The following is a 115,343-nucleotide window of genomic DNA, read 5'->3' as shown; positions in this document are numbered from 1 at the left end:
TCGAGGTCCTGACGGAATGTCCGTAAAGCCCAAACCGCCTCCATCGCGGCCAAGGGTGTCTAAGGAATCAGACCTCAGTACAAAGGCGATACCGTCTGCACCGTTGTTGTCTTTGCTGCCGAAGTTGGCGTCGAAGCAGATATTAAACGGCTTAGTGAGGTCTATTTTTTGCTTGGACCAAATGGCTCCTTCCTTGTTGGAGGCATTCGGAGTTATTTGGTATTTGTTGTTGCCGAGGCTCGAAGCATCTTTGATTAAATCAAACTGATAGGATTGCCCAAATAGGGCGGTAGGTAGGAAAACTATACTCGAAAGTAAAGAACATAGGAGTGCGGTTCTGGCATAATTCTGCCAGGCAATTTTTAGTTTCATAAGTAAGGTTTTGTTAAGAGCTACTATTTAGTTTTAGGCCTATACAGAATTAAAATTACCCCTTTTATGTGATCTTTTGTTTGAGTGTAAGATGTTGGTATTCAGTTTTGTAATATCCTGTTTGTAAGCTGTGCTGCCTATTTTGTGACCTGTAGGATTTTATTTGCAGAATCCAGTTTATAAAATAAACTTGTTTATATTTGAAGCGTCAAACTAAATTTCCAGAAATGAAAACCCAAGAATTAACAGAGCAGGAAAGCCTGCAAATCATAACCACCATGATTGATAAAGCCAAGGGAAAGGTTGGCGAAGACAGCATCTTCTATTTACTATGGGGATGGTCGGTACTTATCGGTAGTGTACTTCACTTTCTATTAATGAATATTCAGTACGACAAGCCCTGGATCCCTTGGGCCATTTTGATGCCCGCTACGAGCATTGCTGCGGGAATTATTGGAAGCCGAAGAGCCAAGAAAAAATCGACTCGCGGATACATCGATCGCCTGATGGGCTATTTGTGGGGTGCTTTTGTGGTCACCCTTCTTATTGTTTTGGCGAGCAGTCCATTTATTGGTTGGATGAAAGCCTATTCCTTGATGATCAGTTTGTATGGATTGGCCACTTTTGTAAGTGGGGGAGTACTGCAGTTTCGTCCTTTGATCATAGGTGGAATTTCTGCCTGGGTGATTTCGGTAGTGTCCTTCTTTCTTCCGGAACAATGGGTAGTTCTTGCCGTCGGTCTGTCTATGATTACCTCCTACCTTATTCCAGGATACTTACTCAAAAAGGCGCACCGTGAAAAAAAGGCTTGATCCCTTACTCCATAACGAACTTAGGTTGGCAGTAATGTCGCTTCTGATCAGTTTGGAAAAAGCCGATTTTAATTTTCTGCTAAAGGAAACAGGAGCAACCCGCGGAAATCTAAGTGTTCAATTAACCAAGCTCAAAGAGGCGGGCTATCTCTCCATCGAAAAATCCTTTAAGGACAATTATCCCTTAACCACCTGTCAGATCGAAAGCCAGGGAGTGGAGGCGTTTGAAGCTTACGTGGAGGCACTTCAGTCCTTCTTAAAGCCAGGTGGCAAAAAGTCATAAAAAAAGGGCTTAATAGCCCTTCTTTTCCAATTCTTTGATCACCTTTTCAGCAATCTGTAGTCCCCATTGTTGGCCTATCGCCATGGACTCTTGGGTGATAATCGGAGTTTTCTCCGCCAGTTTCTTACCCACATCGCTTTGGTAAAATGCGTTCAATTTGTCCAGGTCAGCTTCTGTCAAGTGCTTGTAGTACACAGGAGCGAGCATTTTGGTCAAATCTTTTAGGGAAGTCTTCTGCATTTCCTGACTGAATTCATCCCAAATCTCAGCAGGAACATCCGTACGGGTAGATTTCATTTGCTCCATCATCTGCTCCACTACGGTTTCAAAGGTTTCTTCCGTTCCATTAAGTTCGAAGTACTTGTTCAATTTTTTCACGTAGCTGTCCGATTGGCCAAAAGAAGCCAGAGAAACAAACAGACAAAAGGCAAGAGTAATTGTGGTTTTCATAGTGTGTTGTTTAGAGTGGACAAGATAAAACGATTTGAAAAGCCCATCGCTATTGGCCGGATCAAAAAAAAGCGCCCCTCAAAAATTGAAGGGCGCTTTCCAATATACCTTATTAACTTCTACAGAAGCCTTATTACTCTTTGATGAAGGATCTTACGTGCTCGCTTCCATCTTCGCGAACGGCTTTCAGGTAGTAAGTTCCTTCAGACAATTCTGAAGTAGACAGTTGAATTTCTTCACCCTGATTAATTACTTCCTGATTCATAAGAACCTTGCCTTCTACTGAAACCACTTGCAAGCGCAAACGCTCAGCATTTTCAGTAGGAAGGAATACGAAGATATCTCCGTTTGTAGGATTCGGATAAACCGAGAAATCACCTTGACCTGGAGTTCCTGATCCACTTCCGTTGGAATGAGGTGGAGCAATGCTACCGGAACTTCTGCGGCAATTGGTAATGTTTACCGTAATGCACTTCTTCAACTGATCGGTACACTTAGGATCAATGGAAGATTCTACAATAACGGTGGCACAAACGGTATAGGTACCATTACTGCTGTAGGTGTGGGCAGCGCTTACATTTGGAGCCAAAGAAACGGTAGTACCATCACCAAAGTCCCAAAGGATTTTAACGGCTTTACACTCTTCTGGAGTAATGCTGAAGTTGTACGCTGAGAAACCAGCCTGACATCCGTTCAACATGGTGTTTTTCAAAGTAAAGTCGCGGATGTCGCACTTACAATCGTCACACTTCTCGATACGTACTACAACACACTTAGTCAAGGTATCGGTACATTTAGGGTCAGAACCAGACTGTACAACTACGGATGCACAAACGGTATAGGTACCATTGCTGCTGTAGGTGTGCAGTGGGCTAACCAATGGAGACATTTCTGATGTAGTTCCATCTCCCCAGTTCCAGATTACCTTAATCGGTTCACAGTCTTTGCTGGTAGTGGAATAGTTCCAGGCAGAGAATCCAACCTGACACTTATTCGGCGTTCCGGCAAATAGCGTGAAGTCTTTGATCTTACAGTCACAAGAATCACAAGGGATGTAAGTAGAATCTGTTTCTGTACACTTCTTATCATCTGTTACGGTAACAGTTAAAGGAGTATTTACAAAAGCAGTAGTGTAAGTAGTAGTAGCTCCGGTGCTCCAGGAAATAGTGTTCGGTGGAGAAGTCATTGGCAATCCGGTGTTCGCATCAATTACGTATGCAATAACTGGAATTTCAGGATTCTCACAAGGATCGATACAAGTGTCTCCTTGAATAACAATTTGTGGAACAAAGTCACAGCAATCGAAGCTCACATCGTTGTCCTGTCCTGGTACGGTATGAACATCTGTTTCGGTGTGTGTACCACCGTTGATAGCGAATTCGATGGTTACTTCAAAGTCATAAGACCCAGAAGCTGATGGGAAGTCTCCAGGGCTTAGTGAAAAACAAAAGGTTTTGTTCACCAAGTCAATGGTAGGTGTAACGGTAACCGGGGTAGAAACTCCACCTTGAATTACGTTCAAAGTGATGCTGTTTACAGTAGCAGTAGTACAGTTGATAGCAGCCATATCGAAGGTTCCGCATACGTCGTACTTCTGTCCAGTGAAGCAAGTATCCTTTGCAGGATCCAAATCGATACTTCCCTGGAAGTTACAGGAATCAGCTACACAGTCTTCACAGATATCATCTACGTAAGCATAACCAAAGTGCGCACCAGCACCACAGTCAACAGCGTAGAATTCCAAGGTAATTACATCACCTACGTTTCCACTTACTTCAAGCTCGCCACAAGTCCAGTCGGAGTATACGGTTTGAGAAATACCACAACCGCCATAAGACTGAGAAGGAACGGAGTTGAAGAAAGGATCACCAGGGTTAGAAATACGGCATACACGGTCCAATTCATTTCCGGAAGCATCCATAGCACGAGCTACGAAAAATGGATTTGCATTGGTGTGATTTGGGTATTCCATAACCAAGGCGTAGTAGAAACCTACTTCAGAAATACCTGCTGAAGAAAGGGTAACTGTTCTCGAAAGACGGTTGATACCGCGATCAGGCCAGCATTGGCTAGAAGTAATCGGGTTGGCCAAAGGCTTACCACCATTAATTCTAACCGCCCAGTTATCTCCCAATCCAGCAGCTGTGTTTACGCGCTGAATAGGTACGTATGGGTCAGAACCAGGTCCTACCAACTGGAAGTTATCCGTGTTGGAGAAAGGAGCTTCTGGAGTCAACGTGGTTACAGCGGTAAGTGGAATAAAAGAACACTCACCTGAAGTGTAACCATTACCACTGGTCGTGTTACCAGAGGCCAGGGTGTAGCCGGTAAAATTACCGAGTTCGAAGTCACCGTTGTTACAGTTACTTACAGGAGAAGCAGCATATACAGCTACCTCATCCGGAAAATCGATGAAGTATTGAGTTCTCCAATAACCGTACTTCAATCTTTCGACGTTTCCTTCTTTTTCAGCATCGGTCATCAAAGGGTGTCCGTGGGCATCCTTTTCTTCGTCCATACTGTGCAAGTAATCGTCAATGACGTCTTGGGGAATAGGGGCATCTAAGTGCTCCTGAATGTATTTATTGATGCGAGCTTCAGCTTCATGCATGCGTTCAATTCGCTCTTGATAGGCCGATTGAGCGAACAAACTACCCGTGAAAAATAGGGCAATAAATAGTAAGGTGAACCTATTGAATAGTTTCATTATAGTTTATTTTTAATAAGTAAAGGTGTTCGACGCAACGTGGTTTACTTGATAACCATCGCGTTGCTAGACCTAAAGATTCTTCCTCCGGCGGTCTTACCGGTCTTCATGAAAATCATTATTTCATTCGAATCAAAGAAGTTTAAGGCAGATCAGAATAGCCATTCTGAATAGAACTGCGTTTAGTTAATAAGGTAATTTAGTCTCCGGACGATCTGAGGTAAAATCAAGTATAAACTCCCTTCAACCCCTATCGAACATTAACGAATGTAACCAAAAAACCTTCGAATTCCTTCAAAAATCAGAATTAACTTCCCCAGTGTTTATAAGGCTTTCCGAACGTTTTTTATTCCCTGCGGTATTGTCGCACTGAGGCCTTTCTAATCTTGAAAAGTAGGCTTTCTTTCCAGCTCTTTTTTCAGGTATTTTCCGGTATGTGATTCGGGATGATTGAGCAGTTTTTTAAGGGTTCCGGAGAACAGAATCTTACCGCCTTTTTCGCCTCCTTCAGGCCCCAAATCAATGACATGATCGGCCACCTTGATGATGTCCAAATTGTGCTCAATGACCAATACGGTATTCCCATGATCGGCTAAGCGGTTCAATACATCCAATAGAATGCTGATGTCCTCGAAATGCAATCCGGTAGAAGGTTCATCAAGTATGTAGAAGGTATTGCCGGTATCCTTTTTAGAAAGCTCAGTTGCCAACTTAACCCGTTGAGCCTCACCTCCTGAAAGGGTAGTGCTGCTTTGACCTAAAGTGATATAACCTAACCCTACCTCCTCAAGTGTTCTAAGTTTTTGAGCGATGGAAGGGATGTTTTCAAAGAAGGGAACGGCATCCTCGATGGTCATATTCAACACATCGGAAATGGATTTTCCCTTGTACCTCACTTCAAGCGTTTCGCGGTTGTAGCGTTTTCCATTGCAGTCTTCGCAATGCACATACACATCGGGAAGGAAATTCATTTCAATGGTTTTTACCCCTGCACCCTTACAGGTTTCGCAGCGACCGCCTTTTACGTTGAAAGAAAAACGTCCAGGTTTGTATCCGCGAATCTTAGCTTCAGGCAGCTGAGCAAACAAATTTCTAATGTCGCTAAATACTCCGGTATAGGTTGCCGGATTGGAACGCGGGGTGCGTCCAATCGGACTTTGATCAATTTCAATGACTTTGTCCAAATGCTCCAGTCCCTTCACTTGTTTGAAAGGAAGTGGTTTTTTGGGAGATCGGTAAAAGTGCTGGTTCAAAATCGGGTATAGGGTCTGATTAATCAAGGTAGATTTACCAGATCCTGAAACACCCGTAACTACGATGAATTTTCCCAAAGGAAAATCCACCTTTACATTTTTCAGGTTGTTGCCTGAAGCACCGGTAAGAGAAAGCTTTTTGCCGCTGCCTTTCCGAGGTTTAGCCGGAATTGGAATTTCTTTGGCTCCGCTCAAATACTTCGCCGTTTCTGTGGGCAGCTGCATGATTTCTTCTGGCGAACCGGCAGCTACAATCTCTCCACCGTGAACCCCAGCTCCAGGACCGATATCCAATACGTAGTCCGCATTGAGAATCATGTCTTTGTCGTGCTCAACGACCATCACGGAATTACCAATTTCGCGCAAGTCTTTAAGGGCCGTGATCAAGCGATCGTTGTCTCGTTGGTGAAGACCAATACTGGGCTCATCGAGGATATAGAGCACGCCAACGAGTTGCGTACCAATTTGGGTAGCCAATCGAATGCGCTGGGCTTCTCCTCCCGACAGGGATTTGGCCGAACGATTCAGGGTCAGGTAGTCCAAACCAACATTGGTTAAAAAGCCTATGCGACTTCGGATTTCCTTTAGAATATCCTCTGCAATTTTCTTTTGTTTATCGCTGAGTTTTTCCTCAATGTTTTGAAACCACTCTTCCAACCAGGTGATGTCGGAGTTGGCCAAATCGGCGATGTTTTTGTCCCCAATTTTGAAATACAGGGCCTCCTTTTTCAAACGACTTCCATGGCATTCAGGACAGGGAACTTTATTCATAAAGCTTTGAGCCCAGCGGTGGTATGCCGTGCCGTAGTCGTCTTTTACGTGGTTGGTGAGAATGTTTACGATTCCCTCAAACCGGATGGTGTAGGAGTTGGATACTCCAGCCACTTCATTTTTCACCACGATGTCTTCGGTAGACCCAAAGAGCATTTCGTGGATGGCCTTTTCTTCGATCTCTTTGACCGGAGTGGTCAATTTAAATCCGTACTTCTGGCCAATGGCTTCGATCTGTTTAAAGATCCAATTGCTTTTGTAAGCCCCTAATGGAGCTAAAGCGCCTTGTTTAATGCTTTTCTTATTGTCGGGTATGATTTTGTTGATGTCTACTTCAGACACCTCTCCCAAACCGTTACAATGGGGGCATGCTCCTTTGGGGGAGTTGAAGGAAAACAAATTCGGAGCTGGAAGATCGTAGGCAATTCCGGTGGTAGGACACATCAGGTTGCGGGAGAAGTAGCGCACTTCATCCGAATCCACGTCCATCACCATCATTACATTTTTACCCATTTTCAGGGCCAGTTTCAGAGATTCAAGAATGCGGCCTTCGCTTTTCTCATCCACCTTTATCCGGTCGATTACCACTTCAATGTCGTGGTTTTTATAGCGGTCTACCTGCATACGAGGTAGGATCTCTTGCACTTCGCCATCCACACGAACCCTAAGAAAGCCTTTTTTGCTAATGCTTTGAAACAACTCACGGTAGTGTCCCTTTCTGGATCGGACCAAGGGAGCCAGTAGTTGAATGCGTTTGCCTTTGTAGTGCTTCTGAATTAATTCGCGAATTTCCTGATCCGAGTATTGCACCATTTTTTCACCCGTGTTGTAGGAATAGGCGTCAGAAGCCCGGGCATAGAGCAAACGCAGGAAATCGTAGATCTCGGTAATCGTTCCCACGGTGGATCGGGGGCTTTTGTTCACCGTTTTCTGCTCAATGGAAATCACCGGACTCAATCCGTTGATCTTGTCTACATCGGGGCGTTCCAGGTTGCCAATGAATTGGCGTGCATAGCTGGCGAAGCTTTCAATATAGCGACGCTGTCCTTCCGCGTGAATAGTATCGAAGGCCAAAGAGGATTTTCCACTTCCACTCAATCCGGTGATCACCACCAATTGGTTTCGCGGAATTTTGACCGTAAGGTTTTTTAGATTGTGCTCACGGGCACCGTATACTTCCAAAAATTCTTCCAAGCTGACTCTTGCTTACTCTGCTGTAATGGTGTCTTCCTCCATTTCGGGAAGTTGCAGGTCCAGCATAATTTGCCTGCGGTATTTTTCGGTTGGAATCTTCACCCAATAGGTATCGCCTTTGGTGTTGTGAAGGTAGCTCTGTCTCAACCAGGGGTTGAAATACTTCAAGACTTTGTAGTTGATTTGATGTTCAAAAGCATAGTCCGCAAAATTGGCCACCGAGGAATCCAGAAGAACTTCTTCGGTCTCAATAGTGGGATACAGGTGCTTGCTTCTAAACGTAAATCCATACTCTGGGGCATGGGTAATGATATGCTTTACAGCCAAAATGCGAAACAGGTAACGCGAAGTTTCCTCGTTGAGCAATAGGTCGTAGTAGTTATCCACCTTTTGACGCTCCAGCTGTTTTCTCATTCCATTCATTCCCATGTTGTAGGAACCGGCGGCTAAGGTCCAGCTGCCAAATTTCTCTTTGGCTTCCTTAAGGTAGTCACAGGCAAATTGAGTGGACTTTTCTACGTGGTATCTTTCATCCACCTCTTTGTTGATGCGAAGACCATGCTCCTGACCGGTAGCTCTCATAATCTGCCAAAAGCCAGTTGCACCAGCAGGAGAAACGATAGGAGTGAGCCCGCTTTCAATCAAGGCGAGGTACTTAAAATCGTCAGGAACACCGTTTTCTGCCAAGATGGGTTCAATCACTGGAAACCACCTGTGAGATCGTTTTAGAAAAAGCAACATGTTGGATTGCCAGTAGGTGTTTACCAGTAATTCCCGATCCAGTTTTTCCCGAACATCAATCAACTGAAGGGGGACTTCCTCATCGCAAAATTCCAATTCGTTTGGAATGTTGAGCGCAAATACATGGTAGTTTTCCTGAAACACCTTTTCGTATCCGGCATCTTCTTTTTCTTCGTACGTAGATTGAATAAATAGGAAACTGACCAGGATTGCGAAACCGAAGCCGCTTAGGAAAATTCGGCTATTTCTTCGCCATCTCTTTTTGTCATTGACCATTTTGTTCCTTGAATTTCTTTCTTGTTTTCGGCAGTTGAGTTATCGTATACAAAGTTCCGAAAACTATTAGAAAATACGAAAGAAACAGGATCGCTTTTAGGTAGGTCCACTCCTGAAAGTTATTAACAATCAGGTAAACAAGGATGTAAGAGACAAAACTGATAAGGGCAAAAACCCGAGCTACATTCCGGTCGTTTAAGCCCAAATAGGAGAGGTGGTGTGTGGTATGGTCCTTTCCACCTACAAAAGGAGATTGCTTACGTCTAAGTCGATTGATGATTACGGTTAGGGTATCGGTAATAGGCACAATAAAGGCAATCATGGTAATGGTTACCTGACGGGTAACGGCTTCTTCACCACCACCAGCTTTGTTGTTCCAGAAGTAAATGATGCCAAAGGCGGCCAGAAAGATGCCCAGAAACTGGCTCCCTGTATCGCCCATAAACATTTTTGAAGGGTTCCAATTGTAGAACAAAAAGCCGATCAATGCTCCCGATAAGCCCACCATTGAGGTCATGCAGAAGTGATTAAAATCCGGACTGATCCAGGCGGAAGACATGGCTGAAAAAATGATAAAGATGGAAACCATAGTGGTAATGGCATCCATGTTATCCAGCATGTTAATGGAGTTCATAACGGCTACTACCCAAAAGATGGTGAGCAGGTAATTGAACAGTTCCAATTCAAACAGAGATATGTAGGTTCCGGTGAGAATAAGCACACCACCACAGGCTACCTGAACCAAAAATTTAAGCAGGGGATTGGTGTTGTAAGCATCGTCGCTCAAACCCATCAAAAAAGCCATCCCAGTGGCCAGCAATATCCCTATGTGCTGGGGATTCAACAGGTGAGTGCCCGGATTGAAAAAGATGGTGTAAATGGAATAGGTGACGAGAAAAATGATGTAAAACGAAATGCCTCCTAAAGAGGGTTTCGAGACTGAGGACCAACGGATCAATCCTTCATCAATATTGCGGTTTCCGAGATTACGGGAGAATCGAAGAAATATGGTGTTTAGGATCAAAGCCAACACCAGAGAAAAGACAAAAAGTCCAACGTATTTGTAAACCAGTAATCTATCCAAAGCTTAAACGAATGACTGAAGCATCAGCTTCAAAACTATAAAACGAGGGATTAAAACAAACTATTAAAATCCTTGAAGGCCTGATTTTGCGTGTCTTTTGCAGATAAAATCGGTGAATCAATTCCCCAATCAATCCCCAAATCAGGATCATCCCATGCAATACCGTCTTCTGACTCTGGGTGGTAATAGTTGGTACACTTGTAGTTAAAGAGCGTGGTTTCGGCAAGCGTTACAAAGCCATGGGCATAGCCTGGCGGAACGTACATCAGAAGCTTATTCTCTTCATTCAACTCGGCCGCAAAGTGTTGGCCATAGGTAGCTGAACCTTTCCGAATATCTACGGCCACGTCAATCACAGCACCTTGTAGAACCCGTACCAGTTTTCCTTGAGCATAAGGTGGATTCTGAAAATGAAGTCCACGCAATACTCCTTTCTGGGTAGACAAGGATTGATTGTCCTGAACAAATTCAGCAGTAATGCCAAGCTTATGGAAAGTGTCTTTGTTGTAAGGTTCGTAAAAATGGCCGCGATGGTCGCCAAATACGCGGGGCTTCAAGAGGAATACCCCGGGTAGGGGTTCTTCAAGTATCTCCATCTAATTCTTATTTTTTTTGAAGCGTTTTAAAAAGGCTTTGCTTTCAGCTTCTTTGTCTTCGTTTTCTTCGTAATAGCCGCCGTAGCCATAGCCATAACCGTACCCATATCCGTAGCCGTATCCGTAACCATAACCGTAGCTATAATTGTAGTTATACCTACCCCGGTTTACGTTTACACCATTAAGGATTACGGAAAGGTGCTGAACTTTGTTCTCGTTCACGATCCGGTCAACCATTTGTACGAAGTTTCTCTTCGAATACTCAGCCCGGAAAATGTAGAGTGGGTAATCGGCAATTTTCAAACATTCAATACCATCGGTAACCAATCCAACAGGAGGGTTGTCAATAATGATAATGTCATACTGTTTTTTCAACTCATCCAGCACGTCGTAAAGCTTGCCGTTGATGATAAGCTCTGAAGGGTTTGGTGGAACAGGTCCAGCGGTGATAAAGTCCAGATTACCCAATTGACTTTTTTGAATGGTATCTTCAATCTTGTCCTTTCCAATCAGCAAAGTGGACATTCCATTTTTGTTCTCGGTGTTAAAACCCTTGTGGATTTTAGGCTTCCGCATATCCAGATCCAGAATGATTACCTTTTTTCCAGAGAAGGCGATAATTCCTCCCAGGTTAATAGCAACAAAGGTTTTTCCTTCCCCAGAAATGGTTGAGGTAATCGCGATAATCTTTGAACTATCGTCTTCACGGCTAATAAACTGCAAATTGGTTCGAATGGAGCGGAAGGATTCGGCCAAAACTGACTTAGGCTTTTTGTCGACTACGAGCTGCGATACCGGAATCTTTTCTTTTACATCGGGAATAATTCCCAAGGTACCGATCGAGGCTTGAGTAAGCTTTACGATTTCATTTAGCGATCCCACTTCGTTGTACAACAAGTAGCGGATCACAACCATGGATACCCCGGCGATAATAGCCACGAGGATAAACACAGTGTAAATCATTCGTTTATCTGGAGAAATAGGCTTCTCAGCTGGAACGGCCAATTCCAAAATCACACTTTCAGGAACGATACCGGCTTTAGAGATGGCGTACTCGGCCTTCTTCTCCAAAAGCAGGGTATAGAATTTCTCGTTAATGGCAAATACGCGCTTCAATCGAGAGTAACGCAGCTCCTTAACGGGTAGTCCACTAAAGGTGCTTTCGATATCCGTGATTTTGCTTTTGATATTCTCTTTGCGCGATTCAATTTTTTGTTTGAAGGAGTAAATACTCTCCATCAACAGCTTTTTCTGGATACCTACCTGAAAGTCCAGATTTTTTACCCGACCACTGGAAGAAGTTACTTCATACAAAGCCTGCTCTTTTTCCAAAAGAAGCTTGTGCAGGTATTTAACCTGGGCCTTAATGTTTTCTTCAAACTGGGTTCCAGCCAATAGTGGAAGTAGATCGTAAACATCCACCGAATCAGAATTAGACTCTGTAGCTGAGGCGATTTCGTCCAGAATGTCTTTCTCCAATTCCAGTTTTAGGTATTCTTCTTCAAGCAACCCCAGGCGTTCCATGTAGCTACCCGCAAAATCTTCGGTACTTCCGGTAACCTTGTTGTTGATCTTAAATTCTTGGATCGACATTTCCGATTCCTTCAAGCGCTGATACACTTCATCGCGCTGCGAATCAATAAACTCCAAAATCTGATTCGAACTGGTAATCTTACGTTCGAGATCATACTCAATAAACCCGGAAGCAATGGTGTTAGATAAGTCAGCCGCTTTCAGGGAGTTGTTGTCCTGAAAGGAAACTTTCACCGTATTGGCCGACATATTCATAACCTTAATCTCAATATTCTTCAAGTAGCGCTTTAGAATATTTCGCTTGGAATTCAGTGTGAAGTAAAGGTCATTTCCGGTGATTTCACCATTGCCCTTTTCTACCTGATCAAAGTCAATCAAACGGATTTTTAGCGTAGCAAATCCCAGATCAATCCAGTTGTTAAGGCTATAGGTTTTCTCGGTGATTTCTCCATCTGGATTTTCCACGCCCAACACTACTTCATAGGCAGTAGGGAAGGATACGTAGTATTTGTTTTTATAGGCATCGGGAGAATGAATTTCATAATCCACGATGTAGGGAGATGACTTGTATTGCTCATAGGTCAAGATCTCACCTTCGGCAAAATAACTTATGTCCAGAGGTAGTTTCTCAAACATAATCTTGAGAAATTCCTTCGAACGAATCAACTCTACATCGGCTGAAATATCATCCTTTTCTCCCATGTCCTCAATGTTGAGAACCTCTTTGGCTTTGTTGGATTCTTTGAGCTGAAGAATACTACTCGACTCATAAATCGGCTGCGTGTAGTGCAGGTAAATGTAAGCCAGAGATAGGGCTAATACCAGAAAAGATATTATCCAAATTATGCTTTTGCGGGCGAGAAATATAAAGAGACCAAGCTCAAACTCCTGGCTGAAGTTGGTTAACCGTTCCCGGTACCTTTCGTAGTTCTCGTCCTGAATGGATCTGTTGTCGTTATACATACCTTAGTTCAGTGACCGTAGTGCTTGAATAGTAGTAAGGGTCAGCAGAAAAGTCGTAAGAAGGGTGATGTAAGGAGTAATTTCTCGCATCACATTCAAAGCGACACGGCGGCGAGGTTCTACGTAGATAATATCTTCCGTTTGAACAATCATATTCGCATACCGCAATCCCTCAATGGTACTTAGGTCGAACTGATAAACCAGAGGGTTGTTGGGATCGTCTGTTTTTCGAATGAGTTTCACTTTTTGAGCCTTACCATTCTCCGATAGACCGCCTGCCAATGCCAGGGCTTCCATGAGTGTGGTGTTGTTGTTCTGTAAGCCAATTACCGCGGCTTGTCCAGACTCTCCAGGAAACACGATAACTCGCCTATTTAAGACCGTAATTTGAACGAAGGGATCGTTGAACGAGAGGGAATACTTCTCTTGAAGCATCAATTCCATTTCCCGTAGGGTTAATCCCTCCACATGGATTCGACCAAGTATAGGTAGTTTGACCGTACCGTCGTATTCCACCAAATACTGAAACAAGGAATTATCACTGTTAAACAGGTTGAAGTTCTGATTACCACCATTAGAAGACCCGGATGAGGTCAGGTCGATCAATTTAAATCCGTCGTTTGCAAATAGCCTGAAGTAAAACAGGTCATTGGCTTGAATAACGTATTGATCTATAATGGTATCTGGGGGAGTGTCAAACGTATAATCTTTTGGGGTTTTGAACATGATGCTTTGGTTAAGCCAGTTACACCCCGAAAATCCGATGGCAAATGCGACCAGGAGAAAAATCCCAGCACTAATTCTTACACCTCTATTCATAATCGCGAGCAAAAATATCAAATTAGTTCCAGTCCCCTGAAACCAAATTCCTGCGAAGATTAATTACTTTTTTGATTCAGCAGGTAATTATAGAGTTTTTTTACGTCCGCAGCCAGTCGCCTGTAGTGGAAATGCTCGAACACAAAGGCTTCACCTGCCGTTGACATGGCGGTAAGTTTTTCTGAATCATCGACCAGACCTACCAGATTTTCGATGAATTTGGTGTCTTCACCAAGAGGGCTAAGTAGCGCTGATTTATTAGGAAGTACAACGTTCTCAATACCCCCGACGTTGGTAGAAACGATGGGTTTGCCCGCAGCCTGGGCTTCAATGAGGCTCACAGGAGTTCCTTCATTGAGTGAGGTTAAACACACCAAATCCAGTCCGGCTAAAGCTTGATCCACTTCTTTGATCCAGGAAGTGAAAATTACATCCGCGCTGGCATCAGCTCCTTCCGAAAAGCTCAATTGGGTATTTTCCTGAATGAAAGTCTGAAGGGCCAATTTGGTTTCGCCATCCCCAATGACATAGGCCTGAATCTTTTGTTTAGCCTGACTTTTGCAGGCATCGATAGCCTTGAGAAACAACTCGTGGTTTTTGATGGGTACCAGCCGCCCGATAATTCCAATGGCCAGAGTATCGGTTGATAGAGTGTATTTCTCTCTGAACTGCATGCGTTTTTCAGCCTTGTCTTCACGAAACCGATCGAGATCAAATCCCAAAGGAATAACCGAGGTTTTGCTTTCAGCAGCAATGCGGTGAATGTTGCAGAGTTCGTTTTTCTGGATGTCGCTAATGGCTATAATTTGGTCGGATTTACGGGCCAGGTAGCGCTCAATGTATTTGTAAGCATGGGTTTTCAGCGGATTAAAATAGCCGTGAAAAACATGTCCGTGAAAGGTATGTACGATAACCGGTACATTTTCATGAAGTGCCGCCAACCGCCCCAAGGCACCCGCTTTGGAGGCATGGGTATGTACAATTTGAGGTTTAAACTCCTGTATGTGCTTCCTGATCTCTCGGTAGGCTTCCCGGTCCATTCCCAAGTTCACCTCTCTTTTCATAGAAGAGATGACGTGGGGCTTTATACCTAAGCCATCGGTAATGTGAAGGGAGCTGCCTTCGCTTTCGTCTTTTTCGCCGCCAATAAGCCGGGTTTCAAAGTCAGGTTCAAGGTAGCGGGTAAGGTACGCTGCGTTGTAGGTAGGGCCACCTAAATTGAAGCGATTGAGGATCCGTAATACTCGGGGTTTACTCATATTAGTGCATCATGTATTTCTTGTACCACGATTGAAAAACAATCAAGGCCCATACGGTATACGGAGCTCCGTCAGGACTGTTTGAATGTAATTTTTGAAGCAGAGATTGGATGGCGGCTGGATTGAATATTTGTTGTTCTTCCAGAAAGTCCGGGTGAAACCATTCTTGTCGAATTCGCTCGTCCAACTCGTTGCGTAACCAGCCCAGTAGAGGAACCTCAAATCCTTTTTTGGGTCGATTAAACAACTCTTCAGGAAGGATTTTCCGGAAGGTGTCTTGAACGATTTTTTTGCGCATCCGTTCGTTTATTTTGAATTGAACGGGAATTTCAAAGGCGAAGTCAACTACATTTTTATCCAGAAATGGGGTACGAACTTCCAGGCTATTCGCCATCGACATGAGATCCACCTTGTAGAGCATATCATTGGGTAAAACCAATTGCATGTCGGTATAGAGTACTTCGTTTAGGTTTCCTTTTTTGGAAATGTTCCGAAGCAAGAAGTCTTTTCTCTTTTTGTAGTCGTAGGCCAGGTCAGATAGGCGCTGCTCTTGCTCGATTAAAGGTTCGCGAAGCAAGTAATTGGACTTTTCCTCATTGCTAAAGGTGGCCCATTTCCAATAACGATCCCGGTTACTTAGCTTCATGCCCTCGGCAAAACGCTGCAGCTGTCTATTTAGGTTCGTGATTTTGGAGTGGCGTCCTTTGGGCAATTGCCGTAGCAGTGGGTAAAGGGAACGGACCATTTCGCCTTTAATTCCTGGATTACGTGCTCTAAACTCCGCATAGTGTTTGTTGTAGCCCGAAAACATCTCATCGGCTCCATCTCCAGAGAGTGCCACGGTTACTTTCTCCCGGGTATATTGACTCAGTAGAAAAACATTAATAGCACTCGAATCAGCAAAGGGTTCGTCAATGTAATCCAGGATGCTTTGTAATCCTCCATAGAGGTCATCGTTGCCCAAAGAGAATACCGTATGTTCCGTATTAAACTTCTTGGCTACCAACTGGGCGTAGTGGGTCTCGTCGAAAAACGGTTCATCCTTAAAACCAATAGAAAAGGTATGCAGTTTGTCTACATGTCGGGAGGCGAGGGCACAAATAGTTGAGCTATCAATTCCTCCGGAAAGAAAGGCTCCTAAGGGAACATCAGAAACCATTCTGCGCTGAACGGATTCATCCAATAGTTCATAGAGAGTTTGCTGTGCCGTAACGTAATTTCTTGGCGTAAGGTCGTTGTAAGTAAAGGAGGTTTTTGGAATCTCGTAGTAGGCCTTCGGTTCGTCATAAAACACCGGCCATTGATTCACCTTTTCAATCTTCAGGTAATGCCCTGGTGGTAGTTTATGCGCATCCTTGAGAATGGTATTCGGTGCTGGAATATAGTTGAGTTGTAAATAGGTGAACAGGGAAGCTCGATCCAACATACGAGGAATGCCAAGGGCCATCAAGGCTTTCATTTCTGAAGCAAAGCAAAATCGTTCCTGATCAGCGTACCAGTAAAGAGGCTTAATGCCCATTCGATCTCGAGCAAGGAGCAAGCTTTGTTCTTCCTTATCGTAAATGGCAATGGCGAAAAAACCGTCCAGCTTTTGAAGGAAATCAATTCCATCGCGCAAGTAGAGCTGAAGCAGCACTTCCGTATCAGACTGGGTACGAAATTTTACCCCTTCGTTTTCTAACAGATTTCGGTAGGTTTTAAACTGGTAAAACTCACCATTGAAAACCAGGGTATAGCGACCGCTTTCATCCTGCATAGGCTGGTTGGCTCCTTCAGAAGTGTCTATAATAGAAAGCCTTCTGTGGCCCAAAGCCAGGTGCTGATCTCGGAATACACCACGAGCATCAGGCCCTCTCGAAGCCAGTTGATCCGTCGCTTTTTCGATCAGATCAGAATGGTGCTCACTTATGATTCCAACGATACCGCACATGGGGTCAATTTGGGGTGAAATTTAGATAAACTTGGCAGGCCGAATTCTATTAATCGATGAATTTTATCAAAAATTCAATACCACTCATCCGGATTCCCGATAGCTATCCGGAACGGATGAGTAGTCAATGGTTTTAAAATAAAAACCCCTTGCTCATCAGTACTCCAACGGAGTCCATTCTGAACAAGGGGAAAAAAATAAGTTTATCCTATTCTTAGATGTGGATGCACTCGTCGTAGGCGTCAGCCGCAGCTTCCATAATCGCCTCACTCATGGTAGGGTGAGGGTGTACGGTGCTGATCAACTCATGGCCTGTAGTTTCCAACTTACGTACAGCTACCAACTCGGCAACCATTTCAGTAACGTTGTATCCAATCATGTGGCCACCCAACAATTCGCCGTACTTAGCGTCGAATACGAGTTTAACAAAACCTTCATTGTGTCCGGCAGCGCTTGCTTTACCAGAAGCAGAGAATGGGAATTTACCCACTTTGATGTCGTATCCAGCTTCCTTAGCCGCTTTTTCAGTCATTCCAACTGAAGCTACTTCAGGAGAACAGTACGTACACCCAGGGATGTTACCGTAGTCAATTGGCTGAGGATCCATTCCGGCCATTTTTTCTACAGCTACAATACCTTCAGCAGAAGCAACGTGTGCCAAAGCTGGACCAGCAACTACATCACCAATGGCGCAAACACCTGGGATGTTAGTCTGGTAATAATCGTTTACAAGGATCTTACCCTTGTCTGTTGCGATTCCAACGTCTTCCAAACCGATGTTTTCGATGTTGGTAGAGATACCTACCGCAGAAAGAACGATATCACAATCAATAACTTCTTCGCCTTTTTTGGTCTTTACAGAAACCTTGCAGCCCGTTCCTTTGGTGTCTACATTGGTTACCTCTGAAGAAACCATCACCTTCATTCCCATTTTCTTGAAGGAGCGACCCAATTGCTTGCTCACGTCTTCGTCTTCTACAGGAACGATGTTTGGCATGTATTCGATAAGTGTTACTTCAGTGCCCATAGCCTGGTAGAAGTAAGCAAACTCAGAACCGATAGCTCCTGAACCTACCACAACCATTTTCTTAGGTTGCTTAGGCAAGTTCATCGCCTGGCGGTAGCCGATAATTTTCTTGCCATCCTGAGGAAGGTTTGGCAATTCTCTGGAGCGGGCTCCAGTGGCTACGATAATATTTTTTGCAGTATAGTTTGTGGCAGCACCTTTCTCATCGGTTACTTCCAATTCCGTAGCCGACTTCAGTTTACCTGTACCCATGATCACATCGATCTTGTTTTTCTTCATCAAAAACTGGATACCGTTGCTCATTTTCTCAGCTACACCACGACTTCTCTTGATAATAGCTGGGAAATCGGCCGAATGATCCTTTACGGAAATACCGAAATCAGAAGCGTGATTCAGGTATTCAAACACTTGTGCACTTTTCAAAAGAGCTTTGGTAGGAATACAGCCCCAGTTCAGGCAAATACCTCCAAGGGATTCTCTTTCAACAATGGCAGTTTTCAGCCCAAGCTGAGAGGCACGAATGGCGGCTACATATCCACCAGGTCCACTTCCTAAAACGATCAGATCGTAACTCATAATATGTAAGAATTTCTATTCAATCAAATGGATGAAGCCGCGAAGTTAAACCATATTTTGGGTTCTGGAAATGGTATTCACTGTTTTCCATATCCGTTCAGGTGCCAGCGCGGTGATTCTTAGGTTGGTTTAAGGAAAGTTAACGGTTGGAAGACAAAATTCAAGAAATAATAGTCGGACTTTTTGGCTCTCGATGCGAATCAAAAAATGGCAACTTATTCTAATCCTTATTGGATTCTTTGTTGGAGTGATCTTTAGTCCGACGGTTCCCGATGATGAACTTCTGGATCGAATAGATGTGGAGCTCAAAAAGTATCCGGCACATTTTAGAAAGGCTCAGTTCGCCATACTTATCGATTATGATAGCCCCGTGTTTAGGAAACGGCTTTGGGTGGTGGACTTAAAAAGTCGCAGAACGCTCTTGAATGCGCATGTAAGTCATGCCTATAAATCAGGGTTACTGTGGGCTACTGAATTTTCCAACGAGCCTGAATCCAAGATTTCTTCAAAGGGAGTTTTTAAAACCCTCAACGCCTACAAAAGCCAATTTGGAGAAGGTGAATATCAAATTGGAATGCGTATCCAGGGTTTAGAACCTGGGATAAATGATAATGTCTTTCAGCGAAACATTGTGTTTCACAGTCACCACTCACCGTGGAGTGAGGGCTGTTTTATGACATTACCCTCGATCAATAAGGAAATAATAGATTTGACGAGGGACGGGAATCTCCTCATTGTTCGTTAGCCTACCAATGCCATGCAGGAAATCTCCACATTTACATTCTTGGGCAAACAACTTACTTCTACCGTTTCGCGAGCCGGAAAATCACCGGTAAAGTAGCTTCCGTAAACCTCATTAATTCGGCTAAAGTTGCCCATGTCGCTGATGAAAATTGAGCACTTTATCACCTGATCCAAAGAAGATCCGGAAGCGGCTAAAACGGCCTTTAAGTTTTTCATCACCAAATGCGTTTCCTCCTCCAGATCATCTGTTTTCACTTCACCTGTCGCAGGGTCGATGGCTACTTGACCACTTACATAAACCATCCCATTGGCTACTACTGCCTGACTGTAGGGTCCAATTGGAGCGGGTGCATTTTCGGTTAAAACTGTCTTCTTCATGGTGATTAATTAAAGTCGTAGAAATTTCGTTTCCGTTCAATTTTCAAATCCTTGAACATGGAGGGCTTCAGATTGATTCCAAAGTTGTACTGCTGCTGACCACCTGCAGGTACCACCATAATTCGGGCTTCCCAGCAGTTCATATCCCGGTAAATAGAGAATGTGGTATACCCAAATTCCCGAGCTTCCAGGTCAAAATTCAAGGAAGCGTCAAACTTCCAGTTTTCGGTGATCTGCATTCTGGAGTTTAAAACCAGGGCTTGAGTCTGCCGTTTGGAATCGTCGTCGTAAGGTTTTTGGTAGTTAAAGGTATATCCTACAGAAACCGACCAAGGAATATTTTGGAATACAAAGGCACTCTTGTTCATGGCCTCCAGCTTCTTTTTCTTTCGTTGCTGCTGCTTTTTGTTAGAGAGGGTAAAGTTGATACCAATGGCGTGACGAACAAATCGTCCCAATCTACCATTTTCTCCTAATTCAAAGTTGCTGGTTCGGAAGTTATTGCCCAGAGTATCTGTGCCGTAGGCATAAAAGTCCATCGAGGAGTTGTAGTTGATTTTGAAAAAGTTGAACAGATTCGTGGATGCTACAATGCTCATGTTGCTCCAGTTGAGCGAGTCGGCAAACAAGTCGTAGTCGGTCGAAAAACGCAACTGATCAAGCAGTTTCACCTTCTTGTAGCCGGTTAAGGTGTCCTTTCGGTCACGCACCTTCATTTCGAAGTTGTTTTGCAGCGACATGGTGATTTTTCCTGTTTCCTTTCCAGTTGGAGCGGCACTAAAGGGGCTATAGTTGTCGTAAATCGAGTAGCTTTTGATGTTTCCAATGGTATCCATCTGAACTTGCTGGATGTAATCTCGGTTGGAGTAGTTAGGGGTTACACGAAATCCAACCTGAGGTGTAATTACGTGGCGAACCGTTTTAATAGGAAGGAAGCTAAAGAAGTCATAGAACATGTACATCTTGGTACTAACGGTGGCACCCGCATCCCAAGTTCCATAACGTCCAAATCGTTCAATCGCATTTTCCTGAATCACTCCTGAATCCGCATCCCAAGTTTGATCGGTTTGTTTGAATTCCCATGTTTCGCGGTAGTTAAAGCTTGGCTGAAAGCTGAATACCTTGAGCAGTTTGTAATTCGTGTTTAAACCAAAGGTGTGTCGAATACCATATTTCAGATCATCCAAAGCCGATTCGGTAAACAGAGAATCCTGTAAGGTGTTGATCTTGTTCAGAGCATTGGTCGAGTAGGTTAAGCCAATCTTTTCATACCACTTGTCGCGGCCCACTTTGTATTTTCTCTTGAAGGGATAAATCCGGTCCATGTTCAGCGTTATCTGGGGCAAAACCAGCTGAGCATAAGTATTGGTATCAATGGTATTCAATTCGTGACTCGCATTCACCGTCATACGGAATGGTGAATTCGGAAAATTGTAACTGTAGTTAATGTTCGATTTAAAGGTGTTGGACAAGTACTGTTGGGCAGTAGAGGTAATGTCCAGCCGGTTGTTGGCATATACGTTTACGTCTGCACTAAAATTGCTGTAAGGACTCGATTTAGGATCTTGAACGTGTTTCCAGAAAATCCGGTAAATTGTTTCGCGTCTCAAATCCTGTGTTTCTGCCGAACCTTCAACAAAGCGGGAGTACTTCAAATCCACATTGCCTCGGAATCGGTACTTTACATTGTAGTTACTTTTTAATCCAAGTCCCCAACTTCCCCGTGAGTAAATGTCACCCAAAAAGGATAGATCCATGTAGTCATTCACGGCCCAGTAATACCCCCCTTGTTGCAAAGAGAATCCCTGACTTTCACTGTAGTTAAACTGAGGAGGGATAATTCCTGAAGCGGCACCTTGGCGGTTTGGAAAAATTCCAAAGGGCAGGAGCAGGGGAGTAGGAATGTTGCCAAGCTTCAAGTTAGCTGGCCCTGTTACTACTTTGTCTTCAGGTATAATTTTGATCTTTTTGGCCTGAATAAAGGTTTTCGCATTGCGATCCTCACAGGGGCAAAAGCGTCCGTCCTCGATGAAAATGACATCACCAGGTAATTTTTTAACCTTGTTTCCGGTTACGTATCCATCACCCTGTTGGGTGACAGCATCTGAAATGAGTCCTTTTTTCGATTGGAAATTATAGCGCATTTCAGTGGCTTCAAATTCCTGTCCTCCGTCGCTAAACTCAGGTTTACCAACCAATTCACCCGTTGTGGTATCCAGAGAACCTCTGGAGAATACCTCATTCGAATTCAGGTCCAATTCAATGTAATCCGCTTTCAGACTGGTCGTTTCATAATGGACTTCACCAGAACTATAGAGGTACACCAATTGGTTCTTAACATCAAAGCGCAGAGAGTCTTCCGCCATGTATTCCACCTTCGAATTGAAGCTTGAAGAACTGGCTTGATCCTCCGTTTTACTGGTGTCGGCTTGGGTTTGTGTGCTGTCTGGTCCGTTTATTGGAATACTATCGTTTTGCGCATAAGCAACGTGTCCACACAACATTATCAACAGAAATGCGTGAAATAAACGGGGACGGAAGGAGTGCGTGGGCAAGGCAGTAGTATTAATTTTGCTCAACGTCAGAAATTCGGCCCAAAACTACGAAAACAAAAAGTTAACGATGCTAAGGATTACGGCTCAAGTTTTAAAAATTATGAAAACCAAACCGTTCATTATTTTGGCTTCCTCCATGCTCTTTGTCCTACTCACCTCTTTTTACCCCTATCGCCCGGGTGAATATGGTTTGAAAAAAGTAGTGATTGATGCGGGCCACGGAGGAAAGGATCCAGGGTCCATCGGGGTAGATGGAATCAAGGAAAAAGACATTGTACTCGACATTGCGCTTCGCGTAGGTCGTGCGATAAAAGCCAATCACCCAGATGTAAAATTGGTTTTTACGCGTGAAACCGATGTTTTTATCGAATTGACGAACCGCGCCAACATTGCCAACAAGCATAACGCAGACCTTTTTATCTCCATTCATGCCGATGCTGCCGTGAACAAGTCAGCTTATGGAACGGAAACTTTTGCTCTGGGATTACACAAAGAGGCAGCTAACCTCGACATTGTGAAGCGGGAAAACAAAGTAATTCTGATGGAGGATAATTACGAATCCAACTACGAAGGTTTTGATCCTAAATCCATGGAATTCAACATATTTTCAGGATTGGTTAGCCAAGCTAATTTGGACCAAAGTCTTCGATTTGCCTCTAAGGTTCAGGAACAGTTCAAGAGCGCCGGTCGGCGTGATCGGGGAGTGAAGCAGGCCGGTTTTGTGGTATTGTACAAAACCACCATGCCCAGTGTTTTGGTAGAAACCGGATTTATTACCAACACTAAGGAAGGACGATTTCTGAATCAGGAAGACAACCGAGTTTTGATTTCCAATTGTATTTACAACGCTTTCAAGGCGTATAAAAAGGATGTAGATAGTCAGTTCGCTGATTTAGCGCCGGGTACGTCCACACCTCCACCATCTAAACCTGACCATGGAGTTCGTTTTCGAGTGCAGATTGTGTCCTCTCCGGAACCCGTAGAAATTAAGGCAACCAATTTTAAAGGATTGGATGATATACGTGAGCTTAAGGTGAACGGGAGCTATAAATATACCGTTGGAAATGAGCTTACTTTTGAAGAAGGATTAAATTTGCAGAAGCACGTTCGAGAAAATGGCTACAAAGATGCCTTCCTGATCGGAGTTTATCAGGGTAAAAGGATCACCATCACAGAGGCCAGGAAGATTGTCGAACAGCACTAAAGACTGCAAATTTGAAGTTTTCCAAAGAGATTGTCATAGCCCTGGTTGTCCTGTTTAGTCTGGGCGTATTTTATTTCGGATACAACTTTTTAAAAGGATCCAACCTCTTCAATCGAGGCATTACCCTCTACGCAACCTACGAAGATGTTTCTGGTCTCAATCCCGATGATCCCGTAACCATTCAGGGTGACCGCGTGGGAAAAGTGAGAAGCTACTACCTCGACCCCAAGAGTCGTCAAATTATCCTTGAAATCGAGTTTTCGCGTTCAGAATTGCTCATTCCCGATGATAGCCGCGCTATTATAGGAAGTACTGGACTTCTGGGTGGAAAGGTAGTGTTGATTGAGCTGGGCAACTCCAATTCCTACCTGGTAGATGAGGATACCATTGCCTCGGGAACCTCTGTAGATGTGCTGGAGTCATTAACCGCAGGCTTAGAACCCTTCGAGAAAAAGGCCATTGAAGTTGTAAATTCAGTGGACTCGGTGATGAAACTGATGCAGCTTGTACTCAATGATAAAAATCGAGGTAACATTGAAGACGGTTTGGAACACATGGCCGATGCACTTGAAACTTTTGATAGTGCAGCCGTCACCTTAAACGATCTTTTGGTAAGCGAGAAAGCACGTTTGGCCATTGTTATGGAAAATCTGCAGGTTATGAGCGAAAATCTGGCCGAGTTTTCGGATACCTTGAATACACTCGAAATCAAGCAAACCATCGACCAGGCGAATACGGCCTTGGCCAGTGCCAACGAAATTCTTAGAAAAGTAGAAGAGGGTGAGGGTACCATGGGTGAGTTGGTCAACAACGATACCTTGTATCAAAACCTGGAAGCGGCCAGCAAAAACCTGGATCTACTTCTAATAGACCTTCAGAACAATCCGAAAAGATATGTCCACTTCTCGGTATTTGGCAGAAAGGATAAAAAGGACAAAAACGATTCTACAAAGACAAATTAGGATATGGGTGTAGGCAATATCATATTCATCGTTGCACTGATTGCAGCAGGTTATTTGTTTTCCAAAAACATCGGCAAAATCATTCGCAATATCCGATTGGGTAAATCGGTAGACCGAAGCGATCAATCGGATCTTCGTTGGAAAACCATGATTCGGGTGGCGTTAGGTCAATCTAAAATGGTGGTTCGCCCTATTCCTGGGATTCTTCACATATTGGTTTATGCTGGATTCGTGATTATCAATCTGGAGATTCTGGAAATCATGATTGATGGAATCTTTGGAACGCACCGGGTTTTTACCGGAATTTTAGGGGCAGCCTACATTCCCTTTATCAATGTATTTGAGGTCCTTGCCCTGTTGGTTTGGGCCGCTTGTTTGCTCTTTCTCATCAGAAGAAATGTACTCTCTATTGCTCGCTTTCGGTCTCCTGAAATGAAGGGGTGGCCGTTTAAGGATGCGAATCTGATTCTTCTGGCCGAGGTACTTATGATGAGCGCCTTCTTAATTATGGATGCCGCCGACACGGTATTGATGAACATGCCGGAGGGAGCTCCCGCTTCTTATGCGAGTACCGGACTAACAGACGTTAAGTTTCTGGTGAGCCAGAATTTGGTGGGTTTGATGCCATCGAATGTGACCGCTCTCGTTATAATCGAACGCTTTTGCTGGTGGTTCCACATCCTCGGAATTTTGGCCTTTTTGAATTACCTGGTCATTTCCAAACACCTGCACATCATCCTTGCTTTTCCTAATACCTACTTCTCCAACTTGAAGCCTAAGGGAGAATTCCAAAACCTGGAATCTGTGAAAAAAGAGGTAGAGCTGATGTTCGACCCTAACGCAGATCCTTATGCAGCGCCAGCAACGGATGCTCCCCAAGAAACTTTTGGAGCAAAGGATGTTACCGATTTGACCTGGAAGCAGTTGTTGGATGCCTACACCTGTACAGAATGTGGTCGATGTACATCGGTTTGTCCTGCAAATACTACCGGTAAACTGCTTTCCCCACGGAAGGTCATGATGGACACCCGTGATCGGATTACCGAGGTAGGAAAAGGAATAGACAAAAATGGTGCGGAGCACAACGATGGAAAGTTGTTGGTAGGTGACTACATTACCGCAGAAGAATTGTGGGCCTGTAATACGTGCAATGCCTGTACGGATGCTTGCCCTGTAAATATTGATCCTTTGTCCATTATCATGGATTTACGCCAGTATTTGGTGATGGAGCAAAGCGCTGCCCCGGCAGAACTGAATAACATGTTTACCAACATTGAAAACAACGGTGCGCCGTGGCAATTTGCCCAGTCTGATCGTCTAAACTGGAAAGATGAAGAATAAACCAAGTCTTCAGAATTTACAAAAAGAAGGAAAGTCCTTAAGCCCTGTTTTAAATGATGGGGTAAAGAACTTTTTGATTGATATAGATGGAACCGTTTGCGACGATATTCCGAATGAGGAACCCGAGCGAATGGCGACAGCGAGAATTTATGAAGGTGCTTTAGATACCGTTAACGGATGGTATGAAGAAGGGCACATCATTACTTTTTTTACCTCCCGCCTGGAAGAGCATCGTGAGGTGACCGAAAAGTGGTTGGATGATCATGGTTTTAAATACCACGGTATTCTTTTTGGGAAACCGAGAGGGGGAAATTACCATTGGATCGACAACCATATTGTGAGAGCCACCCGATACGAAGGCCATTTCAGTGAATTGGTCGAAAAAGAAGTAAAAGTTCAGGTATTTAAATAGAGAGCTGGATGAGTGAGACATTACAGGTGAAAACCATGGCCGAAATGATGGCAGCCGGAGAAGAGCCGGAAGTGTTGTTTTGGGTAGGTTGTGCCGGAAGTTTTGATTTCCGTGCCAAGAAGATTACACGGGCCTTCGTTAAAATATTGAACGGGGCTGGAATTCGTTTTGCGGTGTTAGGAACGGAAGAAGGTTGTACCGGAGATCCGGCCAAACGAGCGGGAAATGAGTTTTTGTTTCAAATGCAAGCCATGACCAATATTCAGGTTTTGAATGGCTATGGCATCAAAAACATTGTGACTACTTGTCCCCATTGTTTTAATACGCTGAAAAATGAATATCCTGGCTTAGGTGGAGATTACAAGGTTCAGCACCACACCCAATTCCTTAAAGGATTGCTTGATTCTGGCAAGGTAAAGGTACAAGGGGGCGTTTTTAAAGGAAAGAAAATCACTTTTCACGATCCCTGTTACCTCGGACGGGCCAACGATGAGTATGAAGCACCTCGTGAATTGCTTAAGGAGTTGGATGCGGATCTCGTAGAAATGAAGCGTTGCAAAAGCAAGGCGCTTTGTTGTGGAGCTGGCGGTGCCCAAATGTTTAAAGAAGCCGAGAAGGGAAACAAGGAAGTTAACATAGAGCGCACCGATGATGCTCTTGAAGTTAACCCAGATATAATTGCGACAGGATGCCCGTTTTGTAATACCATGATGACCGATGGTGTGAAAGGGGCCGAAAAAGAAGATAAAATCGCGGTCATCGATTTGGCGGAATTAGTAGCGGAGGCACAAGATGTTAACTAAAACTCGAATAGATCAACTACCGGCACATTCTCGTGTTTGGATTTATCAGGCCAATAGAACCTTGAATGAGGTGGAGAAGACTGAGATTTCCAACACCTTGCAAAACTTTGTAGATAGCTGGGCTGCTCATGGCGCTCCTTTGCTCGCTGGGTTTGAGGTGGTTTATGATCGGTTCATCGTTTTGGCTGTGGATGAAGATCAGGCAGCTGCTTCAGGTTGCTCTATCGATTCTTCAGTACGTGTTTTTCAAGCTTTGGACCAACATTACAGCCTGGATTTGTTTAACCGTTTGAGCTTAGCCTATCGCAACGAAGCTGGAGAGATAGCGGTTACTCCCATGATTGAGTTTGAACGTCAATTGAAGGAAGGCGCACTGAATGCAGATACGATCGTGTTCAATAACCTGGTTACCAATTTGGGTGAGTTCCAGGCCGGATGGGAAGTACCTGTTAGCAAATCCTGGCACGCTCGGTTGATGCCTTAGAAAACCTCTTTTTCTTAATTCTTTTCCGTTTCCGCTATCCAGGTAGCGTAAGAAATACTTCGCCCATTTTTGAAGTAGAATACGGCCCCATAATGGTGCTTCACTTCTAAGTACTCATCTCCAATTCCGTTTTCAACACGAACCCGTTTGGTAATGTCCTTATTGCCCTCTTTGTACTTTTCTTCGGTCCAGCCAGATGGGAATTGATTGCCTAGGTAGGCTCTAAACTCTGGAGTGCCTTTTTCGGGTACTTCATCAGTAACCACACTGGTCTTAGCTTTAGGTTTAGGTTCGGGAGTTGGAGATGTGGATTTTCTTTCAGGCTTAGCTTGTGGAAGGGGTTCGGGTTTCGGCTCCGGCTTCGGCTCGATTATAGGGCTTTCTTGGGGTACAGGATTTTCCTCGGCGGTTGAAACTGGCGGAGGATTAGGTACTGGAGGCTTTGGCGGAATCGGAATATAGGTTTTGACTTCGGGTTCTTTGCTTTGCAACAAAAGATCAATGTCGTGCAAGATGGCCTTAGTTTGTTGATCATCTGGTTTTATCAGGAGAGCTTGTTTGTATTTCTCCTGTGCCTCTTTGAGTTTGTGCTGCTCAAAAAAGTCGTGTCCTTCCTTGGATAGTTTTTGGAATTGCTCTTCCAATTCTTGTTGCGTCCAGTAGGCGGCATAGGGGTCTTTTTTCTTTTTCTGGGCACTCAGAGAAAGGGCGCTGAGCAGGGCAAGGACAAGGAGTAGCGTTCTCAATTGTTAATTTTTCTTCAAAGGTAGAAAGTATCCTGTCCTGTTGAAAATAAATTGGCGATTCCCCGGTTATACCCTCTAAAAAATTATTAACTTGAAACCCGCTAAATGGATACCAAGTATGTCTAGAAGAAAAATGCTTGTATACTCGAAAACTGTACTTAAGAAAGTCAGTTTCGACGCCAAACTATTTCAAAAAGAACTACGAAAAGCCTTAAAGACTCTATCCGAGAAAGAAGTGGAAGAGCTTAAAACTTGGGTGCTTACCCATTTTTACACGCAGGGAGCACCTGTGTTAATGGCTTAAACCTATTCCGAATGGTAACGCATCGGGGGATGCACACCACGTTTAAATCGGCATGTCCGATTCAGAAGACTGGTCACCCAGTCCAACATTTTTTTATTGCGTCTTACAGATTTTAGAAAGCAGGTTTTAGGCCTGCTTTTCTTTTTGGTAGAGGTAGATCGCTGGAATCAACATAAAGCTGGCCAGGGGAGATTGAATGATCTCCTGAATGTAGCGGGAAACCATATAGAGTTGCTCCGGTAATCCAATCACCTTTCCCATGGCAAATAATACCAGGCTGGTCCCAAAAACAAATAGATAAAAGAAATAAGCCCATTTGAAGTATTTGGTTGTTTGAAATACGGCTTTGATCAGGGCCAGGCTTATCAAGAGAAATAGAAGGGCAAAAAAGGCCGTTAAGGCAAATTTGGTATAATAGAGTAGGGAAGGGCTGAAAGAATTAAATATGGAAAGGATTCCGCTTAGTTCCGAGGGGCTGTTCATTTGCTGAAGAGCCAAGTGTGCATTGATGCTTTCAAAAACAAATTCTCGAAAATAACCCAGGACAAAACCGAGGATTATCAAAAGGCCAATGCTAAGCCTTCGAAACATCAACTTGAGAATATTTGGTTGCCCACAAATACCAAAGCAGGAATACGTAGGAATAGACCAGAATCGTAAAGGTATAGGTGTGGTTAAAGTCTAAGGTTTCGGGCCAATAGTTGGAGACAATAACCAAGGCTACTACTCGAATTACATTGAGCAAATGAATGCTTAAAATGCCCATGGGTATGAACCACAATTTTCTTCGAATCGGTCCTGGAAAAGCCAAAATGAATCCGGTAAAGAGAGCGAACAGGGTAATGCCATTGCAAGGGTCTCCAATCCAAACGCCAGCTGTACCCAAAATGCCTATGGTGTTTACGAATTCTCCGGCATATACATCATCGGGGTTTAAGCGATAGCCAATGGCTTCAAGGATGAAGCGGGCATGTTCCACAATTTGATTGATGGCAAATGCATCTACTGCTCCTTGTGGGTGAATCCAAAGCTCATACAGTACATACCATAGCACATACAGCAGAACAGAAAATACAAGAAAACGAATCAGGGGATTTGAAGTGCTTAACTTCATTCAGCCGGTTAGCGTTGCTTGATTTGATCAAACAGTTTTTTGCCACCCAAAGCAGCACCGGCAGCTACCAGAAAGCTGATACCTCCGTCAATAGGAATACAGGTTGGAATACAACCGGACTGTCCACCAGGTCCACCTCCAGGAGGGCCTTGAGCCGCCAGGTCGAAACCTACGAACATAAAAAACAGCATCAAGGATGCCGGCAGTAGGTATTGAATTAGTTTAGCCATCTCTCTCATCAGTAATCTGCACAAATTTAACCAATTTATTTTCTTACCGAATCAGCATCCGATGATCGGTGTGCTTGTTGGATGAACTAATGCGCAACAGATACATTCCAGAGGAAAGATTACGGGTTGGAATAAGGTATTCCTTTTCCCATTCTTGTTGGGTTTTCCCGGATTTGTAGAGCTCTTTTCCATCAACGGCTAAGAGGCTCCATTCCACCTTTTCGCTGCTTAGTTCAGGAGCTATATGCAGGTAGTATTCACCGCTTTTTTCAAAAATCCACGTTAAGGACTTTTGAACAGCCTGATGTTCAGATTGTCCAAGGATTGGAGCCACCACTTTGAGGCTGCTTCTAAGGGTATCGTCACAAGCAGAATTTCCATTGGATGCAACCAGGCTAACTACATATTCGCCTGGAGTCGAGTAGCTCACCTCGGAAGGGAGTTGAGATACGTACCAAGGGTCGATACCAAAGTTCCAATAGTATTCAATGGCGCCTTTAGATTCGTTGCTAAAACTTAGGGCCTCGCCTACTTCAATTTCAGCGTTGTCAAGGACCAGTTTGGCTTCTACTTCCTGAGGCTCAAACAGCGTGGAGTGCTGGGTAATTGTAGGGCAGTAATTGTCGTGTTGAGTGGCATGGAGGGTATAATTACCAGCGGTAAGTCTAGTGGCCGTCCATACGCCCTGAGAATGGCTCAGGATAACTGGAGTTTGATTGTTCCAAAGTAGAGTAGGAGCAAACGTATTGGAGTCGAGGTGGAAGCTTAGCACCCCATCACCTGATTCGAAACAACTCAAGTGGGTGGCTGTCGGTTCTTCTGGTCCGGCATTCACAAACAATCTAAAACGAGGTTTGGAGCCATCCGCATTTAAATCGAAGGTATAGCTCGATACTTGTTGAATGGGGATGATAGAATCCAGTAAAAGGTCTTTCAAGTATGCACAAACGGGCTTATTAGGAAAATCGGTAAAGTCCAGATGATAGCGATCTTCTTTTCCTGATACGGCATAAGCATAGATATCAATTTCACGACTTTCGTTCATATTCAGGCTATTTACCTGAGTGATGAGGGAGTCATCTACCATCATATAGAGGTTGGGCAGCGGCCACGGGTTTTCAAAAATCAACCCGTCCAATCCATTGTCGTAGCCTTCGCTGGCCAAATCGTTCAATTCGATGGTTGCCCCAACGTTGTATTCACCTGCGGTATCCTTGAGGTAGAAGTAAAATCGCTCGTCATACTGAACCGACTTCCTAAGGTCAATATTATTGGTGATTTTGTCATTCTCGTTAAAGGTAACTGAAGGGCTGCTTCCGGTAGTTTGAACCCAAAATCCCTGAAAAGGAGGAATGCGATCAGAAGAAGCATTAAAATTCGTGGCCCGGTATCCGTTGAAATCATTCAATCCATAAATCTGGGCAGTTCCATTCACATTGTTGCTCGTTACGTTGCTCCAGGCGATAGCACTGGCGTATGGGTTTCCAATAAAACCCCAGGTTTGATTTCCACTTGCATTAGCCGCAATGTTAGCGTTGGTAGAGTTCATGGTGATGGTTCCGGTATAAGGTGTTCCCGAAACGGAAAGGTCATAGTTTTGCTTGGCTCCCTGACCGGAAGATCCTCCAATGTATACTGTCCAGGGCTCATGGGGAGTTACCGCGTTAGACACATTGCTTGCAGCTAACCAACCGTCATCGTTGTTTCCGGACAAGTTTGCAGGTGCCGGATCGTATTGATAACATGAATTGCCGGTTACTCCAGGAGTGTTACTTCCGGTAAACCCATAGAGCCAGAATCCTTCTGGGCTTACTCCATGCATCCAGTCTTGCAAGGTGGTTCCTTGAACTGGGGTGGATAAGTTTCTCCAGCCCACATTGGTTACACCATCAATGTTTCTTTCACAGGCCAAACTTCCAGATATGGCAGCTCCAGCTCCGTTGTTACCAATTTCAGCCAAGTAAGCAGTTCTGGTTGAGGTCGACTTTAATGTAACTTTTCCTCCGGTAGAGAAGGTTCCGTTGTCAATGTGCAAAAAGCGATTAACGTTGATTGTAGCGCTATTAGAAACTCCTGAGGCGTTGTCAATGGTTAAGTTCTCAACGGTAATAAGGCCCGATCCTGTGATGGTTTGTGCTTCACTTCCACTTAATATTAACGAGTCTCCAGCATTGTTTCCACTTGTGATGGCTCCATTTACTTCCAGGTTTCCGGTGGAAATACGTAAGGTCTTTTTATTTGTACTCAGGGTGTTGCCGCTATTGATGATGAGCTTGCCCAGCACGTTATTGATGTCTGTGTCCGAATTTACCGAGGAACTTGTGGTCAGGAACAAATCGTGGTAATTGATTCTTGGGTCAGTTGATATTCTTGCAAAAGTGGTGAGGATAACATCGCTAGCGATGCTGGCGCTGTTGAGTAAGTATCCGCCATTGTTTTTGAACTGAAATTTATTGCTCAGGTTCAAAACGGCACTGGCATACCGCATATCCAATTGGTTCTTGCTGTCTTGAGAGTTGAGGGATGCCTGGAGGCCTAAGGTGGCCGCGTTGAGGGAGTCTTTCAGGTTTACCGTGAGTTCTCCATCTGTTCCGTTGGTGATTAAGCTTACCTTATTGGTTACTGACATAGGAAGCTCAATGTTTACTGTATGATTGGTTGAATCACTGGTAATGTTGAAGTTCTTGCTAATTACAACGGATCCTGTTCCGGTGAAATTGATGGTCGTATTTATGGCAGTTTTGTGCTTGGCTACTAAGTTGGTGCCGATTACCAATTTTCCGTTCACATTTACGGTGCTGGTCTCACTATCATTGTTGAGCTGTACCTTCATGGTGGTGGCGGTGGTAATGGTAGCAGAGGCATCAATCGTAAGATTAGCATCACCAGCCATGGTAATCCTGTTGCAATCATCCGAGGCGTTCGCCACAATAGTGTGTCCTCTTCGAATGGTTACATTATCCGTACTTCCGGGTACGGCTCCTTGATCCCAGGAGTTAGGGTCGCTCCACAAATAGTTTGGAGGATTATCAACGGATCTAAAATTAATCTGCGCTTGTACCTTTCCAGCGCTTACCAGAAGAAGGGTAATTAAAACCATGGCCTGAATAGACCAATTCTTCTGGTTTTTAAACTTCAAAACATTAGCCTGCACTCTAATTCTTTTTGAGTTATTAAAAAACCGAACAGTGAGAATTAAGGTTGCAAAGCTACGGACATAAAACTATGCCTGAAGATAAAGTTACATTTTTTTGGGCCAAAAAAAAAGCAGGTCATCGACCTGCTTTTCTGTATCTATTTTTCGGTTAATTGTTACCGAACTAATTTCAAATGATGGGTTTCATCACCGCTCTTAAGAACAAAGATGATTAAGCCATTAGAATGTGGGATAGCCACTTTTTCGTTACGCTCTCCGGAATCAAGCGTTCCTTCGCTCAGTACCTTTCCGGATACATCCAGGAATTGGTAATTCATTCCGCTCAAAGCATCTTGATCGCTAACCACAAGAACGTGATCTTTCATTCCACGAAGTTGAATTGGACCATGATCCACCCATTCTCCTTGACCCAGGTGATTTTCGTTAACTTGGATAAAGCGCTCTTTACTCATGTTACAGTCATCATTACCGTTTGATACGGTAAGGGCAACTTTGTAAATTCCAGCTTCCTGATAAACATGGGTAGGAATCATTTCCATCGATGTGTTTTGATCGCCAAAGTCCCAGTGATAGGTTGCGATGGCACCCTTACTCAGATTGTCAAAGGAAATCTCTTCGTTCACATGGAAAATCAAGGAATCTCCAGCGAACTCAAAATCAGGGCTCATAGCACCTGGCTCAAACACGGTGAAGAATTCTTCAATCGTTGGACAAGTCAATCCTGAAGCATCAATTTGAATGGTGTAGTTACCCGGCTTCAAATCGCTAAAGGAAACACTTTTGGAAACGGCAAATTCAGTACCAATAACTTGATTGTTGTCGTCCAGTAAGAATACGTTGTGCTGAAGCTGATCGTTGTACAATTCAAGAGCAACGGATCCATCATTCTCACCCGAGCAAGAACTGTTTTCTACATTCACTTCTTCGGCCATATTGTACACATGGAGTACAAAGCGAGCGACATCGTTACTATCGTTCAATTGGAATGAATAAGACAAGCTGTCTGATTGAAATGGAATCATTTTGTTTTCAAACTTGTCCTCCAACACAAAACATCCCTCAATTCCATCTGGATTGGTGAGGTGTAAGGTGTAAGTATCTGAGAAATAACCCATCGTCTTCAACGGGATTTCTAAGTGTGGCAGATGCTGTGAGGTAGAATATACCTGAAGCTCTTCCATGTCTGGGGTAAGGGCTGCAACGTTTGGAGAAGGGTATGGATTCTGCAAGTGTAGCGCATCAATATCCTGATCGTAGCTTGGTGTTGCATTTGCATTGAAGCGAATCGAACCCCAGTTGTATTTCGGTGTGTGAACGTTGGTCAATCTAAAGTAGATACGTTCCTCATCCATAATGGATTTTTGGTAAGCACGTTGGGTAGTTGTTTTGTCATTTTCCTGAAACTCTACCGCTGCATTAGATCCACTTGAACGAATCATAAAACCTTGAAAAGCAGGGATAATGTTTGCATTACCACCTGAGTTACTGGCTACCCAGCCACCTCCATCAGGAGAGTAGATGTACATAACTGCTTCAACGTTACTTGTATTGGTGTTGGCATTCACCAAAGTCCAATCAGTAGCTGAAGGGTAAGGGTTTCCAATTAAACACCAGTTGTAGTTATTATCTCCTGCGTTAGCTGCATCGTAAGCCATATTAGCGCCACTTCCAGCGTTAATTAGGGTAGTACCCGTATTGGCAGCCCCAACCGCTTCGAAGTTGTAAGAACTACGGTTAAAGCTTCCTGATCCAGGGCCAATGTAGAAAATGGTTCCATTGTTATGGGAAATGCTGTTGGTTGAATTAGTAGCCGTTACCCATCCATCGTCAAAATTACCCGATCCGGTCATGTTGGAGTTGTTGTAGGTAAACGTACTCGCAGGGCTTCCAGAAGCAGTATTGGCACCGGTAAAACCCCAAGTGTAAAAACACTCTTCACAAGAAGTAGCATTGTATTGAATGTTTCCAATGGTGAGTCCTGCTACTGGAGATGAAATGTGTCGATAATCAACGTTGGTTAGGGTGTTGGAACGAAACTGGCAAATGATATTACCTGAAATAGCTCCATCTACCTGGCCTAAGTTGGCCATGCCTGATCCACTATCCATGAGTCGAACTCGACCACTGGTGGAAAAGGTACCACTGGAAATGACCAGATTACTGTTGATATCCATGGTATCGGTACCGGAATAAGTTACACCACTTGCGTTGCTGGATGTAACCGTGTAGAGGTTAAAAGTTCCCCCTCCAGAAATGGTTTGTAAAGCAGTACCATTGAAGTTAACGGTTCCAGTGGCGCCGGAAGTAAGTGTTCCGCTATTGGAAACACCGCATCCAATATCTAATGAAGTGCTACCAGCACTCAGGCTTACACCTGATTCAATAATCAGGTTTCCAAATACATTGGTGTTGGAAAAGGATTTAGTTGTAGTTAAAGTGTTGTTGGCATTGACAACGATATCATCGTATTGAAAACGGCTATCTGAACTGTAGGCAGCAAGATTGTCATAAACAGTACGGCCACCTGAGGCCGAGTTTTGAATTTCGCCACCTGTTCCAATAAATTGCCAGGCCATAGTGGATGGGAAGTACAGTACGCCGGATGCATTATCCATATCCAAAACTGTATTGGATGAACTGTGGGACCCATAAATGGATTGGAAAATCGTTTTGCTGTACAGAATGATCGAATCTGTAACGTCTACTGTTACCTGGTTTCCAAAGGTTGTGGCCAGGTAAAGTTGGGTGTTACTCTGAAGCGTGGCTCCAACGTTGACCGTAAGGCCACCAGTAGCCCAGAAATTTACGTAGCCCGTAGCACTGATTCTACCAGAACCGGTAATGTTGAGAACGGAGCCTGAGTTACCGTTATCCCAGCATTGAAATCCGTTGCTAACATTAATAGCTCCGTTAACCGTGAGGTTTACGGTTTGATTAGTTCCGGAAGGCAAAATGTGTAAGCGGGTACAGGTTAGCGTTTGAGACGCGTTTACCGTAAGGGTGGTGGTGTTGCTGTTACCATCAATCTGGATAACTCCACAAGAAGCATCCGCTGTAACGATTATATCATGACCTGATTGAATCGTAACAGAATCAGTTGCGCCCGGGGGAACTCCTCCAACCCACGTTGATCCCACGTTCCAGTTTCCATCGCCGTTACTCGTGACCATTGTTCCGAAAACTGAACCATAGGCAAGGACCAATAAAAAAGTAATAGTTAATCTCATAATGGGGTGTAATTTACCAACATCAAAAATATAAAAAAAAAAGTCAATTATATGCCGTGCTGAATGAATGATTCTATATTTGTTTGAGCCTAAATTCAAAGCATTTCCATTGGTAAATAAGAAGGACCAGATCATAGATTTAGAAGATTTTTCGACCTATTTGAAATTTCTTCGAAAAAATGCACTTATCCTTCTCGTTTTTGGTGGATTAGGACTCATAATTGCCCTTTTTTACGTTCACCGTGTTCCCGAAATTTATGCCTCTAAGGCTCAAATATTATTGAATTCGGGTGATGTTTATGATTATCAGAAGGGACTTCTTAAAGGATTAGGTGTTGATAACTCCTATCAATCCTACAACAAAACCGAGTCTCAGAAGCGTGTTTTACAATCGTCCAGTTTGATCAATTCAACCCTGGATAGACTGGGGTTTGATGTTTCCTATTTCATTGTAGGTCGTATCCGTACGACAGAGGTTTTTGAGAACACTCCTTTTCGAGTTGAATCAGACCATTTTGGTGGTGGTGCTTACGGACGTTTATTTGGCCTTCGCATTCTGGATTCCAATTCCTATAGCCTTACCTTTAATTTGGGTGAGGAGCAGGTGGTACGTGAATACAAGTTCGGAGATCGGATTTTGGATCATGGATTCAACTTTACCGTGAATTTGGTAACCATCAAGTCTCCTAAGATCATCGAAGAGATCAAAAAGACTTCTTACGAGTTTCAAGTAAATCCAAGAGGAGCACTGCTTCAGCGTTTTCAAGGTAGCCTTTCTATTCAGAGTTTAGAATGGACAAGTATTTTGGAATTGACCCTAAGCGACCGGATTCCGGAGCGAGCTTCTATGTTCCTCGATACCCTGTCTGCTACCTACATTGATTACACGGTAGAGAACAAGCGAGCTGTAAATGAGAATACCCAGGCTTTTATCGAAAAGCAAATTGGAGAGGTGGTTTCTTTGCTGGACGAAATTGAGCGGGAATTGGAATCTTATCGAGAAACTCGGGCCATTCTCGATTTGAGCAAAGAAGAATCTGAGTATTTCGAGAAATTGGTGGAGTATGAATCTCAACTCAACGAAGTCAACCTTAGATTGAGTTCCATCAAATCCTTGGAAGATTACATGGTCAATACTTCAGATAAAATGATGTTGCCGCCTTCTCTTTATATATTAGAAGGTGATCTCTATTTGAAGGAATCCATCAACGAATTTTACTCGCTTCAGATTGAGCGAAATAACCGCCTATTCAATTCTACCGAGAACAACCCTTATATTATTGAGATTGACGCCAAGATCGATCGTCAGCGGAAAAATGTTTTAACCTATCTCGAAAATTCAACCCGAGCTTTCGAAGAGCAGAAACGAGCCGTTGAAGTTGCCGTTAATAAATACACGGAGAAGGTTAAGAGCATTCCTAAAAGTCAGCGGGAGATTCTGAATATTCGCCGAAAACTTCAGATTCACGAAAACCTGTATACCTTCCTCCTCGAGCGTAAGGCAGAAACGGTAATTGCTGAGGCCAGTATTATTCCAGAAACCAAGGTGATTGAATCGGCGCGTACTATTGGGCTTATCGCTCCTAACAAAAACCGGATTTACGGAACCTTTGTTTTAGTAGGATTGCTCATCGGTATCTCACTTAGCGTTATTCGTTGGTTCCTCATCGATCGGGTAGAGAGTGTAAAAGAATTGATGGGCCTTACCCCAATCAGTGTGATTGGAGGAGTAGTTCAGTATCTGGAGAAAAAGGATGATGGAGAATACCTGATTTCGGTAAATCAGCCGAAGAGTGCTCTGGCAGAATCCTACCGGGCTATTCGGGTAAATCTTGAGTTTACCTTAGGTGAAATGGAAAAGAAGCCGGGTATAGCCAACAAAATATTAGTTACATCCATTTTACCGGGAGAAGGGAAGACTTTTACTTCTTCCAATATCGGAGCCATTTTGAGTATTGCGCACAAGCGTACCGTCATTCTGGATTTTGATTTACACAAACCAAAAATACACCGGGCGCTTCAGCTGGATAATAAGGTGGGAATCACCAATTTCTTGATTGGAACAGAGCCGGTAGAGAATATTGTAAAAGGAACACAACTTCCTAATCTTGATGTGATATCCGCAGGACCAATTCCGCCAAATGGGAGTGAATTGGTTATGTCTAAGCGAGTTGCAGATTTGATTCGTTTTTGCGAAGAAAATTACGATTACGTCATTTTGGATACCCCTCCAATTGGACCTATTTCAGACGCACTGGTGCTTTCGAGTTATGCCGATGCAAGTCTGTTTGTGATTAACGTAAATAATGCAACACGACGAAATATTCGAAGCATTAATGAATTCTGGGAGAACAAGAGTATTGGAAAAGTGGCCCTGATATTGAACGGAATTCGTAAGAAACGCATGCTGTATTCCTACACCGGTTATGGATATGGATACGGTTATGGATTAGGATATGGATACGGCTATGGCTACGGCCAGGAATATAAGGATGAGGAGAGTTAGGATTCAGGGTGCCTGAGCATCTTGAAGAAACCAACTAAAAGGAAATGGCGAAGTCAAGTTTTAGTGCCGGAATGCTGTTTGAGATAGCAAAGCCTATCTGGAAATTGCTAACCAAGCACAGTCGCAAAAAGTCGATTTGGGTATTGTTAATGATTTTGATAGCAGGTGCTGTCGATGTTATTGGTCTATCCACTATTCTTCCGGTTCTTGCTCTGGCTCAAAACCCCGAATCCATTTTCGATCATAAGATTTTAGCGGATCTTTACGATTGGACAGGTTCTGAGAATTCAGAGAGCTTTGTCCTCCTGCTTTTCTTTATGCTGGTGCCCATCTTCCTTTTCCGGGGATTGATTTACCTGTCTATGCGTTGGGTAGTATCGCAGTTCGCCTGTGCCGTTATTCGCTACATGTCCGTTCGCTTGCTTCGTTATTACTTGTTTAAGCCTTTCCGGTTTATTCAGGCAACGAGTAGTGCAGATTTGCTCCGAAACGTATTCTACAGCACGCACCAGTTTTCTTCCTTTTTGTTGATCCCTTATTTGCAGATCATGTCAGAATTGGTGGTAACCTTGATGATTTTGATTTCCTTGTTCGTTTACAACCCCAAGGTTTTCATCATGTTGATTATTACCATGCTCCCCATTGCTGCGATCTTCTATTTGATTGTGCGCAAACGGATGGATTTTATCGGACGTCGTCAAAATGATATCAATGCTCATGTAATCCGACGGGTTAAGTTGGGCTTGGAAGGGTATACCGATGTAAAGCTGTCTCAAGAGGAGGACTTCTTCATCAAAGACTTTGAAGGTTATCAGCGTCAGAATGAAAAGCTGAATGTAGAGCGTAATGTATTGAATGAGGTTTTTCCTCGTTTGGCAGAATTAACGGCCATTATTGGGGTAGTGGTGATTTACTTTTTCGGGGTTCGAATGTCGGAAGGAGGAACGGAAGAGATCGTTCTTTTGCTCGGGATTTTTGCCACGGCCGCTTACCGTTTAATGCCTTCCATCAACCGAATTGTAGCGTCTTTGATGTTGATCAAGCAGTATCGGTTCCTCGTTGAGCTTTTTGATGGGGTAGAGGAGGTTGATTTACCTGAGCGTATTGATAAAACTCCAGAATTTGAAGGTACCTTGAAGCTGGAAAATGTTCGCTTCGCATTTGATGAGAAAGACTTTAGCTTCGAAATTGATAACCTTGAAATTCGCAAGGGAGAAGCTATTGGGGTTATTGGACAATCAGGCTCGGGTAAAACCACATTGATCAACTTGATTCTTGGATTCTACATCCCTGAACAGGGAAAAATGACCTTGGATCAAGTTCAGCTTCAAACGGAAAATCAACCGGATTGGCAGTCCTATTTTGGATATGTGAAGCAGGACGTTTACATCGCCGAAGCTTCTTTGCTTGAGAATATTGCATTCGGTTACAAGCGGGAAGAGGTGGATGAAAAATGGCTCATGGAGTGTATCAAGCTGGCCATGCTGGAGGATGTACTTGATAAGTTGCCAAACGGATGGGATTCGCCCATTGGAGAGGACGGAGCGGCCATTTCAGGCGGTCAGCGTCAAAGGGTGGCTATAGCAAGAGCCCTTTTCAGAAGGTCCAGTATTTTGATCTTTGATGAAGCAACCTCAGCATTGGATGAGGAAACAGAAAACGAAATCACCGAATCGATTCACAAACTGTCTGATTCAGGAATTACCCTGATCATCGTGGCTCACCGTAAGAGCACCTTAAAGTATTGTAATCGAATTCTGGAGATGAAAGATGGAAAAATCCAGAATGTAACCGAGCGTCCAGCTGGTTCTAAATGAGTCGGGTAACATGTTAATTGTAAAACTTCGTGGAGGAATGGGGAACCAAATGTTCCAATTTGCGTTTGCTCATAGCTTGGCGGAAAAGTTAAATACCGAACTCTATTACGATGATTCTCTGCTCAGAATGAAGCCGAGCAATGATCAAACCCTGTTGCGGGACTTTTCACTGGAGTGTTTTGAGCTTTCAGCTAAACCCATCACCGGATGGAATCGCTACCGGTATGTAGGAGTGCCTTATCATGTGAAAGGCCACCGCTGGTACAACTTTCTGGGTAATCTCTTTTTTCCTAAAAAAGAACTGATTGAAACCGATCGCCGGTTTCATGCAGAATACTTGAAGGCTCAAGACGGAACCTGTATGGTAGGATCCTTTCAAAGCGAGAAGTACTTTAAAGACTCTCGTGAACTTGTATGTAAGGACTTTACCTTCAAATCCAAGATTACGGGAGCAGAGCCTGAGCTGGCTAATCGAATTAGCTCCAATCATTCGGTTGGGCTTCACGTTCGCCGTGGTGATTACGTGAACGATCCCGATTTTAAAGAAATCCTGGGACACATTGGTAAACTATATTACCAACGAGCCATTCAAGAGTTAGAAAAGAAACATCAGGACTTAACCTATTTCATTTTTTCAGATGACCCCGAATGGGCGGAGGAGCATATTGGTAAAGGAGTTCTTCAAGGCCGGCCTTTTCAAGTAGTTCGACCTGGACAACATGACAGGCAGGATGCCGTAGAAATGTACCTACTCTCCTTGTGTAAGCACTTTGTGATTTCCAATTCCACCTTTTCCTGGTGGAGTGCCTGGTTGTCTAATCATCCTGAAAAAATGGTGATTGCCCCGGCAGAATGGGTGAGTACCCCCTGGAAAGAAAACTACCAAGCCCACCCGGCTGATATCGTACCCGATAATTGGATAAGGATGAGCAGTTATGAGTAAACCCTTGCTCAACTTTGAATACCCGCCTCCCAAAACCTGGAGGAACCACTTAAGTAAGGCACTGAGGGATTACAAATCCCGTCAATACAAGAAGCGGACCGATCAATTGGTGAAAACCATCGTAGATCAGGGCGTTTGTGTTTTTGGTCCCTTTATAGGTGAACTTGGGCATCTTCTGGCCCACAACCTTCCCTTGGTAACCTGGTTAAAGGCACAAGGGGTGAAGGTGCATTTTGTGGGCTTTGAGAAGTTTGAAGCCTTTTTGTATGATAGTACAGGTGAGCCTTTGTATGAGCAATTCTATCCCCTTCGCGATTTTGGTGGAGAGACGAGTATCAAATCCAATTTTGCCGAAGAGTTTCCGGCCGATGTAGCAGAAGAGTGGAATCGCCTGAAGTCGTCCTTTGCCGAAAAAGGATGGCCAACCTGGTACCTTGAAGATGAGACAGAATACTGGTACGAATACCGAAAGTGGCTTTACAAAAGTGATTTCTTTCAGGTAAGCGATCTTAGCCAGGTATATGGAAAAAGGGAGCCAGGGAAAAAGGTATGTTCTGTATTTGTACGATTTCGTCCACCCGATAATCCGGTTAAGTTGGCTGCCAATGGTCCACTATGGGACTATGAAAAACTGGTAGAAGCTTTGCTCGATGTTTATGATGAAATTAACCTGGTAGGGAGTCCGCACCAAAGCATTGATTCATTTTCCATTAAAGACGAACGGGTAAAATGGAGAGTGTCCCACAATAATCGTGAAATATTGCAACTTATCGGTTCTTCCGATATGATGATTACGCCACATTCCGGGGCCATGTATCTTAGTGCATATTTTACCGCTGGTTTAACGGTAATTTATCACGGAATTAGAGATTATTCGGAGATTGCAGATGTTCATTCTACATTGGCTTACCTCCATAAATTGAATCCAAATATTAATACCATATTTGCATTCAGCAACACTGATATTAAAGATAAACTGATACGTTTTCATGAAACGACTTGAGATTGATTTTAACTTGAATGGAATTGACGTGCTAGTAAGCTTGGCGCGCTACCAATTTGTATTGAGAACCCACAACAACAGAGAGGCAAAAGTGCTCGATTTTGGATGTGGATCAGGATATGGGAGCCGCTTGTTGAAAGAGCGTTTTGCCGAGGTTGTTTCCTTCGATGTTTATCCAGATGACTACAAGCCCAAAGGAATTGACGTGATCAATGATTTGTCTCCTTACCAGGAAGGCAATTTTGACATCATCACTTGTTTTGAGGTAATTGAACACGTGGATGAAGCCGGACAGGAAAAATTGATGCAGGATCTTCACCGAATGATGACCGACAACGGTACACTATACATCAGTACGGTAAGAAAAATGGATCCTCCTCCCACCGAAAATCGCAAGATTGAGCACATCCGCGAATTGGATTTTGAAGAGTTGCTGGATTACTGTAATCGCTACTTCCACAACGTGTATACGTTTGGACAGATTGATCAAACGATTTCTACTTTTTACCCAGAAAATCACTACCACTTCGTATTCATTTGCAGTGGAAAGAAATGAAGTTAACCACAATCGATAACTTTTTTCAGGGAGTCTCCGACCTTCGGGTATTGGTAATTGGAGAAACGATTACCGATCGATTTCAAAGGGTGAACTACGAAGGGCACTCCATGAAATCCTTTTGCCCGGTATTTAGGGTAGAAGACGATGCCATATCCGAACAACAAGGTGGTGCTATGGCCGTGGCCAATCACTTGAAAGGTTTTGTGAAGCAAGTGGACATCGAAACCAATGGGGACGATCACCGCATTGTGAAAACCCGTTTGATTGATGCCAACAGTTCTGATAAACACGTAGAGATTAACCGTTTTCCGGATTTTTCGAACCATCAGCTGGATGTTCGAGGCCGTGATTACGATGTGGTTATTGTGGCTGATTTTGGTCACGGATATTGTGATAACCTCTTGGTGGATGATGGCTTTCATTTAATGTGTCAAACCAATTCCAACAACTTTGGTTTTAACCGCTTGAGCAAGTGGAAAAACAGCCACAAAAGAAGCATTTGCATCGATTTGAGGGAGGCCAGTTTACAATTGAACAAGAAGATCTCGAGCATGGACGAAGAGACCATCAAGGGCTTGTTTAATTACGAAACGAATACCGAAGAAATTTACGTCACTTTAGGAGCTGCTGGATCTTCATTTTACAACGGATCTCAGTTTATCAAAACTCCTTCCTTTAAAAGCCAGATTGTTGATACGATTGGGGCAGGCGATACCTTTTTTGCCTTTGCCTGTATCGCTTCAGCCATCGATATGAATCCAGAGCAACGAATGCTTGTTCCTGCTCTTGCCGCTAGCTTGTCTACCACTTGGTTGTGCAACGAAAAGTCAGTTGAACCAGAAGCGCTTTTGAAATATGCCACTCAATTTATATAACGAGACATACCGGGCAGTATTCGAGTCGGAAGAAACGGCTCAGTTGCTCGACGATTGGGTTCAGGATATCCTGAATGCCAACAACCTGTACTTCATTGGAAATGGTGGGTCCAATTCAATCACCTCTCACATGATGGAGGACTTTGGTAAAATGGTTCGCAAACGTTCCTATTCTTTTACCGATCCTGCTTTGATCACCTGTTACGCCAACGACTATGGGTACGAAAACGCCCTGGCCGAGTGGTTGAAGTTGTATATGGAGCCCGGAGATTTGCTTATTGCAATTAGCAGCTCAGGGAATTCTGCCAACATTATCAACGGTGTGAAAGAAGCGCAGAGCAAGGGCGTTAAAGTATTGTCCTGTTCCGGATTTTCTGCCGACAACAAACTCAGAGCTCTCTCTGATTCAGATTTCCACATTTCAGCCAAAAGCTATGGAATCGTGGAGTGCTTTCACCAAGTATTTATTCACGCTGTATTGGATGCGTGCGCCGAAAAGCTAAAGGCTTAGTATGAAAAAAGTATTGATTACAGGAGTAGCTGGATTTATCGGATCCAACCTACTTGACCGAGTGATCGCAGAAACCGATTGGATGGTTGACGGAATCGACAATCTGTCCACCGGTAATAAAGACAATATTGAACACCATCTGGGTAACGATAGACTTCAGTTTACCCAAGGTGATTTGGCGGATTTGACCACGCTAAAACCCTACGACATTGTATTCCACCTGGCAGCCCTGCCACGAATTCAACCGAGCTTTGAGCTGATCAATGAGCACATCGTTGCCAATTTGAATACGGCCATTCACTTGGTGGAGTTGATGATCAAAGAAGATCATTATCCTCGTTTGGTATACAGTGGATCAAGTGCCATTTATGGTACGCCATTGCACACACCTACCACAGAAGAAGAGCGGATCGATTGCATTAGTCCCTATGCTTTTCAGAAATACGAGGTGGAGAAATACCTGGAATTGATCAGTACGCGTTTCCCATTGAATTATGTGACCTTGAGGTACTTCAATCCTTACGGGCCGCGATCGTTTAATGCTAAGAACCCGTTCAACGCTTACAGCAGTGTAGTGGGTATTTTCCTGAACAAACAAAAGAATGGCGAGCCATTGACCATTACCGGTGATGGGCAGCAAATGAGAGATTTTATTCACGTTCAGGATTTGGCAGATGCTAATATTAAAGCTGGATTGCATCCGGAGAAGATCAATACTTTCTTCAATATTGGCTATGGCGAAACCATTAGTATCAACGAAATGGCCAATATGATTTCAGACAATCAGGTTTACATTGAGAAACGTGATGGAGAAGCTGAGATTACCCATGCTGACATCAGCAAAGCAAAAGAAATTCTTAACTGGACCCCTTCCTGCTCCCTGGCGGAGTATTTGGCGGAAGAGGTATAAAATCGGAAGATATGAATAGCCTTCTTTCCGGAATTCGAAGTTTGGTTCGTAAAAGTGGATTTGACCTGGTACGCTATCAGGATGAATTATCACCAATTGACCACAGACGTTATTTGGAGATCATCAACAAAGGTAGCTTTGACACCATTTTTGACATCGGAGCCAACATTGGCCAGTTTGCCGAATCGGTATTGCCCTATGTAGATTCTAAGGTGCAGGTGGTTTCCTTCGAACCCATGCCCAAGGAACATGAAGTTATCGCTCAAAAGGCGAAGGGGATTTCAAACTGGACCGTATACGATCGGATTGCAGTAGGAGAGAAGCAAGGTAGCGCCAGCATTAAGATTACAGCTAACTCTGTAAGTAGTTCTTTGCTGGAGGTTAAAAAAGATTTGCAACAGATTTCGGGATTGGGTCAGGTTGGTGAAGTGGAAACACCAGTCAACTCGATCAACAATATCGTTAAAGAATTTCCGAATGCTAAAAACATCTTCCTAAAGGCCGATGTACAGGGCTTTGAAGAGCCTGTAATTAACGGTGCCTTGGAAGTTTTGGACAAGATCGGAGCCATTCACCTGGAGTTATCCCTTATTCCTCATTACGAAGGTCAGGGAGAAATGCATCACTTGATCTCTCGTGTGGTGGAGCTTGGCTACAAAGCCGTATTGTTCTTACCCCATACCACGTTCAACGAAAAAGGAGAACTTCTTCAAGTAGATGTAGTTTTCAAAAGAAAAGACGCATGAAAGTAGGGTTTGCCTGCGGAGTTTACGACCTGTTTCACGCTGGTCATGTGCTTATGCTTCAGGAATGCAGAGAGCACTGTGACTATTTGGTGTTGGGACTCAATCGGGCAGAGAATATAGACCCTGAAATCAATCCAGGAAAAAAGCCTCCCGTGTATTCCTTTGAAGAGCGCAAACTGATTCTCGAAAATTCACGCTACGTGGATGAGGTGATTGGTTATAATTCCGAAGAGGAGCTCATGGAAATCATGAAGGAGCGTCAATTTGATGTACGTTTCTTAGGCGATGATTACCGGGGGAGACCCATCACCGGCCCAGATTTGGCTAAGAGCATTTATTACACCAACCGGGATCATGGTTACAGTACTACCGAAGTGAAAAACAGGGTAGTGGAACACTGGAAACCGGCTCAGGAATAAGTTGATTTACAAACCACATAGAGAGAATCCGTGAAAAAAATTTTCGTCATAGTCGGTACCCGGCCCAACTTCATTAAGATTACCCAATTTAAGAAGTACGGCGCTCAATTTGGATTTGATATTCGTGTGGTTCATACCGGTCAGCACTATGACTATAAAATGGCTCAGGTATTCTTCGATCAGTTTAAGCTCGAGCCAGACTACTTTTTAGAGATTCCAAAATCCACTCAGATCGATCAGATCGCGGAGGTAATGAAGCGTCTCGAAAAGCTTTTTACGGACGAGCAGCCTGACTTGGTTCTGGTTCCTGGTGATGTAAACAGCACCTTTGCTGCAGCCTTTGCAGCCAATCGAATGGGTATTACAGTTGGGCATATTGAGAGCGGTCTTCGTTCCTTTGATCCGGCCATGCCTGAAGAGATTAACCGGGTGCTTACTGACCGCATTACCGACATGTATTTTGTTACCGAACAAAGCGGATTGGATCATTTGACCACTGAGGGTGTGCCTGAAGAGAAGATCCATTTCGTGGGTAATACCATGATTGACACCATGTGTGCCTTCGAGCAGGAAATCGAAGAATCTCCTATCATTGATCAGTTGCAATTGGAAGGTTCACCTTTCATTTTGATGACCATGCACCGTCCAAGAAATGTGGATCAGCAGAATCAAATCGATAAGTTGATTGCGCTTTTGGGTCGACTTTCGGAGCGTTACCGAGTGGTGTTTCCAGTGCATCCGAGAACCCGTAAGTTGTTGGAAGATGCCTTTGAGCAGGCCGAAAACCTGAGTAGTGATCGTATTCACCTGGTAGAGCCTATGGATTACTTCAGCTTTCAGAAGTTGATCAAGTACACCGATGTTATTATTACCGATAGTGGTGGTATTCAGGAGGAATCCACTTTCCGTCAGGTTCCTTGCCTTACGCTGCGTCCAAATACAGAAAGACCCGTTACCATCGATATAGGAACCAATACGCTTCTTCCTTTTGATTTGGATCTGGTGGACAGCTACCTGAAAAAGATTGAGAGTGGAGAATACAAGCAAGGTCAAATTCCACCGCAATGGGATGGCCATGCGACCGAACGTATTTTAGAGGCCATTCAGGCCCAACTTTCCTAAGAAAATTCCAGAGAGGCTTAGCCCTTTTTCCGACCCACGGCAATTACGGAACTTCCAACTCCGATCCGTTGACCGTTTTTTACCTTGTTTAATTCTCCTGCCCAGAAACTGTTGAGGATGTTTTCTACGATACCTCCACCAGATGAGTGGCTGCCTTCAGCCTGATCCGTAATTTCCTCAGCACCTTTTCGACGTCCCAATTTGTAGGGAAGAGAACGTAGTAAAAAGATAGGGGCAATAAGTGGAGCGAATAAGTAGGAAATGTAATCCACTTCAAAGCCACATTTTTCAAGAAGTTCAGTGTAGGTCTTCATGGTGTAACGACGGTAGTGTCCCGCTTCAACATCTTCCGAACTCCAGAGGGTTTGAAAGGCAGGAACCGTAGAAATGAAATGGCCACCTGGTTTAATGGATTCGTGAATTTTCTTTACGAAGGCAACATCATCCTCAATGTGTTCCACCACATCAAAAGCCCCGGCTGCATCCAAAAAATTTTCTTGACTGGGAAGAACCTGTAGGGTAGAGCATATCACATGTTCCACACCACGTTTGGCGGCATTGGCTGCCCCATTCGGTCCGGGTTCTACCAACACACAGGGTTGCCCTGATTTTTGCAAATGTTTGGATACAACACCGTTCCCTCCACCAATGTCACAAAAGACCTCATCCTTTTCCAAGAATCGATCTACGAGTGCTGCGATGCAATCGTTACGGTGATTGAACCAAAAACTTCCATCTTCAATTTCAAAGCATACGTGATTGCCTTCATCCGGATAGGAAATCTTATAATCTTCAGTATAAAACCAGATGCCGTCCTTCTTTTCAAATTCAGGAGATTTTTCCAAAAGTTCAATCAGTGATGCCATGCCTTTAGTATTAAGGGGTGAAAGTGTTCCCTTGAGCGACAAATATATACTTTGATTGCACGCCTGCGAGGAAAAGAAAACACTTCGCTTACTTCCCCAACAGTCGAGCTTGTGCACACAAAAAAATTACATTTGCGACCAATGAACCCCGACAGATAAACCATGGAACACATCTACCTTACTTACCTCGAAATAGGTACCGGCATCTACAAGAGCCAGGTGATCGACGTGGTGGCCAAATTGAATGAATTGGGAGCGGAAAAGGGCTACAAGATTCGATTGGTGGCTTTGGCTCCTTTACGTACTTACTCGAAGAATAAGGAGTGGCTTAAAGAAAATGCTCCAGATGCCATCGTGTTGCCAGCTGTTCCCCGAATCAAGAACTGGAAACTCAATCGGATGGTTCTCAATTTCCTCTTTCTGATGAAAGGGCGTCCTAAAACAATTTTGGCCAGAAACATTCTGGCTGCTCATATTGCTAAGGGGGTAAAAGGGGCACAGGTAATTTTTGATGGTCGGGGGGCTATTTGGAAAGAAGCGGAGGAATACAACATTTTTGACCAAGCCTTGAGCAACGAGGAGGTCAAGCGAATGGAAACCGAGGCGGTTCATCAGAGTGCCTTTCGTTTAGCTGTTTCGAATCAATTGGTGGCCTACTGGAAAAAATACCTGGGGTATACCCAGAACAACCATGTGGTGGTACCCTGTACGTTAAGTACCCATCACCTGGATGAGGCCGGCGGAGTGACTCGGAAAGATCTGGGGTGGTCGGATGATTCTGTGGTATTGGTTTTTAGCGGTTCCTTAGCAGGTTGGCAGAGCTTGGATGATTTGTACAATCCGCTCGAAGCTTTATTGGAAAAACAACATGAAGCCTGTTTGATGTTTTTGAGCAAGGAAAATGAGTTGACCCAACGACTGGAACAGAAATTCTCCGGACGGGTAAAACGTTTTTGGTTGGACCATAAACAGGTGTTTTCCTACCTCTCCTTGGCAGACTATGGTCTTTTGCTGCGGTCTCCAAGTATTACCAACAAGGTGGCGTCACCGGTCAAGTTTGCTGAATACCTGAGTGCCGGTTTACAGGTGCTCATCAGCTCTGATATTGGCGATTTTAGCGAATCCACCCAAAAGGAGAAATTAGGTCACGTGTTGAAATCCTTTGATGATTTAAGAGCATTGAACCTAACCGCGTTAAACAGCTCTGATCGAGAGAGAAGTCGTGCGTTTGCCGCTAAGTATTTCAATAAAAGCAGCGAAGATGTTGAGGCTCGTTTCAAGCAGATTGTCCAATTTTCTTTGGATTCGAAGTAGAAGAACTCCATCACCCAAAATGTAAACTATATCTTGGCCGCCATGTTTTTTAATAGGAATTGGAACAAGTATCATTTTCTGACCATCGCCCTACTGGTGAAGGCTCTCATGTTGCTATTTCTGGTTCATTACCACAGTCAGTCCGATGATCGCTTCCTCTATGGCTGGATCTTCGAACACAATGACTATCATTACTTCCTGCTTCCGGTAGACAATTTCTTTGAGCATGGGCGCTACGAGTACATTCCCGGTCAAACCTTTAGTGGGAGAATGCCCGGGTACTGGTTTCCCTACATGGTGCTCCGATTCATTTTTTCCAAAGCCATTGCTCTCAATTTGCTGGTTATTGGTCAGTTGGTATTAAGTGCGACTTCGGTCTATGTATTGGCCCGAACCGCCGAGTTGATTTTAAACTCCAAAAGAGCCTTTTACTTCACTTTTTGGATTTACTTGATTAGCACTTTTACCTCCGTTTTTGATTATCAGACAATTTCGGAAAGCTTTTCGGTAAGTGCGATGATTTTCTTCTTCTTCCACCTGGTTCGCTACCTAAAAGATCCTAAGAAAAGCACCCTGCTCATGGCTGGACTCTTTTTAGCCTGGGCGATTTTCCTTCGACCCTTTTTAGGGGTTAACCTTCTACTAATCCCGCTGTTGATATTGGTTAAGTACCGGAAGAAGTTTCTGCGAACCATAGTCCACCTAATCATTTTCGGAATTCCTTTCATCGTTTTTGAGTCGGCCTGGGTGGTGCGAAACTACAAGGTGAACGACAAGCTGGTGCTTTTAACCACAGGCGTGCAGGACTATGGTCGGGTTTATAGCCCGGGTTGGCAATCCGTTCGAACTTTATTCTACCGTTGGGGGGGACAAGCCGTCTATTTTGAACCCGGCATGGCCAAATGGTTTCGACGCGATCCCATAGAAGAACCATTTACCTTCCCAGATTATGTTTTCGAGGGAGTAGATTACACCTATCAGGACATTCAAAACCTAAAAGAACGATATCAGGCGATTCAAAACCTGGAGTCTGACGAAGAGTTTTACCGGCAAGATTCCTTGATCCATTGGGAAGCTCAGGGGTATTTAAAATCTTTTCAGGAGGCCCACCCCTTTCGATACAGCGTATGGGCCGGTGTTCGGGGAATGAAACGTTTGATATTCAGCAGTGGAAGCACCTTTCTTCCCTTTCCATCCTTCGGGCAAATGAACATGGTTCAAAAAGGGATCAAGCTTTTTTACTCCTTCCTCTATTACCTGCTACTGGCTGGAATTATTCCCGGGTTGTGGCTTTTATTGCGTAGAAAGGATACCCGTTTTTACGGTATTTTGATAGCTGGATTATGTATTCAACTGGTGCTGGTAATTTCCTATTACTCACAATACCAGGGACCTCGCTATTCCATTACCATCTACCCCATGTACGTCCTCTTGTTATCCACGGTATTCGTGCATTTCGACAGGAAGTTCAAAATTTTGTCCAAGTCGGACTAATATTGCTCTTTCGGGGTTTTTCTAAAGAATCAATTTGTCTACATTTGGCTTGGTCGGTATATCGGCTTTCAGTTCAAATCAGGTGTAGATAAATGGGTAAGAGCATCGTAATTACACAGTCCAATTACATTCCCTGGAAAGGGTATTTTGACAACATCAATGCGGTGGATGAAATCGTGTTGTATGATGACATGCAGTACACCCGTCGTGACTGGCGTAATCGGAACAAAATCAAAACTCCACAAGGGGTTCAATGGTTGACCATTCCGGTAGTGGTTAAAGGAAAGTTTGAGCAGAAGATCAATGAGACCTTAACGTCTGAAACCAAATGGGCCGACAAGCATTTACGCTCTTTCCAATTGAACTATGGTAAGGCCCCTTGTTTTGGTGATATCCATCCTTGGGTGGAAGAGATTTACCAAACCGCTCCTCGCGAAAACCTGACTGAAATAAACCGCCATTTTATTGAGAAGATTAACGCCCGATTGGGAATAGATACGAAGATTAGCGACAGCCGCGAATTTGATCTGGGAGAAGGAAAAACCGAGAGGTTGGTCAATGTATGTCTGGCTGCTGGTGCAACGGATTACTATTGCGGTCCAGCTTCCAAATCCTATTTGGATGAGTCCCTGTTTAACGATAAGGGGGTTCAAGTACACTACTTTGATTACAGTGGCTATCCTGAATATCCGCAGATGTTTGGGGCCTTTGAGCATGCCGTCACCATTTTGGATTTGTTATATAACGTGGGTGATGAGGCTATGAAGTATTTGAAAACCAATGCCGTTTATGACTCCTGAGCTGAGCGTAGTTACCACCGTTTACCGATCTGAGTCCTATTTAAATCGGTTTATCGATAGCTGTTTGGAGAGCATTGAGAAGCTCGGTATACAGTCCTTCGAGCTGATTTTTGTGCTGGATGGTATTACGGATCAGTCCAAAGAATTGTTGGTCAAGCGAAAGGCACAGACCCCTGAGATTGTCATCGTTGAGTTTTCAAGAAACTTTGGTCATCACTATGCCATTACGGCTGGTCTGGAACAGTCCACTGGAAAGGATGTATTCCTTATTGATTGTGATCTGGAAGTAATGCCCTCTTTGGTCGAGCGTTTTTATGAAGAAAAACACAAAACGGGTGCGGATGTTGTTTACGGAATTCAAGCCCAGCGTAAAGGAAGTTGGGTGAAAGCCTATCTGGGATCATGGTTTTGGAAAGTGTTCAACTTCTTCAGCCAAACCCATGTACCCGAGAACGTGATGACCGAGCGATTGATGAGTCAGGAATACGTTCGTAAGTTGGTATCCTTAGGAGACCGAAACCTGTTTTTAGGCGGGATGATGTATTGGGTGGGTTACCACCAAGTAGGAATTGTGGTGGAGAAAAGCTCAAGAAAGAAATCGACCTATTCCTTTTTTCATCGCCTCAATCTGATGTTTCAGGCGATTTCATCCTTTTCACCCAAGCCGCTTTACTTCCTGTTCTATTTAGGTCTGATCATCTCGATGTTGAGTTTGAGTTTTATGACCTTCCTGTTTGTAAAAAAGATACTTTTTCCAGAAACTATTTTATCTGGATTCACCACCTTAGCAGCACTGCTTCTGTTTTCCACAGGAGTGGTCATATTGAGTTTGGGCATTGTGGGGCTTTACCTGTCCAAGATTTTTACCCAGACTCAAAATCGCCCATTGTACATTATTAAAACCATAATCAAGTGAGCAACATTCATTTACCAGACGACGAAAGACAGAGAATTGAGGATTCGGCCGCCGGGTACCATGGAGTCTATAATGATGAGAACATTCGCAACATTACCTGGATTAGTAACCAGATTGTTGCCCATGCCCAAAACCACGACGAAATTCTTGAATTGGGATTGGGGGATGGAACCACAACCCGGATTTTCCAAGAGAATTTTAAACAGGTGACTACCCTCGATGGTTCATCCATTTTAATTGACAAGTTCAAGGAGGACAACCCTGATTTGAACTCCGTGGATTTGGTGTGCACCTTCTTTGAGGAATACAACCCGGGAAAAACCTTTCAAAACATTGCCATGTGCAATGTGTTGGAGCACGTTTACGATCCTGGATTCATCATTGAGCATTACAAGAAATGGTTGGCCCCAGGTGGACGGTTCTTTATCAGCGTTCCTTCCGCCACGTCCTTGAACCGTCGCATTGGATTTGAAGCCGGTCTTTTGGATGACTTGTTTGCTTTTCAGGAACAAGATTACATCCTTGGACATCGACGTTACTATTCTTCCGAAACCATCGTTGAGTTCCTCAAGGATTGTGGATTGACCATTCATCGGGTAGAGGGAGTGGCGCTGAAGGTGATTACTACCGGGCAGATGCAGAAATTGAATTTTGACGACAACATTCACCAGGCTTTATTGAAAATCGGGGTTGACTATCCAGAATTGACCACGATGGTTTACATCGAAGCCTCTGTTAATAGCTAAATATGCAAAACCAAAAAACGGTACTGGTTACCGGAGTTGGAGCCATCATCGGTTATGGCATTTTGCATTCCCTTAAAGCGTCTAAATACGATCTCCATATTATTGGAATTGATATTTATGACGATGCGGTAGGGCAGGAGTGGTGCGATACTTTTATTCAAGGTATTCCAGCCAATGATCCTGATTTTATTCCCTACATCAATCAGCTGGTTGCTGAGCGCCAAATTGATTTGATCATTCCAGGAATTGAGCCCGACATCCAAGCCTTTATGGCCGCTGGTGAGCAACTCAAGGCCAAATGGGTGCACAATCAATCCAAGCTTATGGAACTGTGCACTGATAAACTGGACTTCTACCGATACTTGGAAAATGAATCCGATTGGGACGTAATCCCAACTTTGCAGGGATGTTCCTTTGAGCAAAACGCTGAACAATTGGGATTGCCCTTTTTGATCAAGCCGCGCAAAGGTTCTGCCTCTAAGGGTATTCGTAAGATCCATACAAAACGAGAATTTGATTTTTACACGGAGTCCGACCCCGATGCGATCCTTTGTCAAAAGGTAATTGGGGACGAACAAAGTGAATATACCCTGGCCGTTTTTGGTACGGGAGATGGCAGTTTTAAAAATTCCATTCTTTTGAGAAGAGTTCTTTCTAAGGACGGTTCAACGTCAAAGGCCTGGGTTGAGAACAACGCTGCCATTATGGAATATGCCGCTAAACTCTGTCAGGTGTTTCGTCCCATTGGACCCACCAATATGCAGTTTAGGATGGAGGATGGTAAACCCTATATTTTGGAAATAAACCCCAGAATATCCAGTGCCTGTTCCATTAGAACGTCTTTTGGTTACAATGAACCGGAAATGTGCCTTTCCTACTTTTTATTAGGTGAACTTCCCGAAGAAGTTTCTCTTAAATCCGGGAGAGCTGTTCGATACATCAAGGACCAAATACATTATGACTGAACCCATAGCCTTTATATCTGACATTCATGGGAATTACCCTGCTCTGGATGCCGTTTTAAAGGACATCCACCAGCGAGGAATTCAGCAAGTATATTGCCTGGGTGACTTAATTGGATTTAATTCCATGGTCAATGAAGTGGTTGATCGATTGCGGGAAGAACAGATTCCCTGCATTATGGGAAACCACGATTATGCCTTAATTCACAACGAAGGGCGCATCGATCGATCGAAAACGGCGACTCGTATTTTGCAACGCCAGCAGAAAGAGTTAAGCTCAGAAAATATTTCCTTCCTGGCCGAAATGCCAGAATCCAGAACCATTTCCCGGAATAACCGTAAGTTGATGATGGTTCACGGCGGGATGCAGGATCCAATTGATGAATACCTTTTGAATTTTGATCAGGAATATGCGGACAACTATTTAGAGGATACCCATATTCTGGCTACTGGACATACTCATCAGTTTTTCTGTAAACAAGTGGAAAGTGGCCAAATGCATTTGAACCCGGCCTCCATCGGGCAACCTCGTGATGGAGACCCACGTGCCTCCTACGGTATATTGGAGGAAGACAATAGTTTTGTTCAGGTGAGGGTGGAGTACCCGGTGGATGTGATAGTAGAAGACATGAAACGAAAGGGCTACGAAGAGTACATTTTTCAAGTATTATACCGAGGAGTTAGAATAGGACAATGACACATAAGAAAATCGTTTTTAATAAACCCTATTTCACGGGACAGGAAACAGAGTACATTCTTGATGCCATTGATATTGGGCAATTATCCGGAAACGGGGCTTATACCCGCAAATGCCAGGCTTTTTTTGAGGAGCGTTACTCCATTAAAAAAGGACTACTGACCACGTCTTGTACCCATGCCTTGGAAATGAGCGCAGTGCTCTTGAATTTGCAACCGGGCGATGAGGTAATTCTACCTTCTTACACCTTTGTTTCCACAGCAAATGCATTTGCCTTAAAAGGTGCAAAGCTTCGATTCATTGATTCCAGACCCGATCATCCGGGAATGGATGAAGAAGCCATCGAATCGTTGATCACGCCTAAAACCAAATTGATCGTACCGGTACACTACGCCGGAGTAGCATGTGATATGGACCCCATCATGGAAGTGGCCAAAAAACATGGGGTATACGTAGTAGAAGATGCGGCTCAGGCTATCGATTCATTTTACAAAGGACGGTCGCTGGGAAGTATTGGACAGATGGCCACCTTTTCTTTTCATGAAACCAAAAATGTGATTTCAGGTGAAGGTGGATTGATCGCTATCAACGATGATCAGTGGGTAGAACGGTCAGAAATAGTATGGGAAAAAGGAACCAATCGCTCGGCATTTTTTCGGGGCGAGATTGATAAATACGGCTGGGTAGACTTAGGATCGTCCTATTTGCCATCAGAAATGATTGCAGCTTTCCTCTATGCCCAGCTTCAGAATCTGGAAGCCATTCAGTCGCGAAGAGCGGAGATTTGGAACCTGTATTGGGAAGGACTAAAAGACTTGAACGATAAAGTTCGCATGCCTGTTATTCCAGACTATGCGACCAACAATTACCACATGTTCTATCTGGTTTGTGATTCCCTGAAACAACGATCTGAGCTGATCAAATTCCTCAAGGAAGAAAACATTCACGCTGTGTTCCACTACCAGAGTTTGCACCAAAGCGATTACTTCAAAGACAAGCATGACGGACGAGACTTAAGCAATTGCGATCGGTATTCCTCCTGTTTGGTTCGATTGCCGTTTTATGCTGCTTTGGAAAAGGACGAGCAGCTTCGCGTCATAGAACGAATCAGGAAGTTTTACCTATAAATAGACGGCAATCTTCATGACAGCACCTAAAGCTCTTCTGATTACAGACGGGATTTATCCCATGACCATTGGTGGTATGCAACGTCATGCTTACTACCTGCTTTTGGCTCTCGTGGAACGGGGATGGCAGGTAGAGGTCTATTTACCCGCCTATTTGAACCAGGATAAGTTCTGGGAGGTGTTTCCAAAAACTTGGAAAGGTCAAGTGAAACTAAACCCTGTTGAGTACCCCACTTTTTCCATGCCCCTTACTTACGTTTTGTCGGAACGTGGATATAGTAAAAACTTGTATAAAGCTTTGGAAGGCAGGGACGACCTATCCTCATTTGATGCCATCTTAACCAAAGGGTTTACAGCTTGTACCTGGAAGAAGGAGTCCCGAAAGAATTTTCCACCAGTAATTTCTCAGCTGCACGGCTTGGAAATGTTCCAACCCACCTTTGATTTTAAATCGAAGATGGCAGCTAAGAGCCTCCAACGAATCGCTTTAGACAGTCTAAGAAATGCGGATTGGATTCTTTGTTACGGCGGGAAAATTCGTGACCTGCACCACAAGCTTTTGGGAAGTGATAAGAACTTGATCAATTTTCACGGAGGATTGCTCAAGGACAACCTAAAGGATAGCATACAGCCCACCGGAAGTACTAAGAAGTTTCTTTTCATTGGAAGAAATGAGCGTAGAAAGGGTATTCCCGAACTGCTGCAAATTGCCAATCAGGCATTTGGAAAGAAAGGCGATTTTGAATTGCATTGGATTGGAGAATTAGACGAAGGAATTCGTCCTACCGATGCTGCATTTCATTACCATGGTAAGGTTACTTCACTTACGCAATATTTTAACATTGTAGATACTTGCGATTGTTTGTTACTTCCAAGTATATCGGAAGGTTTTCCTACCGTGTTACCCGAATCTATGGGGCGTGGATTAACGGCTTTGGCCATGGATGTTGGCGCTGTAAATCAGTTGGTCAATGATCATACTGGCTGGTTGGTTCCGGATCATCAGGAGTTTGAGAAACAATTTAATCTTCTCATTCAGGAAGATCCTAAAGAACTGGACCGAAGAAAGCAAGGTGCTTTGGATCAAGTGAAGGAATCATTTACCTGGGAATACCTGGGCAATCGTTTGATAGAAGTATTAAATTCGGCCTCGGTTTGATAGTCGGAAATGGATTAGTAGCGAGGAGTTGTGCCTCTTTGAAGGATCGGGAAGACCTGGTCATTTTTGCTTCAGGAGTAGCCAACAGTGGAGAGAAATTGGAAGATCCCTTTAATCGGGAGTGGACTCTGCTTCAGGAGTACATGGATCGTTTTCCAGATAAAAAATTTGTCTATTTCAGCACCTGTAGTGTTTTCGATCCGAGTAAGTCGAGTACGGCATACGTGCAGTTCAAAAGGAAAGTAGAAGCCTTGCTACTCGAATCCAAGCGAGCCCTGGTGGTTCGATTACCCATTTTGGTAGGGCCGACCTCCAACCCGAATCAATTTTGCAATTTTCTCTACAATCAAATCACTTCTGGTGGAGAATTTGAATTGCATACCGAGGCTGAACGCTACCTGTTTTGGTCAGGAGATTTGGCGGCAGCTATCTCAGCGGCACTCACTCAATCTGATTTGTTTGAGATCAATGTTTGCCACCCTAATGCCACATCGGTATCCCGGTTGGTAGAAATTATGGAAGAGGGGCTTGGGCAAAAGGCTCGTTACCAAAAAGTACACAAAGGAGATCGCTATTCAGTGGATACTCAGAGATTTGAAACACTGATTGAAAAGGATAACCACCGCTATCTTCAGTCACCAGAAGAGATCATCACCCAATTCTTGACCGATAAAAATAAGTAGAGTAGAAATTTGCTCTAAAATTTGGATGATCGAGTTGATGAATTGCTTATCATCCACAGGGTAAGTTATTATATATTTACGGGCCCGTAGAAGCGCAGATCCTAAGCAGTTCAATTCATGGTAGAGTTTATTAAAAAGAACTTTTCATTTCTGATATTTTTAATGAGTTGGCCGCTGATTTTTCAGCTGAATTCATTTTTAATTATTGGGATCGTTTTGATCTTTGGGCTACTGCTTTTGGCCCAGAGAAACTACCTCATGATTTTTATGTCCTTCTGGTATTTGCTTATCCTTTCAGATAACTTTTACCTGGAGTTTGCCACCCAAGTCAAGCCGCTCTACATGGTCATAGTCTTCATTGGGGGCCTTATGATTTATCGGCAATACGGCTATACCAATCATGTTTTAAGGAATCTTACGCCCTTTTTGCTCCTGGCAATGGCTATGGTTTTCGTAAGTCCTGACCTCGGGTTAAGTGCGCGTAAATACTTGTCCTATTGCCTTTTGGTAATTTCAGCGCCCTTTTACATGAAGTACTTTACCGAGCATCAGCCTCGTACGGCGCTTAAGGGAATTGTTACTTTTTCGGCACTCATTATTATTTCCTGCCTGGTTTTTGGATCCATCAGTGAATATGGAATCAGTCACGGGGGGCGCCTTCGTGGAATCTTTGGTAACCCCAATGGATTGGCCATGTATTGCCTCTTTACCTTGCTGTTTTTTGAAACCGTTAAGAGCAAACTTGAAGACAAGGGGTTTGGACGTAGAGAGCGCATCTTTTTTTACCTCATTGTTATCGTCACGCTACTTTATTCGGGTAGTCGGGCAGCCTTGATGTCGGTACTCATTTTTTATGTTTTCAATTACATCACCTCCCGAATCTCTTTAGCCGTTGGCTTACTCATGGTAGGTACCCTGATATTCGTGTACGATTTTGTATTGGAGGCAGGTGTATATGTGCTTACCGAGGTGGGATTGCAAGATGAACTTCGATTGGAAGGTTCTCAGGGTGTAGAAACGGGTTCTGGTCGACTAATTGCCTGGCGATTCGCCTGGGAGGAGATTCAGAAAAACTTCTTTTTGGGTCGGGGATGGGCCTACGATGAAATTTGGATTTTCGGTCCTATTCAGATCCTGCTGGAAACCCTAAACCACCAAGGTGGGGTGCACAATACTTACCTCATTGTTTGGCTGAACAACGGCCTGATTGGTCTGATCCTGTTTCTGGGAGGATTGCTGGCTACCTTCACCCGGGCTGCTAAGAAAAGTAAATTGGCTTTCCCGGCATTATATGCCGCCTTCTTTCAGGCCAACTTTGAGCCTTGGTTAGGAGCATCACTCAACCCCTATACCGTCATCTTTTTTATGACCGTTACCCTGCAATTGAGTGAGCTAAAATGGGAGGAAGTAGAAGAAAAAATTCCTGCCTTCGTTAGTGGTACTCTAAAGCGTCAGTTTTGATTCGGAAAATACTTCTGGTTATAGTCGTACTCCTTTTGGTTTCCGAAATTGTAATGCGTTTTATGGGCATGGGGAACCCTGTACTTTATATGGGGGATCGTGATTTCGAATACATTTTGGTGCCCAATCAAAAGGTAAAACGATTTGGAAACCTGATTGAGACCAACTCCTTGTCGCAGCGTAATCCCGAGCCGGTAAAGGGAAAGATAACCGTACTCAAAATTGGAGATTCGATCATTAATGGTGGAGATCACCTTTCTAATAATGAGTTGTCCAGTAATTTACTCAAGGATAGTTTAAACCTGGCGATCGATACACCCATTCAAGTACTTAATATTTCTGCCGGAAGCTGGGGGCCGGAAAATGGAGCGGCTTACTTGAAACGATATGGCACCTTCGATGCCAAGGTGATGATACTGGTTTACTCTTCTCACGATCGAAAAGATTTCATTGGCGAATACAGTCCCATTGAGGTAAATATCAATTATCCAATAGAGTCCTACAGTCTGGCCTGGGTTGAATTGATTCGTAAAAAGTTGGTGATGCACCGCTGGGATGCTGCCCCTTATCCCAATGCTCCTCGCGACCCGAGCTTTGGGACCGAAAATCAAGGCTTCAGACAGTTAAAAGAAATGGCCGATCGGGATGGAATTCAGGTATTGGGATACTTGCATCCGACCCGAGAAGAGGTAGCCCAACAACAATATGAACAAGACGGACTCGAAATCCTGGAGATTTGGAAACAGCAAGGAGTTCCCACAATTCAGGGAATGAATTACATGACTGATGAATGTTACCGAGATTTCATTCACCTCAATGCATTGGGAAATCAAAAGGTAGCCTCGGCTATTTTACCCAAGGCTCAGGAAATGGTACAAAACTCCCTTTAACGAATCATTCCGGCACCCAAGGTCTCGTGAGTCATTTCATCCACGATAATAAAGGCACCTAAGCGTCTATTGGTCCGGTAAGGATCTGTCATCAAAGGCTGGGTGCTTCTCAACTTCACCCGGCAGATATCATTCAAACGGATGTTCAAATCCTCCTCGTTTCGGCTCATGGTGTTGATGTCTACTTTGTACAGCACTTCTTTCACCATAGCTTTCACTTCATTGGTCGTATGCTTCAGCAAGTAACGTTTCCGCGTTTGCAAGGCATTGTGACTAAACCAGCAGATCATGGCATCTAAATCCTGGGCTTGTTCCGGTTGATTGTTCACCCGAACCAGCATATTACCGCGGCTGATGTCGATATCATCTTCCAGAGTCATTACTACCGACATAGGAGGATAAGCTGTTTCCACTGAGTCATCGCCCACCATTATGTCCTGAATGGTGCTGGTCATTCCGGAAGGAAGGGCAATTACTTCTTCACCCTTTTTGAAAACCCCTGAAGTAACCATTCCGGCGTATCCTCTAAAATCGTGGAAAGCTTCGCTGTGTGGGCGAATTACGGTTTGTACCGGGAATCTGCTATCGAGGAAATTTTCGTCATTCGAGATATGTACGGTTTCCAAGGTATGGAGAAGGGTAGCTCCGTGGTACCAATCCATATTTTCGGAAGAATTCACCACATTGTCGCCTTTGAGGGCGCTGATTGGAATGAACTGGATATCCTTAACCTGGAGTTTGTGAGAAATCTCGTTAAATTCCTGAATCACCTTTTCATAAGCTTCTTCCGAATAGTCGACCAAATCCATTTTGTTGATGCAAACGATCAAGTGAGGAATTTGGAGCAAACTGGCGATGAAGGCGTGTCTTTTGGTTTGTTCAATCACCCCATTACGCACATCGACCAAAATCAATGCTAAGTTGGCGTTGGAGGCACCAGTCACCATGTTACGGGTATACTGGATGTGTCCTGGAGTATCGGCAATGATGAATTTACGCTTGGGAGTGGAAAAGTAGCGGTAGGCCACGTCAATCGTGATTCCTTGTTCTCTTTCGTCCTTTAGTCCATCCGTGAGCAGGGAGAAGTCCAGTTCATCCAGGCCTCTTTTCTGGCTGCTTTGCTCCACTGCCGAGAGCTGGTCCTCAAAAATGGACTTGGAGTCATACAACAAACGTCCAATGAGGGTTGATTTTCCATCATCCACACTACCGGCGGTAGTAAAACGTAAAAGTTCTATATCTTCTGTCAACATGTGTTTGGCAATTCTGTTAAAAGTAACCTTCCTTTTTTCGATCTTCCATGGCCGTTTCTGAGCGCTGATCGTCAGCACGTCCACCACGTTCGGTTTTGCGGGAAGCAGCAATTTCCCCAATAATCATTTCCAGGTTATCGGCATCCGATTCCACGGCACCGGTAATGGTCAAGTCTCCAATGGTTCGGAAACGAACTTTTTTCATTACTGGAGTCTCATTGGGTTTTAAGTTGAGGTAGCTCGAGTTGGCCAGAATAGTATCATTTCGGAAAATGACTTCTCTTTCGTGAGCAAAGTAGAGCGATGGCAATTCAATGTTTTCCAGCTGAATGTACTGCCAGATGTCAAGCTCGGTAAAGTTACTTAGCGGGAATACCCGAAAGTGCTCGCCCATGCTTTTCTTGCCGTTGTACAGATTCCAAAGCTCCGGACGCTGGTTTTTGGGATCCCATTGCCCAAAATCGTCGCGGTGGGAGAATATTCTTTCTTTGGCCCTGGCTTTTTCCTCATCTCTTCGGCCACCACCTAAACAACAATCCACCTTGTTTTCTTCAATGGCATCCAAAAGGGTAATGGATTGAATACGATTGCGAGATGCGTTTACTCCATTTTCGTCCTGAGCACGTCCTTCGTCAATGCTCTTTTGAACCGAACCTACGATCAAGCGGGTTTCCATCTTCTCCACAAAGCGGTCTCTAAATTCCAGGGTTTCCGGAAAGTTATGTCCCGTATCAATGTGCATCAAAGGAAAAGGAAGCTTTGCCGGGTAAAACGCCTTGCGGGCAATATGTGCCATCACAATGGAGTCTTTTCCACCCGAAAAAAGGATCACAGGGTTTTCAAATTGGGCATAGGCTTCGCGAATGATATACATAGCCTCTGCCTCGAGAGTTCTTAGGTGATTTAAGTGCAATTTCATGTAGGCCTAAATTCTGTTGCAAATGTAAGCTTTAGCCCTTCAACCTGGGGATTAGGTAATCCAAAACTTCCTGGGTAGAAGTTTCCAGTGAACGGGTACCTGTATCTACCCGAATATCAGGTGATTCAGGAGTTTCGTAAGGGCTGTTGATTCCGGTGAATTCTGGGATTTCGCCATTGATCGCCCGTCGGTACAATCCCTTTACGTCTCTTTTTATGCAAATCTCTATGGGACAGTCTACAAAAACTTCCACAAAATCCTCAGGGCCAACGATGGCCTTGGCTTGTTCTCTGTCCTTGGCAAAAGGAGAAATAAAAGAGGTGAGGGTTACAATTCCTGCATCGCAAAAGAGCTTGGCGGTCTCTGCGATACGTCGGATATTTTCCTGGCGGCCTTCGGCGGAAAAGTCCAGGTCGCCATTGAGTCCTCTGCGAATGTTATCGCCATCCAGAGTATAAGTGGTGATGCCTTGCTCAAACAGTCGTTTTTCCACCTCATTGGCCAATGTACTTTTTCCCGATCCGGAAAGACCAGTGAACCAAATCACCAGATTGCGATGACCCAGTTGTACATTTCGGCTATCTCGGTTTATTTTAAAAGACTGTTCGTATACGTTTTTCATACTGTTAGAAACAAATAGATGGCAAAAAGAGCAAAATACAAGCCGCTGTAAAAGACTCCAATTTTAAGAAAATCCTTCATACGGTAGGCCCCGGCGGCGCTAATCATCAAATTAGTTTGGTAACCGTAGGGTGTAAGGAAGGATGCAGATGCTCCAAAGGCCAGCGAAAGGAAGATAACAAAGGACGAATCCTCTGGAAAGCTTAGGGTCAAACTGTAAACAATAGGGAAAAGTATGGAGACCGCAGCCACGTTTGTTAATAGGTTGGTTATCGCCATGGCCAACAAGAACACACAGAGTGAAACGCCGATTAAAGGCATATCCTGAAGCGGAAAAAGCAAGGATTCAGCAATCCAGTTCGTGGTACCCGATTGAATCAAAACATCCCCAATCAAAAAGGCCGAGGCGATGATGGCGGCAATATCGAGGTTGAGGTTTTTCTTGATTTGATCGAGGGAAGCTCTACCTGTGGCAATCAGGGTAAATAGGATCAACGACACCGCAGGAAGTAAGGGTAGAACACCAAATAGAGCCAATAACAGGACGCCCAAAATAACGGGTAGGTATAGCTTTTGAAACAAGCTTGGGGCTTCCTCGGTTTTACGATTGCGATGGGTACTAATAAAATAGAGATTCCGATCTGTATTCAACCGTTGGCGAAATCCTTCACCGGTGGTGAGAAGTAAAAAGTCTCCAGGTTGAAAAACCTGATCTCCAATCTTTCCGGATAGTGTTTCCCCATTGCGGTGGATTCCAATAATGGCCGCATCATAGGTTTCCCTGAAATTGCTCTCCTTTACTTTTTTGCCAATCAAGTTGGAGTTGAACGGAATGATTACTTCTTGTATCTGTTGGTTTTTTCCGAGGTTAAATTTTGAATCCTTAGGCAGAATCATATCCTCCCTCGATTCAATCAATTCCAGCAGCTGAACGGTGTCTCCGGCAAACAAAAGCCGATCATTGGCCTGTAGCACTTCCCTGGGCGAAACCGGGGTAATCACTTCTGTGCCACGAATAATTTCCGTTAGGAAGCCGCCTTGCAAATTTCTCAGACCAGCATCTTGAATAGTATGACCCACTAAATCAGATAGAGTAGGGATCTTGGTTTCAAGGATAAATTCTTTAGGGTTGTTTTTGATGGTCTGCATCAAGGAAATGCGATCGGGTAGAAGTTGGCCTGAGAAGAAGGTGAGAAATAAAATTCCTCCAAATGTGACCATGGCTCCGGGAATCAGATAGTGAAAGGTGCTAAGCTCCGCGAGTTCGGAATTAGAAAGCATTCCATTAAGTACCAGATTGGTGGAGGTACCGATAACGGTCAAGGTTCCTCCCGTGATGGCTGCATAAGACAATGGAATAAGCGTTTTACTCGGAGATATCTCCATTTTGCGTGACCATTCTTGAACGTAGGGAATCAGCAAGGCTACGATTGGGGTATTGTTGAGAATGGAGGAGAAAAGCGAGACTCCCGTAGTCATCCTAAAAAGAAAGGTGCCCGGCGAAGGCTCTTTTCCCAGAAGTCGACCAAACAGCCGATCCAATTGAATATTGTCTTTGATCAGGTTGGCCACAATGATGAGCATCAATATGGTCAATAGCTGCTCGTTGGACAAAAAGGATAAAAAGGTTTGAAAATCAGAATACCCCAGGAAAATATAGAGCACCGCCGTACCTATAAACACCAACGATGCCCTCCATCGATCCCAAATGAGAACGCCGAAAAACAAGGCCAGAATACCTACGATTATCTGATGGTCAGAAAGCATCATTCGATGCCAAAAATACCTAACCAATTCTTATAGTCATCAATAACGCCGTTTGGATGCCTTATTTTACCGAAATATTGGGTGTGATAACTTCCTTAATTATTAGTATTGTGCTCAAATTCAAGGATAGCTTGAAACCCAAAGTCCTCTTTTTATATACCGAAATCGCCGAGTACTTTATTGCTTGTGCGAGTGAGTTAGCCAATCAAGCGGAAGTTCATATTGTGAGATGGCCGCTGAATTCGGAAGCGCCCTTTCAATTTTCTAACCTGGATAAGCTTCATTTGTATTCCAGAAAAGATTTCGATCACCCTCAACTCATTGAGTTGGCTGAGCAAATTAATCCGGATATTATTATCTGTTCGGGCTGGGTGGACAAAGGTTACCTGGAGGTTTGCAAACGATTTAAGGGAGCCATTCCCACCCTCATTTCAATGGACAACCATTGGAAGGGAACGTTAAAGCAATGGGTTGCCCGATTGGCTTTTCCCTTTACCATTGGCAAGTTGTTTTCACATGCCTGGGTGCCTGGTGCTCCTCAGCGCAATTATGCCCTCAAGCTCTCTTTTAAACCTCAAGAAATTCTAACCGGATTTTACTCCGCAGACATGAAGCTCATGGACAAGCTGCGAGAGGACAATCTGAAGCAAAAAAAGAATACCATTCCCAAACGCTTTCTTTACTTGGGGAGGTATGTGCCTCAAAAAGGCCTGACCATTCTTTGGGATGCCTTTAAACAATACCGGCAGGAGGGAGGACAATGGGAACTTTGGTGTGCCGGAACCGGAGATCTTTGGGATACCCGATTGGAAATGGAGGGGCTTCGACATTTGGGATTTGTTCAGCCTCAAGAGTTTAATCAGATTCTGGGAGAAACAAGCGTCTACATCTTACCGAGCAATATTGAGCCTTGGGGAGTGAGTGTACAGGAAATGGCGGCTTGTGGTATGCCTATGATATTGAGTGATAAAATTGGTTCCAAAGATGCCTTTTTGGAAGAAGGAAAAAATGGATTCTCCTTCCGACACGATCAAGTAGCCGAGCTTAAAGCCTTGATGCATAAGTTTGATTCAATGGGCAACGAGGAATGGCAGGAAATGAGCCAACACGGTATTCAACTTGCTCAAAAAATTACGCCTCAATCCTGGGCACAAAATCTTCTAACTTTGGTAAATTCCAACTGAAATGTGCGGAATAAGCGGAATTTATGGCCTTGATGGAGCTGATTTTTCAGCTCAACTCAAACGAATGACGGATGTGCAGGCCCATCGTGGACCTGATGCTTCTGGAATGTATACCGACGATGCCGTTGCTTTAGGGCACAATCGGCTATCGATCATTGATTTGGACGAACGGGCCAATCAACCGATGATTTCAGACGATGGCAATTGGGTCATTGTTTTTAACGGGGAGGTATACAACTACGCAGAAATCAAAAAGCTTTTACCCGATTATCCTTTTAAAACGGATTCGGATACGGAAGTGGTTCTTGCGGCCTGGAAAACCTGGGGTGAACATTGTGTGCATCAGTTCAACGGTATGTTCGCCTTCGCTATATGGAATAAGGCTAATCAAGAACTTTTTCTGGTGAGAGACCGATTAGGAATCAAACCTCTTTATGTCCATGTGGGAGATCAAGTGGTGTTTGGTTCCGAGGTTCGAACCTTGTTGGCCAGTGGCTTGGTGCCCCGCAAACTCAGTAGAAGTTACCTTGCTGAATACTTAAAATACCAGACCGTTCATGCTCCAAGAACTTTGGTGGAAGGAGTAACACTGGTCCCTCCCGGACACTACCTTAAGTTGGCTGAGGGGGAAATGGAGGAGAAACAATATTGGTCCCTTTCCGAAAGAGCAGAGCGATTTACCGGAGATAAGGCGAAAGCCGAGCAAACCATTCGGGAAAAATTCGTTCAATCGGTGGAGCGCCGTTTGATCTCGGATGTTCCATTAGGAGCCTTTCTTTCAGGAGGAATTGATTCCTCTTTGATTACCGGGGTTGTATCCGGTGAATTGGGTAAAAAGATTAGCACCTTTTCAGTGACTTTTAATGAAGAGGAGTTTTCCGAGGCCCCTTTTGCACGCCAAGTAGCCAAGAAGTTTGGTACAGACCACCACGAAATAAAATTGACTCCTGAAGATTTTTTGCAGGAGATTCCCGCTGCGCTCAGTGCCATGGACCATCCATCGGGTGATGGACCTAACTCTTATGTCGTTAGTAAAGTGACTCGAGAAAAAGGAATTACCGTGGCTCTTTCGGGTTTAGGAGGTGACGAGTTGTTTGCTGGTTACCCCTTTTTTACGCGCTATCTTCAGCTACAGGATAAGAAATGGATGCTGAGTTTTCCCAGAGGATTTCGCTCCATTGCCGGACAAGCCCTTCGTAAGCTCAAACCGGGTGTAAGTAGCGATAAAATTGCCGAATTACTCAACCAAGGTTACCTGGACTTGGCCCACGCCTATCCGGTTAACCGAAGAGTTATGGCCGATAAAGACATTCGATCCTTATTGGGTTCTTCCACCGTACCTGCCGATCCTCTGGCTTTGGAGATTGATGGCTTTTTTGCCTTTGGTCAAGCAGGAAGCCGTTTACCCGATTTGAGTAAGGTATCCGTCACAGAGATTTCCACCTACATGCAAAATGTGTTACTCAGAGACACCGATCAAATGGCAATGGCCAGTGCATTGGAAGTGAGAGTGCCGTTTTTGGATCATCAATTGGTGGAATGGGTATTGGGAGTTCCGGACTCGATCAAATACCCGCACTCACCTAAAAAACTGTTGATTGATTCCTTCGCCGGTTTATTACCTGATGAAATTGTAAACCGACCCAAGATGGGGTTTGTATTGCCCTGGCAGAATTGGTTGAAAAAGGAACTGTTACCCGTGGCAGAAGAGAGTCTGGGTTACCTTAAAGAAGTGAATGCTTTGAACGGAGCTGCTTTGGATCAATTGCTGCAACGGTTTTTAAATGATGATCCTTCCATCACCTGGAGTCGGATTTGGCCTTTGGTTTCCCTTGGATTCTGGCTGAAAAACAATGAGCTTGAGTAAACCACAGATATTGATATTGGTGGATTGGTACTTGCCTGGTGTTAAAGCCGGGGACCTATTCGAAGTGTTTCGGCGATCGTAAATCGCTTGTCCAAAGACTTTGACTTTCACATCGTCACCCGAAACAACGACTTTGGTGAGGACAAACCCTATCCAGGTATTCAGGCTGATGAGTGGATTCAAAAGGATGGCTATCGAATCAAGTACCTTTCTCAGGAAAAACTGACCTACGCTTATTTGAAAGAAGAGGTGAGGTCGGCCAGGTACGATCGAATCTACCTAAACAGCTTTTTTTCCAAATCTTTTACCCTTTGGCCACTTTGGGCCGCTCGAAAGGAAGAGCGAAAGAAAATTATCTTGGCTCCAAGAGGTATGTTAGGAGAAGGTGCCTTGGCCTTGAAATCTGGGCGTAAGAAGATCTTTCTGAAAGCGGTTCAATTCCTGGGGCTATACAAGGATATAGATTGGCACGCTTCTACGATTCTCGAGGAAAAGGAAATTAAAGCAGTATTTCCCAAAGCCAAGGTTACACCCCTAGAGAATTTGCCTGCGATCATGCCTGCTCCTCTGTTTGAGGTGGACAAAAAAGCCGGGGAGTTAAAGCTGGTGTTTTTGTCTCGGATAAGTCCTAAGAAAAACCTGGCCTTTCTGTTGGATAGATTGATTGAAATTGGTGAGCCGGGTATTCATTTGGATGTTTATGGTCCTGATGAAGATGAAGAATACAGTAAGCTATGTAAAGAAAAGGCCGAGCAGGTAGCCGGTGAAGTTCGTTTTTTGGGTACCGTGCCTTACGAATCTATTACCGCAACATTTCAGCCTTATCATGCCTTTGCTCTTCCTACCTTGAGCGAGAACTTTGGCCACGTGATATTAGAAGCACTTAATGCATCCTTACCCATTTTGATTTCGGATCAAACACCTTGGCTGAATCTACAGGAAAAAGGTGTGGGACGAGATCTGTCCTTGAACGACATGGAGACTTGGAAACAAGTATTAATAGAGTGGTTGCAATCCGATCAGGAGGCCTACGGTCCCCTTCGTAAAGCTGCCTCTCAATTTGCTCAGAGTAAATTTGCCAACGCAGAGCTCGAAGATGGGTATAAACGGCTATTTTCGAATTCCTACATTTGATCCATGAGTGAATTGAAAAAAACAGATTTGTCTTCCTACAACAATTCCTGGTACAAACCGGGCGGGGAATCAAAAGATTGCTTTGGTACTTTACCAATGCCCTGTTTTTTATCAATCCTTTATTCCCTTTTTCAGGGCCAAAGATCTTTCTGCTTAAACTCTTTGGTGCCCGCGTAGGCAAAGGAGTACTACTCAAGCCTTCGGTAAACATTAAGTATCCCTGGTTTTTGGAAATCGGCGATCATGTGTGGATTGGAGAAGGAGTTTGGATCGATAACCTGGGAGAGGTTAAAATTGGAAGTAATTGTTGTTTATCTCAGGGAGCCATGTTGCTTTCGGGCAATCACCATTATGGCAAAACCACCTTTGATTTAATGGTAGAACCCATTCGATTGGAAGGAGGGGTCTGGATTGGTGCCAAGGCTACGGTTACTCAAGGCGTTACTTGTCATTCTCACTCCATTCTTACGGTAGGCTCAGTTTGTTCTTCCGATCTTGAAGCTTATACGATTTACCAGGGAATACCAGCCAAACCCGTTCGAAAAAGAGACATAACATGAAGGTTTCCATAATCACCGTGAGTTACAACGCGGTAAAAACCATTGAGCATACTATTCAATCGGTGTTGGATCAAGATTATCCAGACATTGAGTACGTAATTGTAGATGGGGGATCGAAGGATGGAACCGTTGAAATAATCCAACAGAAAGAAGGACAAGTTGCCCGATGGGTAAGTGAGCCAGACAAGGGTATCTATGATGCCATGAACAAAGGAGTATCCCTGGCGACCGGAGATTTGATTGGTATTTTAAATGCCGATGATTTTTACATGGATCATCAGGTGATTAGTAAAGTTGTTGCCACCATTCAGGCAGCAAATGCTGACTCCCTCTATGCCGATTTGCAATACGTTGCACAGGATAATATCTCAAAAGTCATACGTACGTGGCGTTCTGGTCAATACGCAAAGGGACTGTTCCTGGAAGGCTGGATGCCACCTCACCCCACCTTTTTTCTTAAAAAATCGTGCTACGAAAAGTTCGGAACCTACAACCTCGAATTGCGTTCGGCAGCAGATTATGAGCTTATGCTGAGAATGCTTCATAAAGAAGATATCAGCGTGGCTTATCTACCAGAAATCATTACTCAGATGCGTGCTGGAGGAACATCTAATGCCTCCATGAAAAACCGGATTAAAGCCAATAGAGAAGACCGGAAAGCATGGGAAATGAATGGGCTTAAACCCAAATGGTACACGCTAATAAAGAAACCCTTAAGTAAATTAGGACAGTTCGCTAAGCGGAATTAGAATTTCGCTCTGGATCTTCTGCGCTTCACTTTACGGTGAGCAAAGTGATACTTTCTTTTCTTAAAGCTTCTACGCTTGTCTTTAAGCGCATAGCTGTAAGTAAACCCAGTGAACATGTAGACATCGTCATTGTCCGGATTTCCACGAGGAGTGGGTTCATCTGGATTTGCAACAGATCCGGCACCATAATTCGCTGAACCAATAAATAGAGGATCATTCGATCCTTCGAGCTCAACACTTCTATCAGCCAAAGCGGCAGCAGTAGGGTCCGTGTGAGGTTCTGTTACATAAAAAGAGCTTACATCATCCAAGTAATCGGTAAAGGTCCAACGAAGACCAAAATCCCAACCAATGATGTGACGTTTGTCAAAGCGGAATTGGAATCCTAAACCAATCGGAATAGAAGGCTGGATTCTGCTGTATTTTTTTCCTTCGGTTTGAAGCGGCTGTAGAGCAACCCACTCACCATTGTATTCTGCTTTTGGGTTGTGGTAGAAAACACCAGCACCTGCAAAAATGAAGGAGCTAAAGTCTAAACGATAGCGATAAGTGCGACCCAAATCCTGAATCTTAAAGAAATGGTATTCAGCACGAAGGGAAAGTTCAATAATGTCGTTGCGGAAACTCAGGTTTCTTGAGTAACGTTCCTTGTTGTTGGTTAGGTTGTCTGCACCTTTAATTCGTCCATAAATTAAAGATCCTTGAGCTGCGAAAGACTTGCTAAAAAAGCGACGTCCAGTAACTCCAAAGTGGTAGCGGGATTGGTTGAGCTGTACATCAGCGATACCTGGGCGGGCAGGTCCATCCTTACCACCGATATCACCAAGATACATCGCTATACCAGCCCGAACACCAAAATCAGTCCCATACTGAGCCTGAGCAAAGAAAGGTCCGAGGATTAACCCCAGAACTAAAGTAGATATAGCGATTCCCTTGTTCATACCAATGCTGTATAACAGCTTCAAAAGTATAAATATTTATGTTACCATTTTAACAGGAATTAAGTCCATTTGGGAAAAGTTTTGGTCGTTAGTCGAAAAAAGGCGTTCAACAACTGGGAGTAGGGGTTTCAAGAATTAGCACGTAATAATTGACTACTTTCGCAGTTCTAGTGGTCGGATTAATGAGTTGGACGAACAAAATAGGATGCTTTTTAGCCTTAATCGCACTGGTGGTTACCAGCAATCTTTCTGCGCAGGTAGCGGCGCCCAAGCTCTTATGCATTTCTGTGGAAACCAATGGAGATATTACCATCACCTGGGAGAAACCACCGAATCCCAATAACGAGTTTGTATCTTATGATATTCAATGGAGTGTAAATGGAGGACCATTCATTAATCTGTTTACAAGCACCATTCATGGCCAGCAGGTTTATACCCATGCCGGAGCGGGTTTTGGAGCATCACCCAATACAAATTACCTCTACCGTATTATTACCAATTATAATGTGGGTGGAAATCCAGGAACCTCGAATCCGTCGGATACCTTAACTCCCATTAACCCGAATCTGTCGGTAAGTGGTAATGTGTCCGGAAATTTGATTTGGAACTACATTTCCCCCAATGGAGTTTTGCCCAGTTCGGATCCCAATTATGAGGTGGAACGAAGATTTCGTTTCAATTCTCCGGTTTGGGGAACAGAGGCTAATCCGCCAGTAGGACAGGAAATTTTTAGAGATACCGTAGCCCGTTGCCACGACACCGTATTTTACCGAGTTAGCTTGAGGGATCAGAGTGGTTGTGTTTCAACCTCCTTGGTCGTTAATGCTGAACTGTTGGATAACCTGGGTGCAGCAACCATGACCTATACTCAAGTAACGGTGGACAACCAAAACGGCGTAACTTCTTTGCATTGGAACAAGCATCCGGATCCATCGGTGACTTATTACCGCATTCTTTACCGAGGGCAATCGAGTACACCTGGACCAGGTGGGGTGTTTATTGATTCGGTTGGTGTAGACTCCCTTTTTGTGATTGACGCCACCAACAGCGCCTTCAAAGATTTTCAGTGCTACCAGATTCTGGCCTATGATTCATGTGGCAAAACCCAGGGATCAGGTAATGTATTCCATTGCACCATGAATGTGGATCACAGTTACGACAACTGTAAAGCCGAGCTGACCCTGTTTTGGAATCCATACATCGGGTGGAACAAGGTGAAGAACCACAACATTTACCAAAGTATTAATAACGGACCTTATAAACGAATTGATTCCATTCCCGGAACGGATACCTCGGTAGTTATCGGTAATGTGAATTCGGCAGATGCCTATGCCTTCTACATTGAAGCCATTGATGAAACCGGAGCTTATTTTTCACATTCTCAGGTATTCGCTACCCGTTTTAGCGCACCCAATCAAACAAAGTACTGTACCCTTCGATCGGCTACCGTTAGAGGAGCGAATGAGGAGGTTTGGTTAAGAACCTACTTGGACAAGGATGCTCCCATCCAGGCTTTGCGCGTTTATCGAGCTTTTGACAAGGATGGTCCATTTCAGCACATTCAAACCGATACCCCCAGTGTGAGCGTGTTTGATACGGTTTTCTTTATCAAAGACAACCAGGTGCGACCAGAGCAATTGGAGTACTATTACTATGTTGAGGTAATTGACAATTGTGGAAATGCGGTGATTCGAAGCAATACGATTCGAAGCATTCTGCTGGACGGTACTTCCGACAAAAACGACATGATCAGCGAGCTGACGTGGAGAGATGCATTCCATTTTGACAGTACTCAAGACGAGGATAATTTACCCTTCTTCGAAGTGTTTAAAAGCTTGAGTAGTACGTTTGGTAGCAACCCGTTACTCAAAACCCGATCGCTGTATTACACCGATGATTTTAGTAGTGAAATTGGAGAAGGTGGTCGCTTTTGCTACTACATCGAATACATTCAGCCACCCACGCTTGAATTCCCCCTTTGGGATACGAGTTACTCCAACTCCTTGTGCTTCAATCACGAGCCCGATGTGTTCATCGCTAATTCTTTTACTCCTAATGAAGATGGATTGAACGAAACCTGGAGACCCTATGTAAGTTATGTGGTTCCAGTCCAGGATTACCGTTTGCGCATCATTGACCGCTGGGGGAGAGTGATTTATGAGTCCACCGAACCAAGTGAAGGGTGGGACGGAAAAATCAATGAAAAATTTGCTCCTGCGGGAGTCTACGTCTACGAATACAGCTACGTTTCTGCCAACGGAAGTTCCACTCAGGGAAAAGGCTCTTTTCAGCTTGTTCGATAATTCGCTGTTTGCCAGCGTTTTGTAAATCCTAAAATCTCTTCAAATCTTATTAATGTTTAACAACCATTTGCGCCTGCTTATTGCTTAATTTTGACCAATTTTTTAAATCCCTCAAATAAGAGAAAGCGCATATGTCATCCGATAAGTTTATTGAAGAAGGCCTTACCTACGACGACGTACTCCTTGTACCGGCATATTCCGAAGTGATTCCACGGGATGTTGTCATTTCTACCAAGTTTTCCCGCAACATCTCCATGAATGTTCCGATTGTATCGGCTGCCATGGATACGGTTTCCGAATCGGCTTTGGCGATTGCCTTGGCTCAGGAAGGGGGAATTGGGGTGCTTCATAAAAACATGAGCATCGAAAGTCAGGCGAATCAAGTGCGGAAGGTAAAGCGCTACGAGAGTGGTATGATTCAGGATCCAGTTACGCTGGACGAATCAGCTACGGTAGGTGATGCCTTGGCTTTGATGAAGGAACACTCCATTGGAGGTATTCCAGTAGTGGATGGTATGCTCAAGTTGGTTGGTATCGTAACCAACCGCGACTTGCGTTTTGAAAAAGATTACGACAAACCCGTCAGACAGGTAATGACCAGCGATAATGTAATTACCGCTAAAGAGGGGACTACACTGAAGGAAGCTGAAAATACCCTTCAGAAATACAAGATTGAAAAACTACCTGTAGTTGATCAGGACAACAAATTGGTAGGTTTGATTACCTACAAAGACATCCTTAAGCTGAAAATTAAGCCCAATGCCTGTAAAGACCAATACGGTCGATTGAGAGTAGCTGGTGCAGTTGGAGTTACTTCGGATACTCTGCAACGAGTAGAAGCTTTGATCGATGCAGGGGTTGATGCCATTAGCATTGATACGGCTCACGGACACTCAGCTGGTGTTGTTGGAATTTTGAAGGATGTGAAAAATGCGTTCAGCAACATTGATGTAGTAGTTGGGAACATCGCCACTGGTGATGCCGCCAAGATGTTGGCTGATGCCGGTGCGGATGCCGTTAAGGTGGGAATTGGTCCTGGTTCTATTTGTACTACCCGCGTTATTGCTGGAGTAGGTGTTCCTCAATTGTCAGCTGTATTGAATGTAGCGTCAGCCATCAATACCAATGAAGTTCCCTTGATCGCAGATGGAGGTATTCGCTTTACTGGAGATATCGTGAAGGCTTTGGCCGCTGGTGCGAGCTCTATTATGGCTGGATCTTTGTTTGCAGGTGTGGAAGAGTCTCCAGGGGAAACCATTATTTACCAAGGAAGAAAATTTAAATCATACCGAGGCATGGGATCGTTGGAAGCGATGCAAAAAGGATCCAAAGACCGCTATTTTCAGGATGCCGAAGATGACATTAAGAAACTGGTACCGGAAGGGATTTCTGGACGTGTACCTTATAAAGGAAAATTAGCCGAAGTTATCTACCAGATGGTAGGAGGTCTTCGGGCTGGAATGGGCTATTGTGGAGCACCAACAATTGGTGATTTGCGTCAGGCCAAATTCGTTCGTATTACGGCAGCTGGAGTAGCGGAGAGCCACCCACACGATATTTCGATTACCCGTGAGGCACCGAATTATTCCAGAAAGTAATTGAACCTAAACTATACTCATTAAATCTTAACCAAATGAACAGAACAATTGCCTTGTTATTAGGACTGATCATGAGCACTGGTTTGCTGGCACAAGAGGATGTACTCCTCAACATTGCCGGTGAAGACATCACGCTCGATGAATTTTTGATGGTCTACAATAAAAACAACAGTAACGCTCAGTCAATCGACCCGAAGACGAAAGAAGAGTACCTCGATTTGTACATAAACTTTCGATTGAAAGTTCGCCAGGCGGAAGATATGGGTATGGATACCAATCGCAACTTCAACAAGGAGTTGAGCGGGTACCGTAGACAATTGGCTGTTCCTTATTTGAATGATGAAACGGTTACCGAAGAATTGATTCAGGAGGCTTATAACCGAATGAAGGAAGATGTGAACGCGTATCACATCCTAATTCGTTGCGAGCCGGATGCAAGCCCTCAGGATTCGTTGGAAGCCTGGAGAAAGTGTATGCTGATCAAGCGTAAGATCACCGATCCTGCTACTGATTTTGAAAAATTAGCCAAGGTGGAATCAGAAGATCCATCTGCCGTAAACAATGGTGGAAATTTGGGATACTTCAACGTATTTCAGATGGTTTACCCCTTTGAAAGCGCTGCCTATAATACTGAGGTTGGACAGGTTTCAGATCCTGTTCGTAGCCGATTCGGATACCACTTGGTATGGGTAAAGGACCGTCGTCCTGCTCGTGGAGAAATTCAAGTGGCTCACATCATGGTGCAAACCAGTGAGAACGACGATGAGAAGGCCGCCGAAGAAAAGGAAAAGAAGGCCATGGAAATCTATGACGAGCTACAGAAAGGGGCCAATTTTGAGGAATTGGCCAAGAAGTACTCAGATGATCGCGGTACGGCCAATAAGGGGGAGAACTTCCTTGGTTTGGAACCGGTAGAATGGTGCCTGAGTTTGAAGAAGCAGCCTTTAGCCTGGAGAATAACGGAGATATTTCAGCTCCGGTAAAATCCAATTTTGGATGGCACATCATTAAACGCTTAGAGAAAAAAGGGGTTCCTGCGATGGAAGATATCGAAGCGGATCTGAAGAAAAAAGTGGCCCGTGATGGTCGAGCCAGAAAGAGTAAGGATTCTTTCTATGCCCGCATCAAAAAAGAGTACAAGTTCAAGCCTAACTACAAGGCTGTAAACGCTATGGCCGGATACATTGATCAGTGGTACTACAATGCCAAATGGAAGGCGGACGAAAAATTCAAGTCTGATTCTCCGGAATGGATCATGAAGTTGACCGATAAGAAATACATCAAAGAAGTTCGAGTATACACCCAGGCTGACTTTGCCCAGTACATGGAAAAGAACAAAACGTATCAGCGCAAACCTGCCGTTGATTCGTTGACTGTGGTGAACAACCTTTTCAAGGAGTTTTACCAAGAGAAGTTGACCGAGTTTGAAAACCAGAGATTGGAAGCCAAATACCCAGAATTCAATGCTTTGATGAAGGAGTACCATGATGGCATCCTGTTGTTTGACCTAATGGACAAAAAAGTTTGGTCGAAAGCGGTGAAGGATTCAGCCGGTTTAGAAGAGTTTTACCAAGCCCACAAAACTGAGCACCAATGGCCTCAGCGCTTGGAAGCCACCATTTTTGTTTGTGCCGATGCGAAGATTGCAGAAGCCACAATGGAATTGGCCAAAAGTCAAATTGATTCAGGTATTGATACCCGTAAGATTGCCGAAGAAATTAACCGCGAATCTCAATTGAACCTTCAAGTCTCTGAAGGAAAATTCACGGCTGACGACCACCCTTGGATGAGCAAGATTAAGTGGGAAGCTGGATTTAGCGAAATTATCACGGCCGATGATAAGATGGGCTTTGTTTACGTGAACCAAGTATTGGAACCAGGTCCTAAGAAATTGATCGAAGTTCGTGGATTGGTTATTTCGGCTTACCAGGAAGAGCTCGAAGAGAGATGGATCGAAGAATTGAAAACGAAGTATACGGTTACGGTTAACAAAGAGCTTCTCAATTAATCGTTTACCCTTCATCTTTATGATCTTCGGTCAAAACTCAACAGGAATGAACAGACGACTTATTGTTGGAGTTTTGATCACCGTTTTGGGAATCACCTCGGGCTGCGAATTCATTCAACGGAATTCGGGGCAGGAGGGTAGACCTCTGGCTCGTGTTGGCGAGCAGTATCTTTATGAAAAGGACCTGCAAGCCCTATTTACCGACGAACTTTCTAAAGAGGACAGCTCTATATTGGTTCAGCGCTATGTGAACAACTGGGTGGAGAATCAACTGTTGATCCAGCAGGCAGAGTTGAACCTTCCCGAAGAGAAAAAGGACTTTGAGAAAGAGATGATCGACTACAAAAACAGTCTGATCATCTATGCTTACGAAAAAGAACTGGTTCGCCAAAAGCTGGATACCCATGTAACCCAGGAAGAAATTCTAAGCTATTACGAAGAAAATCAGCACAACTTTGAGCTGAAGAACTACGTGCTTAGAGCGTCTTACATCAAAATTGACAAGGAGGCACCCAAGCTTCAGAAGGTGAAGAAATGGTTGCAATCCGGAGAAGAAGAGGACAGTTTGAAGCTGGATGACTACTGCTTGCAATATGCCTCCAACTACTCGCTGGAGTATTCCTGGATGTATTACGATGAGCTTATTAAGTTGGTTCCGCTGCAGGTATTGAGCGTAGAAGATTTTCTAAAAAATCAAAAATACCTAGAGCTGGAAAGAGACCCTTTCGTTTATTTGTTGTTTATCAGGGAATATAAATTGAAAAATAGCGTTTCACCGCTTGAATTGGAAATCAATAGGATTCGCAATATCATCATTAATCAAAGAAAACTGAATCTGCTTAGCGATGTTCGAAAAGGACTTTTGAAACAAGCCGTGGCTAAGAACAAGGTTCAATACTACCCATGAGAATATACCTGAGTATACTGCTGGCCCTCTTTTCCACTGGAGCATTTGCTCAACCTGGTAATGAAAAGGTGATTGATGGAATTGTAGCCGTCATCGGTGAAAACATGATCCTCAAAAGCGATGTAGAGGAACAATTTGCTGCTTACTTGAATTCGGGTAAAGCGGTGGATGGCAATACACGCTGCGAGTTGTTTGAAGACTTGCTCTTCAATAAGTTGTTGCTGAATCAAGCCGAAACGGATAGTTTGTACCCTTCTGAAGGTCAAATTGATGATGAAATCAACAGACGTTTACGCTACTTCATTAATCAGTTTGGAAGCCAAAAGAAGCTGGAGGAATTCTACGAAAAATCGGTGGACGAAATTCGAATCGAGTTCCATGATCCGATTAAAGAGCAATTGATGATTCAGCGGATGCAAGGACAGATTTCAGGTGCTGTGGAGGTTTCTCCTGGTGACGTAAGATCTTTCTTTGAGGATGTGATGATGGACAGCTTGCCCAATATCAATGCGCAGGTAGAGTTGGCCCAAATCGTTAAGAAACCACCGATCGATGAAGCAGAAAGAACTCGGGTAAGAAACAAATTGCTGGAACTTCGCGAACGTGTATTGGCCGGTGAAGATTTTGGAACCTTGGCCTACTTGTATTCTGAAGACCCGGGGTCGGCACGTGAGAATGGAGTTTTGGGACCTATGGGTAGAGCTGAGCTGGTACCCGAATTTGCTGCTGTTGCATTTACCTTGGAGAAAGGTGAAACTTCGGGCATTGTGGAAACCGAATTTGGTTACCACCTGATTCAGATGGTGGAGCGGGTTGGAACCAAAGTAAACGCCAGACACATTCTGTTGATTCCAAAAGTGCAGCCAGAAGATTTGATCGAGGCCAAGCAGTTTTTGGATACCCTAAAGGGAAACATAGCCAAATACGATTCCTTGAGCTTCACCACAGCCGCCATTCTATACAGCGACGATAAAGACACTAAAAACAGTGGAGGGTTAATTCTAAACCCAATGACTGGCTCTTCCAAGTTTGAAATGGATCAGGTTTCTCAAATTGACCCTTCCCTTTACCTCATGCTGGATCGCATGGAAGAAGGGGATGTGGCAGGACCAGAATTGGCTCAAATGAGGGATGGAAGCCGTGCCTACCGTTTGGTAAAGCTGGTGGACATCGTAGAGGCTCACGAAGCGAACTTGAAACAAGATTACCAATACATCCAGGAGCTGGCTACCCAGTACAAGCAAAATGAGGTGATGAATTCCTGGATTGAAAAACGAGTCAATAGTTTTTACATTCGGGTAGACGACAGCTATTCAACCTGTCAATTCCGATTTAACTGGCTCCCCAAAACCATATCCGCCACCGAGGAGACACCTGAACCAGAGGAAGCTCCGGCACCTAAAACCGAAGGAAAAGAGTAACATGGAAAAAGATTTACAACTGGTTGAGCGCTTTCACCAACAATACAAAGGGCTTAATGATGAGATAGGAAAAGTAATCGTAGGTCAGCAAGATGTAATCAAGCTTGTATTGATCTCCATTTTTAGCCGCGGTCACTGCCTTTTGGTAGGTGTACCGGGATTGGCCAAGACTCTTTTGGTAAACACCATTTCTGATGCCTTAGGCTTGAATTTTAGCCGGATTCAGTTTACCCCCGACTTGATGCCTTCTGATATTGTAGGAGCAGAGATTCTGGATGAAAACCGCAACTTCAAGTTTATCAAAGGGCCCATTTTTGCCAACATCATTTTGGCAGATGAGATTAACCGGACACCACCTAAAACACAGTCCGCACTGCTGGAAGCCATGCAGGAAAAAGCAGTGACCGCTGCTGGACATCGCTACAAATTGGAAGAACCCTTCTTTGTATTGGCAACTCAAAACCCGATTGAACAAGAAGGAACTTATCCGCTTCCCGAAGCTCAGTTAGACCGTTTTATGTTCAACGTATGGGTAGACTACCCAAGCTATGAAGAAGAACTGGCTGTGGTGAAAAGCACCACTACCGATCGTTCAGCTTCGGTGTCTAATGTAATGAGTGCTTCCGAGATTTTGGAATATCAGCAGTTGGTTCGTAAAATTCCAGTAACCGATGCGGTGATGGAATATGCAGTGAAGTTGGCTGGTCGTACCAGACCGGATCAAAACGCTCCGGAAATTGTCCAGAAATACCTAAATTGGGGTGCCGGACCAAGAGCTTCGCAATACCTGGTGGTAGGAGCTAAGTGCCACGCCTTGATCAATGGCAAATTGTCACCCGATATCGAAGATGTACAAGCCATTGCACTACCTATTCTACGCCACCGGATAGTTCGCAACTACAAAGCCGAAGCAGAAGGTTTTGGTTTGGAACGAATTATTCAAGAATTGCTGTAATAAGAACAGGTTATGAGTAAAAAAGTAGTGGTCGCATTGAGCGGATGTGGCGTATACGACGGAGCCGAGATTCACGAATCCGTATTGACTTTATTGGCCCTCGATCAAAAGGGAATTTCTTACCAATGTGCTGCCCCGGATGAAAATCAATTTCACGTGGTGAACCACACCAACGGGGAAGAAATGGAGGAAACACGGAACATTTTGGTGGAAGCTGCTCGAATTGCCAGAGGAAACATTAAGCCCTTGTCTCAAATCGACATGGCTGATTATGATGGTCTCGTAATTCCAGGTGGATTTGGTTCGGCCAAGAATTTTTCGAAATGGGCATTTGAAGGTCCCGAAGGTCCGGTTCAAGAAGAAATTGCTCACCTTATTCGCAGTACTCATGCCCTTGGTAAACCGATTGCTGCACTTTGCATGTCTCCCGTAGTATTGTCCTTAGCTTTTAAGGGATCGGACGTTAATCCGGCATTGACAGTAGGTACCACTCAAGCTCCAAGTCCTTATGAAATTCAGGCCATCAGTGATGGAATGGAGAGCCTCGGAAGTAGAGCCGAGCAAGTTGCGGTAGAAGATGTAGTGGTGGATCAAGCCAATCGAGTGGTGACCTCGCCTTGTTACATGATGGAGGCCTCCATCGCCGATATCAATGAGGGAATTCAAAAGACTGTAGCTGCATTCGAAGAGCTACTCTAAGCAACATGGAAAAGCATTACCTGCCTGTAACCCGAACTTCCAGGCAATATTTGATGGGCAATCAGGAAGATCCTGAAGTGCTCTGGTTGGTTTTACATGGATTTGGCCAACAAGCCCGTTATTTTACCCCCAAAGTGAAGGTGCTCGACAATGGGCGCTCTCTGGTCGTTGTTGCTGAAGGATTAAACCGGTTTTATCTTGAAGGCTACAATGGTCGTGTAGGAGCCACCTGGATGACGAGCGATGATCGGGAAAAAGACATTGAAGACAACAACAATTACCTGGAAGATTTGGTGTGTGCGGTTACGGATCAGTTTACTTCTCGCCATTGTCGGATTAAGGTGCTGGCTTTCTCTCAGGGAATTGCCACGGCTTGTCGTTGGATGGCAGCTACGCATTATCATGTAGAGGAGGCCGTTTTATGGGCTGGATCATTACCTCCTGATTTGGATTGGGAAGCTACCGCTCACCGTTGGAAAAAGATGAAACTCCACTACGTTTTCGGAAATCAGGATGAGTTTTTTAACCGGGAAAAAATTGCCGGAAACGAGCAACTGCTCAAGGATCAGGATATTCCGTATGAGTTTCATTTGTTTGATGGGAAGCATGAAATGAACGATGAGGTTCTATTAGGCATTCTCAATCAAGATTAACCATTCACATCTACTTCTATAAGCCTTTCTTCTAAGGTGAACTTTGAGTACTTTAAGTGGTTCTAAAGAAAGCATCATGTTGGTGTGAATTGAACTATTTTTGACGCTTAAAGATTGAAAGAATATGCGCTATAACCTCAGCGAAATCACAGATGTCATTGAAGACAGGAGAACCATTTTTCCAGAACAATTTTCCAAACGGAAGGTCCATCGGGAGATTATCGAGAAATTGCTCAATGTTGCTCGCTGGGCTCCTACGCATAAGTTGACACAGCCCTGGAAGTTTTCCGTTTTTCGCGAAGAGGGATTGAACCGACTTTCAGAATTTCAATCGCAGACCTATTCCCAAATTACCCCAGAGGACAAGTTTTCGGAAAGGAAGTTCTTGAAGCTAAAGGAACGTCCGCTTAAATCTTCCGCAGTCATCTTTGTGACGATGAGTCCGGATCCGGATCGACGGGTGCCTGAAATTGAAGAAATTGCTTCGGTAGCCGCTGCGGTTCAAAACATGTCTTTGCTGGCCACAGCCTATGGCTTGGGTTTTTATTGGAGTAGTGGAGGATTAACCTATCGCGATGAGTTAAAGGAGTTTTTGAATCTGGAAGAATCGGACAAAGTGATGGGTACCATCTACGTGGGTTATCCGGATATTGATTGGCCTCGAAAGACACCGCGTAAGCCCATCGAGTACTTTACTCACTGGGAGGAGTAGGATGATTTTCTTCGAAGCTCAATGCTTAACATGGAAAGGCTAAATCTTCCGGAATATCAGTTTCGGCTGAAACGCGAGGATGGGAAGATTCACATCTTCGATAGCATCCGTAAAAAATTTCTGGTGCTTACACCCGAGGAATGGGTCCGGCAAAACTTCATCGAATACTTGCATCAGGAATTCCAGTATCCCAAATCACTGATGAAATTAGAAAAGCCAATCAAGTACAACCGAATGGACAATCGAAGCGATATTGTTTGTTACAACAACCGGGCGGAAGCATTGGTGCTGGTGGAGTGCAAGCGACCCTCGGTGGAGATTACCCAAAAAACCTTCGATCAAATAGCTCGCTACAATTCCGTTCTGCAAATTCGCTTCTTAGCCGTAACCAACGGATTAAACCATTACTATTGCGAGATTGACCACGACAAGGGCAGCTATCGATTTATTGAAAGCTTGCCCGAATATCAAAGTCAAGTGGGCTGATTTGTGCCCGGGAAATCTTAATTTTAAATCTGTTTTTCAGTGCGATATGAAATTTGGGCTCACCTTATTTACGATTGTCTTTTCCTGTAGCATTTGGGCACAGGACATCGTTCAAGGCAACTTGTGGTTAAGCGCCCGTGCAGCCGAATGGAGTCAGTCGAGTCGTCCCATGTCTCTTTATGTTCAGGGCAGGGGAGATGAAATCCAATCCTATCTGCTTCAGCACAACGGAACTTACAAACACTATTTTCGAGGCTATCACGCTGTGGTTTTGCCGGAAAATCAAGTAGTCGATTTTCTGGGTCAATCCTTTATCGATGGATACTATACCAGCTCGGGTTACGGCCAGCCGTTAATCGATACATCAACGGTTCAAACCGGGGCACGTGCCATTCATCAAGGGGTGTTGCCTCTTCCGTCGGCCTATTCGGGCAAAGGGGTGATTATGGGAATCATCGATTCGGGAATCGACTTTAACCACCCCGATTTTCAGGATTCAATCGGCAATACACGGATCATCAGTTTGTGGGATCAATCGAGAAATCTGGATACCAATCGTTTTCCCAGCTATGGTTACGGTGAGGTATATGATAGCATGGATATCAATGCGGGAAATTGTCCGCATGTCGATCCCAATAGCTGGGGTGGCCATGGAACCATGGTTAGTGGAATAGCCGCCGGAAATGGTTTATCTGTCCCTGATACGGTTGCCGATTACCGCGGTTATGCCTACGAATCTCCCATCATTTTTGTGGCCACCGATTTCGGCGCGTCCAACTGGGATCAAACCGTGGCCGATGCTGTAGAATACATTTATGCCCTGGCTGATTCTTTGGATATGCCTTGTGTTATTAACCTGAGTGCCGGTAATTACCTGGGAGGTCATGATGGACTGGATTTGCCCACTCTTTACATCGATTCTTTGGTGAATGCTAAGTCGGGACGCTCGTTTTCCTGTGCGGCTGGTAATGCGGGAAATGTACCCCTTTTCATGCCCATGCCAGTTTGAGTAACGATACGGCGTTTTCCTGGTTTGAGATTAATCCCAATTCGGCCTTCGGTAGTTCGGTCTTTATGGAACTTTGGGCCGATACCGCCGATTTCAATCAGCTTACCTTTGGAGTAGGCTACACCGACACTTCTACCTGGATCGATTCTATCTATTTTCTGGATACCATCACCAATCGTTTGGATACCCTGTTGGTTACTCCCTTAGGAGGTAATTCTCAGTACATGACCTGGGCCGAAGAAATCAACGGTCGCTATTTGTTGCAAGTTCTTATCATAAATCCACCAACCGGCCGCTACTATGGACTACTGACCATGGGTACTGGTGAATACGACATTTGGGGAGCTTCGTGGTTACGGATTTCCAATTTGGTGAGTACTGGGCTTCCGAGTACTCAGCAATACCCTAATATTCAATATTTTGTCACTCCCGATACGCTGCAAAGCATTGTAAGCGGATGGGCCTGTGCCCCGAACTTAATTACGGTAGCCAATTACAACAACCGTTACGATTTCGAAAATGTGGATGGAGGGAGACATGTCACCGTTGATCTACCCATTGGGGGATTGGAGCAACTTCAAGCTCTGGGCCGACCCGTCATGGTCAAATCAAGCCGGATATGGCAGCGCCAGGTAACTTTACCTTGACTTCCGGTCGTTTGGTCGATTTAAACTTTTTAGCCAATACGCCTTCTCAACGCCATCGACTGGCGAAAGGAGGGTATCATTTTACCAATGGAGGGACTTCTATGGCGTCACCGGTAGTGGCTGGAATTGCTGCACTTTACCTTGAAAAATGCCCGGATGCAACCCACGCCGAGATCAAACAGGCTTTGATGGCCACTTTGTTTGGAGATAGCCTTACCGGCGGATTGCCAAACCATCAATTTGGTCATGGAAAAGTGCACGGCTTAGATGCTTTGCTACATTCCAATTTCAACCCTCCATTAACCACTTCTTCCGGTGATTCGGCTTTTTGTACAGGAGATAGTCTAAGCGTTTCCATTACAGGCTCCTATTCGAATGTAGTTTGGAATACGGGAGACAGTACATCTTTGATCACCCTACATCAGTCAGATACGGTATTCGCTCGTATGACCAATTCTCAGGGATGTTTGGGATTTTCAGATACCTTGGACGTGGAGCAGTATCCCTATCATCCTGTTGTCATTAGCGGCGACACCCAATTTTGTGCGGGTTCTGAGACCGTTTTGAGAGCCCAGGGATCAGTTACCTATATATGGAACCCCGGAGGTCTTTCTGGCGATTCTGTAACGATTAGTCAGGGTGGAATGGTCTACGTTGAGGCTCTGGATAGCAATCTTTGTCCTTCTTCTGATTCCATTCGGGTTTATGAATTGACCTTGCCCATGACCCAAGTCACGGGTGATTCCATGTTCTGTCTCAAAGACTCTTCAGTTTTATATGCTTCTGGGGCGTTGACTTACTTTTGGTCAGATAGCTCTACAACTGATTCCTTACGAATCTATGTAGGCGGCACGTATTGGGTAGAAGGAACTGACAGTTTGGGTTGTTCTTCAAAGGATTCAATCAAAGTAGTTGCCATTCCATGTGTTTGGGAAGGGATAGACGATGAAAACAGTCAGTCTACCATCAAATTGTATCCTAACCCCGCCAACAATGTTTTAACGATACGGCTGGATGATCCAGCGGTTGAGCCCGCTCGCATCCAACTGTTAACTTTGCGAGGACGTGTAGTTAATGAGACTTCTCTCGAAATGGGTGAAGTACAAAAAGTTTGGGATTGGGGCCAGTGGCCTTCCGGTTTGTACCTGATAAGAGTGGTGCAAGCTCAGCAAGAAAATTGGTTTAAGATTCGAATAGAACAATGAGAAAAGGGTTAATATACGGTTGGTTAATGGTGATGTGCAGCTTCGTCATGTCCAATCTGATGGCCCAGAATAACTACCAATTGGGAAAGGTCCACATCAAAGTGGCACCTGAATACCAAGATCAGTTTTACTCAGAAAAGTACCCAGAGTCCTTCGAATCTATTCAGTATGAATTTGATCTTCGGGTTTCTCAAAAATTTCCCAATCAATCTGAAATTGCCGAACCGGGAACGGTGGCGGTAGAGCGTATTTATGTTTTGGAATTTTCCCCGCAGGAAAATCCGATAAAGCTTTCCAAATTACTGATGGAAACGGGTCTGTTTGATTATGCAGAACCCTGTTGGATTGGCCAATTGGCATACACGCCTAACGATCCGGATATCACCAAGCAGTTGTACTTACATACCATTGGTGCTTATGATGCGTGGGATATTACGAAAGGAAGTAGTTCAACCATTATTGGAGTTGTGGATGCTGGAACGGATACGAACCACCTGGACCTAAAACCCAATTTCTACCGCAACACCAATGATCCGATCAACGGCGTGGATGATGATCAGGATGGATTTGTAGACAATTATTACGGCTGGAACTTTGAAGGAAACAATAACAACGTTCAATACAGCGGTGGAGTAGATCACGGTGTACAAATGTCAGGGGCTATAGCACCGGCTACCAACAATAGTTTGGGTGTAGCTGGCCCAGGATTCAACTGCCGAATGATGAACATCAAGGTGACCAACGGCTCTCAGGTACTTTACGGCTACGAAGGCATTAAATATGCAGCTGATCACGGATGCCAGGTGATTAACTGTTCCTGGAATTTTAAAATCCACAGCCAGTTTGGAGAAGATATGGTCAACTATGCGACCTACGATAAAGGAGCTTTGGTTGTAGCGGCCACTGGAAACCAGGGCAAAGAAGATCTGAATTATCCTGCTTTGTACGAAGCGGTGCTGTCAGTGGCTAATGTGGATTACAGCGGAAGTGCGATGAGCAATTCCAACTATGGCTACTACGTGGATCTATCCGCTCCCGGGCTTAACATTTGGTCGACCAAGGGTGGAAACAAATACGCTTCTAACAGTGGTAGTTCTTACTCCTCGGCCATTGTGAGTGGCTGTGCCGCTTTGTTGCGATCCTATAAGCCAGGCCTTACACCTACTGAGGTGAAATCCTGGTTAAAAGCTAGCTCGACCGATATTTACGCTAACGGCCAAAATTCTTTTTACAAAAACAAGTTTGGAGCTGGAATGATCCATATCGGTGAAGCTCTGAAGTTTTCGAATAAGGCCTATCCTGAATGGGTGAAGAGCTATTTCACAGAACCTGATAATGGAGTTTCTGAACCCGGAGATACGCTGGATGTATTGGTCGAATTGGCCAATTACCTCGATCCATCAACCGGTTCCTACCAATTGGAACTAAGCAGCCTGAATGGATATGCCCAGGTATTTAAGTCCAAGAGTACTTTGCGAGCTCTGGCCACCAACGATACCGCTTCCGCCGATAGTGCATTTCAACTGTCCATCGCTTCGAGTGTTCCGGATAATTATGCCCTGCAACTGGAGCTCAAGGTCATTCAGAATACCGATACCTTTTATTATGGTTTTACCCATCAGGTAAATCCGACGTATTCCGTTATCAACTACAACGATATCACTACCAGTTTAGGAACCCGGGGCACCTACGGTTGGTATGAATACCCGACCATTTCAGGAAAAGGCGTTACCTACCAGGGCGGAGCACAGTTGCTCCACGAAGGTGGATTGATGATTGGAAACGATATCCAAAATGAAGTCACGGTAGTCGATCGTTTAAGAGGTTTTCAATACGTAGAGCAACGCGATTTTCTGGCGACTCGTGGAATCTCAGAATGGAACCCTGCACAAGCACCTTTCGCCCTTACCGGAGGTTTCGATGATTCCAATGCCAAGGATGAATTGGGAGTGGGAGTGGTGCAAAATGCCTACGCTTGGAAGGGAGATGGCAAGGATAATTTTGTGCTCTTTGAATACCAGATTTTTAGCCGTAAGAATAAGGACCTTAAGGATATCTATGTGGGTATGATGAGCGACTGGGATATCGGTGATTACAACAAAAACCGGGCAGCCTACGATGGCCAGCGCTATTTGGCTTATTCCTATGAAGTAGATCAGGAGGATACATGGTGCGCTATGCAATTGATAAGTCCGGAAAAGGAATGGAAAACCTATGCCATAGACAATATCTCCGGTGGTGCTGGAGGAATTGATATTACGGACAACGACGTGTATAGCAAGGAAGAAAAATATTACACCTTATCCACCACCCGTGAGCGGGCTGGGGAACAAACAGGGGGAGGTGATGTACTCCAGGTGATTAGTTCAGGTCCTCATCAAATTCCCGTGGGTGACACTTTAACCTTCCAAGTTGCTATTTTGGTAGCCCATTCTTTCGCAGAATTGCAGGAAAGTGCGGATTCAGCTTACTACCTAATTCATGGTAGATTGCCCAATTCGGTGACCGAACCTGCTTTAAAATCGTCTCTGAAGTTGTATCCAAATCCGAGTGACGGTCAGGTAACCATCCAATCTGAATCGGTCGATATTCAACTTTTAACCCTCACCGATTTGTCGGGTAAAGTGTTGGACCAAAAAACGTTAGAGCCAGCCTTGGAGTGGAATTGGGATTTGGGGCATTTGGAATCTTCGCTCTATTTGATCCATGTTCAAACCGCCCAGGGAAATCAAGTCTTTAAGCTTCGAATTTATTGATCCCGGATCACCCTATTTTTTTGTCGAACGAAGCGGCTCAAAATCTATATTTGCGTCGTCAAATTTGTTTGTATGGATCTGAGTAAAATTTTGGCCGTTTCTGGTAAAGGTGGATTGTTTGAGATCGTGGGGCAGACCCGTAATGGTGTAATTGTTCAATCCCTTTTGGATGGCAAGCGCTATCCGACCTACGCTAATCAGCAAATTTCAGCTTTGGAAGAAATTAGCATCTACGGAGAGGTTGATGATATTCCACTGAAGGAAGTGTTTCAAAAAATCTACGATGTAGAAAATGGAGCCGTAACCTCGGTAAAACCAAAAGCCTCAGGTGCTGATATTCGCGATTATTTCTCAGATATCGTTCCAGATTTTGATGAAGAAAGAGTGTACAATTCAGACATCAAAAAGGTGATGAGCTGGTACAACTTGCTGTTGGATAAAGGTTTTCTGGAGCCTACAGAAGAAGCGGAAGAAGAGAAAGTAGTGGAAGAAGCCGCTGCTGAAGATACCGCTGAGCCTACTGAAGGAGAGTAAGATATTCCGGGTCCTTGAACGGGCTTGGCATTCCAAATAAGTTTATTTCAAGAACTCATGATGAGCGAATTGTTCACATTCGGCCTCTTGGCGTTCACTTCTTTCTTTACCCTGATCAATCCTCTGGGAACCATGCCCGTGTTCATGACCATGACCTCGGAGCTCACTCCCCAGCAAAGAAGAAAAACGGCTCTTAAGGCGGTTACAGTGGCTTTTATTGCCTTGATGATCTTCGCCTTTTCGGGGAATATTCTTTTCGATTTTTTCGGCATTTCTATCAATAGCCTGAGAATGGTGGGGGGAATCATCTTCTTCCTTATGGGAATGGATATGTTGCAGGCCCGCTTGGCTAAAACGAAGGTGGATGAAAATTCGGCTCGCCAATACGTGGATGATATTTCTGTTACGCCACTCGGTATCCCCATGATTTGTGGTCCGGGAAGTATTACCAATGCCATTGTTTTGATGGGAGATGCTCCCAGCTACGGTCATCGCATTACACTCATCGTCGTTATGGCTTTGATTCTCCTACTCACCTTTTTGATTTTGTGGAGCTCCACGAAATTGATCAAAATTTTAGGTGAAACCGGAAACAAGGTAATGCTCCGACTTATGGGGTTAATCGTTATGGTTATTGCAGTTGACTTCTTCTTTAGTGGTCTGAAGCCGGTGATTATCGATATTCTTCAAAGCGCATCCTAATCCAGGGATACGTTACCGTTAAAATTCAGGTTAAAAGTAAAGGTCAGATTCAGGGCCCAGTTGTCCAGGTAGTAGTCCAGGGCATAAGGTCCGTAGCGGTACATGGCGTTTAATCCTATTCCCACATACATGGCCGAATAGATGTTGTCTACACCTAATCCGGATTCGTAGTACCCCTGATCGTACTCATGCAGGCCTGGAGAGCTTGATTGATTGGCTGCACTTAGATTTCCTATACCCATGTTGGTATACAATACGATAACGGGCTGAATGCTCTCATTTCCCGTCCTGATCTTTGGAAAGCTGTGCTTAAAGAATAGATGCGAATACTGATCGCTAAAGAATTCGTTGGGACGCATGGTTTGAAAGGACCGATCTACCTCTATAGGAATGACTCCAAAAGTAGCGGGAGCATTGAAAAGCGCTGTTCGAGGCAATTCGGTATCAATGTATCCACTGGTTACGCAGAATTGAGTTCTACCCAGTACCCGCCAACGCAGCTGACCGGAAACTTTCAGATCAATCCGGTTGTAATCAAATTGACCATCTAAGAGTCCTTGAATACCCCGGGTATACTTTGCAGAAATAACCGGAGCCTTGGTACCCATGGAAACATCGGTAGAATTCAGACGGACATACTTTTCATTAAAGGCATACCGTACTCCCACACCCACCTCGGTAAAGTGAAAATCCTGTTGAGGGCTAAATTCTCCATCGCTAAGGTTGGGAAAGTAGCGATAGCTATCATTGATGCTTCTAAAGTCTTTGTTGAAGAACACATAGGGCTGAGCAAAACGCATCATTCTCCAACTTACCAAACCCTGCCAGCGTTCCTGCCTATCCATTTTGTTGATGAAAACCGGACGGTACATTTGACTGCCTATTTGCAACTTGGGCTTGACGTAAAACACAGTAGCTCCCGTTTCCACCACGTCGTTGATGTAGGATCCTTTGATGGTCAGGTCTCGGTATTTGTATGGTTTGTAACTAATATCGCCTCCAAATTTCCATTCCTTGTCTGCGAATCCATAGGCGAAATAGCCCCAAACTTGACGTGTTGAGAAAATTTGTCATTGGTATGAGCTCCTAACCCTAAACCTAAGCCTTCGTAGCCATTAAATCGCATCAATCGGTTAAGGTCAAAATTGATGAACTTGTAGGGCACCTGTCCGCTAAACAGAGCGTTGAGAATGTAGAGGTTTCGTTCAAAATTGAGCTCCTTTCCAATGCTGTCTATGATGTGGTAGGTGTTTGAATCTTTGTAGGTAAACTCACCCCGACGCTTTGATTCCCAAAACTCCGGAGTCTGTGCACTGGCCATGGGATCCATTTCCACCACAACGTGGTTAAACTCTCGTTTTTTGAGCACCGGATCGAGCTCGATGTTTTCGATATATCCATTCAACCGACCAATCAATCGATCGGAATCAGGAGTGGTGTCGAACATGAAGTAGATCTCCGATTTTAGTTGAACGGGAAACCATTTGCGTTTATCCACAAGCTCGTAATTCTGCTGAATGGTAATGTTGGCCCCTTCCAGATATTCGGAGGGTTCGGCCAGCACTTTTTCAACGGCATAGCCTTGCGTATTGATGTAGAGGAGTCCTCGGAGCCCATCAAATTTTTTCCCGGTTCTGGGTCGAAAGGAAAGAATGAAGGTCGTGTCGGGTTCGTTGACCACGGTATCCTCGAGAATGAAGAGGTACTTTTTGGTACTGTTTTTTGAAATAGGGTTGAGGTATTCGCGATCGCCGAGGTAAAAGTTCTCCTCATAGAAAGTAAAGGATTGCATTTGTCGCGCAATAGCAGCAAATTGTGCCGACTTCAGCCCACTCACTCGTGAGGCGAGCACCACTTCTTTGTCCCGGTTTGGTGGACGATACTTTCGGTAGGTCACAGATTCCATCAGAAACAAGTGCGCGTTTTGAATGTACTCGGCCAAATCCTGAGTGGTGACGGTATCGTTTTCCAAATCCTCTAAGTCATTGTCTTTGAGAAACTGATCGTTTTCAAATTCGCTGGCATCAAAATCCTCGGGTATTTCGGAGGTGTCTAATTGGGCCAGGCGGGAACTGTCAATCTCCAGAATTCGTGGAGGTTTGGTGGTGTCGATATCGGCGGTGACCACAAACTTGTTGTAGGTTTCGTAGGTAAAGGATCCGTTCTTTTCCGGGTTGTTGAGATCGCGGTTGTTGTAAACCCTCGCCACAATGCGGTGGGCTGGATTTTCTCCTGGAAAAACTTCAACGGGTTTCAATGAGTAGGACTTCTTCACCAATTTAATGGTTACCTGACTGGCCGATCCTACATCAAAGATTTGGGTTTCATAGCCCACATAACTCAGCTTTAAGTACCTGGTTTGGCCGAACGAATTCAATTCAAAATAGCCGTCAATATCGGAAGAGGTTCCGTAGTTGTTTACGGTATCTACCAGGTTTACAAAGGGTAACGGCTCTTTGGTTTTGCTATCGATGATTTTACCAGATAGCAAATTTTGGGCATGAATACCCGAGGGAACTAAGGCTCCGAGAAAAAGTGAAAACAGGAATAACCAACGCATTAATCGTACGGTTTTGGACAATGAAAACATGAATGTTCTGAAAACCGGGTTAAAGTCTTAAGACCGAAAATAGCCGATAATGTTTAGCAAACGGAATGTAATTGGGATGAATTGTGGCTTTGGTTTATAGACGGACTTATTTGATGATATTCACCTCCCGCTCAAGGGTGATGCCGTACTTCTGGTTAACATCTTCGATAATGCGCTCGGAGAGTCCGTAAATCTCGTTGCCACTGCCTCCGCCGTAGTTGACCAATACCAAGGCTTGTTTCTTGTGAACTCCATAGCGATCGTCAAAGGTCTTTCCTTTCCAACCACTATGCTGAATCAACCATCCGGCAGGAACCTTCACCTGATCACCGGGCTGATCATACCCTGGCATATCGGGATGAGCTTCATGAAGTTTTTCATAGAGTGATTTGGCAATTACCGGATTCTTAAAGAAGCTTCCCGCATTACCTATTTTACTTGGATCGGGTAATTTGGATTGGCGGATGCGAATCACGGCCTCACTTACTTCGCGAATTCCAGGTGATGAGATACCCATGCTTTCAAGCTCCTGTTCAATGGCCCCATAGGAGGTGTTAATCTGGGCTTGTTTGTTCAGTCTTAGGGTTATGTTCAGAATAATGGCTTTACCCTTCAACCGGGTTTTGAAAATACTGCTCCGGTATCCAAATTCACACGCTGGTCCGCTAAACGTTTCGATTTTATTCTCTTCGGGTAAATAGGCTTCCAACTCGTGGAATACGTCTTTGATTTCCACTCCATAGGCACCAATGTTCTGCATGGGGGCGGCTCCGGCATTTCCGGGAATTAAAGACATGTTTTCAATTCCAGCCAATCCTTGATCGATGGTGTACATCACCAAATCGTGCCATACTTCTCCAGCATTTACTTTGAGGTAAACGTGTTGCTCATCTTCGGCTACTTTTTTAATGCCTTTTAGATCAATTTTGAGGATGGTTCCCTCGTAGTTTTTGCAAAAAAGTACGTTGCTTCCACCTCCTAAAGGTAGGATAGGCGATCCTTGCAGTTTGGCCGATTGATAAGCCTCAGCGATGGTTTCTACCGATTGAGCTTTGACCAGGTAGCGAGACTTTACATCCAGTCCAAAAGTGTTGAAGGGGAGGAGTGAGGTATTTTCCAGAATTTCCACGAAGCTAAGATAGTTTCCGCCACCATGGGGTGGGCGGGTGGGCCGGGTAGTTATAAATCAGCAGGTGTTTAAAACTACTCGATCAGATTCTGGTAATGCCGGTAGCGGGCCATGACTTCTCTTACGTAGTTGTAAGGTTCGGATCCGCGGCAATACCCGTGCTTACATACTGGATCGGTGTAGTATTCACGTTCGGTCTTTTTCAGGATGTAGGTTTCCACGTTTCCATCCCATAGAGTGGGGTCGGCACCGTATTTGGCGGCCAAGTTCTTGGCGTCAATAATGTGACCCAATCCCACATTGTAGGAAGCCAAAACAAATTTGGTGCGTTCGGCCGTATCGGGTACTGAGCCCTTCCAAAAATCATTGATCCAGGCCAGGTAGCGCGTTCCTGCTCTAATGTTACTTTCCGGATCCAACAGGAAGGTAGAATCTACTCCATAAGTGGCAGCCGTTGTGGGTAGCAATTGCATCAATCCACTGGCTCCCGTCCAGGCAACGGCATTGGGATCAAAACCGGATTCTTGGTAAATCTGTGAGGCCAGCAATCTCCAATCCCAATTCAATTCATTGCCATACTGTAGAATGAATCCGTCGTAAGGAGAAATCTTACCTCCGGATAGGGAAGAGTAGTCGCTTTCAATTTTGGTTTTAAGCTTGGTTCTGGCCTTGAAATACTTCAGCTTAATCGTATGGAAGTCGTTGGTCTTTTTGGCGTGAATAATCCAGTCATTTACCGCATTCCTCAAGTTGGTATCCGGCAATCGCATGGCCCAGGCGATTTTTTGGGGCAGGCTGATCTCCGTTTTAACGTGAATTTGAGGGTACAGCTTTTTCTCCACCCGGGCAATGTGCTCGTCGGCAACAGTAAATTGAATTTCACGTTTGGCCACTCCTTCGATCAATTGGATGGTTTTGTTCAAGACGTGATCATCCAAAGAGTCGCTGAGCGCCACAATATCAATGTCTTCTCCGATTTCCTCACTTAGGTTCAAAAGGCGCTCGTAGAAAGAAGATCCGGCTCTTACATGGATGGTTTTTCCAGCCAATTCGGTTGGATCCAAAATGAGGTCTTTTGAGTTTTCAGGATTTTGAACCAAGACCTGGCGGGTCTTAAACAGGTGTTCTGAAAAATTTGCCTGTTCATTGCGGTCTCGGGTTACGGTTAAGTTGGCAGCGATCAAGTCTCCCTCTCCCGAATTCAATTTGTCCAGCACACCATCCAGGTTATACACCAACTTTACTTCCAACTCCAGATCAAGATCTTCACACATCCTTTCGAGCAATTCATACTCAAATCCCATGGGCTGACCTTTGTAAAGAAAATAACTCGTAGTTGAGTTATCGACCAGGGCCACGAGTTTCCCTCGTTTTTTGATAGAATCTAAATCAAAGGAATAGGGCGGAGGTTCAACCGGAATTGGGGGGGAGGTGGCTCGTTGGTACAAGCACCTGCCAGAATCAAGGCCAAAAGGCCAATAAGCATCCAAGGGTAGCGGAAACTACAAGACTTTAACCAGCAAATAATAGAAGGCGAGGACACCACCAATAATAAGAAATAATTTATAGATGTCCTTGTAATAGGTTTTGATCACAGAGCGATCTTTCCAGTATGCGGCGCCAATAACGATTAGGAAAACGACTATAAAACAAACCGCAAATATGATTCTACCCGTTGTAAACATGCTGCGAAATTAAACCGTAAAACGACAGCCTGAAAGAATCGGAAAGGAATTTTTGGCTAATTGGCCGGAGCCTGTGTACCCTGAGCTGGAGCGCCCTGAGATTGTTGCTGCATTTGTTGCTGAATTTGACGAATCAGGAACTGATGGTATTGCTGGTATTGATTCGTGCCAAAGTACATGATCGTAGCTAAAAAAGGAGTGGTTTTCTGGTATCCGGCAAACACGTTAATTCGATTGAGATTTTCATCCAATATGGCGTAAGAGGGGTAGGTGGTTTTCCCATCCAAAAGGGAATAGGCAAACAAGTGAGTGGTTTTGCGCTGACCCGGTTGGGCCAGGTTGTAAAAAGTGTAGTTGTTGAAGATTAAGGTATCCGGACTTTCGGCATCAAATTTAACCGAGTAGTAATTGCGGTGCATGTACTCAATAACTGCCGGATCTTTAAAGGTAGTGGCATCCATACGTTTACACCAGCCACACCAATCGGTATACAGATCAATAAAGATCTTTTTGGGTTCCACTTTTACTGCTGCTTCTGCTTCCTGGATCGTCATCCATTTTATTCCAGCAGGTTGTTCCTTAACTTCTTGATTTTCCTGAGCATAAACCGCCAGATTCATTCCCAGCAAGAGCGCTAATCCAAGTAAAACCTTCATACACATTGAGTTTGGTTCAAAGATACCGATTCAGGGTATAAAAAAAGGGACAGCTAATTGACCGTCCCTTTCCTTTTATAAAGTTTTAAGCTTATTCTACGCCGTGCATCAGCTTTTTAATAGGCTTATTTAGAATCACAATCAAAATGGCAATACCAATCAAAGCCAAACCAATGGTAGTAAATACAGAAAGGTATTTTTCCAATCCAGCTTGTCCGGTAAGTGCTTCTCCAGTGTCACCATGGCCACCTGTCAAAGCTGCAATTTTACCCCCTACGTAGTTGGCAATTGCAAAACTTAGGAACCAGGCTCCCATTCCGGTACCAGCAATCTTCTTAGGGGTAAGCTTGGTTACCATAGAGAGTCCAATCGGAGACAAGAAAAGCTCACCAGTGGTGTGCAACATGTACAAGAAGAATAGAGTCCAAAGTGGAACTTGGAATTCTGGGCTAACGAAAAGTACACCAACTTGGGTCAACAAGAAACCAGCAGCCAACTGAAGAATACCAAAGGCAAACTTCAATGGAATACTTGGGTTTTTACCCATTTCGGTCAACTTAATCCACATGATGGAGAAGATGGAACCGTAAAGGATAATGAAGAGTGGGTTAAAGAACTGCGTCATAGAAGCAGGCATTTCCCATCCAAAAATTATACGGTCTACGTTACGGTCAGCAAACAGCGTTAAAGAGGTACCAGCTTGCTCAAAACAAGCCCAGAAGGTAATGTTGATGATCATAAAGATGATCAGGGCAATCATTCTATCCTTCCAAATCGAAACGCCTTCTTCCTTGTCGGCTTGGATTCCAGCAGTAATCAGCATGTAACATACACCCAGGAATAATCCAAGAAGGATATAATCTAACCACTCATTCTGAAGAATCAGGATGTAACACAATGGAATTAGGAAGAATGATCCAATGGTGATAGCTTGAACGTAGTTTAATGGGCCCAATACCTTTTTCTTTCCAGCTTCAGGGATGTCCACTCCCGGGGCATGACCATATTTGGCTCGACCACTCCAGAAAATGAAGATACCCGCAAGCATACCGATACCGGCAAGACCAAATCCGTATTCAAATCCGTACGTTTCTCCTACCCAGGCTACCAGCGTGGTTGCCAGGAAGGCCCCGACATTAATACCGATGTAGAAAATGGTAAAACCTGAATCCCGCCTCGGGTCGCCCTCTTTGTACAGCTTACCTACGATGGTGGAAATATTCGCTTTAAAGTACCCGTTTCCAATAATCAGGGCGCCCATCCCGATCATCAGGAATTGTTGGTCACCACCAAGAATTAAAAACTCCCCAAGGGCCATCATCAATCCACCGAGAATTACGGCGTATTTGTAACCCAAAAATTTGTCGGCCATTCGACCTCCAAGAATCGGTGCAGCGTACACCAAACCGGTATAGGCTCCGTAAATGAGAGAGGCTTCAGCATCGCCTTTCATAAGAGATTTTACTAGATAAAGGGTAAGGAGTACCCGCATACCATAGTAGCAGAAACGTTCCCACATTTCCGAAAAGAACAAGGTCATTAACCCATCGGGGTGTCCTTCTTTGATCGTTGTATCAGACATACTTATTTGATTTCAGTTGCGAAAAGTAATCGACGAATATAAGATAATTTGGATATGATTAGAGGTTGCGCTCTACGTAATCCGTTAACAGCGTGAAGAGGTGTAGCCTCGTTTTACCACCGTAGATTCCGTGATTTTTGTCCGGATAAATCATCAGGTCAAATTGCTTGTTTTCTTTTTGAAGGGCGCTCACCATCTCCACGGAGTTTTGGAAATGAACGTTGTCATCTGCCGTACCGTGAATCAATAAGTATTTGCCTTTCAGTTTTTTGACGTGACTGATCGGTGAGTTCTCTTCATATCCTGAATTCTCTTCCGGCGTACGCATGTAGCGCTCAGTGTAAATGGTGTCGTAGAATTTCCAGTTCGTTACCGGAGCAACTGCCATGGCCATTTTAAAAATATCGGATCCTTTAAAAAGACAAAGTGAAGACATATATCCACCGTAGCTCCATCCCCAAATTCCGATGCGATCTGCCTGTACATAAGGCTGATTTTGCAAGTACTTAGCGGCTTCAATTTGATCCATGGTTTCGTATTTACCTAACTGGAGGTAGGTCATTTTCTTGAAATCCTGTCCACGAGCACCCGTTCCACGGTTATCTACCGATACAATCAAATATCCTTTCTGGGCCATCATCTGGTACCACAAAAAGTTGCTTCCGCCCCAGCTATCTTGCACAGTTTGGGATCCAGGACCACCGTATACGTACATCAATACCGGATACTTTTTGCTGGCATCGAAGTTCGGTGGCTTGATCATCCAGCCATTCAGGGTTACTTTTTCGCTGGTCTCAAAAGAGAAGAATTCCTTGGGACTCAAATTGTAGTTGGCCAATAGATCTTTCAATTTTTGGTTATCCACCAAATTGCGTACAACCGAACCATCGGACTTTTGCAAATCGATAACGTAAGGGGTGTTGGCCGTAGAGTGGTAGTTGATGAAGTATTTGAAACCGGTGCTAAAGCTGGCATCGTTGTTTCCCTTGTTTTTCGATAGTTTTTCCAATCCGGAGCCCTTTACCTTGATGCGGTATACTTCTCTTTCCATTGGATTTTCTTTAGCTGCCTGGAAGTAGATGTATCCTGATTTTTCATCAAACCCATACACCTTGGTTACTTCCCAGTCACCCTGAGTTATTTGGGTTTCTTTGCTGCCTCCTTTGCTGTAGAAGTACAAGTGGTTGTAACCACTCTTTTCGCTGGTCCAGATAAATCCTTTGTTGCCTTCCAAAAAGGTTAGGTTGTCATGAATATCAATGTAGGTTTCGCTTTGCTCCTGGATCATGGCACGAGCCTCACCGGTTGAACTGTTCACTTCGTACAGATTCAACTCCGATTGGTGGCGGTTCATTCCGGTTACCGTCAAATACTCATCCGTAGCTGACCACTTCACGCGAGGAATGTAGTAATCACGTACCTGAGCACGAGTTAGGTTTTTGGTGTTTACGTCGTAGATGGCTACACGTACCACCGAGTTAGCTTCACCCGCCTTAGGGTACTTGAATCGGTAGTCCTGAGGATACAATTCCGCTTTGTACATTGGCATGTTAAACTCAGGTACCAAGGTTTCGTCGAACCGGTAAAAAGCGATTTTGCTTCCACCTGGCGACCAGAAAAAGGCCTTGTCAAAAGCAAATTCCTCTTCATACACCCAGTCCGTAGCACCGTAGATGATTTTATTCATTTCCCCTTCCTGGGTCAACTGAGATTCTTCTCCGCTTTTCAAATCCTTTACAAAAAGGTTGTTGTCGCGTACAAAAGCCACCTTACTTCCGTCCGGTGAAAACGTGGCATAGCGTTGCTTTCCTTCCGACAACCGGGTAAGGGTCTTTTTTTCTAAATCGTAAATGAAGTTCGCTTCCCGGGTAGAATGACGGTAGATGCGTTCCGTTTCCGTAGAGAGCAACATCAGCTTTTCATCGGCAGAAAATTGGTATCCATCAATGCGAAATGGACCTTTAGTTGATTCCAGATCAGCCGTTCGAACCAATATTTTTTCCTCGTTTTGCTTTTCGTAGGAATACTGTACAATCGTTTGTAATCCTCCACGGTCATTATTGAGAGTTGTGTAGTGTACACCGTCGTTCATCGATCTCAAACCAGATACATAATCAGGGCGGAACATAGGACTGCCCCAAATGCTCTTGAGATCAAGGTCTTTTTTATCCTGGGCTGTAAGCGAACCAACCAGGATCAGGGATAAGGCGAACCAGATAGATTTCATAGAAGTTTCGATTTTATGCGCCGAAAGTAAAGAATTGCAGGCGGTTTGAAACAAATATTACACCAATGGGAAGAGGGAAAAGTCATTTTTTAGACGGTAGAGTAGTGGGAAGTGATTCCGTGCTTAAAAACAGACTCCCTGGGAAATAGCTATATTGGTTTTGGAATTAACCTTAATAAATTCTCAATATGACCTTTAAAGAACTGGCAGAAGAAGTACTTCGTCATGCCAACCGCCCCTTGTCCAGTAAAGAGATTTGGAGCTTAGCCGTTAAGCAGGGATTAAACGTGAAACTGAAAAGTTCAGGGAAAACTCCAGAAGCTACGTTAGGAGCTCGATTGTATGTTTCGGTTAATAAGGATCCAGAGAGCAACTTTATAGCTGTTGGAAAACGACCTAAACGATTTGCACTCAAAAATGAATCAAGTAATGGAGCAAGAATAAATGGAATAGCTATACCTAAAGAAGGTTCACCGAAAGGGTCCGAAACGGTAAAGCAATCATCTAAGTCATTTTTAGAAAAAGATTTACACCCTTTCTTAGCCCATTTTGCCTACCACCATTTAAACTGTCATTGCAAAACGATTAATCACAGTAAGTCAGATAAAAAGAGCTACGGTGAATGGGTTCACCCTGACCTTGTTGGCTGTGTCTATCCTATTGGAAAGTGGGATAATGAATTATTGAATCTTAGTTCGGCAGTTGGTAATACTTCCGTGAAGTTTATCTCTTTTGAATTGAAGAAAGAATTAAAACTTTCCACACTTAGAGAAAATTTCTTTCAGACCGTTTCTAACTCTTCCTGGGCTAACGAAAGTTATTTAGTGGCTGCTAAAGTTTCTAAAAACGAAGATTTTATAAATGAATTGGCTAGGCTTTCTTCCTCCTTTGGAGTTGGGGTAATAGAGCTCAACTTAGAAAAACCTAAAGCTTCACAGATTAAATTTCCCGCCATTCATAAAGGAAATTTAGACTGGCTTACTATGAATAAGTTGGTCTCCATGAACAGCGATTTTAGCAATTTTGTAAAGCGGGTTCGAATTGATTTGAATAGCAATGAAATTATAAAGGAACGTTACGATAAGGTGCTTGATGAACGCCAATTAGCAAAACTGCTTGATGGATAAGCCACTCAAGTTGTTTGTTTAGAAATTTAGTAGCTTCGACCCATCTTGAAAACCACACCCGCCAAAACCGAACGCCTCCATGCCCTGGATTCTTTGAGAGCCATTATGATGCTTTTGGGATTGGTTTTGCACACAGCCATCACCTATGGAACGGTAGATTACGGTTCTTCCTGGATGCTCAAGGATCCCAATACGACTCATGTAACCTTCGATGCGATTGTGGCTCTAATCCACTCTTTTCGTATGCAAATCTTTTTTCTAATTGCAGGCTTTTTTGGGGCCTTGCTGTTCTACGAGCGATCACCAGCTCGAATGATTAAGAATCGGATACAGCGCATTGGCTTGCCTTTTTTGGTCTTTTTGTTCGTCTTATGGCCTTCGATCAAGTTTGCTTTTACCTATACAGATTTGGTTTTTAGTGGTGCTCCGGATGCCTGGCAACAAGCGGTTGAGGATTTATGGAGCTGGAGTTCATTGCTGCCTACTAACACCTTTCACCTTTGGTTTCTTTACGATCTCATTCATGTGAACATATTGTTCCTTGGCTTCGCGTTTTTATTCATTCGATGGAAGAGGGGCGCGGACTTTATCAAAAGGAATTTTATTTGGGTGATTAAGCGCCCCTTGGTTCGCCTTGTAGTCTTGAGCCTTCTTACCGGGTTGGTATACTATTCCATTGACACCTACTCTGTTCCCAGCACGGCCTCGTTCATTCCCAATTACCTGGAGGTATTCTATTACTCGTCCTTTTATGCCTTTGGCTGGGTGTTGTTCAAGGCGAAGGAGCAATTGGATGAATTCAAGAATGGAGACCGAATCAGTTTGGTTGCTGGAATTGCCCTGTTTTTTGTCCACATCATCTACCGCGATTCCTACACCTTTTTGCAGCACGTCGTGCTTCAGGCCATCACCGTGTGGCTCCTGATTTTTGGAATTATGGGATGTTTTATCCGTTACGGAAGCCAGCACTCTTATAAAATGCGCTACATCTCCGATTCCTCTTATTGGGTCTACTTGATTCACCTTTCCTTCGTAGCCTTTTTTCCAGGGTTAATGGTGGATTGGCCTATTCCGGCAGTAATCAAACTGTTGATTGTGGTTGGGGCCAGCAGCATAATCTGTTGGATTAGTTACCACTACCTCGTTCGATCTACTTTCATTGGCAAGTTTCTAAATGGAAGGAAATACCCTCGAAAAGGGTAGCATGAACCCGAGCTAAGAAGGGTCTGTCGTGGCGGATTCCTTCAAATTCCAATCCTTAATAACTCCTGACTCGACTCTCGATACCTAACTCTCATTCCGTATACATTTGCGGTGTTTATGCGCAAAATCTGGTCACAACAATCCGAACTGGTAAAAAACTTCCTGACTTTGTTTTCAGGAACCTTTCTGGCCCAGGTGGCTCCATTTCTGGCCTCCCTGTTGCTGGCTCGGTTGTTTTTACCCGAAGAGTTTGGTGAATTTGGGGTAGTGATGTCCATGGTTTCGGTTTGCGCAGTGATGATCAGTGGGCGTTATGAGCTGGCCCTGGTTCTCCCTAAAAGTGATCGGGCGGGTAAGGCCATTTCGGTTGCCTCGATGCTGTTTACTCTGGTTTATTCCGTTTTGTTGGGAATTGTAGCCTGGATATTTTGGCCTCAAATTGGCGCCTATCTTCAGTTGCAAAATCCCTATTGGGTATTGGTCGTTCCCGGTATCTGTTTTGTTGCAGGTATCTACAATCCTTTTAGCTATTGGCTGACCCGTAAAAAGGCTTTCAAAAGAGCTGCTGTCAATAAAGTGGTTCAAACCTGGTCCTTAGCAGGTGTCTCACTGGTACTCGGTTTTTTGGCCGTTCGCAGTGGATTGATCTATGGGTACATTGCAGGATGGGTTTTGCTTACCGGATTCTCCATCTACCAGGCCCGATTAGAAAATTGGGACCTCAAAGGAATCAGTTGGAGAGCCGTTAGAAGGATGGCTCATGAGTTTAGGGAGTTTCCGTTGCTCAACTCCTTGCCAGCTTTGCTCAACACCTTGGCTCCGCACATGATGGTGTTCTACATTTCCCACACCTTTTCGCAAGATGAGGTAGGGTATTACAACTACGCCCGTCAGCTGCTGTTAGGCCCACTATCCATGATTGCTACTGCCTTTGCTCAGGTTTATTTTCAACGTATTGCCGAGAAAAAACAGGACAACGAAAGCTTTTACTCCGAGTTTAGAAAGCTGTTTCTTCTCTTAGCCGGAGGCGGACTTCTGGTGGCACTCGTCGTTGCCTTTTTAGGACCTTGGTTGTTCAAGACAATCCTGGGAGATATTTGGGAACCATCGGGTCAATTTGCTCGCATTTTGGTGATAAGCTATGCCATTCAATTTGCCGTATCTCCGCTTTCCACCATCTTGGCGGCCTTGAAAGAAATGAAGCTGGCTACCCTGTTTCCCATTCTTTACTTCATTCTCATGCTCGTGCTCTATCTGCTCAACATGCAAGATATCAACCGCTTTATTCCTTGGTTGACCGCCTTTGAATCAGTAGCCTACATCATCTACGGACTGATTATTTGGTACGCGGTACGTCGCTATGAGAATCGGTTGAATCCTAGATAAAGGAGTTTCGCCCTCAGCTCAGGCACTTGCTTTCCCCGCTCTCAAACTCAATATCCCTATCTTGAAGGCCCAATCCAAATAGATTGACAAAACCGATGAAATACATACTAACGACCCTATTTGCTGGACTATTTGCAGTTGCAGCTCTTGCTCAATGCAATGCTCAATTGGAAAAATACATCACCGGTTTTGATAGCCTCAAGGCAAGTTCATTCTCCTTTTTCGACAGTAGTTTGAAAGACGTGCGCATAGTGGGGTATGGGGAAGATACTCACGGAACGGCTGAATTCACTTTGCTGACCAAGGATTTGATGACCTACTTGTCCCAGAATCATGGATTTAAAATTTTGATCCTTGAAACGGGTTTTGGTGAAGGGCAATACTTAAATGACTACATCCAGGGGCGTAGAGATGATTTAAAAACCATTTTGAAAGAGCACAATTCTACCTGGAGATACAACACCCAGGAGTTTCATCAATTAATGAATGGCTTGAGGGAATACAATCAGAATCATGCGGAAAAGATCCATGTGTACGGCAGCGAAATGCAATACGTGATTTCAGACGCGAACAGAATAAGAGATTTCCTGAAAAAAGCAGATACCAACTATCGGATCGACGGGTTTGAAAAACACCTGTGGCAGCCGATGGAGGAGTATGAGAAAACCGATTATTACGTGTCTTATGTGAAGCTAAAAAACTATTTCACAGATAACTATGAAATCCTCAAAAGCAAAACCTCCGAAAAAGAGCTGGAATTAGCCTATCGTCATGTGCTGGTGCTGGGCCAATTTGTTATGGCCATTCACCAAAATGCCGAACAGCGCAAGCATGACATGAGAGATATGTACATCGCCGAAAACATCGAGTGGATTTTACATTTTCACGGTACCGAATCCAAAGCCCTTTACTGGGCGCACAATGCTCATGTAGGAGATTGGGTGGACAACGGATCGGTAGATGTGGCGGGGCACCAATTGAGAAAGATGTATGGCGATGCCTATTTTAACCTGGCTACAGATTTTGGAACCGGCGAGTATATGGCGTTTTCACACGACGGCAAACTCATTGCTTTTGGTCATGAAAGTGTGGTAGAAGACTCCTTTACGGCTTGTTTGAAAGACTTTGGTAAACCCAATGCCTTTTTAAATATCCGCCAGGCAAGAGAAGATTCGACACTTATAGAATTCCTGAATTCCAACCTGACAACCATGAGTGGTGCAGGGGCGGTAATCAGGGATGAGGAAACAGAAACCAAAGAACTCGGTAAAGCTTTTGACGGGATCATTTACCTCAACCAAACCCATAAAATCAATTGGGCAGAATAAGTCCATAGATCTTAACGATCCATTTACCGTTATCCCTTGCTCAAAACTCTTTTCCGCATAGTTGGCATTTACCCGAGACAAAAAAGTAACTTTACCCAATCGTTAGGGGTGCCCCTTAAAGGCTGAGATTATACCCTATGAACCTGAGATGTTTAATGACAGCGGAGGGAAACGAGGATTGAAAATCATTGGATACATAGATATATGAGCCACTCTCACGGTTGTGATTGTGGCTTTTTTATTGCTCAAAATTTAACGCTATAGACAATGCCTGAAAAAGAACAATTCAGCGGAATATTGAAAGAATTACGTGAACAATCACCTTTGGTTCACAACATCACCAATTATGTAGTGATGAACAACACGGCCAATGCATTACTTGCTGCAGGGGCATCACCGGTAATGGCTCATGCCATTGAAGAAGTGGAAGACATTACCTCTATTTCATCGTCCTTGGTGATCAACATGGGGACCTTGAGTCCCAAATGGGTGGAAGCCATGGAAAAGGCGATGAAAAAAGCCAATGAGCTGAACAAACCCATCGTTTTTGACCCGGTAGGTGTGGGCGCTTCGAAATACAGAACCGAAACGGCTTTGAAGATTATGGAAACCTACAAACCGACAGTGATAAGGGGAAATGCTTCAGAGATTATGGCCTTGGCCCAACTCAGCAATAGCACCAAAGGAGTGGACAGTACCACAAGTTCAGAAAATGCTTTGGAGGCTGCTAAAGAGCTTTCCAGGCAACTCAACAATACTATTGTGATTAGTGGGGCAACTGATTTTATAGTAACAAACGAACGATTGGACAAAGTAACCAGCGGAAGTCCCCTGATGGCCAAAGTAACCGGAATGGGATGTACAGCTACCAGTATTATTGGGGCTTGTGTTGCGGTTAACCCAGATTATCATTCGGCGGCTCACCAAGCTATGGAAATTATGGGCAAAGCAGGCGAGAAGGCAGAAGAAACTGCCCAGGGTCCAGGAAGCTTCCAAATGAATTTTATCGACGCTCTGCATCAATTGCTTGAAGAAAAGTGAAAAAGGCAGACTGTTCTTTGATGTTTGTGACGGACGAGCGCATCACCAACGACGAGCTCTTTTTCCAGGTTCTGGAAGCCAGTCTAAAAGGTGGAGTAAGTATCGTTCAGTTAAGAGAAAAGACCCTGAATACGAAACGATTTTATGAACGTGCAGTGGCGGCGAAAAGCCTTTGTACAAAGCATGACACCCCGCTGATTATTAATGATAGAATCGATATTGCTTTGGCCATAGACGCAGATGGAGTTCATCTGGGGCAAAAGGATATGCCCGTGATCCTTGCTCGAGAATTATTGGGGACCCAAAAAATCATTGGCTGGTCCGTCAGTAATGAAGAACAAGCGGCTGAAGCCAACCACCTTGAAGTAGATTACATTGGCTTATCTCCGCTTTATAACACGGCTACAAAAACGAAGGATTTAGATCCTGCTTTGGGTATTGAGGGCCTACAAAGATTGAAGGCCATAAGCATAAAGCCTATCGTTTGTATTGGGGGAATTGATTCAAACAATGCGGCGGAGGTTATGCAAAATGGGGCAGCGGGAATTGCGGTGGTTTCAGCTATATCTCAAGCAAACGACCCGGAACAGGCAACGAAACAACTAAAAGAAATTATATGGCAAGCTGGTACAAAGAAATAAGTGTAAAAACAGATTACATTTTTCAGCAAATAACGGAGCATCCTTTCATCAAAGAGCTCATGGCGGGAACGCTTCCCAAGGAGGTATTCCATTTTTACATTCATCAGGATACGCTTTACCTGGCCGAATACAAAAAGGTTTTGGCTCAGATCGGTATTCAATGTCCGGATGAAAACGATACCCAATTCTTTTTGGGCGCTGCAACGGGAATTATCCACGTAGAAAATGCCCTGCACCAAAACTTTTTGGGTCGGGAAGAGCGGGTGAATGAAACCTCTCCCACCTGTGAATTATACATCAGTTATTTATCCCGGATGGCCCATTCAAAATCCTTGGAAGAAGGTCTTGCTGCCGTGCTCCCATGTTTTACTATCTACAAACAAGTGGGGGACTATATCCTGGCTAATCAAAGTCATGAGGGCGATAACCCTTATCAGGATTGGATCGATACCTATGGCGGTGAAGAGTTTGCCAATTCGGTAAAACAAGCGGTTGAAATCACTGACAAATATGCGGTTACCGCTTCACCAGAAAAACGGGAGAAAATGAATGAAGCTTTTGAAAAAGCGTCAAAATTGGAATGGATGTTTTGGGACAGTGCCTACCACAAAGAATCATGGAAAGTATGAAGAACCCTTACAAGAGTGTATTGACCATTGCCGGCAGCGATTCCGGAGGTTGCGCTGGAATACAGGCGGATATTAAGAGTATTTCGGCTTGTGGTGCCTATGCGGCAAGTGTTATCACGGCCACAACGGCACAAAATACCCAGGGCGTTACGGATATTCACCCCATCCCGATTTCACACCTCGAGAAGCAATTGGATGCCGTATTTAGCGATATCCATTTTGATGCGGTAAAAATTGGAATGCTTCATTCCTGCGAAGTCATTGAGGCGATTGCCCAAAAACTGTCAGAGTACAAGGCCTCCAACGTTGTGATTGATACGGTTATGGTAGCCACTTCAGGCGATCACTTAATTACCCGTGAGGCTGTTGGTTGCCTTAAGGAATTGTTGCCCAAGGCCGTCTTGATTACTCCAAATACCAAAGAGGCGGAAGTACTGATCGGGCATACCATTGATCGAAACAATACCGAAGCCACAGCACGCGAAATTGGTCAGCAGTTTAAAACCTCTGTGTTGCTAAAAGGGGGGCACTTAGAGGATTCAACTGAAAACATGATGGATGTGTTGTACGAATACGGCCGTGATAGAACGGTGATTATTGAGAACCCAAGAATTGATACGAACAACACACATGGAACCGGGTGTAGTTTGTCCTCAAGCATCGCCACTTTTCTGAGTCAGGGTAACGATTTGGAAAGCGCAGTAAGGAAAGGATGCGAATACATCAATCGTGCGATTGATCAAGGTAAGGACAAAACCTTGGGCCGGGGAAATGGTCCGATAAACCACTTCGGGTTGAAATAAGGACAGTGGCGGTTTGATTTTTCGTAGTTCTGATATCTTTATCCAAAACGAATTTCGGTAGAATGAGGGACAATGCCAGGTATTCTGATTCGTTTCAACTTTTCAACTATGGAAGATATAAAAGGTCAGTTTGAGATTCACGAGCCCTTCATCATCACCGGAAGAGGGCTCACTTTTGCAGGAATCGTTCTCCAGGGTGAAGTGAATCAGGGTGATGTGCTCCAATTTGACATTAACGGAGAATCCTTGAAGCGGATGATCACTGGAGTGGATATGGGAATGCGACTCCCCAAGGAGAATCGATTGACGGGGCTATTGATCAGGTGCGAAAATGAAGAGGAAATGAAAGCACTGAGAGCCTGGAACCCCAATAAAGCAAGGGCGTCCATCCTTTCGGGTAGATCGAGCTGACTGCATTCAAAAGGTTGAGAACCATTTAGTAAGTTTGATGCAAACTCGTAGCCAATTGCCCAATCCCATTAAATACAGGAGTTTATGAAAGAAGTGATAATTGCATCCTGCATGCTTTTGACTTTGGTAGTATTCAAATTCCTGAATAAGAAGGCAGCCAGCCCAGTGGTGATGAGAAATACGCATTCCATGCCCAAGGCTTATTTGTTTATGGGCTACTTAATGATATTGATCGCATTGGCCATCCTGATTGTACCTCGCTTTATGTCGAATGCTCCTGAGTATTATCATCCTCTGGTTTGGTTGATCATCGTGGCAGTATTTCTATTCGGAGTATGGATTATCAGATTATGCCAGGTACATAAAGTTTCAACCACTGATGATGGATTCACGGTTCACACCCTATTTGGTCAGGAAAAGGAATTCAAGTTCGATCAAATTCAATCCTTGAACATCAGCCTGTTGACCTACTTCATTTCGATTAAAGACAAACAAGGGCAAAAGAGCAACATGTATTTTCATTTGACCGGATTGATTGTTGTGCTCAAGAAAATAAGGTCGAAAAGTGGGAAGGATATCACTGCCATCGAGCGATTGCTGTCCTCCTTTTAAACGAATAACCTATTTCAATACCCGTGAGAAAATACAGAACCAATGGAGCAGTAGGAGCCTTACTCGATGAGTATGAAAAGGCATTAAACGAATTGTTTACCGTTATCGCTGATTTGAGCTCAAGTGAATTGACACAGATCATTGATCCGGATACAAAAGACGCCGATTGCCACTCCATCCAAACTATATTGACTCATCTTGTCCAAAGCGGTTATACCTATGCGGTTGAAATCAGAAAGTGGCAAGGAGAGGATGAGGATTATCGCGACAAAGAAACCTTAAGCAGTGTCCAAGAATACCGAGCGGCCTTGTGGATCATGTTTCAGTTTACCGAAAAGCTTTTCGAAGACCACCCCAATCTCAAATTGACCGAATACGACAACGCTAAAAAGATCCAAGTAAGATGGGGGCAAACTTTTGATGTGGAGCAGCTCATGCAACACGCCATTGTCCATATACTCCGGCATCGGAGACAGATCGAGAAGTTTAAGCTCTTATTAGGTTAGCTAAATTTTCTATTTTCCGATTCATTTAGAGAAAGGGATCATGACTTCTTTTGATACCAAGAAAAAACAATCCATGAAATACATTGCCCTGGTTCTCATTTTGAGCCTGAACTGCTTTACCGCTTTTTCTCAAGACCCGGATTTTGGAGGGAAGAAACATTCAATTAACTCCAAGTACCTAAATGAGTCCCGCGAAATTTGGGTAGGACTACCTGCCGGTTACGATTCCACGATTAGCTATCCTACCATCTATGTGATGGATGCAGAATACCAATTTGATATTACCTATGCCATTATGAAGGAGTTAGCGGTTAATGATAAGATTCCCAATCACATCGTTGTCGGCATTCCCTACCAGGATCCCCAAAAGAGGGTCTACGATTTAACCTTTACCACCAACAGCTACAATTCTGATGGAACCCCTGATTCGCTGATCGCGACCTATTTTTCGGATAGTCTCACCGGGGGAGGAGTCAACTTTTTGAAGTATCTGGTAGATGAAGTAGTTCCATGGGTCAACTCCGAATACAACACCAATGGTTTTGATGTTTACATCGGTCATTCCTTAAGTGGGTATTTTGGGGCTTATATGTTGGTGCAGGAGAATCCCTTTGAAGCCCTTCAGTTGTATGATCCGAGCATCTGGTACGAACACGGTGATGTGATCCGGTACGTGGAGAAAAACGGCAATTCAAAAATTCAATCCAACGTTTTCATTTCCACTGCCAATGGAGGAAAGGAAAGGCAGCAATACAATGTGGATACGCATCAGGAATTCTACGATCTGTTACAAGGCAAAAAGGTCAATTCAGAGTTGAAAATCTATGAAGAAGGGCATAGTTCTGTTCGGCTTCCCAGTTTGATTGACGGACTAACCAACTTGTATGAAGGTTATGCCATTGGCACGATCATGCCCACTGATACAATCACCGCCCAGGATGTAAAAGACCACTACGCAGCCTTTTCGAATAAGGTGAATTTTGAGTTTACTCCAACCGTAGAGGCCTTTCGATGGACTGGCTATGTTAATCACTATCAAGGAAAATGGCCCGAGGCGATAGATGCGTACAAAGAATGTACAAGTCTCTATAAGTCCGATCTAATGATGCTCTTGGAATTTGCAGATTGTTACTTTCAGCTGGAGGAATACGGCAAGAGTATGGAGGTGTACGAAATGGTCCTTGAGATTGACCCTACAAATGAAGGAGCCCAATTGAGAAAGGAAGAAATCAAGAAGCTTTTAGATAAGGGCTAATGGGATGGCTTCCGTTATGATAAAGTGAATCTAACCAACCAGATGATTCACAATAGCTTCACAAACCCCAAACGATTCATACCGTTATTGAGGTAACAAACAATTGAATCCAAACGTCCTCGGACTCAAACTCGCACTGTAATGCTCCTCCATCACCTAAACTGCGTCCAAATAGAATCACCCTTTGGATCTGCCATTGGCCATTGCCTGCTCATTGAAAACAACGGAACCCTAACTCTGATAGACGTCGGAATAGGATTAGAAGAAAACCGCGAACCCGAAAAGAAATTAGGGAAAGAACTGGTAGAAATCACCGGATTTCAATTCGACGAAAGCTATACTGCCATTCGCCAGATTGAGCAATTAGGATTAGATCCAAACCAAGCAAAAAACATCGTGTGCTCCCATCTCGATCCGGATCACATCGGTGGGGCAGTGGACTTTCCCCATGCCCGGTTGCACGTGTCCAGCGAAGAGCTTGATGCCTTCAACCAGGGAGACGAGCGCTACCTGAATTACCAATTGGCCTATCATCCCTCCATACGCCAGTATGAGCAAAATGACAGCGAATGGTTTGGATTACCTGCTCGTAAGCTGGACCTGGATTTTGAAGCCTACCTCATTCCTTTATTTGGCCATACGCTTGGTCACTGTGGTGTAGCCATCAAAACCGATAAGGACTGGCTTTTTTATGCCGGAGATGCCTACTACCTTCGAGCAGAATTAAAGGATAAAAACCATCCCGTAGATCAATTAGCGACTATCCGAGCGGTGGATAACGAAGCCCGATTGGAATCCTTGGAAAAGGTTCGTCGTTTAATTGAAACCCATGGAGATCAAATGACCTATTTTGGATACCACGATCCCGAGGAGTTTGAATGGGAAAGGGCGATTGAAACCCTTAAGTAGGGATTAACCCGGTAAATCGCTACCAGCCTTTTTGCGCATGGCTATCCGGTCAATTTCATGTTCCGGTTGCTGTACCCGGTACTTTTCTACGTCGCCCTGATCATCCAGGAAAAACTCATAAGTCACCTCTGGACTAAATCCATCGACAATGAATTTTGTTTTGGAGTCGGGGATTAATTCAAGTTTGGTTTCCTTGTCCAGTACCATCCAAAGAGATTGATGCTCCAACAAAATGACCTTGTCCTTTCCTTTTTCAGAAACGTAGGTTCCGGCGTACTTTTTCAAAAGATCTGTGGGGAGTCGAAGCTGGCTTTCCAGGGGCTCATTGTATAACACTCTTCGGGTATTCTGCATCGGTATTCTGGTTTTGCCAGTGGCATTTCCATTGTTTTGAAGAATGATCATGACTTTGTTATCATCCAAATGGGTTTCCAGGTAGGTGACATACCCGGCCCAGCCTCCGCTATGTGCGGCGATTTTTCCGTAATTCTCATCATCCTTCAAAAACCAGCCAAACCCATAATTGATTTCTTCTTCCGAGTTCAAAGTAGAAGGGGAGAAAAGGCTTTTTGTTTCCTCTTCAGAAAGCAGTTTATACTTCCTTAATCCCTGGTGCCATTTGAATAAATCTGTAGTGGTTGAATACAATCGTCCCTGGCCATAAACGCCATCAAAAATCTGAGCATATTCAATGTTGGGTACGTATGAACCCGTTGAATCTTGGGAATAGCCAGCGGTTAACTTGTTCAATTTTACACCGTCCTTGTACACAAAAAGCAGCTTCGTATCCTTCATGTCTAATGGAGTAAAGATTCGTTCGTCCAAAAAGGCCCCAAAGGATTGATTGGATACCCGTTCAACAATCGTAGCGAGCAGGAGGTAGCCCGTATTGCTGTAGCGCATTTTTTCATTGGGTTCAAAAAGAAGGTCTGGCTTTTCCTTCGCAAAAAGTTCGATCACCGAGCTGTTGGAGGCTTCTTGCGAAGTGTCGCCTTTTTCATCCCAGAGCTGCATGTAATCGGGTAGGCCAGAAGTATGTCTGACCAGGTGATTGATGGTTATTCCTTGGTAAAATTCAAGTTCTGGAATGTGTTTTGCCAGTTCGTCATCGAGGGATAGCTTTTGTTCCTTAGCCAGTAAAGCAATGGCCGTAGCCGTAAATTGTTTGGTTACCGAGGCCAGGTTAAAAACAGAGTTATCCTCGAGCATTTGACCCGTTTCTCTTTTGGCCAATCCAAAACTCTTTTGAAAGATGATGGTATCGTTTTCCGCTACCAGCACGTTGCCATTGAATTCCCCGTATTGGTGCAATTCAGTATACAGCGAGTCCAGGATTTTCGATTTTTCATTGTAAACGGTGGCGGGGCTGTCGGAAGAAGAGGTTGGGGAGCAAGATCCCAGTAAGCCTACTACAGTTAAGGCTAAAAAGGTGTATTTCATTCTTTGGGGTGTCAATTAGTTGGAGACAACAACGCACCGAATCGAGAAATCGTGTTTGGGAAAGAGAACTTCGATAATTTTAGCCCGGAAACAATTCTTAGGATGCTGGAGTATCGGTTCAAATTTAAGCTCAACATCCATTAGAACAAGCATAGCCATCGGTTAAATCCATGAAAAAACTATTCCTGCCTCTTTTCATTTTTCCCCTGATTGGGTTTGGTCAGCAGTCAGTTCAACAGATAGATTCCATTGTTCAGTCCAAATTCAACAACGGTCCAGCCGTTAGTGTGCTTGTTAGTCAGGAATTTAGACCCATCTATTCTCAGGTAAAAGGTTTGAGCAATATGGAGTTAAAGCTTCAAGCAACCGAGCATACCCGATTTAGAATTGGATCCGTGACTAAGCAATTTACGGCCATCGCCATTCTTCAGTTGATGGAAGAGGGGAAGCTGAGTATAAAGGATCCCATCCAGAAATTCCTGATCAACTTCCCTAAAAAGGAATATCCCCTAACTATAGAACATCTTCTGACCCACACCTCTGGATTAGCGGAGATCACCGAACTGGAAGTCTTTGAAAAAGACCTAATGCAAAACGGTTGCGATCCCGATTCTCTGGTCAACTACTTTAAGGATTTGCCCTTGGAATTTGAACCCGGTTCTCAATTTAGTTACTGCAACTCGGGTTATCATTTGTTGGGTTTGATCATCGAGCAAGTTTCAGGAGAGGACTACAATCAATACATCTCCAATCACCTTTTGAGCCCAGCAGGTATGACCCACACCCTGGCTGATCGTACCGATTCGATCATAGACAGACGGGCAATGGGTTATGAAGAGGTAGATGGAAGGATTCAAAAAGCCACCTTTATCGATATGTCCATTCCCTTTTCCGCCGGAAATCTGCTCTCCACCGCCAATGACTTAAACAAGTGGTATCAGGCACTGTTTGAATACAAGTTGGTCTCTAAGCAAACGCTTCAATCCGCTCACACTCCCTTCCGGTTAAACGATGGGAGCTATTCCAATTACGGATACGGCTGGTTTGTAGATAGCCTACAAGGAGAAAAACTCATTTCCCATGAAGGCGGAATCAACGGATTTCTTTCCAGTGCCTGGTTCATTCCATTCTCCAAAACCTTGACCATTATACTCTCCAATTGCCTGTGTAGCCCCACAACCCAAACAGCTAAAAGTTTAACCGCAATAGCCATAGGAAAACCCCTTCCCATCAAAAAGAGAATCAAGCTCCCTGAAGACCTACTTCAAACCTATACCGGAGTATACCTTATGAATGGCGAAGAGTGGACCATCTCGATGCAAGATGGCGAGCTCTACTTCCGATTTTCCAATGGTAATGGGCATCCCATCTATCCACTATCCAAAAATGAGTTCTTCGCCGAAGAATGGGATACTCAATTTCTGTTTTTTGAAAAGGATGGCACCGTCGAGTTTCACTTTGTTTATTTGGGGGAGATTGTTCGGGGGATAGGCAGTGAATGCACATTCATGGTTATTGACTTAGGTGACTTCCCTTCAGAAGATTCCTATTAACTTAGTAGTTACCAAACCAGCAACAAAGTGGAAACCTACATACCCAAAGGACAACGAATCATATATAGCCGCTGGAAGAGCCCACCTCATGATTTGTCAGACTATTTGAAGGATGTATTTACCCCGTTAAACAGCATTCAAGGTTTCTGTTTGGTTTATCGAAGAAATGGCTTTTTGTCATTGAATAAGATTAGAGCAATTGTATTG

General features: G+C 44.2%; 103 protein-coding genes, 2 pseudogenes and 1 riboswitch (2 of these 106 cut by a window edge). Of the genes and pseudogenes, 70 read left to right on the top strand and 35 right to left on the bottom strand.

All coding sequences use genetic code 11. The features are described 5' to 3' along the window. Window positions 1–372 carry the beginning of a T9SS type A sorting domain-containing protein gene (locus tag KFE98_00990; GenBank protein UTW62761.1) on the bottom strand. It extends 2,619 nt beyond the left edge of the window, so only the first 372 of its 2,991 coding nucleotides appear in the window; its start codon is at window positions 370–372; the stop codon falls past the left edge of the window. A gap of 227 nt (window positions 373–599) precedes the next feature. Here KFE98_00990 and KFE98_00985 point away from each other — a divergent pair, with 227 nt between their 5' ends. Then, the gene (locus KFE98_00985) at window positions 600–1,184 is read left to right on the top strand and encodes a hypothetical protein (GenBank protein UTW62760.1); all 585 of its coding nucleotides are present in this window, start codon (window positions 600–602) and stop codon (window positions 1,182–1,184) included. Next, the gene (locus KFE98_00980; GenBank protein ID UTW62759.1) at window positions 1,168–1,467 is read left to right on the top strand and encodes a transcriptional regulator; all 300 of its coding nucleotides are present in this window, start codon (window positions 1,168–1,170) and stop codon (window positions 1,465–1,467) included. The genes KFE98_00985 and KFE98_00980 overlap by 17 nt, the downstream gene beginning before the upstream one ends. A gap of 9 nt (window positions 1,468–1,476) precedes the next feature. On the opposite strand, the gene KFE98_00975 is transcribed toward KFE98_00980, so the two are convergent. The 11 genes from KFE98_00975 to lpdA all read right to left on the bottom strand — a co-directional run bounded on the left by KFE98_00975 (window position 1,477) and on the right by lpdA (window position 18,646). Next, complete coding sequence (locus KFE98_00975; protein UTW62758.1) at window positions 1,477–1,917, bottom strand: DUF2059 domain-containing protein; 441 nt, start codon at window positions 1,915–1,917, stop codon at window positions 1,477–1,479. Window positions 1,918–2,050: 133 nt separating this feature from the next. After that, window positions 2,051–4,624: a PKD domain-containing protein gene (locus tag KFE98_00970; protein UTW62757.1), complete on the bottom strand. Its 2,574-nt coding sequence runs from the start codon at window positions 4,622–4,624 to the stop codon at window positions 2,051–2,053. 380 nt (window positions 4,625–5,004) lie between these two features. Beyond that, window positions 5,005–7,842 (bottom strand): excinuclease ABC subunit UvrA, encoded by a 2,838-nt coding sequence (gene uvrA / locus KFE98_00965; protein UTW62756.1) that lies wholly within the window; start codon window positions 7,840–7,842, stop codon window positions 5,005–5,007. A gap of 12 nt (window positions 7,843–7,854) precedes the next feature. Beyond that, the gene (locus tag KFE98_00960; GenBank protein UTW62755.1) at window positions 7,855–8,859 is read right to left on the bottom strand and encodes a lytic transglycosylase domain-containing protein; all 1,005 of its coding nucleotides are present in this window, start codon (window positions 8,857–8,859) and stop codon (window positions 7,855–7,857) included. Then, window positions 8,849–9,943: an undecaprenyl/decaprenyl-phosphate alpha-N-acetylglucosaminyl 1-phosphate transferase gene (locus KFE98_00955; protein UTW62754.1), complete on the bottom strand. Its 1,095-nt coding sequence runs from the start codon at window positions 9,941–9,943 to the stop codon at window positions 8,849–8,851. The genes KFE98_00960 and KFE98_00955 overlap by 11 nt, the downstream gene beginning before the upstream one ends. 50 nt (window positions 9,944–9,993) lie before the next feature. Next, on the bottom strand, window positions 9,994–10,539 hold the full coding sequence (rfbC, locus tag KFE98_00950; protein ID UTW62753.1) for a dTDP-4-dehydrorhamnose 3,5-epimerase: 546 nt from the start codon (window positions 10,537–10,539) through the stop codon (window positions 9,994–9,996). Further along, window positions 10,540–13,035: a polysaccharide biosynthesis tyrosine autokinase gene (locus KFE98_00945; protein ID UTW62752.1), complete on the bottom strand. Its 2,496-nt coding sequence runs from the start codon at window positions 13,033–13,035 to the stop codon at window positions 10,540–10,542. 3 nt (window positions 13,036–13,038) lie between these two features. Then, window positions 13,039–13,854, bottom strand: a complete 816-nt coding sequence (locus KFE98_00940) for a polysaccharide biosynthesis/export family protein (GenBank protein UTW62751.1) — start codon at window positions 13,852–13,854, stop codon at window positions 13,039–13,041. 59 nt (window positions 13,855–13,913) lie between these two features. Then, window positions 13,914–15,113: a glycosyltransferase gene (locus tag KFE98_00935; GenBank protein ID UTW62750.1), complete on the bottom strand. Its 1,200-nt coding sequence runs from the start codon at window positions 15,111–15,113 to the stop codon at window positions 13,914–13,916. A gap of 1 nt (window position 15,114) precedes the next feature. Next, a complete protein-coding gene (gene asnB, locus KFE98_00930) occupies window positions 15,115–17,043 on the bottom strand; it encodes an asparagine synthase (glutamine-hydrolyzing) (protein UTW62749.1) in 1,929 nt (642 codons plus the stop codon). A 214-nt stretch (window positions 17,044–17,257) separates the two neighbouring features. Next, window positions 17,258–18,646, bottom strand: coding sequence for a dihydrolipoyl dehydrogenase (lpdA, locus tag KFE98_00925; GenBank protein ID UTW62748.1), 1,389 nt, complete (start codon window positions 18,644–18,646; stop codon window positions 17,258–17,260). A gap of 193 nt (window positions 18,647–18,839) precedes the next feature. On the opposite strand from lpdA, the gene KFE98_00920 reads away from it, so the two are divergent. Beyond that, window positions 18,840–19,391 (top strand): murein L,D-transpeptidase catalytic domain family protein, encoded by a 552-nt coding sequence (locus KFE98_00920; protein UTW62747.1) that lies wholly within the window; start codon window positions 18,840–18,842, stop codon window positions 19,389–19,391. Here the strand turns inward: KFE98_00920 and KFE98_00915 are convergent. Both KFE98_00915 and KFE98_00910 read right to left on the bottom strand, forming a co-directional pair. After that, entirely contained in the window at window positions 19,388–19,768 is a 381-nt protein-coding gene (locus KFE98_00915) for a RidA family protein (protein UTW62746.1), read from the bottom strand. The two genes, KFE98_00920 and KFE98_00915, sit on opposite strands and share 4 nt — an antisense overlap. A gap of 5 nt (window positions 19,769–19,773) precedes the next feature. Continuing rightward, window positions 19,774–22,347, bottom strand: a complete 2,574-nt coding sequence (locus KFE98_00910; protein UTW62745.1) for an LPS-assembly protein LptD — start codon at window positions 22,345–22,347, stop codon at window positions 19,774–19,776. Window positions 22,348–22,423: 76 nt separating this feature from the next. Between KFE98_00910 and KFE98_00905 the strand changes: the two genes are divergently transcribed. Genes KFE98_00905 through KFE98_00880 form a run of 6 tightly spaced genes read left to right on the top strand, consistent with a single transcriptional unit; the run spans window position 22,424 to window position 27,529 of the window. Beyond that, on the top strand, window positions 22,424–23,527 hold the full coding sequence (locus KFE98_00905) for an N-acetylmuramoyl-L-alanine amidase (GenBank protein ID UTW62744.1): 1,104 nt from the start codon (window positions 22,424–22,426) through the stop codon (window positions 23,525–23,527). An 11-nt stretch (window positions 23,528–23,538) separates the two neighbouring features. Continuing rightward, window positions 23,539–24,489 carry an MCE family protein gene (locus KFE98_00900; protein ID UTW62743.1) on the top strand — a complete coding sequence of 317 codons (951 nt, stop codon included), beginning with the start codon at window positions 23,539–23,541 and terminating at the stop codon, window positions 24,487–24,489. A gap of 3 nt (window positions 24,490–24,492) precedes the next feature. Beyond that, on the top strand, window positions 24,493–25,830 hold the full coding sequence (locus KFE98_00895) for a 4Fe-4S dicluster domain-containing protein (GenBank protein UTW62742.1): 1,338 nt from the start codon (window positions 24,493–24,495) through the stop codon (window positions 25,828–25,830). After that, the gene (locus tag KFE98_00890; protein UTW62741.1) at window positions 25,820–26,242 is read left to right on the top strand and encodes a phosphoheptose isomerase; all 423 of its coding nucleotides are present in this window, start codon (window positions 25,820–25,822) and stop codon (window positions 26,240–26,242) included. The genes KFE98_00895 and KFE98_00890 overlap by 11 nt, the downstream gene beginning before the upstream one ends. Window positions 26,243–26,250: 8 nt before the next feature. Continuing rightward, entirely contained in the window at window positions 26,251–27,045 is a 795-nt protein-coding gene (locus KFE98_00885; protein ID UTW62740.1) for a (Fe-S)-binding protein, read from the top strand. Further along, window positions 27,035–27,529, top strand: a complete 495-nt coding sequence (locus tag KFE98_00880) for an ABC transporter ATPase (GenBank protein UTW62739.1) — start codon at window positions 27,035–27,037, stop codon at window positions 27,527–27,529. Before KFE98_00885 ends, KFE98_00880 begins: the two co-directional genes overlap by 11 nt. 272 nt (window positions 27,530–27,801) lie before the next feature. Here KFE98_00880 and KFE98_00875 read toward each other — a convergent pair. Next, window positions 27,802–27,897: pseudogene (locus tag KFE98_00875) on the bottom strand (TonB C-terminal domain-containing protein). A 496-nt stretch (window positions 27,898–28,393) separates the two neighbouring features. Between KFE98_00875 and KFE98_00870 the strand changes: the two are divergent. Then, window positions 28,394–28,579: a hypothetical protein gene (locus KFE98_00870; GenBank protein UTW62738.1), complete on the top strand. Its 186-nt coding sequence runs from the start codon at window positions 28,394–28,396 to the stop codon at window positions 28,577–28,579. A 126-nt stretch (window positions 28,580–28,705) separates the two neighbouring features. Here the strand turns inward: KFE98_00870 and KFE98_00865 are convergent, their stop codons facing one another. From KFE98_00865 to KFE98_00845, 5 genes are all read right to left on the bottom strand, one after another. Next, entirely contained in the window at window positions 28,706–29,170 is a 465-nt protein-coding gene (locus tag KFE98_00865) for a hypothetical protein (GenBank protein ID UTW62737.1), read from the bottom strand. Beyond that, complete coding sequence (locus KFE98_00860; GenBank protein ID UTW62736.1) at window positions 29,154–29,693, bottom strand: archaeosortase/exosortase family protein; 540 nt, start codon at window positions 29,691–29,693, stop codon at window positions 29,154–29,156. The genes KFE98_00865 and KFE98_00860 overlap by 17 nt, the downstream gene beginning before the upstream one ends. 8 nt (window positions 29,694–29,701) lie before the next feature. Next, window positions 29,702–29,884, bottom strand: a complete 183-nt coding sequence (locus KFE98_00855; protein UTW64611.1) for a hypothetical protein — start codon at window positions 29,882–29,884, stop codon at window positions 29,702–29,704. 82 nt (window positions 29,885–29,966) lie between these two features. Next, a complete protein-coding gene (locus tag KFE98_00850; protein UTW62735.1) occupies window positions 29,967–33,077 on the bottom strand; it encodes a PKD domain-containing protein in 3,111 nt (1,036 codons plus the stop codon). Between the two features lie 158 nt (window positions 33,078–33,235). Further along, on the bottom strand, window positions 33,236–36,307 hold the full coding sequence (locus tag KFE98_00845) for a PKD domain-containing protein (protein UTW62734.1): 3,072 nt from the start codon (window positions 36,305–36,307) through the stop codon (window positions 33,236–33,238). Between the two features lie 67 nt (window positions 36,308–36,374). On the opposite strand from KFE98_00845, the gene KFE98_00840 reads away from it, so the two are divergent. Genes KFE98_00840 through wecB form a run of 11 tightly spaced genes read left to right on the top strand, consistent with a single transcriptional unit; the run spans window position 36,375 to window position 47,718 of the window. Continuing rightward, on the top strand, window positions 36,375–38,813 hold the full coding sequence (locus KFE98_00840) for a polysaccharide biosynthesis tyrosine autokinase (GenBank protein UTW62733.1): 2,439 nt from the start codon (window positions 36,375–36,377) through the stop codon (window positions 38,811–38,813). A gap of 44 nt (window positions 38,814–38,857) precedes the next feature. Next, on the top strand, window positions 38,858–40,630 hold the full coding sequence (locus tag KFE98_00835; GenBank protein ID UTW62732.1) for an ATP-binding cassette domain-containing protein: 1,773 nt from the start codon (window positions 38,858–38,860) through the stop codon (window positions 40,628–40,630). Between the two features lie 10 nt (window positions 40,631–40,640). Continuing rightward, a complete protein-coding gene (locus KFE98_00830) occupies window positions 40,641–41,573 on the top strand; it encodes an alpha-1,2-fucosyltransferase (GenBank protein ID UTW62731.1) in 933 nt (310 codons plus the stop codon). Next, on the top strand, window positions 41,566–42,576 hold the full coding sequence (locus KFE98_00825; protein UTW62730.1) for a hypothetical protein: 1,011 nt from the start codon (window positions 41,566–41,568) through the stop codon (window positions 42,574–42,576). Before KFE98_00830 ends, KFE98_00825 begins: the two co-directional genes overlap by 8 nt. Continuing rightward, complete coding sequence (locus KFE98_00820) at window positions 42,563–43,132, top strand: class I SAM-dependent methyltransferase (protein ID UTW62729.1); 570 nt, start codon at window positions 42,563–42,565, stop codon at window positions 43,130–43,132. The genes KFE98_00825 and KFE98_00820 overlap by 14 nt, the downstream gene beginning before the upstream one ends. Beyond that, the gene (locus tag KFE98_00815; protein ID UTW62728.1) at window positions 43,129–44,010 is read left to right on the top strand and encodes a hypothetical protein; all 882 of its coding nucleotides are present in this window, start codon (window positions 43,129–43,131) and stop codon (window positions 44,008–44,010) included. The genes KFE98_00820 and KFE98_00815 overlap by 4 nt, the downstream gene beginning before the upstream one ends. Then, complete coding sequence (locus tag KFE98_00810; GenBank protein UTW62727.1) at window positions 43,991–44,521, top strand: SIS domain-containing protein; 531 nt, start codon at window positions 43,991–43,993, stop codon at window positions 44,519–44,521. Before KFE98_00815 ends, KFE98_00810 begins: the two co-directional genes overlap by 20 nt. A 1-nt stretch (window position 44,522) precedes the next feature. Beyond that, window positions 44,523–45,431: an NAD-dependent epimerase/dehydratase family protein gene (locus KFE98_00805; GenBank protein UTW62726.1), complete on the top strand. Its 909-nt coding sequence runs from the start codon at window positions 44,523–44,525 to the stop codon at window positions 45,429–45,431. 11 nt (window positions 45,432–45,442) lie between these two features. Beyond that, a complete protein-coding gene (locus KFE98_00800; GenBank protein UTW62725.1) occupies window positions 45,443–46,177 on the top strand; it encodes an FkbM family methyltransferase in 735 nt (244 codons plus the stop codon). Further along, complete coding sequence (locus tag KFE98_00795) at window positions 46,174–46,596, top strand: adenylyltransferase/cytidyltransferase family protein (GenBank protein UTW62724.1); 423 nt, start codon at window positions 46,174–46,176, stop codon at window positions 46,594–46,596. The genes KFE98_00800 and KFE98_00795 overlap by 4 nt, the downstream gene beginning before the upstream one ends. A gap of 30 nt (window positions 46,597–46,626) precedes the next feature. Beyond that, window positions 46,627–47,718 (top strand): UDP-N-acetylglucosamine 2-epimerase (non-hydrolyzing), encoded by a 1,092-nt coding sequence (gene wecB, locus KFE98_00790; GenBank protein ID UTW62723.1) that lies wholly within the window; start codon window positions 46,627–46,629, stop codon window positions 47,716–47,718. A 17-nt stretch (window positions 47,719–47,735) separates the two neighbouring features. On the opposite strand, the gene KFE98_00785 is transcribed toward wecB, so the two are convergent. Further along, window positions 47,736–48,584, bottom strand: a complete 849-nt coding sequence (locus tag KFE98_00785) for a class I SAM-dependent methyltransferase (protein ID UTW62722.1) — start codon at window positions 48,582–48,584, stop codon at window positions 47,736–47,738. Window positions 48,585–48,746: 162 nt separating this feature from the next. Between KFE98_00785 and KFE98_00780 the strand changes: the two genes are divergently transcribed. The 12 genes from KFE98_00780 to KFE98_00725 all read left to right on the top strand — a co-directional run bounded on the left by KFE98_00780 (window position 48,747) and on the right by KFE98_00725 (window position 60,833). Continuing rightward, entirely contained in the window at window positions 48,747–49,898 is a 1,152-nt protein-coding gene (locus tag KFE98_00780) for a hypothetical protein (GenBank protein ID UTW62721.1), read from the top strand. Between the two features lie 42 nt (window positions 49,899–49,940). Next, the gene (locus KFE98_00775) at window positions 49,941–51,392 is read left to right on the top strand and encodes a hypothetical protein (protein UTW62720.1); all 1,452 of its coding nucleotides are present in this window, start codon (window positions 49,941–49,943) and stop codon (window positions 51,390–51,392) included. 92 nt (window positions 51,393–51,484) lie between these two features. Beyond that, the gene (locus KFE98_00770; GenBank protein ID UTW62719.1) at window positions 51,485–52,192 is read left to right on the top strand and encodes a WbqC family protein; all 708 of its coding nucleotides are present in this window, start codon (window positions 51,485–51,487) and stop codon (window positions 52,190–52,192) included. Next, window positions 52,182–53,108: a glycosyltransferase family 2 protein gene (locus KFE98_00765; GenBank protein UTW62718.1), complete on the top strand. Its 927-nt coding sequence runs from the start codon at window positions 52,182–52,184 to the stop codon at window positions 53,106–53,108. Before KFE98_00770 ends, KFE98_00765 begins: the two co-directional genes overlap by 11 nt. Then, window positions 53,105–53,854: a class I SAM-dependent methyltransferase gene (locus tag KFE98_00760; protein UTW62717.1), complete on the top strand. Its 750-nt coding sequence runs from the start codon at window positions 53,105–53,107 to the stop codon at window positions 53,852–53,854. Before KFE98_00765 ends, KFE98_00760 begins: the two co-directional genes overlap by 4 nt. 2 nt (window positions 53,855–53,856) lie before the next feature. Beyond that, window positions 53,857–54,819: an ATP-grasp domain-containing protein gene (locus KFE98_00755; protein UTW62716.1), complete on the top strand. Its 963-nt coding sequence runs from the start codon at window positions 53,857–53,859 to the stop codon at window positions 54,817–54,819. Next, window positions 54,812–55,513: a metallophosphoesterase family protein gene (locus KFE98_00750; protein ID UTW62715.1), complete on the top strand. Its 702-nt coding sequence runs from the start codon at window positions 54,812–54,814 to the stop codon at window positions 55,511–55,513. Before KFE98_00755 ends, KFE98_00750 begins: the two co-directional genes overlap by 8 nt. Then, the gene (gene rffA / locus KFE98_00745; protein ID UTW62714.1) at window positions 55,510–56,640 is read left to right on the top strand and encodes a dTDP-4-amino-4,6-dideoxygalactose transaminase; all 1,131 of its coding nucleotides are present in this window, start codon (window positions 55,510–55,512) and stop codon (window positions 56,638–56,640) included. Before KFE98_00750 ends, rffA begins: the two co-directional genes overlap by 4 nt. A 16-nt stretch (window positions 56,641–56,656) precedes the next feature. Continuing rightward, entirely contained in the window at window positions 56,657–57,799 is a 1,143-nt protein-coding gene (locus KFE98_00740; protein ID UTW62713.1) for a glycosyltransferase family 4 protein, read from the top strand. Further along, complete coding sequence (locus tag KFE98_00735) at window positions 57,796–58,482, top strand: NAD(P)-dependent oxidoreductase (protein ID UTW62712.1); 687 nt, start codon at window positions 57,796–57,798, stop codon at window positions 58,480–58,482. The genes KFE98_00740 and KFE98_00735 overlap by 4 nt, the downstream gene beginning before the upstream one ends. Before the next feature lie 216 nt (window positions 58,483–58,698). Next, the gene (locus KFE98_00730; protein ID UTW62711.1) at window positions 58,699–59,943 is read left to right on the top strand and encodes an O-antigen ligase family protein; all 1,245 of its coding nucleotides are present in this window, start codon (window positions 58,699–58,701) and stop codon (window positions 59,941–59,943) included. After that, entirely contained in the window at window positions 59,940–60,833 is an 894-nt protein-coding gene (locus KFE98_00725; GenBank protein ID UTW62710.1) for a hypothetical protein, read from the top strand. Before KFE98_00730 ends, KFE98_00725 begins: the two co-directional genes overlap by 4 nt. On the opposite strand, the gene KFE98_00720 is transcribed toward KFE98_00725, so the two are convergent. The 4 genes from KFE98_00720 to KFE98_00705 are packed head-to-tail and all read right to left on the bottom strand — an operon-like array spanning window position 60,830 to window position 65,396. Continuing rightward, on the bottom strand, window positions 60,830–62,086 hold the full coding sequence (locus KFE98_00720; GenBank protein ID UTW62709.1) for a GTP-binding protein: 1,257 nt from the start codon (window positions 62,084–62,086) through the stop codon (window positions 60,830–60,832). The genes KFE98_00725 and KFE98_00720 overlap by 4 nt on opposite strands. 16 nt (window positions 62,087–62,102) lie before the next feature. After that, window positions 62,103–63,005 (bottom strand): sulfate adenylyltransferase subunit CysD, encoded by a 903-nt coding sequence (gene cysD / locus KFE98_00715; protein ID UTW62708.1) that lies wholly within the window; start codon window positions 63,003–63,005, stop codon window positions 62,103–62,105. 31 nt (window positions 63,006–63,036) lie between these two features. Next, window positions 63,037–63,627 carry an adenylyl-sulfate kinase gene (gene cysC, locus KFE98_00710; GenBank protein UTW62707.1) on the bottom strand — a complete coding sequence of 197 codons (591 nt, stop codon included), beginning with the start codon at window positions 63,625–63,627 and terminating at the stop codon, window positions 63,037–63,039. After that, on the bottom strand, window positions 63,624–65,396 hold the full coding sequence (locus tag KFE98_00705) for an SLC13 family permease (protein UTW62706.1): 1,773 nt from the start codon (window positions 65,394–65,396) through the stop codon (window positions 63,624–63,626). The genes cysC and KFE98_00705 overlap by 4 nt, the downstream gene beginning before the upstream one ends. Before the next feature lie 53 nt (window positions 65,397–65,449). Here KFE98_00705 and KFE98_00700 point away from each other — a divergent pair, with 53 nt between their 5' ends. The 5 genes and pseudogenes from KFE98_00700 to KFE98_00680 all read left to right on the top strand — a co-directional run bounded on the left by KFE98_00700 (window position 65,450) and on the right by KFE98_00680 (window position 70,887). Beyond that, window positions 65,450–66,577: a glycosyltransferase gene (locus tag KFE98_00700; GenBank protein UTW62705.1), complete on the top strand. Its 1,128-nt coding sequence runs from the start codon at window positions 65,450–65,452 to the stop codon at window positions 66,575–66,577. Between the two features lies 1 nt (window position 66,578). Continuing rightward, window positions 66,579–68,444 (top strand): asparagine synthase (glutamine-hydrolyzing), encoded by a 1,866-nt coding sequence (gene asnB / locus KFE98_00695; protein ID UTW62704.1) that lies wholly within the window; start codon window positions 66,579–66,581, stop codon window positions 68,442–68,444. Between the two features lie 87 nt (window positions 68,445–68,531). After that, entirely contained in the window at window positions 68,532–69,578 is a 1,047-nt protein-coding gene (locus tag KFE98_00690; GenBank protein UTW62703.1) for a glycosyltransferase, read from the top strand. Window positions 69,579–69,581: 3 nt separating this feature from the next. Then, a pseudogene (locus KFE98_00685) lies at window positions 69,582–70,138 on the top strand (WcaF family extracellular polysaccharide biosynthesis acetyltransferase). Then, a complete protein-coding gene (locus tag KFE98_00680) occupies window positions 70,135–70,887 on the top strand; it encodes a glycosyltransferase (GenBank protein UTW62702.1) in 753 nt (250 codons plus the stop codon). The pseudogene KFE98_00685 and the gene KFE98_00680 overlap by 4 nt, the downstream one beginning before the upstream one ends. Here KFE98_00680 and KFE98_00675 read toward each other — a convergent pair. Then, window positions 70,884–71,852 (bottom strand): hypothetical protein, encoded by a 969-nt coding sequence (locus KFE98_00675; protein ID UTW62701.1) that lies wholly within the window; start codon window positions 71,850–71,852, stop codon window positions 70,884–70,886. The two genes, KFE98_00680 and KFE98_00675, sit on opposite strands and share 4 nt — an antisense overlap. Before the next feature lie 158 nt (window positions 71,853–72,010). Between KFE98_00675 and KFE98_00670 the strand changes: the two genes are divergently transcribed. The 17 genes from KFE98_00670 (at window position 72,011) to KFE98_00590 (ending at window position 90,423) form a co-directional block, all read left to right on the top strand. Beyond that, entirely contained in the window at window positions 72,011–74,131 is a 2,121-nt protein-coding gene (locus KFE98_00670) for a gliding motility-associated C-terminal domain-containing protein (GenBank protein UTW62700.1), read from the top strand. 131 nt (window positions 74,132–74,262) lie between these two features. Continuing rightward, window positions 74,263–75,729, top strand: coding sequence for an IMP dehydrogenase (gene guaB / locus KFE98_00665; GenBank protein UTW62699.1), 1,467 nt, complete (start codon window positions 74,263–74,265; stop codon window positions 75,727–75,729). A 35-nt stretch (window positions 75,730–75,764) separates the two neighbouring features. Then, window positions 75,765–76,712, top strand: a complete 948-nt coding sequence (locus KFE98_00660; GenBank protein UTW62698.1) for a peptidylprolyl isomerase — start codon at window positions 75,765–75,767, stop codon at window positions 76,710–76,712. Beyond that, complete coding sequence (locus KFE98_00655; GenBank protein ID UTW62697.1) at window positions 76,646–77,737, top strand: peptidylprolyl isomerase; 1,092 nt, start codon at window positions 76,646–76,648, stop codon at window positions 77,735–77,737. Before KFE98_00660 ends, KFE98_00655 begins: the two co-directional genes overlap by 67 nt. A gap of 46 nt (window positions 77,738–77,783) precedes the next feature. Beyond that, the gene (locus KFE98_00650) at window positions 77,784–78,644 is read left to right on the top strand and encodes a peptidyl-prolyl cis-trans isomerase (GenBank protein UTW62696.1); all 861 of its coding nucleotides are present in this window, start codon (window positions 77,784–77,786) and stop codon (window positions 78,642–78,644) included. After that, window positions 78,641–80,065, top strand: a complete 1,425-nt coding sequence (locus KFE98_00645; protein ID UTW62695.1) for a peptidylprolyl isomerase — start codon at window positions 78,641–78,643, stop codon at window positions 80,063–80,065. Before KFE98_00650 ends, KFE98_00645 begins: the two co-directional genes overlap by 4 nt. A gap of 1 nt (window position 80,066) precedes the next feature. Further along, window positions 80,067–81,020, top strand: coding sequence for an AAA family ATPase (locus tag KFE98_00640; GenBank protein ID UTW62694.1), 954 nt, complete (start codon window positions 80,067–80,069; stop codon window positions 81,018–81,020). A gap of 12 nt (window positions 81,021–81,032) precedes the next feature. Further along, the gene (elbB, locus tag KFE98_00635) at window positions 81,033–81,719 is read left to right on the top strand and encodes an isoprenoid biosynthesis glyoxalase ElbB (protein ID UTW62693.1); all 687 of its coding nucleotides are present in this window, start codon (window positions 81,033–81,035) and stop codon (window positions 81,717–81,719) included. Between the two features lie 5 nt (window positions 81,720–81,724). Beyond that, window positions 81,725–82,372, top strand: a complete 648-nt coding sequence (locus KFE98_00630; protein UTW62692.1) for a phospholipase — start codon at window positions 81,725–81,727, stop codon at window positions 82,370–82,372. 124 nt (window positions 82,373–82,496) lie between these two features. Next, the gene (locus KFE98_00625) at window positions 82,497–83,084 is read left to right on the top strand and encodes a nitroreductase (GenBank protein ID UTW62691.1); all 588 of its coding nucleotides are present in this window, start codon (window positions 82,497–82,499) and stop codon (window positions 83,082–83,084) included. Window positions 83,085–83,114: 30 nt separating this feature from the next. Next, window positions 83,115–83,570: a type I restriction enzyme HsdR N-terminal domain-containing protein gene (locus tag KFE98_00620; GenBank protein ID UTW62690.1), complete on the top strand. Its 456-nt coding sequence runs from the start codon at window positions 83,115–83,117 to the stop codon at window positions 83,568–83,570. A 46-nt stretch (window positions 83,571–83,616) separates the two neighbouring features. After that, entirely contained in the window at window positions 83,617–84,579 is a 963-nt protein-coding gene (locus tag KFE98_00615) for a S8 family serine peptidase (GenBank protein UTW62689.1), read from the top strand. Next, complete coding sequence (locus KFE98_00610; GenBank protein ID UTW62688.1) at window positions 84,576–85,226, top strand: hypothetical protein; 651 nt, start codon at window positions 84,576–84,578, stop codon at window positions 85,224–85,226. Before KFE98_00615 ends, KFE98_00610 begins: the two co-directional genes overlap by 4 nt. Further along, the gene (locus KFE98_00605) at window positions 85,199–86,431 is read left to right on the top strand and encodes a S8 family peptidase (protein UTW62687.1); all 1,233 of its coding nucleotides are present in this window, start codon (window positions 85,199–85,201) and stop codon (window positions 86,429–86,431) included. Before KFE98_00610 ends, KFE98_00605 begins: the two co-directional genes overlap by 28 nt. Then, complete coding sequence (locus KFE98_00600) at window positions 86,428–89,187, top strand: S8 family peptidase (GenBank protein ID UTW62686.1); 2,760 nt, start codon at window positions 86,428–86,430, stop codon at window positions 89,185–89,187. Before KFE98_00605 ends, KFE98_00600 begins: the two co-directional genes overlap by 4 nt. Before the next feature lie 72 nt (window positions 89,188–89,259). Then, a complete protein-coding gene (locus KFE98_00595) occupies window positions 89,260–89,721 on the top strand; it encodes a DUF5606 domain-containing protein (GenBank protein UTW62685.1) in 462 nt (153 codons plus the stop codon). Between the two features lie 60 nt (window positions 89,722–89,781). Further along, window positions 89,782–90,423, top strand: a complete 642-nt coding sequence (locus KFE98_00590) for an NAAT family transporter (GenBank protein ID UTW64610.1) — start codon at window positions 89,782–89,784, stop codon at window positions 90,421–90,423. Here KFE98_00590 and KFE98_00585 read toward each other — a convergent pair. The 8 genes from KFE98_00585 to KFE98_00550 all read right to left on the bottom strand — a co-directional run bounded on the left by KFE98_00585 (window position 90,420) and on the right by KFE98_00550 (window position 100,292). Beyond that, the gene (locus KFE98_00585) at window positions 90,420–91,355 is read right to left on the bottom strand and encodes a hypothetical protein (protein UTW62684.1); all 936 of its coding nucleotides are present in this window, start codon (window positions 91,353–91,355) and stop codon (window positions 90,420–90,422) included. The two genes, KFE98_00590 and KFE98_00585, sit on opposite strands and share 4 nt — an antisense overlap. A 26-nt stretch (window positions 91,356–91,381) precedes the next feature. Next, a complete protein-coding gene (locus KFE98_00580) occupies window positions 91,382–92,983 on the bottom strand; it encodes a carboxypeptidase-like regulatory domain-containing protein (protein UTW62683.1) in 1,602 nt (533 codons plus the stop codon). A gap of 136 nt (window positions 92,984–93,119) precedes the next feature. Continuing rightward, complete coding sequence (gene murB / locus KFE98_00575; protein ID UTW62682.1) at window positions 93,120–94,142, bottom strand: UDP-N-acetylmuramate dehydrogenase; 1,023 nt, start codon at window positions 94,140–94,142, stop codon at window positions 93,120–93,122. A gap of 74 nt (window positions 94,143–94,216) precedes the next feature. Then, a complete protein-coding gene (locus KFE98_00570) occupies window positions 94,217–95,500 on the bottom strand; it encodes a transporter substrate-binding domain-containing protein (GenBank protein UTW62681.1) in 1,284 nt (427 codons plus the stop codon). 144 nt (window positions 95,501–95,644) lie between these two features. After that, the gene (locus KFE98_00565) at window positions 95,645–95,827 is read right to left on the bottom strand and encodes a hypothetical protein (GenBank protein UTW62680.1); all 183 of its coding nucleotides are present in this window, start codon (window positions 95,825–95,827) and stop codon (window positions 95,645–95,647) included. Between the two features lie 56 nt (window positions 95,828–95,883). Further along, a complete protein-coding gene (locus tag KFE98_00560) occupies window positions 95,884–96,447 on the bottom strand; it encodes a DUF255 domain-containing protein (GenBank protein ID UTW64609.1) in 564 nt (187 codons plus the stop codon). A 127-nt stretch (window positions 96,448–96,574) separates the two neighbouring features. Continuing rightward, window positions 96,575–98,065 carry a peptide MFS transporter gene (locus KFE98_00555; protein ID UTW62679.1) on the bottom strand — a complete coding sequence of 497 codons (1,491 nt, stop codon included), beginning with the start codon at window positions 98,063–98,065 and terminating at the stop codon, window positions 96,575–96,577. Window positions 98,066–98,123: 58 nt separating this feature from the next. Then, window positions 98,124–100,292, bottom strand: coding sequence for a S9 family peptidase (locus KFE98_00550; GenBank protein UTW62678.1), 2,169 nt, complete (start codon window positions 100,290–100,292; stop codon window positions 98,124–98,126). 188 nt (window positions 100,293–100,480) lie between these two features. On the opposite strand from KFE98_00550, the gene KFE98_00545 reads away from it, so the two are divergent. The 13 genes from KFE98_00545 (at window position 100,481) to KFE98_00485 (ending at window position 112,143) form a co-directional block, all read left to right on the top strand. Further along, complete coding sequence (locus KFE98_00545; protein UTW62677.1) at window positions 100,481–101,419, top strand: hypothetical protein; 939 nt, start codon at window positions 100,481–100,483, stop codon at window positions 101,417–101,419. 105 nt (window positions 101,420–101,524) lie between these two features. Next, on the top strand, window positions 101,525–102,622 hold the full coding sequence (locus KFE98_00540; protein UTW64608.1) for an acyltransferase family protein: 1,098 nt from the start codon (window positions 101,525–101,527) through the stop codon (window positions 102,620–102,622). 117 nt (window positions 102,623–102,739) lie between these two features. Next, complete coding sequence (locus KFE98_00535; protein ID UTW62676.1) at window positions 102,740–104,008, top strand: oligosaccharide flippase family protein; 1,269 nt, start codon at window positions 102,740–102,742, stop codon at window positions 104,006–104,008. Between the two features lie 95 nt (window positions 104,009–104,103). Next, complete coding sequence (locus tag KFE98_00530; GenBank protein ID UTW62675.1) at window positions 104,104–105,336, top strand: erythromycin esterase family protein; 1,233 nt, start codon at window positions 104,104–104,106, stop codon at window positions 105,334–105,336. A gap of 94 nt (window positions 105,337–105,430) precedes the next feature. Further along, window positions 105,431–105,523: riboswitch (TPP riboswitch) on the top strand. A gap of 80 nt (window positions 105,524–105,603) precedes the next feature. Then, window positions 105,604–106,377 (top strand): hydroxyethylthiazole kinase, encoded by a 774-nt coding sequence (gene thiM / locus KFE98_00525; GenBank protein ID UTW62674.1) that lies wholly within the window; start codon window positions 105,604–105,606, stop codon window positions 106,375–106,377. A gap of 20 nt (window positions 106,378–106,397) precedes the next feature. Further along, entirely contained in the window at window positions 106,398–107,018 is a 621-nt protein-coding gene (gene thiE / locus KFE98_00520; protein ID UTW64607.1) for a thiamine phosphate synthase, read from the top strand. Further along, a complete protein-coding gene (tenA, locus tag KFE98_00515) occupies window positions 106,994–107,647 on the top strand; it encodes a thiaminase II (protein ID UTW62673.1) in 654 nt (217 codons plus the stop codon). The genes thiE and tenA overlap by 25 nt, the downstream gene beginning before the upstream one ends. Next, window positions 107,635–108,450 (top strand): bifunctional hydroxymethylpyrimidine kinase/phosphomethylpyrimidine kinase, encoded by an 816-nt coding sequence (thiD, locus tag KFE98_00510; GenBank protein UTW62672.1) that lies wholly within the window; start codon window positions 107,635–107,637, stop codon window positions 108,448–108,450. Before tenA ends, thiD begins: the two co-directional genes overlap by 13 nt. A 108-nt stretch (window positions 108,451–108,558) precedes the next feature. Further along, on the top strand, window positions 108,559–108,861 hold the full coding sequence (locus tag KFE98_00505; GenBank protein ID UTW62671.1) for a hypothetical protein: 303 nt from the start codon (window positions 108,559–108,561) through the stop codon (window positions 108,859–108,861). Between the two features lie 84 nt (window positions 108,862–108,945). Then, a complete protein-coding gene (locus tag KFE98_00500) occupies window positions 108,946–109,473 on the top strand; it encodes a hypothetical protein (protein UTW62670.1) in 528 nt (175 codons plus the stop codon). Window positions 109,474–109,496: 23 nt separating this feature from the next. Next, window positions 109,497–109,979 (top strand): DinB family protein, encoded by a 483-nt coding sequence (locus KFE98_00495; GenBank protein ID UTW62669.1) that lies wholly within the window; start codon window positions 109,497–109,499, stop codon window positions 109,977–109,979. A gap of 73 nt (window positions 109,980–110,052) precedes the next feature. Further along, window positions 110,053–111,234 (top strand): hypothetical protein, encoded by a 1,182-nt coding sequence (locus tag KFE98_00490; GenBank protein ID UTW62668.1) that lies wholly within the window; start codon window positions 110,053–110,055, stop codon window positions 111,232–111,234. 141 nt (window positions 111,235–111,375) lie between these two features. Next, window positions 111,376–112,143, top strand: a complete 768-nt coding sequence (locus KFE98_00485) for an MBL fold metallo-hydrolase (GenBank protein UTW62667.1) — start codon at window positions 111,376–111,378, stop codon at window positions 112,141–112,143. A 3-nt stretch (window positions 112,144–112,146) separates the two neighbouring features. Here the strand turns inward: KFE98_00485 and KFE98_00480 are convergent, their stop codons facing one another. Further along, window positions 112,147–113,583 carry a beta-lactamase family protein gene (locus tag KFE98_00480; GenBank protein UTW62666.1) on the bottom strand — a complete coding sequence of 479 codons (1,437 nt, stop codon included), beginning with the start codon at window positions 113,581–113,583 and terminating at the stop codon, window positions 112,147–112,149. Window positions 113,584–113,753: 170 nt separating this feature from the next. Here KFE98_00480 and KFE98_00475 point away from each other — a divergent pair, with 170 nt between their 5' ends. Then, window positions 113,754–115,136, top strand: coding sequence for a serine hydrolase (locus KFE98_00475; GenBank protein UTW62665.1), 1,383 nt, complete (start codon window positions 113,754–113,756; stop codon window positions 115,134–115,136). A gap of 27 nt (window positions 115,137–115,163) precedes the next feature. Continuing rightward, window positions 115,164–115,343, top strand: partial view of a hypothetical protein gene (locus KFE98_00470; GenBank protein UTW62664.1) — the start only. Its footprint extends 201 nt past the window's final position; only the first 180 of its 381 coding nucleotides appear in the window; the start codon lies at window positions 115,164–115,166; its stop codon lies off the right edge, out of view.

It is taken from the genome of bacterium SCSIO 12741 (assembly GCA_024398055.1).
In the GTDB taxonomy this organism is placed as follows: Bacteria; Bacteroidota; Bacteroidia; order Flavobacteriales_G; family Salibacteraceae; genus SCSIO-12741.
This window is presented reverse-complemented; position numbering and strand designations above follow the sequence as displayed.

Coding starts and splice junctions, on each gene's coding strand:
- KFE98_00560 (UTW64609.1), bottom strand. CDS start 96,447: ATGAATCTGGCGGTTTATGCTCAGGAAAATCAAGAAGTTAAGGAACAA.
- KFE98_00670 (UTW62700.1), top strand. CDS start 72,011: ATGAGTTGGACGAACAAAATAGGATGCTTTTTAGCCTTAATCGCACTG.
- KFE98_00770 (UTW62719.1), top strand. CDS start 51,485: ATGGGTAAGAGCATCGTAATTACACAGTCCAATTACATTCCCTGGAAA.
- KFE98_00615 (UTW62689.1), top strand. CDS start 83,617: ATGAAATTTGGGCTCACCTTATTTACGATTGTCTTTTCCTGTAGCATT.
- elbB (UTW62693.1), top strand. CDS start 81,033: ATGAGTAAAAAAGTAGTGGTCGCATTGAGCGGATGTGGCGTATACGAC.
- KFE98_00565 (UTW62680.1), bottom strand. CDS start 95,827: ATGTTTACAACGGGTAGAATCATATTTGCGGTTTGTTTTATAGTCGTT.
- KFE98_00895 (UTW62742.1), top strand. CDS start 24,493: ATGGGTGTAGGCAATATCATATTCATCGTTGCACTGATTGCAGCAGGT.
- KFE98_00640 (UTW62694.1), top strand. CDS start 80,067: ATGGAAAAAGATTTACAACTGGTTGAGCGCTTTCACCAACAATACAAA.
- KFE98_00500 (UTW62670.1), top strand. CDS start 108,946: ATGAAAGAAGTGATAATTGCATCCTGCATGCTTTTGACTTTGGTAGTA.
- KFE98_00750 (UTW62715.1), top strand. CDS start 54,812: ATGACTGAACCCATAGCCTTTATATCTGACATTCATGGGAATTACCCT.
- KFE98_00625 (UTW62691.1), top strand. CDS start 82,497: ATGCGCTATAACCTCAGCGAAATCACAGATGTCATTGAAGACAGGAGA.
- KFE98_00505 (UTW62671.1), top strand. CDS start 108,559: ATGGAAGATATAAAAGGTCAGTTTGAGATTCACGAGCCCTTCATCATC.
- KFE98_00785 (UTW62722.1), bottom strand. CDS start 48,584: ATGGCATCACTGATTGAACTTTTGGAAAAATCTCCTGAATTTGAAAAG.
- KFE98_00590 (UTW64610.1), top strand. CDS start 89,782: ATGAGCGAATTGTTCACATTCGGCCTCTTGGCGTTCACTTCTTTCTTT.
- KFE98_00940 (UTW62751.1), bottom strand. CDS start 13,854: ATGAATAGAGGTGTAAGAATTAGTGCTGGGATTTTTCTCCTGGTCGCA.
- KFE98_00680 (UTW62702.1), top strand. CDS start 70,135: ATGAAGGTTTCCATAATCACCGTGAGTTACAACGCGGTAAAAACCATT.
- KFE98_00825 (UTW62730.1), top strand. CDS start 41,566: ATGAGTAAACCCTTGCTCAACTTTGAATACCCGCCTCCCAAAACCTGG.
- KFE98_00880 (UTW62739.1), top strand. CDS start 27,035: ATGTTAACTAAAACTCGAATAGATCAACTACCGGCACATTCTCGTGTT.
- thiE (UTW64607.1), top strand. CDS start 106,398: ATGTTTGTGACGGACGAGCGCATCACCAACGACGAGCTCTTTTTCCAG.
- KFE98_00740 (UTW62713.1), top strand. CDS start 56,657: ATGACAGCACCTAAAGCTCTTCTGATTACAGACGGGATTTATCCCATG.
- KFE98_00945 (UTW62752.1), bottom strand. CDS start 13,035: ATGTATAACGACAACAGATCCATTCAGGACGAGAACTACGAAAGGTAC.
- KFE98_00860 (UTW62736.1), bottom strand. CDS start 29,693: ATGAAGTTAAGCACTTCAAATCCCCTGATTCGTTTTCTTGTATTTTCT.
- KFE98_00580 (UTW62683.1), bottom strand. CDS start 92,983: ATGCGTTGGTTATTCCTGTTTTCACTTTTTCTCGGAGCCTTAGTTCCC.
- KFE98_00815 (UTW62728.1), top strand. CDS start 43,129: ATGAAGTTAACCACAATCGATAACTTTTTTCAGGGAGTCTCCGACCTT.
- KFE98_00845 (UTW62734.1), bottom strand. CDS start 36,307: ATGAGATTAACTATTACTTTTTTATTGGTCCTTGCCTATGGTTCAGTT.
- KFE98_00935 (UTW62750.1), bottom strand. CDS start 15,113: ATGAGTAAACCCCGAGTATTACGGATCCTCAATCGCTTCAATTTAGGT.
- KFE98_00810 (UTW62727.1), top strand. CDS start 43,991: ATGCCACTCAATTTATATAACGAGACATACCGGGCAGTATTCGAGTCG.
- cysD (UTW62708.1), bottom strand. CDS start 63,005: ATGAAATTGCACTTAAATCACCTAAGAACTCTCGAGGCAGAGGCTATG.
- asnB (UTW62704.1), top strand. CDS start 66,579: ATGTGCGGAATAAGCGGAATTTATGGCCTTGATGGAGCTGATTTTTCA.
- KFE98_00700 (UTW62705.1), top strand. CDS start 65,450: ATGCCTTATTTTACCGAAATATTGGGTGTGATAACTTCCTTAATTATT.
- KFE98_00835 (UTW62732.1), top strand. CDS start 38,858: ATGGCGAAGTCAAGTTTTAGTGCCGGAATGCTGTTTGAGATAGCAAAG.
- KFE98_00755 (UTW62716.1), top strand. CDS start 53,857: ATGCAAAACCAAAAAACGGTACTGGTTACCGGAGTTGGAGCCATCATC.
- KFE98_00645 (UTW62695.1), top strand. CDS start 78,641: ATGAGAATATACCTGAGTATACTGCTGGCCCTCTTTTCCACTGGAGCA.
- KFE98_00780 (UTW62721.1), top strand. CDS start 48,747: ATGGAACACATCTACCTTACTTACCTCGAAATAGGTACCGGCATCTAC.
- KFE98_00915 (UTW62746.1), bottom strand. CDS start 19,768: ATGAAGAAGACAGTTTTAACCGAAAATGCACCCGCTCCAATTGGACCC.
- KFE98_00800 (UTW62725.1), top strand. CDS start 45,443: ATGAATAGCCTTCTTTCCGGAATTCGAAGTTTGGTTCGTAAAAGTGGA.
- cysC (UTW62707.1), bottom strand. CDS start 63,627: ATGAAAAACGTATACGAACAGTCTTTTAAAATAAACCGAGATAGCCGA.
- KFE98_00985 (UTW62760.1), top strand. CDS start 600: ATGAAAACCCAAGAATTAACAGAGCAGGAAAGCCTGCAAATCATAACC.
- rfbC (UTW62753.1), bottom strand. CDS start 10,539: ATGGAGATACTTGAAGAACCCCTACCCGGGGTATTCCTCTTGAAGCCC.
- KFE98_00865 (UTW62737.1), bottom strand. CDS start 29,170: ATGTTTCGAAGGCTTAGCATTGGCCTTTTGATAATCCTCGGTTTTGTC.
- KFE98_00720 (UTW62709.1), bottom strand. CDS start 62,086: ATGTTGACAGAAGATATAGAACTTTTACGTTTTACTACCGCCGGTAGT.
- KFE98_00550 (UTW62678.1), bottom strand. CDS start 100,292: ATGAAATCTATCTGGTTCGCCTTATCCCTGATCCTGGTTGGTTCGCTT.
- KFE98_00920 (UTW62747.1), top strand. CDS start 18,840: ATGCGAATCAAAAAATGGCAACTTATTCTAATCCTTATTGGATTCTTT.
- KFE98_00480 (UTW62666.1), bottom strand. CDS start 113,583: ATGAAATACACCTTTTTAGCCTTAACTGTAGTAGGCTTACTGGGATCT.
- KFE98_00795 (UTW62724.1), top strand. CDS start 46,174: ATGAAAGTAGGGTTTGCCTGCGGAGTTTACGACCTGTTTCACGCTGGT.
- KFE98_00485 (UTW62667.1), top strand. CDS start 111,376: ATGCTCCTCCATCACCTAAACTGCGTCCAAATAGAATCACCCTTTGGA.
- KFE98_00660 (UTW62698.1), top strand. CDS start 75,765: ATGAACAGAACAATTGCCTTGTTATTAGGACTGATCATGAGCACTGGT.
- KFE98_00840 (UTW62733.1), top strand. CDS start 36,375: ATGATTCTATATTTGTTTGAGCCTAAATTCAAAGCATTTCCATTGGTA.
- KFE98_00605 (UTW62687.1), top strand. CDS start 85,199: ATGGCAGCGCCAGGTAACTTTACCTTGACTTCCGGTCGTTTGGTCGAT.
- KFE98_00595 (UTW62685.1), top strand. CDS start 89,260: ATGGATCTGAGTAAAATTTTGGCCGTTTCTGGTAAAGGTGGATTGTTT.
- KFE98_00540 (UTW64608.1), top strand. CDS start 101,525: ATGATGCTTTTGGGATTGGTTTTGCACACAGCCATCACCTATGGAACG.
- KFE98_00805 (UTW62726.1), top strand. CDS start 44,523: ATGAAAAAAGTATTGATTACAGGAGTAGCTGGATTTATCGGATCCAAC.
- guaB (UTW62699.1), top strand. CDS start 74,263: ATGTCATCCGATAAGTTTATTGAAGAAGGCCTTACCTACGACGACGTA.
- KFE98_00530 (UTW62675.1), top strand. CDS start 104,104: ATGAAATACATACTAACGACCCTATTTGCTGGACTATTTGCAGTTGCA.
- KFE98_00630 (UTW62692.1), top strand. CDS start 81,725: ATGGAAAAGCATTACCTGCCTGTAACCCGAACTTCCAGGCAATATTTG.
- thiM (UTW62674.1), top strand. CDS start 105,604: ATGCCTGAAAAAGAACAATTCAGCGGAATATTGAAAGAATTACGTGAA.
- KFE98_00820 (UTW62729.1), top strand. CDS start 42,563: ATGAAACGACTTGAGATTGATTTTAACTTGAATGGAATTGACGTGCTA.
- KFE98_00655 (UTW62697.1), top strand. CDS start 76,646: ATGGTGCCTGAGTTTGAAGAAGCAGCCTTTAGCCTGGAGAATAACGGA.
- thiD (UTW62672.1), top strand. CDS start 107,635: ATGGAAAGTATGAAGAACCCTTACAAGAGTGTATTGACCATTGCCGGC.
- KFE98_00905 (UTW62744.1), top strand. CDS start 22,424: ATGAAAACCAAACCGTTCATTATTTTGGCTTCCTCCATGCTCTTTGTC.
- KFE98_00490 (UTW62668.1), top strand. CDS start 110,053: ATGAAATACATTGCCCTGGTTCTCATTTTGAGCCTGAACTGCTTTACC.
- KFE98_00765 (UTW62718.1), top strand. CDS start 52,182: ATGACTCCTGAGCTGAGCGTAGTTACCACCGTTTACCGATCTGAGTCC.
- KFE98_00705 (UTW62706.1), bottom strand. CDS start 65,396: ATGATGCTTTCTGACCATCAGATAATCGTAGGTATTCTGGCCTTGTTT.
- KFE98_00475 (UTW62665.1), top strand. CDS start 113,754: ATGAAAAAACTATTCCTGCCTCTTTTCATTTTTCCCCTGATTGGGTTT.
- lpdA (UTW62748.1), bottom strand. CDS start 18,646: ATGAGTTACGATCTGATCGTTTTAGGAAGTGGACCTGGTGGATATGTA.
- KFE98_00830 (UTW62731.1), top strand. CDS start 40,641: ATGTTAATTGTAAAACTTCGTGGAGGAATGGGGAACCAAATGTTCCAA.
- tenA (UTW62673.1), top strand. CDS start 106,994: ATGGCAAGCTGGTACAAAGAAATAAGTGTAAAAACAGATTACATTTTT.
- KFE98_00960 (UTW62755.1), bottom strand. CDS start 8,859: ATGGTCAATGACAAAAAGAGATGGCGAAGAAATAGCCGAATTTTCCTA.
- rffA (UTW62714.1), top strand. CDS start 55,510: ATGACACATAAGAAAATCGTTTTTAATAAACCCTATTTCACGGGACAG.
- KFE98_00775 (UTW62720.1), top strand. CDS start 49,941: ATGTTTTTTAATAGGAATTGGAACAAGTATCATTTTCTGACCATCGCC.
- asnB (UTW62749.1), bottom strand. CDS start 17,043: ATGTGCGGTATCGTTGGAATCATAAGTGAGCACCATTCTGATCTGATC.
- KFE98_00555 (UTW62679.1), bottom strand. CDS start 98,065: ATGTCTGATACAACGATCAAAGAAGGACACCCCGATGGGTTAATGACC.
- KFE98_00970 (UTW62757.1), bottom strand. CDS start 4,624: ATGAAACTATTCAATAGGTTCACCTTACTATTTATTGCCCTATTTTTC.
- KFE98_00620 (UTW62690.1), top strand. CDS start 83,115: ATGGAAAGGCTAAATCTTCCGGAATATCAGTTTCGGCTGAAACGCGAG.
- KFE98_00885 (UTW62740.1), top strand. CDS start 26,251: ATGAGTGAGACATTACAGGTGAAAACCATGGCCGAAATGATGGCAGCC.
- KFE98_00650 (UTW62696.1), top strand. CDS start 77,784: ATGAACAGACGACTTATTGTTGGAGTTTTGATCACCGTTTTGGGAATC.
- KFE98_00975 (UTW62758.1), bottom strand. CDS start 1,917: ATGAAAACCACAATTACTCTTGCCTTTTGTCTGTTTGTTTCTCTGGCT.
- KFE98_00545 (UTW62677.1), top strand. CDS start 100,481: ATGACCTTTAAAGAACTGGCAGAAGAAGTACTTCGTCATGCCAACCGC.
- KFE98_00890 (UTW62741.1), top strand. CDS start 25,820: ATGAAGAATAAACCAAGTCTTCAGAATTTACAAAAAGAAGGAAAGTCC.
- KFE98_00855 (UTW64611.1), bottom strand. CDS start 29,884: ATGCTGTTTTTTATGTTCGTAGGTTTCGACCTGGCGGCTCAAGGCCCT.
- KFE98_00870 (UTW62738.1), top strand. CDS start 28,394: ATGTCTAGAAGAAAAATGCTTGTATACTCGAAAACTGTACTTAAGAAA.
- KFE98_00535 (UTW62676.1), top strand. CDS start 102,740: ATGCGCAAAATCTGGTCACAACAATCCGAACTGGTAAAAAACTTCCTG.
- KFE98_00600 (UTW62686.1), top strand. CDS start 86,428: ATGAGAAAAGGGTTAATATACGGTTGGTTAATGGTGATGTGCAGCTTC.